Origin of the sequence: Klebsiella planticola ATCC 33531 (assembly GCF_000735435.1) — a bacterium.
GTDB classification, from domain to species: Bacteria; Pseudomonadota; Gammaproteobacteria; order Enterobacterales; family Enterobacteriaceae; genus Klebsiella; species Klebsiella planticola.
Genome location: NZ_JMPP01000018.1, coordinates 56864 through 168952 on the forward strand (window position 1 = coordinate 56864; position 112089 = coordinate 168952).

A 112089-nucleotide genomic window follows, 5' to 3' on the forward strand; every position below is an offset into this window, starting at 1 on the left:
GTAGGTGGTGAGATCGTCTTCGACCTCGATCCACAGTTCGGTGTCCGCCAGGCGCACTTTATCGCCGGTGGTGGGGCCAAACATGTCAGCATAAGCCTGACGTGAAATATCACTCATTGTTTGCCTCCAGATTCCCCATCACCTCGCCGCGAAAGCCGTATACCGCGCGACGACCGGCGAGCGCGACCAGCTCCACTTCACGTTTTTGCCCCGGCTCAAAGCGGACCGCGGTGCCAGCGGCGATGTTCAGGCGGTAGCCGGTGGCCTGCGCCCGATCAAATTTCAGCGCCGGGTTGACCTCGGCAAAATGGTAATGCGAGCCAACCTGAATCGGCCGGTCGCCATGATTCTCAACGATAATGCTGCGGGTGGCGCGGCCAACGTTCAGAGCTATCTGGCCGGGTTGCACCTTGTATTCACCTGGGATCATCGCGAAACCTCAGATAATCGGGTTGTGGACGGTGACCAGCTTCGAGCCATCCGGGAAGGTGGCCTCGACCTGGATGTCGGGGATCATTTCGGGTACGCCTTCCATGACCTGCTCGCGGCTTAACACGTGGCGGCCTTCTTCCATCAGCGCCGCCACGCTTTTACCGTCGCGGGCGCCTTCCATAATAAAGGCGCTGATTAAGGCCACGGCTTCCGGGTAGTTCAGCTTCAGGCCGCGGGCCAGGCGACGTTCCGCCACCAGCGCGGCGGTAAACAACAGCAGCTTGTCTTTCTCTCTGGGGGTCAGTTCCATAGCGTTCTCTCAGGTCAACCAGATTCGGGGAAGGACCGGGGACTTTCCGGTCAGATGCGGGCGCATAAAGCGCCAGATATCACGCATCGCCCGCTGGCAAAGTAAGTTATCGTCACTTAAAAAGCGCACCGTCAGCAGGCCGTCAGTCAGCGTGGCGCCGGCATAATTTCCTAGCGTTGTGAGTCGTTCCCGCACGCCGTCAAGCAGGGCTTCGCTGGCGGGATAGAACAGCAGAGTACCGACCCACGGGTATTGCGCCACGCTGGCCAGACGTCCGTCGGCCAGGTGCAGGCGTTCGATCAGCAGCGGAGCATCATCCATCCATACTTCAAGACGGTTGCTGAGGGCGCCATGGCTAAAGTTTTCGCCGATGACCGGGCGGCCAAGGCACAGCAGATCCCAGGCCAGCAGCGTGCTGGAGGCGCAAAGATGAAAGGCGGTGTGCAGACTGGCCCGGGCGCCCGGAAAGAAAATCGCGTCCTGCGGCAACCACTCCAGCGTCGAGCGTTCCGCCAGCGTCAGGCGCTGATGTAAATGGGCCTGCGCGCCGCTGCTGCGGTAAAATTTACTGGCGCCGGGCATGGTGATTAACGTGTGGCAGCCGCTATCGAGAGCGGCGCGAATCGTTAGCTCGTCGCCTCCAACGATCCCGCCCGGCGGGTGGAGTAAATAGAGATGACAGGTATCGTCTTCGGGGTAAAAGGGACGCTGGACGGTGAGCGGACCGACATGACGGGCGGAGGTGAGTACCGTTTTGCCGCCGCGATGTTGAAAATGAAGGTCCAGCGTAGCCTGCCAGCCTTTTTTATTCTCTGGTAACACGGTGCTGTGCAATGTTGTTACGCCCCTGCAAAATCAAGATAAAACAGCAGCGATGAGTATTGATCGGCGCGAAAGTATCTCGATCATATGAAAAGCTTATGAATTAAAAACAAGAAAACAGCCGCCTGAGCGGCGGCCGTTTAGCGAAAAGATTATTACGCCTGATAATCCTCGGCGTCAATGTCATAACCCGACGGTTCCCAGCGAATAGCGAGCAGCGACAGCAGGCCAATCAGCGGCGCGGCGGCGATAATCCAAAAGACCTGGGTATCCAGGGCTGCAACCAGCAGCGGGAAGAGGAACAGCGACAGGGTTGAGCTGCTGCGCATCAGGGTCTGATTCAGGCCAACGCCGACGCCGCGCAGTGAGGTCGGATAGCTCAACGAGGCAAAGGTCATGGTGTGGGCGCCGGGGCCAAACCCCTGGCCGAACAGGAACAGCGCCAGCATCGCCACGGCCGCGATGCCTTCGCCCGCGCCGTGCGGACGGCCGATCAGCGCCAGCCCCAGCAGCGCCGCCAGCTGGCAGCTGTAGCCCGCCAGCGACATCTTCCAGGCCCCTAAACGCGGCACCAGCCGAACCGCCAGCAGACCGCCGACAAAGGCGAAGAGCAGATTCAGCGCCAGCGAGATCACAATCGTGGTCAGCATCGACTGAACAAAGAAGCTGGAGATGATCACCGGCAGGCCGAAGGCGACGGCGTTATAGGCAAAGGAAGAGACCACCGACAGCAGCGTGGCGAGGGTGGTTCGCCGCAGATAGACGCCCTGGAACAGACGGAAATAGTTGCTCCACTGCGCTTTTTTCACCACCGGCGTCGGGTTATCCAGCGCGTCCTGCGCCACGTGGGCGTTGATGTTATAGGCCTTGCGGAGAATGGCGGCGGCGTCGCGCAGGTTACCCTGATTGGCGGCCCACACCGGTGATTCGCTCATATAGCGGCTGCGAATGGCGATAATCACCAGCGCAGGCACCGCGCCGAAGCCCAGAATCAGCCGCCATAGCCAGTCGCTGTGGCTTTCTGGCAGCACGGCGTAGAATAAGAGCACCAGCAGATACGAGATGCTGATGGCGGCATACCACGTCGGGCACCACATGGCGACGCTGGCCGCTTTGTTGCCCGGCCCCTTAAGCTTTGAGAACTCGCTCAGGAAGGCCATCGCCACCGGCAGATCGATACCGACGCCGAGGCCCATGACAAAACGGGCGCCGGTCAGCACATATTCGTTGGGGGCCAGCGCGCAGGCGATCGCGGCCACCACAAAAAACAGCATATCGGCCATAAAGACGCGGTAGCGGCCGATTTTATCCGTCAGGTAGCCGCCCAGCAGCGCGCCGACGATTGCCCCGAAGGTGATGGCCGACGCCACCATTCCGGTACCGGCAGGGGTCAGATTGAACTCGCGGGTAATATCTTTCAGGCCGAAGGCCAGGGAGCCCAGATCGTAGGCGTCAAGAAAAATACCGCCGAGGGCGATACCCATGACGATACGCGCATTATTGCGCCCGCTGCTGCCCTCATTAATTAAACGCGATACATCGGCCGCGCCGCGTATCCACTGTACTTCCCCGCCAGGCGATCCCGCCGCTGCGACCGGATCCGCGTTGATTACGTCTGTCATGATGTTGTTCTGTGCTGTTTTATAAAGGATTCAGAGTAAACATCGTGGCAGGCAGGGATAAATTATTTTTGGTTATAAGACATAGCTAAGTGATTGTTGTGAAATGATTATCTTTTGCTGAGCGGTGGGTTCAGAATGATTGGCTGCCAAAAAGGGCAATTCAGAGAGAATGTCGGGATAAAGGGGGCCCGGCGTGAGCCACCGGGCGCAAGATTATTTCTGCTCAGGCGTTTTTTTGTTCTTTTTCAGCCGGGACCAGATTTTGGTTTCCTGGCGGCGCCACAGACGCTGAATATTGTCGTGATGGCGCAGCAGAATCAGGCAGGAGAGCATAGAGACCGGGAAGGTATACTGCGGTTTGAACCACCAGACGTAGAAGGGAGCAATCAGCGCGCTGACAATAGCCCCCAGCGACGAATAGCCGCTGAGCAGGATGGTCAGCAGCCAGGTACCCGCCATCACGCCGGTCAAATCCCAGCCGATGGGGGCGATTGCGCCGAAAGCGGTCGCCACGCCTTTACCACCGCGGAAGTTAAAGAATACCGGCCAGATATGGCCTACGCAGGCCGCAATGGCGACCAGGCCCAGCCAGAAAGGCGTCAGGCCGAGCGCCCAGGCACCCCAGACGGGCAGCATGCCTTTGAGCACATCAAAAATAAGAACCGTTACGGCTGCTCCCTTGCCGCCAATTCGTAGTACGTTTGTCGCCCCAGGATTGCCGGAACCGCTATCGCGAGGGTCGGGCAGGCCAGCGAGACGACACACCAGAATGGCGCTGGAAATTGAGCCGCAGAGGTAGGCAAGGATAACCAGTCCAGGCGCGATTGCACTCATCAGCTGTTCCATTTTGAAAATGTCATTTTGTCCCCGCTCTCCTTCGCGTCGCTGATGCGCTGGCGCGCTTCTTTCGTGCCGTCATCGGAGCGTGCATTGAGCCAGAACGCTTGCTGCGCCGCTGCTTTCCTGCAATGCGAATTATTTAGGGGATGTCTTTGCATCTGTGGATAATACGCATAATTCGCCGGAAGTGGTATCCGGTTTAGCCAAAAAGCAGGCAGGTCGTGATGGATATTGTATTTATAGAGCAACTTTCGGTAATCACCACTATCGGTGTTTACGACTGGGAACAAACCATTGAACAGAAGCTGGTGTTCGATATCGAAATGGCGTGGGACAACCGCAAAGCGGCAAGCAGTGATGATGTCAATGATTGCCTCAGCTATGCTGATATCAGCGAGCTGGTGATTGGTCACGTTGAAGGCGGGCGTTTTGCGCTGGTTGAACGCGTCGCGGAAGAGATTGCCGATCTGCTGCTGGAAAAATTCCCCTCGCCGTGGGTGCGGATTAAAGTCAGCAAACCGGGCGCCGTTGCCCGGGCGGCAAACGTGGGCGTGATTATCGAGCGCAGTCGGACGTAGCCTTAATCTGAAACAAAACTTTTCAGGTCATACTCGTTAAACAAATTGAGTTTATACCGGTCACAGGATCCGGCTATCGGGATATTTAATTGCCGCTCAGGGTCAGGACAGCACTCGAAATTTACGCGTACTCCGTGTACGCTCCGGTTTCCTGCGCCGTCCGTCTCCAGACTGGCCGCATCAATATCACCTGATGGAATGGTTCAGCGTATCTGGTTTTTTCATTTTACTTTTAAAGGGTTTATTGGATGAGCGATATACACTCGCTGCTGGTGGCGGCAATATTGGGTGTGGTTGAAGGGTTAACGGAATTTTTACCTGTTTCCAGTACTGGCCATATGATTATTGTCGGCCATCTTCTGGGTTTTGAAGGCGAGACGGCAAATACTTTTGAGGTGGTCATTCAGTTAGGTTCTATTCTTGCTGTTGTCGTCATGTTCTGGCGTCGTCTGTTTGGTCTGATCGGTATTCATTTCGGTAAACCACCGGAACATGAAGGCCAGGGAAGCGGCCGTTTATCGCTGATTCATATTTTACTCGGGATGGTTCCGGCGGTGGTGCTGGGCCTGTTGTTCCACGATACCATCAAATCGTTGTTCAACCCGGTCAACGTCATGTATGCGCTGATCGTGGGTGGCTTGCTGCTGATCGCGGCGGAAGTGCTGAAGCCAAAACAGCCGCGTGCCGTCGGCATTGATGATATGACCTATCGTCAGGCATTTATCATCGGCTGCTTCCAGTGCCTGGCGCTGTGGCCCGGCTTCTCTCGCTCCGGTGCGACTATTTCCGGTGGGATGCTGATGGGCGTAAGCCGCTATGCGGCGTCAGAGTTCTCCTTCCTGCTGGCGGTGCCGATGATGATGGGGGCGACCGTGCTGGATGTGTATAAGAGCATCGGTTTCCTTAACGCCAGCGATATTCCGATGTTTGCCGTCGGCTTTATTATGGCGTTCATCGTGGCGCTGATCGCGATTAAAACCTTCCTGCAGCTGATTAAACGTATCTCGTTTATCCCGTTTGCCATCTACCGTTTTGTCGTCGCGGCAGTGGTTTACGTTATCTTCTTCTGAGTTTGAAGCGCCGGTAAAACCGGGCCCTCAGTCGCAAGGCTGAGGGCAGCGCTCTTCCTTCCACTTCGCGACGGCCAGAATGCGGCGCCGCGTCAGCTCCTCACGAATCTCCGGCCCTTTAAAGCCCTGAGCAACCACCTCTTTCGTAGAGACCGATTGGGCTATCTCCCAGGCTTCAAGCAGCAGGCGTCCCTGCGGATAATCGCGGGCTTCGAATCCGGTACGTCCGCGCACATCCGCTTCACTGGTTAAGGCGATTTGCATGACCCGGTGCGGCTTACGCCAGGCGTCGATATTATCAAACAGTTTGACCAGCGTTTTGGGCTGCAGTATCGGCAGGGTATGAATCAGGTCGTGGAATTCGGCGACCAGCTTCGCCAGATCGCGAATGTCGTTCGGCACGCGCAGGCGGGCGCAGAGCTGCTCGACCAGCCTGACGCCTGCCGGACCGTGGCCGTGGTGGCGCGGCCAGAGCGCTTTTGGCGTCAGCCCTTTGCCGAGATCGTGGCATAGCGTTGCAAAGCGAACGTCAATTTCCGGCGACAGCATTGCCGCCATCGTCAGGGTCATCAGCGTATGTACACCGGTGTCGATTTCCGGGTGCCATTTAGCCGGTGCCGGAACGCCGTACAGCGCGTCAATTTCCGGGAACAGCACGCCGAGCGCGTGGCAGTCGCGCAAGGTCTGGAAAAAGACCTGAGGATTACGGGTGCCAAGGGCGTTTTCCGTCTCCTTCCAGACGCGTTCCGGCGTCAGATGCGCCAGTTCGCCGGCGTCGGCCATGGCACGCATCAGCGCCATGGTTTCGTCGGCAATACGAAAGCCCAGGTGGGCATAGCGGGCGGCGAAGCGCGCCACGCGCAGAACGCGCAGCGGGTCTTCGCTGAAGGCGGGTGAGACGTGGCGCAGCAGGCGCAGACGCAAATCGGCCTGGCCGCCGTAGGGATCGATAATCAGGCCATCGGTATCTTGAGCCAGCGCATTGACCGTCAGATCGCGGCGCAGCAGATCCTGTTCCAGCGTGACGTCCGGGGCGGCATAGCAGGTAAAACCGGTGTAGCCGGAACCCGATTTACGCTCAGTACGTGCCAGAGCATACTCTTCCCGGCTTTTCGGGTGCAGAAATACGGGGAAATCGCGGCCTACCTGCTGGTAGCCCGCATCAAGCAACTGCTCAGGCGTGGCACCCACCACGACCCAATCTCTGTCTTTGACCGGTAGCCCTAATAACGCATCCCGAACTGCACCACCGACCAGATAAATCTTCACGCCTGACTCTCCCGTATCCACTTTGCTCAAGATGATACGTAAGTCTGGCAGAGAAGACGAATTAGTTCATCCACCGGTCTTTACGTTTACGGCTCGGGACCAGATGCGGCAGCACCAGACCGAGCAGCAGTCCGACGCCAAGCACGCCGCCGCCGTACATAAACCACTGCATGATAATGGTGCGCTGCTTATCATCCAGCTGCAGATTCGCGGCATTCACCTTCTTCTGGGCGACAACCAGCTCGTTTTTCAGCTTTTGGTTTTCGTCTTTCAGCGCGTTGATAACGGTATCGCTGCCGGCGACCTTTTTCTGCATGTCGGCGGTGCGCTGATTCCAGGTGGTGTCGATGTTATTCAGCTTGTCGGTCAGGGTTTTCACCTGATTTTCCAGATCCGGCACGCGGGTGCGCAGGCTGGGCTCGGTGCTCAGCTCTTTCTGCGGAATCCAGGCGGTACGGCCGTTGCCGTCGCGGATCTGGGCATAACCGGTGCTGTCATTGGTCTGCAGCAGAGAAACTTCTTCCCCGGCGTTAATGGTGCCCTGAAGACGATAATTATCGCCCGGCCCCGTGCGAACCCAGGTGTTCAGTTCATCAGAAACATAGCGTTTTTCTTCTGCATGAACCGCCGTGGCGGCGCTGAGCGCCAGCAAAGTAAAAGTGATAAGGCGTAATTTTGGCATCAGGTCATCGTTTGATCATAAAAAGTTGAACGATAGTAGTGGCATCGCCATAGCGACGCAAAGTTTTCTGCCACAATCGGAAACATCCGGGAGGTGGCCCGGCAAAATGCGCATTGCATGGAGAATCGCCGCAAAATACTATCTACTGACAAAAAATATCGGCGATAGTTCGCCGTATTTTCCCGGCAGCGCAAAGAAGCGGAAGAATTCAGTCATGGCTCAAGAAATCGAATTAAAATTTATCGTCTCCGACAGCGGCGTGGAAACATTGCGCCAGCACCTTAACGCGCTTAATGCCCAGCACACGCCTGCGGGTCAATTGCTCAATATTTACTATGAAACGGCGGATAACTGGCTGCGCCGTCACGATATGGGGCTGCGCATCCGTGGCGATCGCGGTCGGTATGAAATGACCCTGAAAATCGCCGGGCGCGTGGTGGGCGGATTGCATCAGCGTCCGGAATTCAACATCCCGCTGGAAAGCCCGGAACTGGCGCTGGAACGCCTTCCTGCCGAGGTCTGGCCGCAGGGCGAACTGCCCACGGAGCTGGCGCAAAACGTACAGCCGTTGTTCAGTACCGATTTTGAACGTGAAAAATGGGTGCTCAGCGAAGGAGAGAGCCAGATTGAAATCGCGCTCGATCGCGGGGAGGTGAAAACCCCTGAGCATCAGGAGGCGATTTGCGAGCTGGAGCTGGAACTGCTCTCTGGCAAGACGGAGGATGTGCTGGCGCTCGCCCGTCGTCTGCTGGAAACCGGCGTGCTGCGCCAGGGAAGTCTCAGCAAAGCGGCGCGCGGATACCATCTTGCCCAGGGTAATGAAGCGCGCCCGGTGCAGCCATTCGGCGTTCTGCAGGTGGCGCCAAAAGCCAACGTAGAACAGGGGCTGGAGGCGTCGCTGGAAAACGCGCTGGCGCACTGGCTCTATCATGATGAGGTCTGGAGCCGCGGTAATCCGATGGCAAAAGGAGAAATCCTCCGCGCCATCGCCCGGGTACGTCATGCGCTGGTGCTGTTTGGCGGCATCGTGCCGCGTAAGGCCACCGCGCAACTGCGCGAACAGCTCGCTGAAGCGGAAGCTGTCCTGACGGAGGCCGGCAAGGATCCGTCGGCGCTGTTCAGCATTGCCGCAGTCAGCGCGAAGCTCGCCTTGACCGAATGGCTGGTGAGCCGCAGCTGGCGCGCCTTTTTAAATGAGAACGCGCAGAAGAAGATCGCCGGCTCTTTTAAACGTTTCGCCGATATCCAGCTTTCGCGGGCGGCGGCGGAGTTAAAAAATGCGTTTCAGCAGACGCTGGGGGACGATTACGACGGCCAGCTGCCGCGTCTGGCCCGCGACATTGACTGTATTCAGCTGCTTGCCGGCGCCTATGCCGATGCTGCTGCCTCCTGGCTGGAGAACTGGCTGGAGGTCCGTCGTGCGATTGAGCACAAAGATCGTAGCGTCATTGAATATTTCCGCCGCCAGGCGCTGGCCGCGGAGCCATTCTGGCTGCATAGTGGAAAACGATAATTTCAGGCCAGGGAGACCCCTATAATGCCGCTTTCTTCACAGTTACAGCAGCACTGGCAGACGGTTGTAGACCGACTGCCGGCGGATTTTCCATTATCCACACTAAGTCCGCAGGCGCAGTCGGTGATGGCGTTCAGCGATTTCGTCCAGCAGAGTCTGGTGGCGCAGCCGCAGTGGCTGGCCGAGCTTGAAAACTCGCCCCCCGAGGCGCAGGAGTGGCGTCACTATGCCGACTGGCTACAGGCCGCCCTGGCCGGGGTCAACGACGAAGCGGCGCTAATGCGTGAGCTGCGCCTGTTTCGCCGCCGGATCATGGTGCGCATCGCCTGGGCACAGGCGCTGTCGCTGGTCAGTGAAGAGAGCAGTTTGCAGCAGCTAAGCGCGCTGGCGGAGACGCTGATTGTCGCCGCCCGCGACTGGCTATACACCGCCTGCTGTAACGAGTGGGGAACCCCTTCCAGTGCCGAAGGTAAAGCGCAGCCGCTGCTGATCCTCGGGATGGGGAAACTGGGCGGAGGCGAACTCAATTTCTCGTCGGACATCGATCTGATTTTTGCCTGGCCAGAACATGGCTCAACCCGCGGCGGGCGCCGCGAGCTGGATAACGGACAGTTCTTTACCCGCCTCGGCCAGCGGCTGATTAAAGTTCTCGATCAGCCGACGCAGGATGGCTTTGTTTATCGCGTTGATATGCGCCTGCGCCCCTTCGGCGACAGCGGGCCGCTGGTGCTGAGCTTTGCCGCGCTGGAAGATTACTATCAGGAACAAGGGCGCGACTGGGAGCGCTACGCGATGGTCAAAGCGCGGATCATGGGCGATAACGAAGGCACCTACGCCAACGAACTGCGCGCCATGCTGCGGCCGTTCGTCTTCCGTCGCTACATCGACTTCAGCGTGATCCAGTCGCTGCGTAACATGAAGGGGATGATTGCCCGTGAAGTTCGTCGTCGCGGGCTGAAGGACAATATCAAGCTCGGTGCGGGCGGGATCCGCGAAATCGAATTTATCGTACAGGTCTTCCAGCTGATCCGCGGCGGACGCGAACCGGCGCTCCAGCTGCGGGCGCTGCTTCCGACGCTGGCGGCGATCGATGAGCTGCACCTGCTGCCGGAAGGCGATGCCGCCCGGTTGCGTGATGCCTACCTGTTCTTACGTCGCCTGGAAAACCTGCTGCAAAGCATCAATGACGAGCAGACGCAAACTCTGCCACAGGATGCGCTTAATCGCGCTCGCCTGGCGTGGGGGATGCATGTTGATGACTGGGAAACGCTGACCGCGCAGCTGGAAGAGAAAATGGCCAGCGTACGGCGGGTGTTCAACGAGCTGATTGGCGATGATGAAACGCAATCACCGGATGAGCAGCTGGAGGAGTACTGGCGCGAGCTGTGGCAGGATGCGCTGGAAGAGGATGACGCCAGCCCGGCGCTGGCCCATCTTGCGGATGACGACCGTCGCAGCGTGCTGGCGCTGATTGCCGATTTCCGTAAAGAGCTGGATAAACGCACTATCGGCCCGCGCGGGCGCCAGGTGCTGGATCAACTGATGCCGCATCTGCTCAGCGAGGTGTGCTCGCGGGCCGATGCGCCGGTGCCGTTGGCGCGGATTACGCCGCTGTTGACCGGTATCGTCACCCGAACCACCTATCTGGAATTGCTCAGCGAGTTTCCCGGCGCGTTGAAACATCTGATTAGCCTCTGCGCCGCCTCGCCGATGGTTGCCAGTCAGCTGGCGCGCCATCCGCTGCTGCTGGATGAACTGCTGGATCCCAATACCCTCTATCAACCGACGGCGACCGATGCCTATCGCGATGAGCTGCGCCAGTATCTGCTGCGCGTGCCGGAAGAGGACGAAGAGCAGCAGCTGGAGGCGCTGCGCCAGTTTAAGCAGGCACAGCTGCTGCATATTGCCGCTGCCGATATCGCCGGTACGCTGCCGGTGATGAAAGTGAGCGATCACTTAACCTGGTTGGCCGAAGCGATGATTGATGCGGTGGTCCAGCAGGCGTGGATGCAGATGGTGGCGCGTTATGGCCAGCCGACGCACCTGCATGACCGTCAGGGGCGTGGTTTTGCGGTCGTCGGCTACGGTAAACTGGGGGGCTGGGAGCTGGGCTACAGTTCTGACCTTGACCTGGTGTTCCTGCATGACTGTCCGATGGAGGTGATGACCGACGGGGAGCGCGAAATCGACGGGCGCCAGTTCTATCTGCGCCTGGCTCAGCGCATTATGCACCTCTTCAGCACCCGCACGTCCTCGGGGATTCTGTACGAAGTGGATGCTCGCTTACGTCCCTCCGGCGCCGCGGGTATGCTGGTCACCACGACCGATGCGTTTGCCGATTATCAGAAAAATGAAGCCTGGACCTGGGAACATCAGGCCCTGGTGCGCGCCCGCGTGGTCTATGGCGATCCTGAGCTGCAGGTGCGTTTTGATACTATCCGGCGCGATATTCTCAGCACCCCGCGTGAAGGGGAGACGCTGCAGACCGAAGTACGGGAAATGCGGGAGAAGATGCGCGCGCATCTCGGCAATAAGCACCGGGATCGCTTTGATATTAAAGCCGATGCCGGGGGCATTACCGACATTGAATTTATTACCCAGTATCTGGTCCTACGCTATGCGCACGATAAACCGAAGCTGACGCGCTGGTCTGATAACGTGCGCATTCTGGAACTGCTGGCGCAAAACGACATTATGGATGATGAAGAAGCGCGGGCGTTGACCCATGCGTACACCACGCTGCGCGATGCGCTGCATCATCTGGCCTTGCAGGAACAGCCGGGGAACGTCGCCCCGGACGCCTTTACCCATGAACGTCAGCAGGTGAGCGCCAGCTGGCAGAAGTGGTTGATGGCTTAACTAAAAAACCGGGTGTGCTATTATCGCGCGCAAAGTTTGTATCTCGCAGGAGAGAGTCATGAAAGTAACGCTGCCGGAGTTTGAACGTGCAGGAGTGTTGGTGGTTGGCGATGTCATGCTGGACCGCTACTGGTATGGTCCCACCAGCCGTATTTCCCCCGAAGCCCCGGTACCGGTGGTCAAGGTGGAAAATATCGAAGAGCGTCCCGGCGGTGCGGCAAACGTGGCGATGAACATCGCCTCTCTCGGTGCGACTTCCCGTCTGGTCGGCCTGACCGGGATTGATGACGCCGCGCGTGCGCTCAGTAAGGCGCTGGCGGATGTCAACGTGAAGTGCGATTTCGTCTCCGTGCCGACTCACCCGACCATCACCAAGCTGCGCGTGCTGTCGCGCAACCAGCAGCTGATTCGCCTGGATTTCGAAGAGGGATTCTCCGGCGTCGATCCGCAGCCGATGCATGACCGTATTCAGCAGGCGCTGGGTACCATTGGGGCGCTGGTGTTGTCCGATTATGCAAAAGGCGCGCTGGCTAGCGTGCAGACCATGATTAAGCTGGCGCGCGATGCTGGCGTACCGGTGCTGATTGATCCGAAAGGCACCGATTTTGAACGCTATCGCGGCGCCACGCTGCTGACGCCGAACCTCTCCGAATTCGAAGCCGTAGCAGGCAAGTGCAAAGACGAAGCCGACATTGTCGAACGCGGCCTGAAAATTATTGCGGATTTCGAACTCTCCGCACTGCTGGTGACCCGCTCCGAGCAGGGGATGACGTTGTTGCAGCCGGGCCGTCCGCCGCTGCATATGCCGACTCAGGCGCAAGAAGTGTATGACGTCACCGGTGCCGGCGATACGGTGATTGGCGTGCTGGCGGCGACGCTCGCCTCCGGCAATACTCTGGAAGAGGCGTGCTACTTTGCCAACGCGGCGGCTGGCGTGGTGGTCGGCAAGCTGGGGACATCCACCGTGTCACCTATCGAGCTGGAAAACGCCGTGCGCGGGCGCGCGGAGACCGGGTTCGGCGTGATGAACGAAGACGAGCTGAAACAGGCCGTTGCGGCGGCGCGTAAGCGCGGCGAGAAAGTGGTGATGACCAACGGCGTGTTTGACATTCTGCATGCGGGCCACGTTTCTTATCTGGCTAATGCGCGTAAGCTCGGCGATCGGCTGATCGTTGCGGTCAACAGCGATGCGTCGACCAAACGTCTGAAAGGCGAGTCTCGTCCGGTTAACCCGCTGGAGCAGCGCATGATTGTGCTCGGCGCGCTGGAAGCCGTCGACTGGGTCGTCTCATTTGAAGAGGATACGCCGCAGCGCCTCATCGCTGGCATTCTGCCGGACCTGTTGGTCAAAGGCGGCGACTATAAGCCGGAAGATATCGCGGGTAGCGAGGAAGTCTGGGCGAACGGCGGCGACGTTCTGGTGCTGAACTTTGAAGATGGTTGCTCTACGACCAACATCATTAAGAAGATCCAGAAAGACAGCGGGAAGTAATTTGTGACGCCGGGCGGGCGTTCTGGGAGATCGGGGCTGCGTATCGTGCGGCTGAAGAACCCCGGATAACGCCCGACAAAGAAAGCCGACGATCGTAAGATCGCCGGCTTTTTTTTATTTATTGATGACAGAGATGATTCAGCGCAATAAACAGGCGACCTGAGCGCATTTTTCGTACAGAAAGCGTTAGCGTAAGTATAAATACTGAAGTCAGTAGAAAGCATATGACCAATCAGAACACACACGGCTGAAGGAGTATGCGGATGAATCATCACGAACTGTATTCAATGAAGAACTTTGATTTTCTGGCCCTGAGTTTCGCCAGAATGTATGCGCAAGGTCATACCGTTGATCTGCAGGCCATTGTCGGCAATATGGATGAAGCTCAGCGTGAATGGTTTTGCCAGCGGTATGAGCTCTACTGCCGTCAGGTCAGTGAAGAGGCGGCGTCGGAGCCAGAGCTGGAACACTGATACAACAACGGGCCTGACGGCCCGTTGTTTTTTACTGCTTTTCTTCGACGGTCGGGGCGGCCGCGCGGCTTTCCAGATCGCTGATTCGCTGCTCCAGCAGCGCCAGTTTTTCGCGGGTGCGCAGCAGCACCTGCGTCTGCACATCAAACTCTTCGCGACTGACCAAATCCAGGCGGGTCAGCTGCGACTGGAGTACCTGACGGATCTTTTTCTCGACATCTTCCCCAAGATCGCGAAGGCCTTTCGGCATCGATTCATGGACCTGGCGGGCGATTTGTTCAATTTTTTTCGGGTCAATCATGGTGGTTTCCTGCTCTGGTCGATTTATCGCTCATTGTAGTGCGATCGACGCTACCTATAAACCAGAAATGTTTGAAGCTTATGCATTGCCGATGATAATCAATAGCGTTATAGTGATCTCGCTTATTCTCAGGGCGGGGCGAAATTCCCCACCGGCGGTAAATCAACCATAGCGTTGAAAGCCCGCGAGCGCTTTCTGTGAAAGCAGAAAGGTCAGCAGATCCGGTGTAATTCCGGGGCCGACGGTTAAAGTCCGGATGGGAGAGAGTAACGGCTCAGTCGGGTTTCGATCCGCTTGCGTTGACTTTTGCCGCTAAACCGGCGCTCCTAAGACTGCCCTGATTCTGGTAACCATAATTTTAATGAGGTTTATTTACCATGAATCAGACGCTCCTTTCCTCTTTTGGTACCGCTTTTGAACGTGTGGAACACGCTTTAAATGCACTGCGCGAAGGCCGCGGTGTGATGGTGCTTGATGATGAAGACCGTGAAAACGAAGGCGACATGATTTTCGCCGCCGAAACCATGACCGTTGAGCAGATGGCGCTGACCATTCGCCACGGCAGCGGTATTGTCTGCCTGTGCCTGACCGATGAACGCCGTAAGCAGCTTGACCTGCCGATGATGGTGGAAAACAACACCAGCGCATACGGCACCGGCTTTACCGTGACCATCGAAGCTGCAGCAGGCGTCACCACCGGTGTTTCCGCCGCTGACCGCGTGACCACCGTGCGCGCGGCCATTGCCGACGGCGCTAAACCTTCTGATCTCAACCGTCCAGGCCATGTCTTCCCGCTGCGTGCGCAGCCGGGCGGCGTGCTGACCCGCGGTGGTCATACTGAAGCGACCATCGATCTGGTGACGCTGGCGGGCTTTAAGCCGGCTGGCGTGCTGTGTGAACTGACCAACGACGATGGTACGATGGCGCGCGCGCCGGAGTGCATTGCGTTCGCGCAGAAGCATAATATGGCCGTGGTGACCATTGAAGATCTGGTGGCCTATCGCCGCGAACATGAGCGCAAAGCCAGCTGATTCTGGCCCCGCGTCATAGCAAAGCCCACCTCTGCGTGGGCTTTGTTGTTTTTGCCATCAGCCAATGCCCATTGCCTGCAGCGCAACCAGACTTAATCCCATCACCGACATGCCGCACAGTACGCCATAGCTTGGGTTGCTCTGCGGATCGATCTCTTTTGCCAGCGGCATTAGCTCATCGACCGACAGCGCCACCATGATCCCGGCAACGGCTGCCATGATGGCGCCCATCATGACGGGTGACACCAGGCTTCCGAGGATCAGCCAGGCCAGCAGGCCGCCGAGAATCTCCGCCATACCGGAAAGCCCGGCCCAGAGTACGGCCTTATACCGTGAACCGGTGGCGGCATAAACCGGGCCGGCCACCGCCAGCCCCTCGGGAATATTGTGTAAAGCGACCGCCAGCGCGACGCCCATGCCCAGCTCAAGGTTATTACTGGCCGTTACAAAGGTGGCGATCCCTTCCGGGAAGTTGTGCAGGCTGATGCCCAGAGTCAATAACATTGCGGTTCGGCGGAGGTTACGCGGACGCGGCATACCTGGCGACATGAGATCCTGTGGATGCGCGTGGGGCAGCATACGGTCGAGCGCAAAGTAGCCCAGCAGGCCGATGACAAACATACCGTAACCGAGCAGCGGCGACATGCCCTCCGCGTTCAGCGCAGCGGGCAGCATCTCCATCAGTGAGATAAGCAGCATGATGCCCGCGGCAAAGCCCAGGGAGAATCCCAGCAGCCGGTTGGATGGCTTCTGGCCCAGCACGCCAAAAATAGCCCCGATGAATGTGGCGCTACCCGCCAGCAGCGTCAATATTAAGGGTGACGACATTATTCATTTCCTTTGATAATGATTATCATTAATGATATCCAGATTATCAGCTCACGACGAGAGGGAGATGCGACCCTTTACAGCGAATTACATTCAAATTTTCTGACGATCATCATCATGCTTATCTGAGTTTATCCTGACGCAAAAACGCGTAATGTGAAGGCATCACAATTCCTCTGTTTAAGGATATCACCATGTCCCGTACCCGAATGCCAGCGTTGTTTTTAGGCCACGGCAGCCCGATGAACGTGCTGGAAGATAACATCTATACCCGCGCCTGGCGGCAGCTGGGCGAAACATTGCCGCGGCCAAAAGCTATCGTTGTGGTTTCTGCGCACTGGTTTACTCGCGGTACCGGGGTAACGGCCATGGAAACGCCGAAGACGATCCACGATTTTGGCGGCTTCCCGCAGGCGCTGTACGATACGCATTACCCGGCTCCTGGTTCACCTGAACTGGCGCAGCGTCTGGTTGAGCTGCTGGCGCCGGTGCCTGTGACCCTGGATAAAGAAGCCTGGGGCTTCGATCATGGATCATGGGGCGTGCTGATAAAAATGTATCCCGATGCGGACATCCCGATGGTGCAGTTGAGCATCGACAGCACCAAACCGGCAGCCTGGCATCTGGAGATGGGGCGCAAGCTGACCGCGCTACGTGATGAAGGCATCATGCTGGTGGCGAGCGGTAACGTGGTGCATAACCTAAGAACGGCACGCTGGCATGGCGAGAGCACGCCTTACCCGTGGGCGGAATCATTTAATGACTACGTCAAAACCAACCTGAGCTGGAAGGGACCGGCTGCAGAGCATCCGCTGGTGAACTATCTGGCGCATGAGGGCGGATCGCTTTCTAATCCGACGGCGGAGCACTTCCTGCCGCTGCTCTACGTTCTGGGTACCTGGGACGGCGAAGAGCCGATATCTATTCCGGTGGAAGGGATGGAGATGGGATCGCTGAGCATGCTGTCGGTGCTGATTGGGGCGTAGAAGATAGCGGAAAAACCCCGGCAGGCGTCAGCGCTGCCGGGGCAAATCTTATTCGACGAAAATGTGCGGATAGAAACGCGACAGATCCTGGGTGATCAGCGCCCGATCCTCGCGTACGCCGATCCCGGCTGGCCGATCGTTGATGAGCCAGCTGCCGATCAGCGTATAGCTGTCGCCAAACTTCGGCAGCGGATAGAACTCCTGCACGATGGTGCCTTCTTCTCCGTATGGACCCTCAACCGCTTCCAGCACTTTGCCGTTTTCCACGATCGATACGTTAGCCCCTTCACGGGAGAAGATCGGCTTAATGACGTACTTCTCCATCTCCGGATGCGCATCTTCGCTGAAGTAAGCCGCCAGCAGGTTAGGGTGGTTCGGGAACATCTCCCACAGCAGCGGAAGCAGAGCTTTGTTCGAGATGATGCTCTTCCACGCCGGTTCGAGCCAGCGTACGCCCGCGTCTTCCAGTTTGGTAGAGAACATCTCGCGCAGCATATACTCCCACGGGTAGAGCTTGAACAGGTTGCCAATCACCTGATCCTGCAGGTCGGTAAACTGACCTTTTTCACCCAGGCCGATATCTTCGATATACAGAAACTCGGTGGCCACACCCGCTTCTGCGGCACAGTCCTGCAGATACTGAACGGTACCGCGATCTTCTTCGGTATCGCGACAGCAGGCCATATGCAGCAGCTGGAAGCCAAACTGTTCGCGCAGCTCGGAAAAACGCTCGATCAGCTTTTCCTGCAGGCTGTTGAACTGGTCGCTGCCTGCTGGCAGCTGGCCGGCGTTAATCTGATCTTCCAGCCAAATCCACTGGAAAAAGGCGGCTTCATACAGCGAGGTCGGGGTGTCGGCGTTGTTCTCCAGCAGCTTCGGCTCGCCCACGCCGTCCCATGCCAGATCGAGACGCGAGTAGAGCGACGGCTGGTTGGTTTTCCACGACTGGCGAACGAAGCCCCAGGTGTGTTTCGGAATGCGGAACTTCGCCATCAGTTCATCGCTGGCGACGACTTTTTCCACCGCCTGCAGACACATCTGGTGCAGCCCGGCGGTGACCTCTTCAAGCTTTTCAACCTGCGCCAGCGTCAGTTTGTAATAGGCTTCTTCGCTCCAGTACGGCTCGCCATACATGGTATGAAAGTTGAAGCCGTATTCGGTCGCCTTCTCACGCCAGTCCGGGCGCTCCGTGATGCTGATTCTTTCCATGTGATTTAGCCGCCCATTGAGCGTTTAGTCGAACTGGTGCCTGCCGCGCTGCGCTGCATAGCAGATTGCTTCGCGACCGATTCACCAAAGCCGCCGCGGGTGACGGTGCTGGTGGTGGCGGGTTTTGGCGCCATCGCCGTTTTCGGTACGTTCATCGTCCGGCCCGGCTGTGCGGCGCCGTAGCTCTTACCGCCGGCATCGGTGTACTGGCCATAAGCTGGGCTGGCCGGGTTTTTCGAGCTGAACAGCGGCTGCTGTGCACCCATGCCGCCACCCATCATACGGCCCATCATGTAGCCTGCCATCAACGGCATCCAGAAGCTGCCGCTGCTTTGTGCCTGCGCCTGGTTTTCTGGCGCGACGCCTGCCTGAGCCGGCGTTTGCTGGCACTGGCCTTCGCCGAATTCAGCGACGCAATCTTCACGCGTGGCATATTTCGGCGCGGTACGTACCGCTTCCTTCTGTGCGTTGTTGAAAGCGGTGGTGCATTCAGCGCTTTTTCCCGGGTTGGCTGCAGAGCAGTCATCGGCGTTTTGGTACAGAGAAACCGTCTCGTCGGTTTTTTCACAACCGGCAAGCATAAATACGGCCGTAACGGCAAGGGCGACCGGCGTCAGATGGCGCGCGCTCCAGCTTTTACGGAACGAGGCATGATTGATATTTTTTGTCCGTTTCATATTTGTCTTCCAGGACCCAGTGGTATTGCGGTTTGTTAACGCTCAGGATAGAGGATGAGTGGTGGAAAATGAAGCGAAGAGGGAGGGAAAGGAGGGGATCTTTACGTTGCCTTACGTTTAGCGCTTCGCTTAGCGGAATTCGTTAAGCGAAGCGCCATGACGCAACGACGATTACTGGCGGAAAGGATTCGCGCCGCTGGTTTTCGTGGTGCGGGTCGAAGCCGGTGTTGCCGCCGGGGCTGCATTGCTGCTGTAGCCATCAGCGTTAGCATCCTGCTGCGGGGTTTCCGGTGCGACGCTATCTGGTGATGTTGAGACCGGTTTGCCCAGCGTGTTGTTCAGCGCAACCAGATCCTGCTCGTTCAGAGTACCGAGCGCAGATTTAATGTTCAGCTGGTTAATCAGGTAGTTATAACGTGCGCTGGAGAGCTGCTGCTTCGCGTTGTACAGGGTGGTGGTGGCATCCAGGACGTCGACGATGGTACGCGTCCCCACGGAATAGCCGGCTTCCATGGCATCAAGGGAGCTCTGCGCAGAGACCACCGCCTGTTTGTAGGCATTGATGCTGCTGATAGAGGCATTGATGTTATTAAAGGAAGAACGAACGGTCTGAACCACGCTGCGATGCGAGCTTTCCAGCTGTTCGCTGGCGCCAACGAAGTTGTACTGCGCCTGTTTCACCTGCGAGTTAACCATCCCGCCCTGATACAGCGGCAGCGAGAAGCTCAGACCGATTTTGTTCTGTCCGGCATCGTTGTCGTTATATTGGGTGCTGTTGTGGGTTTTGGAACCGCTGTAGGAGGTGTTTGAGACCCCGGTCGAGGCGGTTAAATCCAGGGTCGGCAGATGACCGTCCTGCGCCTGGCGAATCTGTTCGCGGGCGAGATCCTGGTTCAGACGCGCCTGCAGCAGCGACAGGTTACGGTTTTCCGCTTCCTTCAGCAGCGCATTTACCGTCTGCGGTTTGTTGGTTTTAAAGCCGTCTACGTTCAGCGATGCCAGCTCCGGATAGTAGTTGCCGGTGACCTGGCGCAGCGCTTCTACCGCGTTGTCGAGGTTGTTGCGCGCGGTTACTTCGTTTGCCAGCACTGAATCGTACTGTGAACGGGCGTTCTGCACGTCGGTGATTGCCACAAGGCCAACGTTAAAGCGCTGTGTGGTCTGATCCAACTGGCGGTAGATTGCCTGCTTTTGCGCTTCGGTATAGGAAAGCGTATCAATCGCGCTGAGGACATTAAAGTAGGCTGTCGCGGTGTTCAGAATCAGCGTTTGCTGATCGGTCTGATAGGTGACATCCTGAATACCGGCCGCTTTTTCCTGCAGCGTCAGGGCGCGCCACTTCGACATATCAAACAGGGTCTGCGTTAACTGCAGCGAGCCGCTGGTGACGTTCGAGTTCACGCCGTTGCTGTCGCGATAGCCATTGGTGTAAGTATAATCTGCGCCCAGACCAAGCTGAGGCAGTAACGGGCTACGTGCTTCATTGATCTTCTCGAATGCAGCATCACGATCGGCTGCTGATTTACGCAGGTCAGGGTTGCTGACGCGCGCCTGCTGATAAACCTGCATCAGGTTTTCTGCCTGGCTCATGGCGCTGAAGCCAGTCAGGCCCAGACCGATGAGGATGGGGAAAAGTTTCTTCATTTGCATTCCTTGTTGTGAAGCATAAAGCGCTGCCCAAATTCTAAATATATTTGCTGATTGTATCGAGTCTGCCGCGGTAAAAAGTTGGCGTTACGTGCCATCCGGCGGTAATTTGCACCAATCTAACATACAGACTGTAAAACGATAGCCAAACGGCTTATAAATCCTTACTTTCGGATGCGCAGGACAGAGACAATGAGCAAGCCCAATCAGCAAGGAATTACCTTCTCTAAAAACGATGTAGAAATTATTGCACGCGAAACGCTTTATCGTGGTTTTTTTTCGCTGGATTTATACCGTTTTCGCCATCGCCTGTTTAACGGTGGGATGAGCGGCGAGGTGACGCGCGAAATTTTTGAGCGCGGGCATGCCGCAGTCTTGCTACCCTTTGACCCGATACGTGATGAAGTGGTGCTGGTCGAGCAAATCCGCATCGCCGCGTATGATACTAGCGAGAGCCCGTGGCTGCTTGAAATGGTCGCCGGTATGATTGAAGACGGCGAGACCCCCGAGGACGTTGCCCGCCGCGAAGCGGTAGAAGAAGCCGGGCTGATCGTCGGGCGGACAAAACCGGTCCTGAGCTACCTGGCAAGCCCGGGCGGCACCAGCGAAAGGCTGTCGATTCTGGTCGGTGAAGTCGATGCAACGACGGCAAAGGGGATTCACGGTCTGGCGGATGAAAATGAAGACATCCGGGTGCATGTGGTAAGCCGGGAGCAGGCTTATCAGTGGGTTGAAGAGGGGAAAATCGACAACGCGGCCTCTGTCATCGCCCTGCAATGGCTGCAATTGCATTATCACAATTTACGTAATGAGTGGACAAAATGAAGCGTTATACACCTGACTTCCCGGAAATGATGCGCCTGTGTGAAACCAATTTTGCTCAGTTGCGCCGCTTGTTGCCTCGAACCGATGCAGCCGGCGATGTCGCGGGCTATCAGGTGGGCAATGCGCAATATCGATTAACTATCGTCGAGTCGACCCGCTACACTACATTAGTGTCAATTGAGCAGACGGTTCCGGCGGTAAGTTACTGGAGTTTACCGTCAATGACGGTACGTCTGTATCATGATGCGATGGTCGCTGAAGTGTGTTCGACTCAGCAGATCTTTCGCTTCAAAGCAAAGTATGATTATCCTAATAAAAAGTTGCATCAACGCGACGAAAAGCATCAAATTAATCAGTTCCTGGCGGACTGGCTGAGATACTGTTTAGCACATGGAGCGATGGCGATTCCGGTTTGTTAGCGTCGTGAAACCTAAGGACACCATTTGGAAAGCCTGTTGAATCTGCCTCTGGCTGGTGAGACCAGAGTCAGGATATTACAAATTACTGATACTCACCTGTTTGCTGAAAAACATGAAACGCTGTTAGGTATCAATACCTGGGAAAGCTACCAGGCCGTGCTGGATGCCATCCATGCCTCACAGCGTCCATGCGATCTTATAGTAGCAACAGGCGATCTGGCGCAGGACCATTCAGCCGCGGCCTACCAGCACTTTGCTGAAGGTATCGCGAGTTTTGCCGCGCCCTGCGTCTGGTTGCCGGGCAATCATGACTTCCAGCCGGCGATGTACAGCACGCTGCAGGAATCAGGTATTTCCCCGGCCAAAAGGGTTTTGCTGGGCGATCATTGGCAAATATTGCTGTTGGACAGCCAGGTGTTTGGCGTTCCCCACGGCGAGCTGAGCGACTTTCAGCTTGAGTGGCTGGAGCAGAGGCTGGCGGAAGAGCCTGAGCGTTATACGCTGCTGCTGTTGCATCATCATCCGCTCCCTTCGGGTTGTAGCTGGTTGGATCAACACAGCCTGCGTAATGCCGGGGCCCTGGATCGTGCGCTGGCCGCTTTTCCGCGCGTAAGGCATTTACTCTGTGGCCATATTCACCAGGAACTGGACCTCAACTGGAACGGGCGGCGGATGATGGCAACTCCCTCGACCTGTGTACAGTTTAAGCCGCATTGCGCCAATTTTACCCTGGATACCATTTCTCCCGGCTGGCGCTGGCTGGAACTGCACGCCGACGGTACCTTGACCACGGAAGTTTGTCGCCTTAACGGCGTGAAGTTTCACCCGGATATCGCTTCAGAAGGATACTGATGGCTACGCTCCTTTATCTGCATGGTTTTAACAGCTCACCGCGATCGGCAAAAGCGACGGCGTTGAAGGACTGGCTGACGCAGACCTTTCCCGAGATTACGATGGTGGTGCCTGAGCTACCCGCCTATCCGGCAGAAGCGGCGGAGATGCTGGAAGCCATTGTGCTGGAACGCGGCGGGGAACCGCTGGGGGTGGTAGGCTCCTCGCTGGGTGGCTACTATGCCACCTGGCTATCGCAGTGTTTTATGCTGCCGACGGTGGTGGTTAACCCGGCGGTACGCCCGTTTGAACTGCTGAACAATTTCCTTGGCCCCAATGAGAATCCGTACACGGGGCAGCAATATGTGCTAGAGTCACGCCATATTTACGATCTCAAAGTCATGCAAATCGACCCGCTGGAAGCGCCTGATTTAATCTGGCTGCTGCAGCAAACGGGCGATGAAGTGCTTGATTACCGCCAGGCCGTTGCTTACTACGCCTCATGCCGGCAGACGGTAGAGGAGGGCGGCAATCACGCATTTGTCGGCTTTGAAGATCATTTCACTCAGATTATCGATTTTCTGGGTCTGCGTTAAGCGGCCCTGGATGACCTACGAATACACACCATGACGCAATCTTCATATAACGCTGATGCCATTGAGGTACTCACCGGGCTAGAGCCGGTTCGCCGCCGTCCGGGGATGTACACTGACACAACACGTCCTAACCATCTCGGTCAGGAAGTTATTGATAACAGTGTGGATGAAGCACTGGCTGGCCATGCCAAACGCGTGGAGGTCATTCTTCATGCCGATCAATCGCTGGAAGTGATTGACGATGGGCGCGGGATGCCGGTTGATATCCACCCGGAAGAAGGGGTTCCGGCGGTTGAGCTGATCCTGTGCCGGCTGCATGCGGGCGGCAAATTCTCCAGCAAGAACTACCAGTTCTCGGGTGGCCTGCACGGGGTGGGTATTTCGGTGGTCAACGCCTTGTCAAAGCGCGTGGAAGTGAACGTGCGCCGCGATGGCCAGATCTACAGCATCGCCTTCGAGAACGGCGATAAAGTTGAAGATCTCCACGTCACCGGTACCTGCGGTAAACGCAATACCGGAACCAGCGTGCATTTCTGGCCGGATGAGAGCTTCTTTGATAGTCCGCGCTTTTCCGTCTCGCGCCTGACGCACGTACTCAAAGCCAAAGCCGTACTCTGCCCTGGGGTCGAGATTGTCTTCCGTGACCAGGTAAACAACAGCGAACAGCGCTGGTGTTACCAGGACGGCCTGACCGACTATCTGTGTGAAGCGGTGAACGGCCTGCCGCTGCTGCCGGAAAAACCGTTCGTCGGTAACTTCTCCGGCGAAACCGAAGCGGTCGACTGGGCGCTGCTGTGGCTACCGGAAGGTGGGGAACTGCTGACCGAAAGCTACGTTAACCTGATCCCGACCATGCAGGGCGGTACCCACGTTAACGGCCTGCGCCAGGGTCTGCTCGAAGCGATGCGCGAGTTCTGTGAATATCGCAATATCCTGCCGCGCGGCGTGAAGCTGTCTGCGGAAGATATCTGGGATCGCTGTGCCTACGTGCTGTCGGTGAAAATGCAGGATCCGCAGTTTGCCGGTCAGACTAAAGAACGTCTCTCTTCGCGTCAGTGCGCGGCATTTGTCTCCGGCGTGGTGAAAGATGCCTTCAGCCTGTGGCTGAATCAGAACGTGCAGGCGGCGGAGCTGCTCGCCGAGATGGCCATTTCCAGCGCTCAGCGCCGGATGCGCGCGGCGAAAAAAGTGGTGCGTAAAAAGCTGACCAGCGGCCCCGCGCTGCCGGGCAAGCTGGCAGACTGTACCGCCCAGGATCTGAACCGTACCGAGCTGTTCCTGGTCGAAGGGGACTCGGCGGGCGGCTCTGCCAAGCAGGCGCGCGACCGGGAATATCAGGCGATTATGCCGCTGAAGGGTAAAATCCTGAATACCTGGGAAGTCTCATCTGATGAAGTGCTGGCGTCGCAAGAGGTCCACGACATTTCGGTGGCTATCGGCATCGATCCGGATAGCGACGACTTAAGTCAGCTGCGCTACGGCAAGATTTGTATTCTCGCGGATGCGGACTCCGACGGCCTGCACATTGCCACGCTGCTGTGCGCGCTGTTTGTGAAGCACTTCCGCACGCTGGTGAAACACGGGCACGTCCACGTTGCGCTGCCGCCTTTGTACCGTATCGATCTCGGCAAAGAGGTTTACTACGCGCTGACGGAAGAAGAGAAAGCCGGCGTGCTGGAGCAGCTCAAACGTAAGAAGGGCAAACCGAACGTACAGCGCTTTAAAGGGCTGGGTGAGATGAACCCGATGCAGCTGCGTGAAACCACGCTTGACCCGAATACCCGCCGTCTGGTTCAGCTGATTATCAGTGATGAGGATGAGCAGCAGACTACGGCGATGATGGATATGCTGTTAGCCAAGAAACGTTCGGAAGACCGTCGTAACTGGCTGCAGGAGAAAGGGGATATGGCGGATCTGGAAGCCTGACCTACTGTTTAAGCAGAACTGGCGCTCCGCCAGTTCTGACTCACTTCTTATTTTTTCTTCGCGCGCAGGCTTAAATGCCGGACTGCAGAATACGGATACTGGTCTCCAGCACGTCGCCTTTCACCGCTTCAGCGTAGGCTTTCATGTGCGGAGTTTGCAGATGCGCTTCAAGGTGGGCAACGCTTTCCCACTGTTCAACCATGACGATCGAATCCGGGGAAGTGCTCTGGAAACTCACGCCGGCAGCGTGGTCAACCAGCGGCGCATAGCCGTGGCAGCCCTCTTCCTGTAAAACCACCGGAACAAGTTTTGCAAACTGATCAAGTACCGCCTGGCGATGATGTTGGCCAGGGCGTGTACGAATTTCTGCGATCACTGTTAACATGATTAACTCAACTCCTTCTGTATGTAGACCTTTAGTTAACCAAAAATCTGCGCCAGATGCTTGCGATATTCTGCTATGTCACGCGGAACATCCGGCATTTTAATGACGTCGTTGGCGATAAAGGTCGGCAGAGGGGTCATGCCGAGGAACTGGTTGGCTTTATGGAACGGCAGATAAACGCCGTCAACGCCCACGCCGTGGAAGAACTGATCTTTATCGGTAAAGGCATCCATCGGTGCGTTCCAGGTCAGGGAGAGCATGTACTGCTTGCCCTGAATCAAGCCGCCGGAACCATATTTCTTGCTGGCGTCGGAGCGGGTGCGCCCGTCGCTGGCATACAGCGAGCCATGCCCTTCGGTGAAGACGTCATCAATATATTTCTTCACGGTCCACGGCGCGCCCATCCACCAGCCCGGCATTTGCCAGATAACCACGTCGGCCCAGAGGAAATTCTGTACTTCCTGCTGGACGTCGTAATCGCTTTCCGCACGAACGATTTTAACATCATGCCCGGCGTCGCGCAGATAACCATCCGCGACCTCGGTCAGGGTGTCATTCAACTGGCCGTTTGAATGGGCGAATTTCTTCGCGCCGTTGATAATCAGGATGTTGCTCATTTTTTACCCTTCAGGTTTCGAGTTTGTCACTGATTTTACCCCGCGAGGCGGGGCGGTAAAATGAGCAAAATGTGCAAAGTCTTTTGCGTTAATTGCAATAATTGCTACCAGCGCACGCGCGCCGCGAAACCGCCTCCGGGCGCGTTGCTGAAGTCTACCGTCATCCGGTGCAGCGCGGCAATGCGGCGGACGATAGATAATCCCAGCCCGCTACCGGGCTCATCCTGACCGGGAGGGCGATAGAATCGTTCGCCGATCCGCGCCAGCGCTTCGGGGCTAACGCCCGGGCCATTATCGCGTACGGAAAACTCACGAGCATCAAGAGTGATATCGACCTGGCTGCCGGGAGGGCTGTAGCGTACGGCGTTATCCAGCAGATTACGCACCAGCAGACTCAGCAGCAGCGGCTGGCCAGGCTGCATGACCTGAGTTGCGTTCAGATGCAGGCGAAGCTCAATGCCCGCCTGCTGCGCAGAGTGGTACATCTCCATGACCGACGATTGCAGTAGCTCATCGATGGCAATCGTATGCACATCATCAAGCTGCGCCAGAGAATCGAGACGCGACAACGTTAAAAGCTGGTCTACCAGCCGGGTTGCGCGGTCAATCCCTTCATGCAGCTGCGCCAGCGCTTTCTCCCGCCCCTGCGGGTCGTCCATTGACAGCTGCGCGACTTCGGTCTGCACCTTCAGGGCCGCAAGCGGGCTGCGCAGCTCGTGTGCGGCATCGGAGGTAAACCGGCGCTCGCGTATCATGGTGTCATGGGTACGGGCAAACAGCTGATTCAGGGCATCGACCAGCGGCCGGACTTCACTGGGCACCTTGTCGACGTTAAGCGATTCAGCCGAGTCCGGCGCGCGCAGACGCAGCGTTCTGGTCAGCTGTTTTAACGGCGCCAGTTCCCGGCTCAGCAGCACAATCAGCAGCAGGAACATCAGCGGCAGCGCCACCAGCCAGGGGGTCAGCTGGGAGGTGACGATATCCAGCGCCATTTCCCGCCGGTAGTCCCACTCCTGACCCACGACAATACGGTAGCGGCCATCGCCGGTGGTTAACTGCAGGAAGCGCCATTCATCATCATCGTTATTCAGATAGCCATCGCTGAAGCCTTCCCGACGATTTTGCCACGGGATGTCCTGACCATTCTCGCCGTCGTGAAGCAGACGCTTGCCGTCGGCCGTGAAAATCGCGAACGCCAGCGCGTCGTCATCGAGGTGGCCGTGTTTGATCTTCTTTTTTGTCCGCACCGGCGCCGTGAGCGTATGCAGCTCGTCGAAATTCATGGCGCTCAGTCGGCGGGCAAACAGCAGCTGTTGGGTATCAAAGAGCTTATCCAGTTTTTCCGTGGTTTGTTGCCAGGCAATCAAACAGGCGATGCCCCAGGCTGCACTGGTCAGCAGGAAAAAAAGGAGCGTCAGGCGGACGCGCAGGCTAAGTCGTTTCATGCATCACCGAGGGTATAGCCGATACCGTGAACGGTACGAATAAATTCACTGCCGAGCTTGCGGCGCAGGTGATGAACGTGCACCTCGACCGCGTTGCTGGAGACATCGTCGTCCCAGGTATAGAGTTTCTCTTCAATGAGCTTGCGTGGCAGAACGCGTCCGGCATTGCGCATCAGCAGCTCCAGCAAGGCGAACTCTTTTGGTTTCAGCGCCAGGTTGTCGCCGTTCACCGTCACGGTCAGGCCAATGGGATCGAGCGCAACGTGGCCATGGCGCAGCTCGCTGCTGCTCTGGCCGTGGGCGCGACGAATCAGGGCCTCCAGACGAGCGGCAACTTCAATCAGCGCGAAAGGTTTACACAGATAGTCATCGGCGCCGAGGCGCAGCCCTTCAACCCGCTGGCTGAGCGCATCGCGGGCCGTGAGGATCAGTACCGGCTCGTGGCGGCCCTGATGGCGCCATTCACGCAGGATATCCAGCCCGTCGATACCGGGCAGCGTCAGGTCGAGGATCGCCGCGTCATAGGGCGCCGTATAGAGCGCGGCTTTGCCCTCTTCGCCACGGGTAAACCAGTCGATGCTGAAGCCCATTTTCGTCAGCCCGACTTTAATGCCATCGCCGATGAGCTTGTCGTCTTCCACCAGTAAAATGCGCATTGGCCGCTCCTGTGGCTGTCATGTGTACGCGCAGTAAACCGCGTTGCGGCAGGCGCTGTACAGTAATAAAATTTCTTTTTTCTGCTTAAGAAGTCGTTAAGTTTTGCCTGATGTAATCATGGTCATATAACCAGACAAGGGAGAACATCTTATGAAGAAAATGGCTGCAATGACCGCGATCGCCGCTTTAATTTCTATGCCGGTGCTGGCTGCTGAACAAGGTGGTTTTAACGGACCGGGCGCGACGCAAACCAGCCAGACGTCTACGCAAAAAGGCGGTTTTATTGGCCCGAGCGGGAGCGTAACGACGGTGGAAAACGCCAAATCCTTGCGTGATGACACCTGGGTGACCCTGCGCGGTAAAATCGTGCAGCGGATTTCCGACGATCTGTATAAATTCCAGGATGCTTCCGGGACGGTGAATGTAGATATTGACCATAAGCGCTGGAACGGCCTGACCGTCACACCGCAGGACACCGTTGAGATCCAGGGGGAGGTCGACAAAGACTGGAACTCGGTTGAAATCGATGTGAAGCAAATCACTAAAGTCGCGCCGTAATCTCGACATCGCGCAAGATCGGTCAGGAATCGCTATCCTCGCTCTGCCAGAGTATGTCCGCAGGAGGAGACGATGAACGAGACCAGAACCAGCCCGGCGTACGCCGGGCGTTTCCAGCGAGTGTGTTTATACATTGAGCGTCATCTCGATGAACCCCTGTCGCTGGAGACGCTGAGCGCGATCGCGCACAGCTCGCCGTATCACTTTCACCGGCAATTCACTGCCTGTAGCGGCGTACCGCTATATCGCTATATCCAGTGGCTACGTCTGCGCCGCGCTTGCTGGCGACTGGCGTTCAGGCCGCAGGATAAAATCATCGATATTGCCCTTGATGCCGGCTTTCAGAATCCGGAATCGTTCAGTCGTGCTTTCCGTGCCGCGTTCGCTCAAAGCCCCAGCCAGTTCCGTCAACAGCCGGACTGGCAGGAGTGGCACCGACGCGTTCCGAAAAATACGTTACAGGAGCAACATCCGATGGTGGTTAAAATAGTCCAGTTCCCTGAGACGCAGGTGGCGATGTTGCGCCACCGCGGCAGTCCTGATTTGGTCAATGCTACGGCGGCGCAGTTTATTGCCTGGCGTAAGGCGAGCGGGTTATCGCCGATCGCCACCAGCGCGACCTGGGGCGTGTCGTGGGACGATCCCGCGACCACCCCCGCTGACGATTTCCGTTTTGATATCTGCGGGTCGGTCAGTGAACCGATAGCGGAAAACACCTTTGGCGTGGTGAATGGCACTATTCCGGGCGGGCGATGCGCAGTGGCGCGCCACCACGGCTCTCTGGATACGCTCGCGCAAAGCATCTGGTCTCTCTACCGCGACTGGCTACCGACGTCGGGTGAAACGCCACGCGATTTTCCGCTGTTTTTTCGTTACCTCAACTTCGTCCATGAAGTCGGCGAACACGAGCTACAGACCGATATTTATCTGCCGTTACGCTGATTAGCGCCAGCGGAATCCTCAGCCGATCTCACGGCCTGTGACTCAGGGCGTGAGATCGGGTATTATCGCCGGTAGTTTTGCCGCCCGCACGGTCGGTACGCAGATTGAGGATTCACGATTAATGAGCGATATGGCAGAGCGCCTTGCGCTGCATGAATTTACGGAAAATGCTTACCTGAACTATTCCATGTACGTCATCATGGACAGGGCGTTGCCGTTTATTGGCGATGGTCTGAAGCCGGTCCAGCGTCGCATCGTTTATGCGATGTCTGAGCTGGGGCTGAACGCCAGCGCGAAGTTCAAAAAGTCCGCCCGCACCGTGGGTGATGTGCTGGGTAAATATCACCCGCACGGCGATAGCGCATGCTATGAAGCTATGGTGCTGATGGCGCAGCCATTCTCCTACCGCTACCCGCTGGTGGATGGGCAGGGGAACTGGGGGGCACCGGACGATCCTAAATCCTTCGCCGCGATGCGTTATACCGAATCCCGTTTGTCGAAGTATGCGGAACTGCTGCTGGGCGAACTGGGGCAGGGAACCGTCGACTGGGTGCCGAACTTCGACGGGACGATGCAGGAGCCGAAAATGCTGCCTGCGCGTCTGCCGAATATTCTGCTGAACGGCACTACCGGCATCGCCGTCGGTATGGCAACCGATATTCCTCCGCACAACCTGCGTGAAGTGGCGCAGGCGGCGATTACCCTGATCGAAAAACCGCAGACCTCGCTCGACGAACTGCTGGATATCGTTCACGGACCCGACTACCCGACCGAAGCCGAAATCATTACTCCACGCGCGGAGATCCGCAAAATCTACCAGAACGGCCGCGGTTCGGTGCGGATGCGCGCGGTATGGAAAAAAGAGGACGGCGCGGTCGTGATTACGGCGTTGCCGCATCAGGTTTCCGGCGCCCGCGTGCTGGAGCAAATTGCCGCTCAGATGCGCAACAAAAAGCTGCCGATGGTTGACGATCTGCGCGATGAGTCGGACCACGAAAACCCGACTCGCCTGGTGATCGTCCCGCGTTCGAATCGCGTGGATATGGAACAGGTGATGAATCATCTGTTCGCGACCACCGATCTTGAAAAAAGCTATCGCATCAACCTGAACATGATCGGCCTCGACAACCGTCCGGCGGTGAAAAACCTGCTGGAGATCCTCGCGGAGTGGCTGACCTTCCGCCGCGACACCGTGCGTCGTCGTCTGAACTACCGCCTGGAGAAAGTGCTCAAGCGTCTGCACATCCTCGAAGGTTTGCTGGTCGCGTTCCTCAACATCGATGAAGTGATTGAAATTATCCGCCACGAGGATGAACCGAAGCCGGCCCTGATGTCACGTTTTGGCATCAGCGAAACCCAGGCGGAAGCGATCCTTGAGCTGAAACTGCGTCACCTCGCCCGACTGGAAGAGATGAAGATCCGCGGCGAGCAGAGCGATCTGGAAAAAGAGCGCGATCAGCTGCAGGCGATTCTGGCCTCTGAACGGAAGATGAACAACCTGCTGAAGAAAGAGCTGCAGGCCGATGCCGAAACCTTCGGCGACGATCGTCGTTCACCGCTGCGCGAGCGCGAAGAAGCAAAAGCGATGAGCGAGCACGACATGCTGCCGTCTGAACCGGTGACCATCGTACTGTCGCAAATGGGCTGGGTGCGAAGCGCCAAAGGCCACGATATTGACGCGCAGGGCCTGAGCTATAAAGCGGGCGATAGCTGGAAGGCGTCGTCGAAAGGCAAGAGCAACCAGCCGGTGGTGTTTATTGATACCACCGGGCGTAGCTACGCCATCGATCCTATTACGCTGCCGTCGGCACGCGGTCAGGGCGAGCCGATTACCGGCAAACTGACGCTACCGCCGGGCGCCAGCGTTGAACATATGCTGATGGAAAGCGACGATCGCAAGCTGCTGATGGCCTCCGACGCCGGCTACGGTTTCGTCTGTACCTTTAACGATCTGGTAGCGCGCAACCGCGCAGGCAAGGCGCTGATTACGTTGCCAGATAACGCGCGCGTCATGGCGCCGCTGGTGATTGAAGATGATTCAGACATGCTGCTGGCGATCACCGCTGCCGGACGCATGCTGATGTTCCCGGTCAGCGACTTACCGCAGCTGTCGAAAGGTAAGGGGAATAAGATTATCAATATTCCGTCGGCGGAAGCGGCTTCCGGTCAGGATGGCCTGGCGCACTTGTTCGTGCTGCCGCCGCAGAGCACGCTGACTATCCACGTCGGGAAGCGCAAGATTAAACTGCGTCCCGAAGAGCTGCAAAAAGTCACCGGTGAGCGCGGTCGTCGCGGCTCGCTGATGCGCGGACTGCAGAAAATCGATCGTGTGGAAATCGATTCACCGCGTCGGGCATCGTCGGCGGGCGATAGCGAAGAGTAAGATGAGCCTCCCCTGCTATCCGGTAGGGGAGGCTAAAATTTGCCGCAAAATCGTTGTTTATTCAGGTGTTGCGATTAACAATAGGCGCAAAATCATTCAAGATACGTCGGGGCGGCCAGCAAATGACCCCCGACGCCTGCAATCTGCTAAACAGCGAGTCAGTACCCTATACACGTGAGCGGCGCTTAAATGCCACGGCGAGCGTGTCAGGCGTGTCGTGCACGTGCGGTCACGATGTACCGGGCGATATTGCCGTTCGCGCGCATACGAGCTGAAGTTTAACGGGTATCATTCTAAGCGGTTTGGGTTTTAGAGGTAGCTATGCTATTTATTTTTCGACTAATTGTTGTTGTTATTTATTGTCTCTTTGTGTGCATATTTGGCTGTATTTACTGCTTGTTCAGCCCGCGTAATCCTAAACACGTGGCCACCTTCGGGCATCTGTTTGGCCGACTCTCTCCGCTATTCGGCCTGAAGGTAGAAACGCGTAAGCCTGCTGATGCAGAGAGCTATGGCAATGCGATCTACATCGCTAACCATCAGAACAACTATGATATGGTGACGGCATCAAATATCGTACAGCCGCCGACCGTGACCGTGGGTAAAAAGAGCCTGGTGTGGATCCCGTTTTTTGGTCTGCTCTACTGGTTGACGGGGAACCTGCTGATTGACCGAAATAACCGGGCGAAAGCGCATGGCACTATCTCGCAGGTCGTCAATACGTTTAAAAAACGCAAAATCTCTTTCTGGATGTTCCCGGAAGGTACGCGCAGCCGCGGCCGCGGTTTGCTCCCCTTTAAAACCGGCGCTTTCCACGCGGCTATTGCCGCTGGCGTACCGATTATTCCGGTGTGCGTTTCCAATACATCGAATAAAATTAACCTCAATCGCCTGAACAATGGTTTGGTGATTGTCGAAATGCTGCCGCCGGTCGATACCAGCCAGTTTGGTAAAGAGGGCGTACGTGCGCTGGCAACGCACTGCCGCGAGCTGATGGCGGCGAAGATTGAAGAGCTGGATCGCGAAGTTGCTGAGCGCGAAGCGGCGGCAAAGAAATAAACCAGGAACTGCCGCGATAGCGCGAGCACAGGGCTAGCGGGAAACGAATTCCCTTTTTGATGAGTTAGTATTCCATGGAGTTAATATGTCACTCAGTCGGCGTCAGTTTATTAAGGCTTCAGGCGTAGCGCTGTGCGCGGGAGCCGTGCCGCTGAACGCACATGCCGCCGGCCAGCAGCCAGCCTTGCCGGTTCCACCGCTGCTGGAATCCCGCCGCGGTCAGCCGCTGTTTTTAACTCTGCAGCGGGCGCACTGGTCATTTACCCCGGGAACGCGCGCCTCGGTATGGGGTGTGAACGGCCGCTATCTCGGGCCGACGATCCGCGTGTGGAATGGCGATGATGTTAAGCTCATTTACAGCAACCGCCTGACGGAAAACGTCGCCATGACCATTCGGGGCCTGCAGGTTCCCGGTCCGCTGATTGGCGGCGCGGCGCGAATGATGTCGCCGAACGCTGACTGGGCGCCGGTGCTGCCGATTCGCCAGAGTGCCGCCACGCTGTGGTATCAGGCGAATACCCCGAACCATATGGCCAGACAGGTCTATAACGGTCTGGCGGGTATGTGGCTGGTGGAAGATGAAATCAGCAAAAACCTCCCGGTTCCTAATCACTATGGCGTGGATGACTTCCCGGTGATTATTCAGGACAAGCGGCTGGATAATTTCGGTTCGCCGGAATACAGCGAGCCCGGCAGCGGCGGTTTTGTCGGCGATACGCTGCTGGTAAACGGCGTACAGAGTCCGTATGTCGAAGTGTCGCGCGGCTGGGTGCGCCTGCGTCTGCTGAACGCCTCTAACTCCCGCCGCTATCAGCTGCAGATGAGCGATGGCCGGCTGATACATGTCATCTCCGGCGACCAGGGCTTTTTACCCGCGCCGGTGTCGCTGAAACAGCTGTCGCTGGCCCCCGGCGAGCGGCGAGAAATTCTGGTGGATATGACCAACGGCGATGAGGTGTCGATTACCTGCGGCGAAGCGGCGAGCATCGTTGATCGTATCCGTGGCTTCTTCGAACCGTCGAGTATCCTGATTTCTACGCTGCTATTAACGTTGCGTCCAACGGGCCTGCTGCCGCTGGTCACCGATAGTCTGCCGGTGCGTTTGCTGCCGACGGAGTTCTTGTCCGGCACGCCGCTTCGCTCACGGGATATCTCTCTGGGCGACGATCCGGGCATTAACGGTAATCTGTGGGATCCGCAGCGCATTGATATCACCGCCCAGCAGGGCACCTGGGAGCGCTGGACGGTGCGTGCCGATCGGCCGCAGTCGTTCCATATCGAAGGGGTGATGTTCCAGGTGCGTAACGTGAACGGGTCCGCACCGTTCCCGGAGGATCGCGGCTGGAAAGATACCGTCTGGGTCGACGGGCAGGTGGAACTCCTGGTGTACTACGCGCAGCCTTCCTGGCCGCATTTCCCGTTCCAGTTCCTGAGCCAGACGCTGGAGCTTGCCGACCGGGGTTCAATTGGCCAGATGCTGGTCAATCCGGCGCCGTAATGCCTCATACCCTGACTGAATCGCGGTCAGGGTATAAGAAAATCTCCCTTCATTTCGATCATCGATCCGGCTTATAATCGCCGCCCTTTGATTATTTTTTTATCATTTTTTCCGGAAGCAATATGAGCGCAATATCCCTGATCCAACCGGATCGTGACCTTTTTTCCTGGCCGCAGTACTGGGCCGCCTGCTTTGGCCCGGCGCCATTTTTACCAATGTCACGCGAAGAGATGGATCAACTTGGCTGGGATAGCTGCGACATTATCCTGGTCACCGGCGATGCGTATGTCGACCATCCAAGCTTCGGAATGGCGATCTGCGGACGCATGCTGGAAGCGCAGGGATTCCGCGTCGGGATTATTTCCCAGCCTGACTGGAACAATAAAAATGACTTTATGCGCCTCGGCAAACCGAATCTGTTCTTCGGGGTCACCGCCGGCAATATGGACTCGATGATCAACCGCTACACCGCTGACCGTAAGCTGCGCCACGATGATGCTTATACCGCGGGCAATGTTGCCGGTAAACGTCCTGACCGCGCCACGCTGGTCTATACCCAGCGCTGTAAAGAAGCGTGGAAGGATGTCCCGGTTATCCTCGGGGGGATCGAGGCCAGCCTGCGTCGTACCGCGCATTATGATTACTGGTCTGATACCGTGCGCCGTTCGGTGCTGGTGGACTCGAAGGCCGATATGCTGATGTTCGGCAACGGCGAGCGTCCGCTGGTTGAAGTAGCGCATCGTCTGGCTGCCGGTGAGCCGATTGGTCAAATTCGCGACGTGCGTAATACCGCCATTATGGTCAAAGAGGCGCTGCCGGGCTGGAGCGGCGTGGACTCTACCCGTCTGGATACCCCGGGTAAAATTGACCCGATCCCGCACCCGTATGGCGAAGACCTGCCGTGCGCGGATAACAAAACCGTCGCGCCGCCAAAACAAGAAGCCAAACGCGTCACCGTTCAACCGCCGCGTCCGAAGCCGTGGGAAAAAACCTATGTCCTGCTGCCTTCCTTTGAGAAGGTGAAAGGGGACAAGGTGCTGTACGCCCACGCGTCACGTATTCTGCATCATGAGACCAACCCGGGCTGCGCGCGCGCGTTGATGCAAAAGCACGGCGAGCGTTATATCTGGGTTAACCCACCGGCGATCCCGCTGTCGACGGAAGAGATGGACAGCGTTTTTGCGCTGCCGTATAAGCGCGTCCCGCACCCGGCATATGGCGACAGCCGTATTCCGGCTTACGAAATGATTCGTTTCTCGATAAACATTATGCGCGGCTGTTTCGGCGGCTGTTCTTTCTGCTCCATCACCGAGCATGAAGGTCGCATCATTCAGAGCCGTTCCGAAGATTCGATCATCAACGAGATCGAAGCGATTCGCGACACGGTTCCCGGCTTTACTGGTGTTATCTCCGATCTTGGCGGTCCGACAGCCAACATGTATATGCTGCGCTGCAAGTCGCCGCGTGCGGAACAAACCTGTCGCCGTTTATCCTGCGTCTATCCGGATATCTGCCCGCACATGGATACCAACCATGAGCCAACGATCAATCTGTATCGTCGCGCTCGCGATCTGAAAGGGATTAAAAAAATCCTTATCGCCTCTGGCGTGCGCTATGACATCGCCGTCGAGGATCCGCGCTATATCAAAGAGCTGGCGACTCACCACGTTGGCGGCTATCTGAAGATTGCCCCGGAACATACGGAAGAAGGCCCGCTGTCAAAAATGATGAAGCCGGGTATGGGAAGCTATGACCGCTTCAAAGAGCTGTTCGATACCTATTCGAAGCAGGCGGGTAAAGAGCAGTACCTGATTCCGTACTTTATCTCTGCGCACCCGGGCACTCGCGACGAAGATATGGTGAACCTGGCCCTGTGGCTGAAAAAAAACCGTTTCCGTCTCGACCAGGTGCAGAACTTCTATCCGTCGCCGCTGGCCAACTCGACCACCATGTATTACACCGGCAAGAATCCGCTGGGTAAGATTGGCTATAAGAGTGAAGAGGTTGTGGTGCCGAAAGGCGACAAACAGCGCCGTCTGCATAAAGCGCTGCTGCGTTACCACGATCCGGCGAACTGGCCGCTGATTCGTCAGGCGCTGGAGAGCATGGGCAAGAAGCATCTGATTGGATCGCGCCGTGACTGTCTGGTTCCTGCACCAACGCTGGATGAGATGCGCGAAGCGCGTCGTCAGAACCGCAACACCCGCCCGGCGTTAACCAAACATACGCCCATTGTGCATCAGCGTTCGAACGCCGGGGAGACGGCGAAGAAGCCCGTAAAACGTGGCAAGGTTGCCAGCCGTTAAGTCTGTTGTATGGCCCGGTGGCGCTTAGCGGGCCGTTAAAAACGGTGAACCACAGGCCGGATCGGCGTTAGCGCCATCCGGCCTGTTTACGTTCTATCCGCCGAACTGATCAGGATCCGGCCCCAGACGTTTGTTCTGGTCCAGTTTTGCCATCTCACCCAGTTCGTCTTTATCGAGACGGAAATCCCAGACGTTGAAGTTCTCCGCAATACGTGCCGGCGTTACCGATTTCGGAATCACCACCAGCCCGTTGTCCAGGTGCCAGCGGATAACAATCTGCGCGGGCGTTTTACCGTATTTATCCGCGAGTTGGTGAACGATTTTTCGATCGAAAACGCCTTCTCCCCCTTGCGCCAGCGGACTCCAGGATTCCGTCTGAATTTTATGCGTGGCGTTCCAGGCATGAAGCTGACGTTGCTGGAGTAAAGGATGAAGCTCTACCTGGTTTATCACCGGCACGACGCCGGTTTCATCCAGCAGCCGCTGGAGATGATGCACCTGGAAGTTACAGACGCCGATGCTTTTGACCAGCCCCTCTTTTTGCAGCTCAACCATGCCTTTCCAGGCGTCAACGTAGTGGTCAATTGCCGGAACCGGCCAGTGCATAAGATAGAGATCGACATAATCGAGCTGCAGCTTGCGCAGGCTCTCTTGCAGCGCTTCACGAGGGCGTTTTTGGTCGTCGTTCCACAGTTTAGTGGTGATAAACAGCTCATCGCGGGGGATGCCTGCGCTGCGCAACGCATTGCCGACACCGGTCTCATTTTGGTATGCGGCGGCGGTGTCAATAGAGCGATAACCGACTTCCAGCGCCTTATGAATGGCGGAGACGACTTCCTCGTTGCCTGCTTTCCACACGCCGAGACCCAGTTGTGGCATCAGGTTGCCGTCGTGCAGTTTTATAACGGTTGGATGTGTCATGCCTTCCTCCTGTTAATGAAACTCAGCGGTGTACATTCCGCTAAGGGGTAGCATTAAGTCTGGACGAAATAGCTAAAAACGGTAGTAAAACTCTTCTCCTTCCCGCAAGTTCGCGGCAAGAAGAAGAGAGGGATAAAGGGAAACTTAGCGTGCGGCCTCGTAAATCCGACGGCTGACCTCAAGGGTGATATCCTGATTTTCACCCAGCGCCGTCATGCCGTGTTCTTCCAGTTTAGCCAGTAACGCCGGGATAGAGCTACCGTCCAGACCGTAGTCGGAAAGACGGGTCGGTACGCCAAGCTGTTCGAAGAAGTTACGCGTCGCGGCGATAGCGGCATCGATACGTTCGTCTTCAGAACCCTCGGTAATATTCCAGACGCGAGCGGCATATTGCAGCAGTTTCGCGCGTTTAGTATCGCGTTTTTCATTCCACAATACTGGCAGCACGATGGCCAGCGTCTGGGCATGATCGAGGCCATGCATCGCGGTCAACTCGTGACCCAGCATGTGCGTTGCCCAGTCCTGGGGAACGCCAGCGCCGATCAGGCCGTTTAACGCCTGGGTCGCGGCCCACATAATATTGGCGCGAACGTCGTAATTTTCCGGCTCCTTCAGCGCTTTCGGACCCTCTTCAATCAGGGTCAGCAGAATGCCTTCGGCAAAGCGATCCTGAATTTTGCCATCAACCGGATAGGTAACGTACTGCTCAACGGTATGGACAAATGCGTCAACCACGCCGTTGGCCACCTGACGCGGCGGCAGGGTATAGGTGTAAACCGGATCGAGGATCGCAAACACCGGCTGGACATGAGCAGACATGAAGGCGCGTTTGTCGCCGGTGGTTTTACGTGAAACCACGGCACCTTTATTGGATTCGGAACCGGTTGCCGGCAGCGTCAGCACGGAGCCCATCGGGATCGCACTTTTCACATGGCTGCCGTAGGTTTCGAGAATTTCCCACGGATCGACGTTTTCGTCATAGTGCGCCGCTGCGGCGATGAATTTCGTGCCATCCAGTACCGAACCACCGCCGACGGCGAGCAGGAAGGTGACGTTTTGTTCACGGGCGATTTTCACCGCGTTCATCAGCGTTTCGTAAGAGGGGTTTGGTTCAATCCCGCCAAACTCCAGAACGTCGAAGCCGTTCAGGGCGTTGAGGACTTGATCGAGCACGCCGGTTTTCTTCACGCTGCCGCCGCCGTAGGTCACCAGAATCCGGGCATCCGCCGGGATTTGATCGCGCAGGTTATCGATGGCGCCTTTACCAAACAGGATGCGGGTTGGGGTATGTAGATCGAAATTGTTCATTATTCGTGCCCTCAAAAAAAGAAAACTGCCGACTGAGAGGATGCCTCGGCCAGATGACGGTCATTGTGGTCCTGTCGCCGGTTCCTCTCAATGCACATTCCTGCCGTTGTCTTGCCCATTTCTCCACTGGGCTGGAGAAAAGGCAGAAATATGCGCACAATGCAGAGGTGAAAAAACGTCTGGAGAAGCACCGAAAATGAACCGCGCCGAGATATGCCAGCTGTTGACGGAAAAGGTTAATGCACTGAAAGATAACGAAGAAAATCTTAGCTTGCTGCTGCCAGATATTCGTCTGTTGTACGGCACACAGCCGGGTACCCGTACGCCGGTGATGTACCAGCCAGGCATTGTTTTTCTCTTTTCGGGTCATAAAATTGGCTACATCAATGAGCGGACTTTTCGCTATGACACCAATGAATATCTGCTGTTGACGGTACCGCTGCCGTTTGAGTGCGAGACCTTCGCGACGCCAGAGGTGCCGCTGGCGGGATTGCGCCTGAATGTGGATATTCTCCAGCTGCAGGAGCTGCTGATGGACATAGGCGAGGATGAGCTGTTTCAGCCGGCGATGGCCTCCAGCGGCATCAACTCGGCAGCCTTATCGGAGGAGATCCTGTGCGCGGCGGAAAGGCTGCTGGATGTGATGGAACGTCCGCTGGATGCGCGTATCCTCGGCAAACAGATTATCCGCGAGATCCTCTATCACGTGCTCACCGGGCCATGCGGCGGGGCGCTGCTGGCGCTGGTCAGCCGACAAACCCACTTTAGCCTGATTAGCCGTGTTCTGAAGCGCATTGAAAGCCAGTACACCGAAAACCTCAGCGTCGATCAGCTGGCGGCGGAAGCCAATATGAGCGTCTCGGCGTTTCATCATAATTTCAAATCGGTGACCAGCACCTCGCCACTGCAGTATCTCAAAAGCTATCGCTTACATAAGGCGCGGATGCTGATGATTCATGACGGGATGAAAGCCAGTGCCGCGGCGATGCGCGTCGGCTACGAGAGCGCGTCGCAGTTCAGCCGTGAGTTTAAACGCTACTTTGGCATGACGCCGGGAGAAGATGCGGCGCGGATCAGAATGATTCAGGGACTGTGACGGAGAAGGGCCGGGGTTTCATTCCCGGGAAGGCGGGCAGCGCCGCTCCCGGGAAGGTTCTGTCAGGCGTTACAGAATTTTTTCTTGATAACCACGACCACGGTACCCACCAGCCCGGCCACCAGCAGCGCGATGGGCAGAATCATCAGGCAGGTCATGACCTGGTCTTCATGTCGCTTCACGAACGGGATCATGCTGAGCGCATAGCCCAGACCGGTAACCACGCCGACCCACAGCAGCGCGCTGAGCCAGTTGAAGAACTGAAAGCGGCGGTTGGAGAGCCCGGAAATGCCGGCCATCGTTGGCAGCAGGGTGCGCACGAAGGCGAGGAAACGACCGGCCAGCAGCGCCAGAAGACCATGTTTATCAAACATACAGGTCGCGCGCTGATGGTACTTCTGCGGCAGATGGGCGAGCCAGCCTTTGACGGTTTCGGTATTGCCAAGCCAGCGCCCTTGCAGATAGCTCAGCCAGCAGCCAAGGCTGGCAGCGGCGGTAAGGATGGCAAGAGTCGGCACAAAGTCCATGACGCCTTTGGCTATGAGCGCGCCGGCGAGCAGCAGCAGGCTGTCCCCGGGTAAAAATGAAGCGGGTAGCAGACCGTTTTCCAGAAACAATGTCATGAACATGACCAGATATACAACGCCCACGACCTGGGGGTTTGCCAGCGCGGCAAAATCATGTTGCCACAGGGCGGCGACAATCTCTTGAATGACAACCATGGACTTTCCTAAGTGGTACCGTATTTTTGATTAGTGTACTCCTGAAGAGCCCCGAACACCTTGATCTCGGGCGCAACAACAGCGGCCGCCTTACGCAGAACGTCCGCTATTGTTGCCACTCGCTGTCACTTTACACGATACGGGAGAAGCCTGCCGCTAAATCCGCCAGCAGATCGTCAACATTTTCTAAACCGATATGGACGCGAATCAGCGTGCCGCTGAAATCGACTTCAGCTTCCGGACGAATTGAGGCGATTTGTTCCGGCTGATTAGCCAGAATCAGCGATTCAAAGCCGCCCCAGGAGTAGGCCATGCTGAACAAGCTGAAGTTGTCGAGATATGCAGCAAGCCCGGCATCGGTCAGGCGCTTATTGAGGACAAAAGAGAACAGGCCGCTGCTGCCGGTAAAATCGCGCTTCCAGAACTCATGGCCCTTGCTGCCCGGTAGCGCAGGGTGGTTGACGCGCGCGACCTGCGGATGTTGCGCCAGCCATTCGGCGATACGCAGGCTGCTTTCGTGATGCTGACGCAGGCGGACGCCCAGGGTGCGCAGGCCGCGGCTGGTCATATAGGCGGTATCCGCATCGACCATTTGTCCCATCAGGTAGGCATTTTCCCGCAGCTGATCCCAACAGCGCGCGTTGGATACCGCGGTGCCGACCATCGCATCAGAGTGGCCTATCAGGTATTTCGTCCCGGCCTGGATGGAGATATCGACGCCAAAATCCAGCGCTTTAAACAGCACGCCGGCGGCCCAGGTGTTGTCGATCATGATAATCGCCTGCGGGGCAACGCGGCGTACGGCCGCAACGATTGCCGGAACGTCGTGCACTTCCATGGTGATAGAACCGGGTGACTCCAGGAACACCACTCGGGTGTTCGGCTGAATCTGGCGGGCGATATCGGCGCCAATCAGCGGATCGAACCAGCTGGTGGTTACGCCGAGCTTCGCGAGGATTTTAGTGCAAAAGTCCTGGCTGGGCTCATACGCGGTGTTGGTCATCAGGACATGGTCGCCCTGTTCAACGAAGGCCAGAATGGTATTGGCAACGGCTGCGGCGCCGCAGGGAAACAGCGCGCATCCGGCGCCACCTTCCAGTTCGCACATGGCTTCCTGTAGCGAAAAGTGGGTCAATGTCCCGCGACGGCCGTAAAACAGCTCGCCTTTTGCCCGGTTGCGGGTGGCGTGTTTTTTGGCTTCGACAGTCTCGAACACCAGCGATGAAGCCCGCTGAATCACGCTGTTGACCGAGCCCTGAGTATATTTTTTACTGCGCCCGGCATTGACCAGCGCGGTATCAAGATGTTTATCAGCCATGTTTTTTTTACCTGGTTTTATACGTCTGGACGTCTAAACTAGCATGAATGACTCAAGCTGTACCGGGGAATGGCCGATACGGGCAAAAATTTTGCGAAATCCGCGGTCGGCCACTTTTTTACTGCGTAAGCGCAAGGAATCTAAACGTGATTTGCTGCACAGTGTAAATACTAATGAGAACCACTATCAATTCGATGCTTTTTTGATATTATTGTGCTCAGATTTTGTGATTGACGTCCTGGAGATTCAGCGTGGGTAATAATTTGATGCAGGCGGACCTGTCCGTTTGGGGTATGTATCATCATGCCGATATTGTCGTTAAGGTCGTGATGATTGGCCTGATTTTGGCGTCGATAGTCACTTGGGCTATCTTTTTCGGCAAAGGTGCTGAAATCCTCTCCAGTAAGCGCCGCCTCAAGCGCGAACAGCAGCAGCTCAGCGATGCTCGTTCCCTCGATCAGGCCAGCGATATCGCAAACAGTTTCCACCCGAAAAGCTTAAGCACCCAGCTTATCAACGAAGCGCAGAACGAGCTGGTGCTCTCTGAAGGCGTCGAAGATAACGAAGGGATTAAAGAGCGTACCGGTTTCCGCCTTGAGCGTCGCGTGGCGTTCGTCGGCCGTTATATGGGCCGCGGCAACGGCTATCTGGCGACCATCGGGGCGATTTCCCCGTTCGTCGGCCTGTTTGGTACCGTCTGGGGTATCATGAACAGCTTTATCGGCATTGCGCAGACGCAGACGACTAACCTTGCGGTAGTTGCACCGGGCATCGCTGAAGCGCTGCTGGCGACCGCCATCGGCCTGTTTGCGGCGATTCCTGCCGTGGTTATCTATAACATTTTTGCCCGCATGATCGGCAGCTACAAAGCGTCGCTCGGCGATGTCGCCGCGCAGGTGCTGCTGCTGCAAAGCCGTGACCTGGATCTGAGCGCCAGCGGCGTAAAACCGGTCCGTACCGCGCAAAAATTACGAGTAGGTTAATGCTTTATGGCAATGCATTTTAACGAAAACCTCGATGATAACGGCGAAATGCATGACATTAACGTCACGCCGTTTATTGACGTCATGCTGGTGCTGTTGATCATCTTTATGGTGGCGGCACCGCTGGCGACCGTGGATGTGAAGGTCAACCTTCCGGCCTCCTCAAGTCAGCCGCAGCCGCGTCCGGAAAAGCCGATTTATCTGTCGGTGAAAGCGGATAAAACGATGTTCCTCGGCAACGATGCCATTACCGAAGAGAGCATGATCGGCGCGCTGGATACGCTGACTGAAGGGAAGAAAGACACCACCGTCTTCTTCCGCGCGGACAAAACCGTGGATTATGAGACGATGATGAAGGTCATGGATACCCTGCACCAGGCGGGTTATCTGAAGATTGGTCTGGTGGGTGAAGAAACCGTAAAAGCGAAATAACCCTCCCGACGACGCTCCTCAGGCTGGCCATGCGCCAGCCTTTTTTATGCCTGATACGCAGCGGCGGGAGGTTGCAATCGCCATGGCGGGTTGCGATATAATGCCGAACGTTTTTTGTTAACTCACAGGATCTTATGGAACGCTTTCTGGAAAATGCTATGTATGCCTCACGCTGGTTGTTGGCGCCGGTTTATTTTGGTCTTTCGCTCGGGCTGATTGCGCTGTCGATCAAATTTTTTCAGGAGATTTTCCACGTACTGCCGCACATCTTTAGCGTGGGCGAGTCGGAGCTGATTCTGACGCTGCTGTCGCTGGTCGATATGACGCTGGTGGGCGGCCTGCTGGTGATGGTGATGTTCTCCGGCTACGAGAATTTTGTCTCCCAGCTGGATATCAATGAAGGTAAAGAAAAGCTCAGCTGGCTGGGTAAAATGGATGCCACCTCCCTGAAAAATAAAGTGGCGGCGTCGATTGTCGCCATCTCCTCTATCCATCTGCTGCGGGTGTTTATGGACGCGAAAAACGTACCGGACAACAAGCTGATGTGGTACGTCATTATCCATCTGACCTTTGTGCTGTCGGCGTTTGTGATGGGCTATCTCGATCGTCTGACCAAGGTTAAGCACTGATACACCAGCCCGGCGGGGCAGAGCCGCCGGGCTGGTGACTTATTTATCCGACGAGGTTTGCCATAAATTGAGCTGACCATCCGCGACGTGCTGGTCAATCTGCGCCAGCTCTTCTGCGCTAAACGTCAGATTTTTCAGCGCCTGTACGTTCTCCTCCAGCTGCTGCGGGCGGCTGGCGCCAATCAGCACCGAGGTCACACGGCGGTCTTTCAGCAGCCAGCTCAGCGCCATCTGCGCCATGCTCTGCCCGCGGCGGTGGGCCATCTCCTGCAATAAACGCAGACTGTTCAGATTTGACTCACTGAGCATATTTTCCGTCAGGCCGCGCGCTCTTTTGCCTTCGTAGAACATCCGCGAACCCTCCGGGATCTGCTGGAGATATTTACCGGTCAGCAGGCCCTGCGCCAGCGGTGTAAAGGCGATGCAGCCGACGCCGTTCTCCTCCAGCGTATCCAGCAGTCCGCTGGTGTCGACCCAGCGGTTGAGCAGGTTATAAGACGGCTGGTGAATAAGCAGCGGGATCTTCCAGTCGCGCAAAAGGGCGGCCATTTGCTGCGTACGTTCCGGCGAATAGGAGGAGATGCCGACATACAAGGCTTTACCGCTCTGTACCGCCTGCGCCAGCGCTGCGGCAGTCTCTTCCATCGGCGTATTTTCATCGACGCGATGCGAATAGAAAATATCGACGTAATCCAGTCCCATCCGCTGCAGGCTCTGATCGAGGCTGGCGAGCAGATATTTTCGCGAACTACCGTTGCCATAGGGGCCTGGCCACATGGAGTAGCCTGCTTTCGTCGCCACAATCAGCTCGTCGCGATAGGCGGCAAAATCCTCGCGCAGCAGGCGGCCAAAATTTTCCTCCGCGCTGCCGGGCGGCGGCCCGTAGTTATTCGCCAGATCGAAATGGGTAATGCCCAGGTCAAAGGCCTTGCGCAGCAGGGCGCGTTGGTCATCCAGCGCGTGACCGTGGCTAAAGTTGTGCCACAGTCCCAGCGACAAGAGGGGCAATTGCAGGCCGCTTTTACCGCAGTAGCGGTACTGCATGCGATCGTAGCGGGTGGCGTCAGCTAACCAGGACATGATCTCTCCTTATAAATTAAAACGTCGTTTCCATTTTAACTGGTATGGCACGCCGGCAGCGTTTGCTGGATCACAATGCGTAAGATTGCTGGCGTCACCGCGAGCTTATGCTTTGCTTAAAAGGGGTTAATTTCCGGAGAAGAGATGATGACGCGACTGACGGCGAAAGATTTTCCGCAAGAGCTGCTGGAGTACTACGACTATTACGCACACGGCAAAATCAGCAAGAGGGAGTTTTTACAGATGGCCGGGAAGTACGCCGTCGGTGGCATGACCGCCCTGGCACTGTTTAATCTGCTGAAACCCAACTATGCGCTTGCCGGGCAGGTCTCGTTTACCGACCCGGATATTCATGCGGAATATATTCGCTATCCTTCGCCCGAAGGGCACGGAGAGGTGCGCGGCTATCTGGTGATGCCGACGAAACCCACCGTAAAACCGGCGTCGGTGATCGTCGTGCATGAGAATCGCGGGCTGAATCCCTATATCGAAGATGTCGCCCGGCGAGTGGCCAAAGCCGGTTACATCGCGCTGGCACCGGATGGCCTGAGTTCGGTGGGCGGCTATCCCGGCAATGATGACGAAGGGCGCGAGCTCCAGCAGAAAGTCGATCCGCAGAAGCTGATGAACGACTTTTTTGCCGCCGTCGCCTTTATGGAAAAGCATCCGCAGGCGAGCGGCAAAGTGGGAATAACCGGTTTTTGTTACGGCGGCGGTGTGTGCAATGCTGCCGCCGTGGCGATCCCGGAACTGGCCTGCGCGGTGCCGTTTTATGGCCGCCAGCCGCCGATCGCGGATGTCGAAAAAATCCGTGCGCCGCTGCTGCTGCACTATGCGGAGCTGGATAAGCCCATCACGGACGGTTGGCCCGCCTATGAACAAGCGCTGAAGGCGCAGCATAAAGTGTTCGAGGGCTATATCTATCCTCAGGTGAACCACGGTTTTCACAACGACTCCACGCCGCGTTACGACCGGGCCGCCGCTGAACTTGCCTGGCAGCGAACGCTGGCGTGGTTTGCCAAATATCTCGGCTAAAAAGGGCGGAAATAGCGCTGGCACTCGCTCAAAAAATCGCTATATAATTTTATATATAACGATTGGGGGTGAAAGCGATGGATAACCATTTTGGCAAAGGTTTAATGGCGGGGTTGAAGGCTTCTCAGGCTGAAAGCGCCAGCAACGCAGCCGGTTTTTGCGCGGATTATAAACGTGGGTTTGTCCTCGGTTATTCTCAGCGGATGTTTGAACAAACCGGCGATCGTCAGCTTAGCGCCTGGGAGGCCGGGATCCTCACCCGCCGTTATGGCCTGGACAGAAACATGGTCATGGACTTCTTCAGGGAAGGACATTCCTGTACCGCAATGCGTTACTTTATGGCGGGATACCGGCTGGAAAGTTAACTACCGAAGGCCGAGGCCTCCGGTAGGTGAGGCGTTATGCCTGGCGTTTGTCTTCGGTCAGGGTATCGAAGTCGCTGGCGCTGTGGCGTTCATGCAGCTGCTCGTTAAGCGGGCCGTTGGTCCGGTTGACGATACGCCCGCGTTTGACTGCCGGACGATTACCGATGTCCTGCGCCCAGCGCAGGACGTTTTTATAGCTGCCGGCGTCAAGGAATTCAGCGGCGTTATACACCCCGCCCAGCACCACATTGCCGTACCACGGCCAGATAGCCATATCAGCGATCGTGTACTCTTCCCCGGAAACATAGCGGTTGCGGGCGAGCTGCTTATCCAGCACGTCGAGCTGACGTTTGGCTTCCATCGTGAAGCGGTCAATCGCATACTCGATTTTCACCGGCGCATAGTTAAAGAAGTGGCCAAAACCGCCGCCGAGGAACGGGGCTGCGCCCTGTAACCAGAACAGCCAGTTAAGGGTTTCGGTCCGCCCGGCGGGATCTTTAGGCAGGAAGAAACCAAACTTCTCAGCGAGGTACAGCAGGATGCTGCCGGACTCAAATACGCGCGTCGGCGGGGTGGTGGAGTGGTCGCTCAGGGCGGGAATTTTTGAGTTGGGGTTCACCTCAACAAAACCGCTGGAGAACTGATCGCCTTCGCCAATGCGAATCAGCCAGGCATCGTATTCCGCGCCGCTCACGCCGAGCGCCAGCAGTTCTTCCAGCAGGATAGTCACCTTCTGGCCGTTTGGCGTGCCCAGGGAGTAGAGCTGCAGCGGATGTGAGCCGACCGGTAGCGCTTTTTCATGGGTTGCGCCGGAGACGGGACGGTTGATGTTGGCGAACGCGCCGCCGTTGTTTTGCTTCCACTCCCACACTTTAGGTGGTTGGTAGTTATTCTCTGACATGAGGACCTGCCTTTTTAGTGAGCCGTTGAGGGAGTGTAGCAGGAGATGCTAAGCAGGTTTAACCGTGTGAGGCTTATTGGCCCCGGTCAGCGTCGCGCAACCGGGGCGAGGGGGACTCAGGCCATAATCCGCGCGGCCCATACGCTGATATCGTCGCTGCTGCCAAGGTCCGGCTGCACCAGACCGTTGACCATAAAGGTAGGCGAGACATGAATACCGTTCTGTCGCGCGTATTTGCAATGCCATTTAATTTCAGCCTGCAGCTCAGGGCGGGCGAAGGCCGTAGAGAGCAGAACCTGGCTATAGCGCTCAATGCGCTGGATAATCTGCTGCGGCGTGGTCTCCATATTCGGCCCGCTGCAATGGTCGGTAAATTCAAACTCTTCGCGATGGTCGGCGACGGCTTTTAACACCCTGTGCGCCTGCTCTCTGCCGTGCGGGAGCGTCGAGGCGGCAAGAATGCAGCGCACGATGACGCCGGAGAAAAGATGCCACGGCTGCGACTGCAGACGAATCTTGATGGTCACATTATCCGCGCCGACTTCGTCCAGTAGCTCGTCGAGCTTATTGAATGCCCGGACGGAAAACGGGCAGGTTGGCTCAAGGAAAACCTCAAAAGTACGTGGGCCGTGGCCCCAGACCAGCGGTTGAGCCTGCAGATGCGGTTGTGCGCTCATAATCAACTCCTGACGTTGTCTCATTCTTCGTTATGATTCCCTGAATCACCCGGCTGTTGTCAACGGCAATGCAACCTGAAGTATTACGGGGAGATATTACAAATAACGATATCACTTTTACCCAAAGGCGCCGGGTTATTTTCCCGCAGGGTACGATCGCTGAATCCAATGAGTGGTATCATCATTTCACCTCTGTCTGGTAAGTGCCTGTGGCAGGATAAGAAGAGGGAGTTTTGTTCCGCCAACTGCCCGGGCTGCATTAATTTGAGGTCAGGCTAATGAGCAAAGGATCGACAAGTAGTGATGCCCCTTTTGGTACATTGTTAGGCTACGCGCCGGGGGGCGTAGCAATTTATTCATCGAATTACAGCAGTTTAAATCCGCGCGACTATCCGGATGACGCGACGTTCCGCAGCTACATCGGCAGTGAGTATATGGGGCATAAATGGCAGTGCGTTGAATTCGCGCGCCGCTTTTTGTTTCTCACCTACGGCTTTGTCTTTACCGATGTCGGCATGGCCTATGAAATCTTCTCCCTGCGTTTTCTGCGTGAAGTGGTCAATGACAATATTCTGCCGCTGCAGGCTTTCGCAAACGGCGCCCGCCGTCCGCCGATGGCCGGTTCGCTGCTGATTTGGCAAAAGGGCGGTGAGTTCAAGCATACCGGCCATGTTGCGGTGATTACGCAGCTGGTCGGCAATAAGGTCCGCATCGCCGAGCAAAACGTGATTCACGCTCCGCTGCCGCAGGGCCAGCAATGGACCCGCGAATTAACGCTGGAAGTGAAAGACGGTTTCTACACCATCAAAGATACCTTTGCCGATACGGAAATATTAGGCTGGATGATTCAGACCGCCGATACCGAGCACAGCCTGCCGCAGCCGGTGCTGCCGGGTGAAGCGATGGCGATTCAGGGCGCGAGATTGCCGAATAAAGGCCAGTTCCGCGGTAACTGGCTGAACGAGAAAGATTCGCTGCAGAAAGCCTACGTGGCCGCCAACGGTCACTTCATCAATCAAGATCCCTATCAGTACTTCACCATTACCGAAAGCGCCGAGCAGGAGCTAATCAAAGCGACCAACGAGCTGCATTTGATGTACCTGCACGCCACCGATAAGGTGATGAAAGATGACAACCTGCTGGCGCTGTTTGATATCCCTAAAATTCTCTGGCCGCGCCTGCGCCTCTCGTGGCAGCGACGCCGTCATCATATGATTACCGGCCGCATGGATTTCTGTATGGATGAGCGCGGGCTGAAGGTCTATGAATACAACGCCGACTCCGCCTCTTGTCATACCGAAGGCGGGCTGATCCTCGAACAGTGGCTGAAGCAGGGCTACTACGGCAGCGGACACAACCCGGCGGAAAATCTGCTTGATGAGCTGGCGGGCGCCTGGAAACACAGCCGCGCCCGTCCTTTCGTGCATATCATGCAGGACAAGGATCTGGAGGAGAACTACCACGCGCTGTTTATCCAGCGCTCGCTCACGCAGGCGGGGTTCGAAAGTAAGATCCTCTTTGGCCTTGATGAGCTGCACTGGGATGCCGCCGGGCAGCTGATCGACGGCGACGGGCGTCTGGTGAACTGCGTCTGGAAAACCTGGGCCTGGGAAACCGCCATCGAGCAGGTGCGTGAAGTCAGCGCCGATGAGTACGCCGCCGTGCCGATCCGTACCGGACATCCGCAAAACGCCGTGCGGCTGATCGACGTGCTGCTGCGTCCGGAAGTGCTGGTCTTCGAACCGCTGTGGACGGTGATCCCCGGTAACAAGGCCATTCTGCCGGTACTGTGGTCGCTGTTCCCGAACCACCGCTATCTGCTGGATACCGATTTTGTGGTCAACGACGAGCTGGCGAAAACCGGTTACGCGGTGAAACCTATCTCTGGCCGCTGCGGCAGCAACATTGATTTGATTGGTCCGAAAGACGAAGTGCTGGATAAAACCAGCGGGCAGTTTGTCGATCGTAAAAATATTTACCAGCAGCTCTGGTGCCTGCCGAAAGTGGATGGTAAATACATTCAGGTGTGTACGTTTACCGTCGGCGGCAACTACGGCGGTACTTGTCTGCGCGGCGATGATTCGCTGGTAGTCAAAAAAGAGAGTGATATCGAACCGTTAATTGTGCTGAAAGACAGCGACGGCCGGTAGCCGGCAGCCCGGACAGCGCCGTAAACGACCTGTCCGGGCAACAAATCCTGCAAACACGATAAGTCACAAAGACAACAACAAGACAGAAAAGGAAAATAATATGCACGACAGGCGACTCGCCGCCCGCGCGGGTGAACTCAAGCCCTCCGCCGTCCGCGAACTTCTTAAGCACAGTAAACTGCCCGGCGTTATCTCTCTGGGCGGCGGGATTCCGGCTCCGGAGCTGTTTGATACCGAAGGTCTGAATCTGGCTGTGCAACAGGTGATGAGCGGGCGCTTCAACGATGCATTTCAGTATGGTTTGACCGAAGGCTACCCGCCGCTGCGTCAGGCCGTGAGCGAACTGTGTCAGGCGCGCGGCGTTGACTGCCAGGCCAGCCATGTTTATATCACCTCCGGTTCTCAGCAATCGTTGGATATTGTCGCCCGTACGCTGCTCGATCCGGGCGATGCGGTGGTGGTTGAGCGCCCGACCTACCTGGCGGCGCTGCAGGTATTCCAGTTAGCGCAGGCCAATATTCTCAGCGTGGATACTGATGATAACGGGATGCTGGTCGAACAGCTGGCCGACCTGCTGGAAACGACCCGCGTCAAAGCGGTTTATCTGGTGCCCACCTTCGGCAACCCCGGCGGAAAAACCCTGAGCGAAGATCGCCGCCGCCGTCTGGTGGAACTGGCGAAGCAGCATGATTTTGTCATCATCGAAGACGACCCCTATGGCGAAATCAGCTTTACCGATGAAGTCCGCCGTCCGCTGTATCAGCACGCGGTTGAGCTGGGCTGTGAAGATCAGGTGGTCTACACCTCCACCTTCTCCAAAATTCTCGCTCCGGGGATGCGTATCGGCTGGATTGTGATGCCGGACTGGCTGGCGCAGCAGACGGTGATCGTCAAGCAGGCGGCGGATCTGCATACCAACATGCTGTCGCAGGTGATCACGGCGGAATATCTGGCGATGAATCGCCTGGATAACCAGATCGCGCTGATCCGTGAGGATTATCGTAAGAAGTGTGTGGCGCTGGCGGATGCGCTGGAGTCGCGACTCGGGGAGCACATTGCCTTCAGCCGACCAAAAGGCGGGATGTTCCTGTGGGCTCGCTTCCGCTATTCGTTCGATACCATGGAATGGATGAAGAAAACGCTGGCAAACGGCGTGGTGTTTGTCCCTGGCGAAGCGTTCTATCACGATAATCCGGATACCCGTACGCTGCGTCTGTCCTACTCTACGGTCTCGGAAGAAGGGCTGATGACGGCCGTTGAACGTCTGGCGAAATCGCTGTAGCTATATAAATCACTCCGCGCCGCCGGGCGGCACGGAGTGTTAATCTGGTTTAATCGCTTTCGGCGATGCGGTCATCGAGCCAAATCAGCATCAGTGAGGAGAGAAATGCAACGCCGAGTGTGCCAATAAATAGCCACATAAAGAATACCTCAGAGGTTTTTTATTATTTTTCTGCTTTTACCGGTGAGTGATTGTTTCTGTTGATCATCGTGACTTTCGTCGCGGACTGGGAGGTGGCGAGCGTGAAGAAATCATCAGCATCAATATCAAAATTCAGCACGATTTCCCTGTATTTCCCGCAGTGAATTAACTCTTTCGCTTCTTGCATACTACTTGCTGTTATTGTCGGCATCGTCTTATCTCGTGTGAAAACTGGTTAGCAAAGTAAGAGCTTGTGCATATCAGATCAACTCTTTTTTATCGCCACCGGTAAGATCTGTTTTCCTTATTTTTTAAAGGGACAGCGCGGGCAGAATACCATTGCGGGACAGGGTGCCGCCCATTGCCGTCTGGCCTGGGATTTCAAAAGCAGCGTTAACGCTGTTTTTCGCTCATCAGCTGGCGGCAGCGCTGCTGATCCTGACCAATACTCTCTTGTTCTTGTTGGCTGAGCTGCAGCCAGGTCTGACGCATACGTTCGCCAAGTGCCGGGATATAGTGGTTTTTGTGCAGCGCGTAATCGGCATTGCCGCCTTCGACAATATTTTCCATATCGCGAAGAAACGCCTGGCTATCCCGGTGGTCGATGACACAGAAAACCGAACGGTACCAGGCCATCTCTTCTTCGGAGTAGCGGGGCGTAAACCACCAGACAAGCAGCGCGATGAGCGCCAGCAGCGGAATAATAAGCGGTAATTTCTTCAGCATGGATTAGCCAGGGAGAGGAAACAGGGGGCGTAGTGTACCTGCTGCGCAAACGGGATGACATCCCGGAGGTCTTTTTTACCTCCGGGCGAGCGGGACAGGTCCCGTTAGCGCGGTTATGCGCTAACGGTAAAAGAGCTATAACAGACCGCTCTCTTTTGCGGTCCGGTCGATAGCGCGTTTGGTCTTCTCGACCAGCTCATCCAGTTCGCTGTGGCTGGCAATCAGCGCGGGAGCCATAATCATACGCCCCAGCGTAGAGCGGATAATGACCCCCTCTTCAAAGCCGATAGTCCGGCAGCGCCAGGCCAGATCGTTTTCATTCGCAAAGCGTTTGCGGGTCGACTTATCTTCGGCGAACTGCAGAGCGGCCACGAGGCCTGTGCCCTGGATTTCGCCAATCATCGGGTGGTGGCTAAACACTTCACGCAGCGTTTTTTGCAGATACGGGCCGGTATCGTCACGTACGGTGGTGACCCGGTTTTCATCGCGCAGTGCTTTCAGGTTGGCAATGGCGACGGCCGCAGCGACGGGGTGGCCGGAATAGGTCAGACCGTGGGCAAAGACGCCGCCTTTCTCAATCAGCACCTCGGCCATCCGTTTGCTCAGCACCAGGCCGCCCATTGGAACATAGCCGGAGGTCAGCCCTTTGGCGATGGAGAGCGTATCGGGCTCAAAGCCAAAATATTGATGCGCAAACCATTCGCCGGTTCTGCCAAAGCCGCCAATCACCTCATCGGCGCACAGCAGCACGTCGTATTTGCGGCAAATGCGTTGAATCTCCGGCCAGTAGCTCTCCGGCGGGAAGATCATCCCGCCCGCCCCCTGGAACGGTTCGGCGATAAAGCCCGCGACGTTCTCCGCGCCGAGCTCCAGGATCTTCTCTTCCAGCTGGCGGGCGCAGCGCAGGCCAAACTCCTGCGGCGTCAGGTTGCCGCCGTGCATATACCAGTAGGGCTCATCAATATGCGCCACGTCGGGAATCATCCCCCCCATGGCATGCATGGCTTTCATGCCCCCGAGCGCGGTGGCGGCGAGGGTAGAGCCGTGGTAGCCGTTCCAGCGGCCAATCATCACCTTTTTCTGCGGCTTATCGAGAATCTGCCAGTAGCGACGCACGGTGCGGATCAGCACTTCATTCGATTCAGAACCGGAGTTGGTGTAAATGGCGTGGCTGTAGTGCCCGGGCAGCAGGCTGAAAAGGAGTTCGGACAGCTCAATCACCGTCGGGTGCGTGGTGTGGAAGAACATATTGTAATAGGGCAGCTTCGCGAACTGCGCCGCCGCGGCATCCGCCAGATCCTGGCGGCTGTAGCCCAGCTGGGTACACCACAGTCCTGACATACCGTCCAGATACTTGTTGCCGTCATTGTCCCACAGGTACAGGCCTTCGCCGCGTACCATGACGCGCGGTCCTTCAGCGTTCAGCGCTTTCTGGTCGAGAAACGCGTGGATATGGTGTGCGGCATCCCCGCTTTGATACTCGGTGGTGGATCGCGTCGGGTGAATCGGGTAAGTCATGTTATCTCTCCTGTAAGCGGAATCAGGGCAAGGCAAGGCCGTTGCCTGCTAGCGAAACTGGAACCAGGTCGTTTTAAGGGTGGTGAATTTGTCGAAGGCATGCAGCGACAAATCCCGACCAAAACCAGACTGTTTATTGCCGCCAAACGGCACGGTGACGTCCAGCGCATCCACGGTATTGACCGATACCGTGCCGGCGTTAAGCCGTCCGGCTACGCGGTGCGCGCGGTGCAGATCGTCTGTCCAGATCGACGCGGCGAGGGCATAAATATGGTTATTAGCCAGCTCGATGGCCTGCTGTTCATCATCAAAAGGGATAGCGGCAAGCACCGGGCCGAAAATTTCATCTTTCCACAGCGACATCTCTTCGTGCACCCCATCCAGCAGCGTGGGCTGAACGTAGTTGGCGATCCCTTCAATCTCGACCTCACGGCCGCCGGTCAGCACGCGTGCGCCGGCCTGTTCGGCAGAACGGATCGCGCGTATGACCTTTTGCGCATGCGCCGCGCTGACCATCGCGCCCATTTTGGCTGCCGGATCAAAGGGGTGAGACGGTGCCCAGGCTTTCATTTTGGCCTCTACCCGGGTGATAAAGTCGGCATAAATCGCGCGTTCTACCAGCAGCCGTGAGTTGGCGGAACAGACTTCGCCCTGGTTAAAACAGATACCGAAAGCGGCTTTCTCCGCCGCCAGGTCGAGATCCTGGCAGTCAGCAAAGACGATATTGGCGCTTTTACCGCCGCACTCCAGCCAGACCTGTTTCAGGTTTGACTGCGCGGAGTAGGTCATGAAGGCCTTGCCGACGGCGGTCGAACCGGTGAAGGTGATAACATCAATATCGTTATGCAGCCCAAGCGCGGCGCCCGTTTCGGTGCCGGGACCGGTCACCACGTTCAGCACGCCTGGCGGGAGACCCGCTTCGAGCGCCAGTTCACCCAGGCGCAGTGCCGAAAAAGGCGAGTTTTCTGAGGGTTTGAGGATCACGCTGTTCCCGGCGGCCAGCGCCGGCCCGAGTTTCCAGCAGGCCAGATCGAGCGGAAAGTTCCACGGTACGATTGCCGCCACCACGCCGACCGCTTCACGAGTGAGGGTGGCGAGCGACCCGTTACGCGTGGGGGCGACCTCGGCGTAAATTTTATCGACGCTTTCAGCGTACCAGGCCAGGACGTGCGCCGCGCCGGGAATATCAACATTCAGCGCATCGTTGACCGGTTTGCCCATGCTGGCACTTTCAAGCAGCGCCAGCTCTTCACGGTGTTCGAGAATCAGCGCGGAGAGCCTGAGCAGTACGGTTTTGCGTTCCTGCGGCGCCAGAGCGGACCACACGCCGGAGGCGAAGCTGGCGCGGGATGATTTTACTGCAATATCAATATCGTCTGCTTGCAGCGCCGTCACCCCGGCGAGCACGTTATTGGTCGCCGGGTTGACGGCCGGACAGACTTTACGGCTGATGGCGAGGTAGGGACGACCATCAACGATCGCGTGGCTGATAAAGCGTTGCTCCCGCAGTTTGTCCTGCCAAAAATTTCGATCAGACATACCAGACATGCGCCTCTCCCTTGATGTGTTGCTTATTTGTTATTGATTTGTTGCTATTGATTCATGATGCAGGAGGGGGCAGCGACGAGAAAGGACTAAAAATCTAGCTAACCTCTATAAAAAACGTAGCTAGTCCCGGAAAGGGGATAATTCTCCGGGGCGTGAGGGGCGGTTATTTCTGTGACGGTATTCATAAAATTTACGCGGATGAATTTTTAATGTTTTGTATTTAAAAGGATATTATTTTTATGCTTCGCTTTTATGAGCACAGCACCCGCTGCCTTTTAAATACATTAAATATTGTTTGATTTAATAACAGGTAATGAAAAAAAGATGAATGACCCTCATTCCTTGCGATCGGATGCCGCATGCTTGTCGTTGGCTCGCAGCTTTCCTGCGCTTTGTCTGTTAATTTTCTGTAAAAGTACGACCCGCGTCGGATTGTTGATCTTTTTCCGCTGGCGGGGTTGCCGGCGACGGGGAGCATCGTTTAAAGCTATTTAGCTTATCTCTCTGAGAATAAAAAATAAGGTGTCCCATGCCCCATTTCACCCTGAAGCAGCTCAAATACTTTGTTGCCGTTGTCGAAGCAGAGAGTATTGCGGAAGCCTCCAGACAGTTACATATCGCCCAGCCGTCAATTTCCATTGCGGTTAAAACCCTGGAAGATATGTTTGAACAGCAGTTCTTTATTCGCCACCATGCGCAAGGGGTTTCGCTGACCCCCAGCGGACAACGCTTTTATGAAAAAGCGAAAGAGCTGCTGCGGCTTTCGTATCAGTTTGAGCAAAATTCAAAAGCGGATAATGAACTGGTCTCCGGCATTATTTCATTAGGCTGTTTTGAAACGGCGGCGCCGCTCTATTTACCTTCGCTGATCGCCGGATTTAAAAAAATCTATCCCGATATAACCCTCAAAATTTGCGATGGGGAGCAGCATGAAATTACTCACGGTCTGCACCGCGGTCGTTTCGATCTGGCGTTTCTCTATGATCTTGAGCTGGATAGCGCGATTCACACCGAAAGCCTCAATGCGCCGCAGAAGCCTTATGCCCTGCTGCCGGCACATCATCCGCTGGCGCAGCGGGCGACGGTGAAACTCTCCGAGCTCAATAACCTGCCGATGGTCCTGTTGGACGTGGTGCCAAGTCGAAACTATTTCATCAGTATTTTCAAAGATAAAGGGTATAACCCTCAGGTTGCCTATAGCTCGCCGTCTATTGAGATGGTGCGCTGTATGGTCGGCCAGGGGCTGGGTTTTTCCGTGCTGGTAACCCGCCCGGTTTCCGACATGACCTACGATGGCCAGCAGGTGCGCTGCGTGGAAATTCAGGACGAGATGGCGAACTCGACGCTGGTGATGGCGCACTTGCGCAGTAGCGAGCCGACCAAACCGACTAAACTATTTATGGAATATTGTCGCCATGCGGTGCTCAGCCCGGCGGACATTGATACGCGGGTGGCGTAAATTCAGCGGAGAATAAGAGACGGCTCGCCCTGTTGCGGGCCGTATCAGTCTCTGCCGGTGATGTTAAATATAAAAAAACGAGCCTCTGAATATATTTTTAATAGGCTTGATGGCTTGCGATTTATTTTTTATGAATAATCAGGCGCTCGCCGGATTATCTTTTATCGGTAATCTGCTAGAAATAATATTTTTATTCAGTAGATTCAAGATACTGCGTTCTGCATCACTATTTTATTCTCAGGTTCTAAATTTATAATAATTTACCTGCTTGTTACGGTTTATTAACCTCGGTCCTGCGCAGTGGTTTATTCCTGGCGATTGAACACCATTCGAAGGACACATTTATGACCGTAGAAAAAACGAACATTGATACGTTGATTGTTGGCGGGGGTCAGGCCGGTATTGCCATGAGTGAGCATCTGACAACGCTGGGGATCTCACATCTGGTTATCGAGAAAAACCGCATCGCCGAAGCCTGGCGAACCGGGCGCTGGGACTCGCTGGTGGCAAATGGTCCGGCGTGGCATGACCGTTTTCCGGGGATGGAATTTAAAGGGGGAAATCCCGACAGCTTCATTCCCAAAGACGATGTGGCGGAATACTTTGAAGATTACGTCAGGGCCTTCAATCTGCCGGTGCGTACCGGCGTTGAAGTCAAAAGCGCGGTGCGCAACAGCGGGCGACCGGGGTTTACCATTGAGACCACGGAGGGCGTCATTGAGGCCCAGCGTATTGTTGCCGCGACCGGGCCGTTTCAAAAACCGGTCATTCCACCGATTGCGCCGCAAGAGGGCAGCATTCATCAAATCCACTCCGCCCGATACTACAACCCGCAGCAGCTTCCTGAGGGCGCCGTGCTGGTCGTTGGCGCGGGCTCTTCCGGCGTGCAGATTGCCGACGAGCTTCAGCGTGCCGGCCGTCGGGTCTATTTATCCGTCGGCGCGCACGACCGCCCGCCGCGCGCATATCGCAACCGGGACTTCTGCTGGTGGTTGGGAGTGCTGGGCATGTGGGATGCCCCCGCCAGCGCCCCGGGCAAAGAGCATGTCACTATCGCCGTCAGCGGCGCTCATGGCGGGCACACCGTGGACTTCCGCGAGCTGGCGCATCGTGGCATCACCCTGGTCGGGCTGACGAAAGCCTTTGAATCCGGGACGGCGACCTTTCAGCCGGACCTGTGCGACAACATCCGACGCGGGGATGAGAACTACCTGGCGCTGCTGGATGCCGCAGATGCCTACATTGCGGCCAATGGTCTGGATCTGCCGGAAGAACCGGCCGCCCGCGAGTTTTTACCTGACCCGTCGTGTATGACTTCGCCGATCCTCTCCCTGAATCTCGCGGAGGCGGGGATCACCACCATTATCTGGGCGACCGGCTACGCCGTGGATTACAGCTGGCTCAACGTGAATGCTTTTAATGAGCAACGCCGTCCGCAGCATCAACGCGGCGTCTCCAGTGAACCCGGGGTCTATTTTCTCGGACTGCCGTGGCTGTCACGCCGGGGATCTACCTTCATCTGGGGCGTCTGGCATGACGCGAAACACATTGCTGACCATATTGCCACCCAGCGTAAGTACAGCCAGTACCAGGCCGCCGATCGGCGCTGAACGTTCGCCCACTAAACAGGATAAAAAAGATGCCAACGCATACCCGTATTCGCATGTTTAATACTAAAGAGACTTACCCCAATCAGAGCCTGGATAACGATTTATGCCAGGCGGTTCGCGCCGGGAATACCGTCTACGTGCGCGGTCAGGTGGGAACCGATTTTGCCGGTAACCTGGTCGGTTTGGGCGACCCGCAGGCTCAGGCCGAGCAGGCGATGAAAAACGTCAAACAGCTGCTGGAAGAGGCCGGAAGCGACCTGTCGCACATCGTGAAAACCACGACCTATATCATTGACCCGCGTTATCGTGAGCCGGTGTATCAGGAGGTGGGGAAATGGCTGAAGGGGGTTTTCCCGATCTCCACGGGGCTGGTGATTTCCGCGCTGGCGCAGCCGCAATGGCTGATGGAGATCGATGTGATTGCCGTCATTCCCGATGATTTCGTGAAGTAAGGAGCGACGATGACCTTTTCTATCGTAGCATATTGCCCGGAAAGCGGGCAGTTTGGGATTGCGCTCAGCTCCTCCAGCATTGCCGTCGGCGCCCGCTGTCCCTGGCTACAGGCCGGGGTGGGGGCGGTATCCAGTCAGAACATCACCTTACCGGCGCTGGGTCAGCTGGCGTTAGCGCAGCTGGAACAGGGACTAGCGCCGGATATCGCGTTGCGCAGGGCGCTGGCGGAGGATGATTTCAGCCGCTACCGGCAGATTATCGCCATCGACGCCAATGGACAAACCGCCGCCTTCAGCGGCGATAAAACCCTCGGTATCTATCATGTTGCCGAAGGAGAAAACTGTATTGCCGCTGGAAATATGCTGGCCAGCACGGCGGTTATTGAGGCGATGGTGGCGGGGTTTCAGCAGAGCGAAGGCGAAATGGCGCTGCGCCTGCTGGCCGCGCTACAGGCCGGTCTGGCCTGCGGCGGTGAGGCCGGTCCGGTTCACTCTGCGGCGGTGAAGGTCGTGGATGATTATTCGTGGCCGCTGGTGGATTTGCGCATTGACTGGAGCGAGGACGATCCCATCGGCGAGCTGGCCGCGCTCTGGCAGGCCTATGAGCCGCAGATGCAGGCCTATATCACGCGCGCGCTCGACCCGCGGGAGGCCCCCAGTTACGGAGTACCGGGCGATGAATAATGAGCTGCAGTCGATACTGGCAACGCTACTGTCTTTTGATACCACCAGTCGCGAATCCAATCTCGAGATGATCGATTACATAAACCGCTTTCTGAGCGGTTTTGGCATTGAATGCCGGCTGTTCTACGATGACGACGGCAAAAAAGCCAATCTTTACTCCCGCCTGGGGCCGCCGGGGCCAGGGGGGGTAATGCTCTCCGGCCATACCGATGTGGTGCCGGTTGACGGCCAGCGCTGGACGGTCCCTCCTTTTGCACTTACCCTCCGCGATGGCCTGTGCTACGGGCGCGGCAGCACCGACATGAAGGGCTTTATTGCCTGCGTGCTGGCCTCTGTTCCCGCTTTCCTCGCACAACCGTTAAGCATGCCTCTGCATCTGGCCTTTTCCTATGATGAGGAGGTGGGATGTCTCGGCGTCCGCAGTCTGGTGAACCATCTCAAAGCCTCAAAGGATAAGCCTGCGCTGTGCATTATCGGTGAGCCGACGGAGATGCGCCCGGTCTACGGCCATAAAGGCAAACTAGCCATGCGCTGCCATATTCACGGTAAGGCCTGCCATTCGGCCTATGCTCCCGATGGCGTGAATGCCATCGAGTATGCGGCGAAGCTGATTACCCGCTTAGGCGTATTGGGTGAAAAGCTGGCGCTCAGGCAGGATGCGCGCTTCGACCCGCCGTACAGCACCGTACAGGTGGGGCTGATTACGGGCGGCGCGGCGCTCAATATTGTGCCTGAGCGCTGCCAGTTCGATTTTGAAATCCGCCATTTGCCGGATGTGTCGCTCGCTGAGACGCTCTCCGGACTGCAGGCGTATGCCGAAGATGAACTGGAGCAGGCGATGCGCGCGGTGGCGGAGGAGGCAACGATCCGCTTTCAGCCGCTCAGCCAGTATCCCGGCCTGCTGAGCGATCCGCAGTCGGCCTTTGCCGGTTGGCTGGCGCAATGGGCGGGAAATGATACGTTCTCCACCGTCGCCTTTGGCACAGAAGGCGGGCTGTTTGACGAAGCGGGTGTGGCAACCTTGATTTGTGGGCCGGGAAGTATGGAGCAGGGGCACAAGCCGGATGAATTTATTGCCCTGACGCAGCTGGATCAATGTCTGGCGATGCTGGATAACCTGCGCCGCTGGATGGCGGCCTCCTGAATCTTTTGCGCCCGGGGCCGGGCGCATTTCCGTCATTCTCTGTTCCCGCATTTTTTCCGCTCTCTATTTTCGCTCAGGCCGTTCTTTAATTCTCCGCGGTCGTTTCCTGTTGCCCGCCAGCAATAAAAAAAGCTCCGGAATCTGTCCGGAGCTAAATGATTACTGAGGGAATCTGTGGCTTTAAATTTTCTCTTTCACAAAGGCCATCTTCTTGACCGTCTTCGCTCTGGAGAGGTAATAATAGACAGGAGAAACAACCAGCAAACCAATAATCCATGATAAGTCAGCGCCGCCAAATGACAGCGCAACAGGTCCGCTGTAGATCGCCGTCGACATAAACGGCACCTCCACGGCGATTCCCAGTAAATAACAGAAAATAGCCGTGGTATTAAAATAACCGTAGATTCCGCCATCGCGTTTAAAAAAGGACTCAACTTCATATTCGCCATGAGCGACCAGATAGTAATCCACCAGATTAATCGCCGTCCACGGCACCAGCACGTATAACAGCACGGTGATAAAGTTGGTGTAGATTAATAAAAAGTTTTCCTGACCATAGATCGCCAGCGATATTTCGAGAATCATCGTCAGGATGGCGGTAATTATTCTGGCGCGGGCCATCGGCGACCAGCCATCAATAAAAGTCTGGCCCAGGGTCAAGGTGCAGAGAACCCCGCAGTACAACATCATGGAGTTCGTGGCGGCGATCCCCAGTGCCAGTACCACAATGACCAGGGCGCCCATTCCACCGGTCAGATCTATAATGCCTTGAATAATATCATCATTACTAATACAGATAGCCACCAGCACGCCGAGGACCATCGGCAGGTAGGAGCCTAAAATGCAGCCAAAATAGCTGGCATAAAAAACGCTTTTATCGTTGGTGCTGTAGGGCATATAGCGTGAATAGTCAGAGACATAGGGGGCATAGGCCAGTTGCCACAGCGCCGCTATGGATACCGCGCCGAGGAAGCCAACTTTGTTAAAGCCGCCGCGATCGAGGAAATCAACCGGCAGGCCATGCACAAACACGATCCACAGAAATGTGGCGGCCAGTACAATACCGGAAATCCACGACATAATTCTGGCGTAGGAGTGGATGATTTTATAGCCAAAGATGGTGGCGAATAAACTGAGCGCCCCGACGATAATAATCCCGACGTCGGCGTTCATCGGCTTATAGATAGCGTGCATTGACTGCCCGCCTAATACCAGGCTGGAGGCGGTAAATCCGATATACATTAATACCACGATCGATACCACCAGTACCGACCCGTAGGAGCCAAACTGTCCCTTAGTTTGCACCATTTGCGGCACGCCGAGCCTCGGACCCTGCGCCGAATGTAATGCCATAAAAAGACCGCCAACCAGGCTGCCGATCAGCAGGGCAATCACGGACCAGAAAAAAGAAAGGTGGAAAATGGTCACCGACATGGCACCGGTGATCACGGTTAATAACATGATATTCGAGCCGAACCAAATGGTAAAAAGATCGCCAGGTTTACCGTGTCGCATATTAAGAGGAATAGGTCTTATGGTATTACTTTCGAGGTTTTCAACATGAACGGATTGAGGTTTAGTCATGGTGCTCTCTCATCACTGTAGGGCTAAATCAGCGTTAGATGGATATTCCAATGAGGAGTACAGCTAATCTACTCATCATAACATTTCGTTTACTATTGTCACAATCTCGCATCATTTTAGAAATTATTAAAAATGTCGAACGTCGATATAAAAAAAATGCTTTACCTGCGTCCTCGATCCTGAATCAACGCGCTGAATAAACCGTTAAATCTATTTTTTAGCGATTTATGCTGCTTTAATTGAGATTTAATAATTAACCCGCTGGAAGGTTATTTTCAGACAGATAAAACTCCGTAGCGATGGCCATTGCCTGGAATGATTGGTTGTACAGTCGAATGAGAAAGGCCTGCTAAATATGTGGAAAAGCGATCATCCCGGTATTAAGCAATGATATTTATGAGGGAATAGCACTTACACTCTGAAAATCAGTCTGTTACACCATGGTATACAGTGATTGAGGTGTTGAAAGGATGGCCCAGGGCAATAAATTGTGCGTGGCGCTTCACAATGAAATGCATTTATCGGGAGTGTGCAGCAGATCAATATTTACAACACCTGGTACTCTCTTTTCTCTTTATTTTGTCGCGAATATCGCGGCTGGAAACGGCTGTCGTCCCCCGCTATTGTGCCGGGGATAACAGCCTCTGACCGGGCAGAGGCTGTCTGTGCTCTCAGCGGTCAGTAGCCGACGGTGTACACCCGGCCGCTCTGTATCCCTTCCACGCTGCGGCGATAGGCCTGAGCAACGGCGGCAGCGGGGACGCTGGTGAAGCCGGGGAAGAAACCGTCATAAGCGGCGAGCGACTCCGCCAGTACGGTGGGGCTTATCAGGTTGATACGGATCCCACGCGGCAGTTCGCAGGCGGCGGCGCGGACAAAGCCCTCCAGCCCGGCATTCACCGTTGTGGCGTTGACGCCCTGGGCAATCGGTTCATGGGCCACAATGCCGCTGATAAGCGTAATCGAACCGCCTTCATTGAGATAATGCTGCCCGGTTAGCGCCAGGCGGATTTGCCCCAGCAGTTTGTCCTGCAGGCCCTGGTTGAAATCCCGGTCCGTCATGGACGCCAGCGGGCCAAAGAACAGATTGCCGGTAGCCGAGACAATCGCATCGACCCGGCCGACTTTTTCAAAGAGAGCTTCGACGCTCGGCTGAGAGGTGATATCCACCTGAAGATCGCCCTGAGTGCGACCTACGCGAATGACTTGATGTTGACGGCTCAGTTCTTCGGCGACGGCGCGCCCGACGGTACCGCTGGCACCAATAACGACGATTTTCATGGCTGACTCCTGATCGGTTGTGAGCCTCTATTCTTTAATGAAACAGTTATCGGATAAACTGGCTAAAAGTTAGATGATTACTAACCAGAGATTTGTAATATGGATAAGCTACGCGGAATGGAGACGTTTATTGCCGTGGTGGAGTGCGGCAGTTTTACCGACGCGGCATCGCGGCTGGAGATGTCGGCGGTCATGGTCGGTAAATATATCGCCCTGACGGAGCGAGAGCTTGGCACCCGACTGCTTGAGCGCAACACCCGGCGCCAGAGTCTGACTGATGCCGGGCGCGTCTATTATGAAGAGGCCAAACGGGTACTTGAACAGGTCGCGATTGCCGAAAGCTCGGTCGAACGATTGCGACTGGCGCCGGCCGGGACGCTGCGCATCAGCGCGCCGACCTCTTTTGGCGCCTGCGTGATTGCGCCGCTGACCGCCTCGTTTTTACAGGCGTGGCCGGATGTTCGCATCGAACTGGATCTGACTAACCGGATGATCGATCTCGTCGATGAGGGCTTCGATCTGGCGATCCGTATTGGTGATATTCACCACACCGATCTGGTGGCGAAATATCTCTGTCCTTATCGGATGGTGATTTGCGCCGCGCCCGCTTACCTGGCTCGTCACGGTACGCCAGTCGTACCGGCGGATTTGGTCGATCATCGTTGTCTGTCCCATACGGTGTGGACGGCGCGCAATGAGTGGACATTGCCGGGCGCGCAAGACACGGTGCGCTGGAAGCGCGATGTGATTCTGCGCTGCAATGATGGTTACGGCCTGCGCATGGCGGCGATAGCCGGAGCCGGGCTGCTGCTCCAGCCGGAGGTTTTACTGAGCGAGGCGCTGGCCAGCGGCAAACTGGTGCGGGTGCTGGAGGCCTATACCCCCCATCCGCGTCCGGTACATTTACTCTGGCGTCAGGATCTTCGCCCGCTGCCGAAGCTGACCCGCTTCGTAGAGCATGTGCTGAAAGAGGGAAAACGCTATTTATGAACGGCGGTCAGCGAGACGGCTATTTTAAGGCCGCCTGGCGAAAGCTGGCGCACCTGCGTGCGGCCTGTCAGGCCACGTTGGCACGTTCCGCAGAACCCGCGCCAGAAAACGTTCCTTCTCCCAAACTACCGTGACCGACATCGGCATGTCTCGGCAAATCCCCAATACGCCGTGAAAAATCTGCTGGCCTGCGGTGGCCAGCATGATTCCGGCGGCGGATTTTTTTTCAGTCGCCTAAAGCGTGCTGCCAGTCGGCGATCAGATCCTGCGGATCTTCAATCCCGACGGAGAGACGGATCAACTGAGGCGTGATGCCATTGGCCAGCCGTTGTTCCAGCGGAATCGAAGCATGGGTCATGCTGAACGGTTGGCTGACCAGGCTCTCCACGCCCCCCAGACTCTCTGCCAGCGTAAACAGCTTCAGCCTGCTGATGACCTGCTGCGCATAGGTATCATCGCCTTTCACCACCACGGAAATCATCCCGCCGGGGAGGGCCATCTGCCGGCGCGCCAGCTGATGGTGGGGGTGCGATGCCAGCCACGGGAACCAGACTTTTTCCACCTGCGGCTGCTGTTCAAGCCATTCGGCGAGGGCCAGCGCATTGCTGCTGTGACGCTCCATACGCAGCGCGAGTGTCCGGATACCGCGTAGCGTCAGGAAGCTGCTGAACGGGTCAAGTACGCCGCCCACCGCATTTTGCAGATAGCCCAGCTTCTCCGCCAGATCGCGATTGTCACCGACGACCGCCAGCCCGGCGACAACGTCGGAGTGGCCGTTCAGGTACTTGGTCGCCGAATGGACCACGATATCGAAGCCCAGCTCGAGGGGACGGTGGATGACCGGCGAGGCAAAGGTGTTATCGGTGACGCTGATAATATTGTGCCGACGGGCAATCGCCGCGATGGCGCTGAGATCCGCCAGCTTCAGCAGCGGGTTGGTCGGGGTTTCGACCCAGATCATGCGCGTATCCGGCTGAATGGCCGCTTCAATGCCGGCCAGATCGTCGGGCTTGACCCAACTGACCCGCAGCCCCGCGCTGTGACGGCGGACATTTTCGAGCAGCCGCCAGGTGCCGCCGTAGACATCATCGACGGCCACCAGATGGCTGTCTTTATCCAGCAGCTCGAGGACGGTGGAAATCGCCGCCAGCCCTGATGCAAACGCGTAGCCGCGGGCGCCGCTCTCCAGCTCGGCAATCGCCGTCTCCAGCGCGTGGCGGGTCGGGTTGCCGCTGCGCGAGTATTCATAGCCGGTATGTTGCCCCGGCGCGGGTTGGGCAAAGGTGGAAGTGGCGTAAATCGGCGGCATAACGGCGCCGTGCCCGTCGTTAAAGATGCCGCTATGTACGCTCAACGTATGCAAATTTTTCATCTTTCGTCCTTAGTGTTCAAGTCGGTTGCGCCAGGTCGTCAGCACGTCGCTGCGGGTGATGAGACCCAAAAAGCGTTCGTTGTCAGCGATAACGGCCACCAGGCCGCGATCGAAAATGGCTTTCAATGCGCTTTCCGGCGCGTGTTTATCCAGCGTTTCTACGTTGCGGGTCATCGCCTCGCCAACGGGCAGTGAAAAGCGCCGGCTGTCGCCCCCGACGTGGCTGATCAGATCCCACTCGTCGACGATGCCGACGACGCGGCCGTTTTCCAGTACCGGCAGCTGTGAAATGTCATACAGACGCATGCGCGCGAGAATGGCGGCGAGGGTGTCATCCGGGGCGGCGGTAACGGTGGCTCCCTCATCGTGGCGCAGGGCGATAAAATCGCTTAAATCGCCGCGCGTCGGCCGGCTCAACAGGCCCTGCTGGCGCATCCAGTCGTCGTTAAACATTTTGGAGAGGTATTTGTTGCCGCTGTCGCAGGCGAAGGTGAGCACTCGTTTCGCGGTGGTCTGCGCCCGGCAGTAGCGCAGCGCGGCACTCAGTAAGGTGCCGGTTGACGAACCGGCAAGCACGCCCTCGCTTTGTAAGAGCTGGCGGGCGGTCGCGAACGCTTCGCTATCGCTGATGCGATAGGCCGTTCGGACGCCGTCCAGATGGGCCAGCGGTGGAATGAAGTCTTCGCCAATCCCTTCGACCAGCCAGGAGCCTGTTGCACCGTAGCGCCCGGTTTCAACCTGGTCGGCAAGGATCGATCCCGCCGGGTCGGCAAGAATAAATTCGGTTTTTGGCGAGTGTCTGGCAAACCAGGCCTGCAGGCCGCCGAGGGTGCCGCCGGAGCCGACGCCGACGACGATGGCGTCGATATCCCCGTCGAGCTGATCGTATATTTCGGGCGCGGTAGTGGTGGCGTGCGCCAGCGGGTTGGCTTCGTTATTGAACTGGTCAATATAGAAAGCGCCCGGTGTTTCCTCCGCCAGGCGGCGCGCATAATCCTGATAATAGGCCGGGTGGCCCTTATTCACATCCGAGCGGGTGAGGAGCACTTTGGCTCCCAGGGCGCGGAGATGGAAAATTTTCTCCCGGCTCATTTTATCGGGAACCACCAGCGTCAGGGCGTAATTTTTTTGCGCGGCGATCAGCGCCAGCCCCAGCCCGGTGTTACCCGCCGTCGCTTCAATAAGGGTACCGCCGGGTTTTAATTTCCCCAGCCGTTCCGCCTCGTTGATCATCGACAGCGCAACGCGGTCTTTAATCGACCCGCCGGGGTTCTGGTTTTCCAGCTTTAAAAACAGGCTGCAGGGGCCGGTATCCAGCTTATGCAGTTGAAGCAGGGGAGTGTGACCAATCAGGTCGCTAATGGAGTGAAAGACTGACATAACTATTTGCCCATTCGTATCGAGATATTTGAATGGTAGGTCTGCAAAATTGGTAATTTAAAGAATATTTGTCCGCCATTAAGAGCGAAATGGAATATAAGATGCTTTTTAGCCATCCGGAGGGAAAGCCTGTTAGCCGCCTGGGTGTGTTGATTTCCAGATAAGCCCTTTTTTGCCGTATTTTTCACCGGATTATCCCTTTCCTGGCGACGCTTATCTTTATTTCGGCAAAGGATTGGCGAAAATATTCCATAGGCTGCAGGAGATTTTTATGGTTGGTGATTATTATTTTTTCGCCAGCTGCGCAAATTCATTGGTCGCGTCAGCGACGCGCCGCAGGCGCGGCAACAACGAGTAGTGGTCGGCCCGCGCAAAGCACAAAGTCGGCTATTTAATGCCAGTATTGATACATGCTGATGCGGTGTTCTGCATGGTAAGCTCTTTTAATAAGCTGTTCCCCGGAAAGAACAGTAATAAATAATGATGATTTGCAGAAAGGTGATATGTGCCGGAATTTATTTCATTAGCAATAAGCTCGTTTTGGCCGATGCTCTATGCCGGGCTGGTTTTTACTATTCCCATAACCTTAATTTCATTTTTCCTCGGACTGCTGCTGGGGTTTATTGTCGCGCTGATTCGTTTATATGGCCCGGCACCGTTGAAAAACGTGGTGCGTTTTTATGTCTGGATTATCCGCGGTACGCCTTTGCTGGTGCAGCTGTTCCTGATTTTTTATGCCCTGCCCAGCGTCGGGATCACCCTTGACGCCTTTCCGGCCGCGGTTATCGGCTTTACCCTGAACGTCGGCGCCTTTACCTCGGAGGTGATCAGGGCGACGCTGCTGTCGGTCGCCAAAGGGCAGTGGGAGGCCGCGCACTCTATTGGCATGAGCTGGGGGCAATCGCTGCGTTATATTATTCTGCCGCAGGCGGCGAGAGTGGCGGTGCCGCCGCTGTCGAACACCTTTATTTCATTAGTTAAGGATACCTCGCTGGCCTCGGTCATTACCGTTCCGGAACTGTTTTTAGCCGCTCAGCGTATTGCCGCCGTCACCTATCAGCCGCTTATTCTGTATAGCGAAGCGGCTCTGCTCTATTTATTAATTTGTTCGGTTTTATCATATTTACAGTCCCGGCTGGAATTACGTTTAGAAAGAAATACGGTGGCAAAGGAAGAACATCATGATAACGCTGTCCGGACTTGAAAAGAGTTTCGCCCGCCAGAAGGTGCTGCATGATATTTCGCTAACGATTCCTGAGGGGAGCGTGACGGCGCTGATTGGCCCATCGGGCAGCGGTAAAAGTACATTATTACGCTGCATTAATTTACTGGAAATCGCGCAGGCCGGGAAATTAACGATTGGTAATGAGGAGATTATTTTTTCTCCCGCCGCGGCGCCAAAAAGTAAAGACGTTCGGCGTATTTGCCAGCAAACCGGCATGGTCTTTCAGAACTTCCAGTTATTTCCGCATCTGTCGGTGCTGGAAAATATTATGCAGGGGCTGATGGTGGTGCAGAAATGGCCCCGTGAACGGGCAAGGGCACGGGCGGAAGAGCTGCTTGCTAAAGTCGGCCTGGCGCACAAGCGCCATGCCTGGCCGGCGATGCTCTCCGGTGGCCAGCAGCAGCGGGTCGCCATTGCCCGGGCGATGGCCCCCTCGCCGAAAGTGCTGCTCTGCGATGAGCCGACCTCGGCGCTGGATCCTGAACTGGCTCAGGAGGTGATCGCCGTTTTGCGCCAGCTGGCGCAGGAGGGAACGACGATGCTGATGGCGACCCACGATCTTCGGCTGGCGGCAAATATTGCCAGCCAGGTGGTGTTCCTCGAGTCCGGTCAGATTGTGGAGAGCGGGACCTCGCGGGACATTTTTACCCGGGCAAAGAAAACGCGTACGCAGCTTTTTATTTCCACGCTGACCGAGACGTTTCCCGACTCCTGGGAAATTTAAAAAATAACCCGGCAATCCAGATAAAGGAGTGAATGATGAAAGTATTGATGACCGCATTGCTGGCTACCGCCATTCAACTGAGCGTGACGCACGCGGCCTGTGCCGGGGAAAACCTGGCGAAGATAAAATCAGCAGGAGTATTTAAAGTCGGTACCGAAGGAACCTTCCCGCCTTTTACCTACCATGATACTTCCGGCAAGCTGGTGGGGTTTGATGTCGATATCGCGCGTGAAATTGCCCGCCGGATTGGGGTGAAAGCGGAGTTTGTTGAGGGCAAGTGGGACGGTCTGGTGGCCGGGCTGGATGCTAATCGCTACGACGCGGTGATTAATCAGGTCTCGATTACGCCGGAGCGTCAGGCGAAATATGATTTTTCGGTCCCCTATATCACCCCGAAAGCGGTCCTCATCGTGAATAACAACAATCAGGATATTCACACCTTTGCGGATTTGAAGGGCAAAAAGTCCGCCCACACGCTGACCAGCAACTACGCGCAAATTGCCCGTGAAAATGGCGCGGAGGTGGTGGGGACGGATGGCTTTGATCAGTCAATCGCCCTGGTATCACAGGGGCGCGCGGATGCGACCATCAACAGCAACCTCTCGTTCCTCGATTTCAAAAAGCACAAGCCCGACGCGCCGGTGAAAATTGTGGCGGAAAGAACCGATGCTGAACAAGAAGCGGTGTTGATCCGCAAAGGGGAACCGGAGCTGCGCCAGGCGATCGATGCCGCCATCGCCGATATTCGCGCCGACGGCACCTATCAGCGAATTTCCAGGCACTATTTCGGCGCGGACGTCTCGAAATAGCCCCGCGGGCTACGTTAGCACGCTGTTTCTGGCCAGACTCGCCTTGCGGTACTGCAGCGGCGTCTGGCCCATCATCTTCCTGAAGCAGGTAATAAAGTAGGTCACTTCGCGAAATCCGACTTCGGCCGCAATCTCATCCATACTGACGCTGGTGCTGCGCAGGAGATCGCAACTGCGCTTTATTCGGCGCGTCAGCAGATACTCGTGGATGCTGCCGCCCGTTTGCTGGCGGAATATGCGCGAGGTGTAGCTGCGCGACAGGCCCAGCGCCTGGGCGAGTTCATCCAGCGAAAATTTGTTGGCGTAGTGAGCCTCCACCCAGCTCATAATCCGCGACGCGACCGTCTGCTGTCGGGGAATACATGGCTCGGGTAGCGCGGGGAGAAAGCCCATTATCTGCATCACCAGAAAGGCCACCTCGCTGGTGGCGATCTGCCCGCCGTGATACAGCCCGTCAAATTGGGTCAGAATTCTCTCCATGAAAGGGCCGTGTTCGCTGAGGTCGTAAATTTGTGCCGGCGCGTTGCTGGCGGCAAGCGCGGCAAACTGTGCCTGATGGCGTGAAAACCCCCCCATAATGCTTTCGACTACCGACTGTTCAATATGCATCGTGGTGCGGTGGTAGGGATTTTTCTCGCTGTGGTCGACCTGGACTTTGTGCAGGCGAAACGGAGGAAAAATAAACAGGCGCCCCGGGCGAGCGGTGTAGTGCTGGTTATCTACCACCACAATGCCATAGCCGCTGGAGATATAGAGGAATTCGACGCACTGGTGCCAGTGGTAGTAAATCGCGCTGGTTGAGCGCAATCGGTTAAAAGAGATCGCCCGGCTATCGAGTGTGATGCGTTCCAGCCGCTGTGGTTCACTCATTTTTCCTCCAGGACAACAGATTTAAGTTTTTACGCCATCATTTGCAATTTATCCCCCCGGCAGCGTGAAATATCCAGCAAAAATGAAATGGCGGTTTAATTTTGTGATTGTGCTCACTTAGCCGCACAAATAAAAGCGACTATCCTTCCTCCCGTTGACGTATAAATAATTTTATAAAATCGAAATAACAATAACTTATCTAATTCTCGTGTCATGACGGGAGGACCTTTTGCAACCTGAAAATATTCATCTGACCAATCCTTTAAGAACCGGCAACGACCTCCGGCAGCTGGTCAATGAGCTGCTGAATGCCGTGTCGCCCAATTTTAAAAATGATGCCAGCCGTGTCGATCTGGCGAATTTCACCGCCCATTACGGGCAACGCGTGGCGAGTATGGAAACCTTCTCGCGCCTGCTATGGGGCGTGACGCCGCTGCTGGCAGGCGGCAGCGAGCCGCAACAGTTTTCTTTCTACCTGCAGGCCATTAAAAACGGAACCAACCCGCGGCATGCCGATTACTGGGGAGAAGTGAACCCCTACGATCAGCGCATCGTGGAGATGGCCGCCTACGGCCTGCTGTTAGCGCTGGCGAGCGATAGCGTGCTGGCGCATTTCAACGAGCAGGAGAAAGCCCATCTCTGGCGCTGGTTGAAACAGAGCGAGGCGCAGGCGATCCCGGACAATAACTGGCACTTCTTTCCCATTCTGGTACAGGTCGGTTTTCATCACGCCGGGATGCCGACCAATCCTCAGGTGCGGGAAGCGCATTTTAACGCCATGGAGCGCTACTACCTGGGCGACGGCTGGTATTCCGATGGCCCGGACAGGCCGCGGGACTATTACATTTCGATGGGCTTCCACTTCTACGGGCTGATTTACGCGAAGCTGATGGCCAATATCGACCCGCAGCGCTGTGCTGAACTGCGTCATCGGGCGCTGCTGTTTTCCGCCGACTTTATCCATTTTTTTGCCGACGACGGGGCGGCCGTGCCGTTTGGTCGCAGCCTGACTTACCGTTTTGCTCAGGCGGCCTTCTGGAGCGCGGCGGCTTTTGCCGGGCTGGAGGCATTCTCCCCGGGGGTGATCAAGGGCATCGTCCTGCGCCATCTCCGCTGGTGGCTGAAGCAACCGCTGTTCGATCGTGATGGCGTGCTGAGCGTGGGCTATAGCTACCCGAATCTGATTATGGCCGAGGATTACAATGCGCCGGGCTCTCCCTACTGGGCCCTGAAAACCATGCTGGTTCTGGCGATGGGTGAGGATGATCCCTTCTGGCTGGCGCCGGAGCTGCCGCTGCCGCCGCTCGCCGCGCAGCACAGCATCAAGCACGCCGATCAGGTGCTGGTGCATCAGACCGATCATCTGTGGATGCTCACCTCCGGCCAGCTTGAGCGGAATAACTTCGTCAATACCGAAGCGAAATATTGCAAGTTTGCCTACTCCACGCGCTACGGATTCACGATTGAGCGCGGACGCTATGGATTAAGCCACGCTGCGCCTGACTCCATGCTGCTGCTTTGTGAGAAAGATGATTACTGGCGCGGGCGGCGCGACTGTGACGCGGTGACGACTGCCGATGGCATGATTTACAGTCGCTGGCGGCCGTGGCGCGATGTGGCGATTGAGACCTGGCTTATCGCGATGGGCGACTGGCAGCTGCGCGTACATCGTATCCGCACGGCCCGCGCGCTTGATACGGCCGAAGGGGGATTCAGCGTGCCGAACCGCCCCCTGCCTGAGGTGCAGGACGGGGAGGGCGGCTGCCGGATCATCACCCCTGCCGATACGTCGGCCATTCTCTGCCTGAGCCCGCAAAGGCGCTGCGGCGAGGCGGTACTGACGCCGCCTAACAGCAACCTGCTGTTTGCCGAACGCGCGGCGGTTCCGGTGTTACGCGGTGATTTAGCACCAGGAACACATCTGTTGTTAAGTGCGGTCTGGGCGGGGAATCCCGACACCTTTGCACCGCAGGGTTGTCCACAGGCCTTCATCAGCGATGATGCTGTACGCTTCGTGACGGCACAGGAAGAAAAACATCTTACGCTGTCCCCGGAGAACGTCCTATGACCACTTCATCCTCTGTGCGTGGCGCACAGTACAAAATGAGCACCTTTATCTTTCTCTACTTTTTTACCTGGTCTTCAAGCTTTGGCCTCTACGCGCTGTGGCTGAGCCAGAAAGTCGGCCTCGATAGCATCACCATCGGCAGCGTTTTCGCCATCAACGGCGTGTTCGCGGTGATCCTGAAGCCGGTTTACGGCTACATCATGGACAAGATCGGTATGAGCAAATGGCTGCTCTATTTTGTCTGCGCCGTGTCGGCCTTGATGGCGCCGTTCTTTGCCTTCGTCTATCAACCTCTGCTGCAAAGCCACACGACGATCGGCATCATCCTTGGCGCGCTCTATTTAAGTCTTGGCTGGTATGCGGGCGTCGCGGCGTCGGAATCGTATGCCGATCGCTTTAGCCGGCTGTACGGCCTGGAGTTCGGTCGTATTCGCATGTGGGGATCGCTCGGCTGGGCGATGGCCGCTTCCGTTTCCGGGCTGCTGTTCAACTTCACGCCGCTGGCCAACTTTCTGTTGAGCAGCAGCACGTCGCTCCTGATGCTGCTGGTATTAATCAGCCTGAAGATCGGCGATGAGCAGTTGCGTAACAACAGCGTGATTTCGGCGAACAAAATCGTTTTTAGCGACGTGATGCAGTTACTGAAAAGCCGTAAATTCTGGATGTTCAGCCTGTATGTCGCCGGTGTCGCATGGATGATGTTTATTGCTGAGCAGCAGTTTCCGCGCTACTTCGTCTCCTTTTTTGCCACCAAAGAGCAGGGGAATGCCTGGTACGGCTATCTCAGCACCGTGCAGTCCGGTATGGAATTCGTGATGATGATGTTCATTCCGCTGCTGGTGAATCACTACGGCGCAAAGCGGGGGCTGCTGTTCTGCGGCTGCGTTGTCGGGGCCAGGCTGATCGCCTCAGGCTTGACCAGCGATCCGGTGATCATCTCGATTATCAAACCGTTTTATGGCGTCGAAATCGCGCTGTTGCTGATTTCGGTCTTTAAATACATCGCCGAGCACTTTGACCGCAGAGTCAACGCCACGATGTACCTGCTGGGCTATCAGGCGATGATCTACGTCGGTTCTATTGTGGTGGCGCCGCCGGCGGGCTACCTCTACGACAAAATCGGCTTTGAGCATACTTATCTGCTGATGGGCAGCTGCGCTCTGCTGTTTACCCTTATCTCCGCTTTTACGCTCTCGCGCTGTCGCTCGACGTGGGACGCATCGCGACCTTTTTCCCCGGCGCTGGACGCCACCCCGGTTGAACCGGCCAAACATTAATTCAGGAGTTGTTATGTCCAAAAAGGTGATTACCGAAGCCCTCCGCCCCGTCGAGCTGTATCAGGTCGACCGGCTGGCGCTGCGCCAGAAGCTCGATGATGCGCTGGCCCGCGTGACCCGCAAGCTCGATAAAAACATTGTCGCTTTTGGCGATAAATTCCCGGGCGAGGCCTGTGAAAACGGCATCTGGCCGCGTTCTGAAAACGTCGAGTGGACGACCAGCTTCTGGCCGGGCCAGCTGTGGCTGGCGTGGGAAATGAGCGGTAATCCCGCCTATCGCGAGGCGGCAGAGCGCTATCTGCCCTCTTTTGCCCGGCGCATCGAGGAGCGTATCGATACGGCGACCCACGATCTGGGGTTTCTCTATACTCTCTCCTGCGTCAGCGCATGGCGACTCACCGGCAATGAGGCCGCCCGTCAGAGCGCGCTGCTGGCCGCGGAAACGCTGATGGAGCGCTTCAACCCGACGGCCAGAATTATTCAGGCCTGGGGGGATCTGAACGACCCGGAACAGCAGGGGCGGATGATCATCGACTGCAATATGAATCTGCCGCTGCTCTACTGGGCCAGCGAGCAGACCGGGGACCCGCGCTATGCGCAGGCGGCCACGGCCCATGCGCAACAGGCGGCGCGCTATATCGTGCGTGAAGACGCCTCGACCTACCATACCTACTACATTGACGTGAACAGCGGCGAGCCGCGTTTTGGCAACACCCATCAGGGCTATAGCGACACCTCCTGCTGGTCCCGCGGCCAGGCATGGGGCATCTATGGCTTCCTGCTCAGCTATCGCTATACCGGTGATAAAAGTATGGTGGAGCTGTCGCGCAGCCTGGCCCACTACTTCCTCAACCGCCTGCCGGAAGATGATGTGTGCCACTGGGATCTGGCCTTGCTCGGTACCGACGCGGTACGCGACAGCTCGGCGGCGGCGATTACCGCCTGCGGTCTGCTGGAGCTGGTCAATGCGCTGCCGGCGCTCGATCAGCATCGCCCGCATTACGAGGAGATGGCGTTGCGTATCGTCCAGTCGCTGACCGATAACTATCTGGCGACCGACGATGACCCGACCGAAGGGCTGCTCAAGCACTCGGTTTATCACATGGGCAGTGGAAAAGGGGTGGATCAGTGCTGCAGCTGGGGTGACTACTTCTATCTTGAAGCACTGATACGTCTGCGCCAGACCTGGTACTCGTGGTGGTAATGGCGAAATGGAGAGAGAGAACATGAAAACGGTAGCGGTTTTATTGGCCCCGGGCTTCGAAGAAGGGGAAGCGATTGTCGCAATCGATGTTTTACGGCGCTTGAAGATCCACGTGCAGACGATTGCCTGCGCGCAGACGCGCGAGGTGGTTAGCTATCACGCTATTCCGATGATGGCGGACAGTACGCTGGCGGAAAGCATGGAGCAGACTTTTGACGCGGTGGTCCTGCCGGGTGGGCCTGAAGGGAGCGTCTTTCTGGCCCAAAGCGAGCAGGTGATCGCCTTTGTACGCCGCCACGATGAGCTGGGTAAATACCTGTGCCCGATTTGTTCCGCCGCGGCGCGCGTGCTGGGGGGCAACGGTCTGCTGAAAGGCCGCCGCTATGTCTGTTCCGGCGAGCTCTGGCTGCAGGTGAGCGACGGCGTATATGTTGACGCCGATGTGGTGGAGGACGGCAATCTGATTAGCGGTCGGGGGCTCGGGAAGGTGTTTGATTTTTCCTTGACGGTGGCGGCGCGTCTGCAGGGCGATGAGGCGGCGGCCCGTGAGCATGCGGAGCATATCTATTACCGCTGGTAGCGCAGGGGGCGGTCGCCGGTTATCAGGCGCGCTGAGGTAAGCAAAAACTGGCCCGGGCAGATGTCCCGGGCTTTAGCGATAAGGCCTGTCGTTTGTACCCGCCCCCCATCGCGGCCAGACAGGTTATTGCCAGGAAAGGGTCATGCTCGCCAGGGGGTAGGCAGAGCCCGGTACCAGAGGTATCGCCGCATCGATGTTTTCTCTGCTTCTGAGGTTGGGTTACGTCATTCGATCACGCCAGGTCCGCATCAGTCATACATGGGCGAGAAAATCTTGTCAGCCCATAGACTTCTCCGTTAGTCATGGCTTCGCATATGGCAGGGCTGAAAATCACTTCCTTTACCGATGTTCAAATAATCCGCTGTCGGAAAACATAAATCTGGTTCTGTAATGGTGAAGGTGTCTTTCCTGGTTATGATTTTTATTGCTATAAGGATTTTGTTTTAGATGGGGTTTTATTTTTAATGTTTATTGTTTTAGTTTCAGAGTGGTGAGGGGGGATTTCAAGGGCCAGTGATATGATTTTAGAGGGGGTGTTTTGTAAATAAAGCAGAGTCAGTAGCTTTGGGTTTATTCTGGGCTTTCAGCTATTCATCGGCATGCCTGTCTTCGGTGGGAGCTGGCGCGGCGAATAGTTTATACAGTCAAGTGGAGATGAATCAGTGCCACATTATTCCCTGATTTATCCTTTCTTTTTTCAATTGCGGAAGGTGTGAATCCAAGAGCCGTGTAAACCAGTAACCCGCTTGTATTTTGATTAAAACAGGAGACGGCAATCTCTGATGCCTGATACTTCTCGCGAGCAATTGAACACATTGTCGCTATGAGATAGCGGCATACTCCCTGTCCTCGGAACCCAGGAGAAATAATTACGTTTCCTATAGAACAGCATCCTCCCTGTTCCCAGCGGTAGATATTTGCAAAACCTACGGGGACTTCATTAATAACAAAAACGGTTGAGTCCTGGCGCTGGGCAATCGCTTCTCGCAATTGAGAGACGGTAAGAGGGAACTCTGCTTTTGGGAAGAAATAGAATAGTTCTGTGGGGTTTTTGATAAAGTTGCATATTATGGCAATGTCTTCCTCTGTTACTGCTCTATGTTTTAACCCCTTTATATTCATCGGTATTATCCCTCAACAATCACTGAAAATGGATGTGCGAAAATATTCTAATTATTGCATTAGAATAGGTCAATTACAGCGTCATCTTTTCGTCTGATTTATTCCCCTCCGGGGAATGCCGGAAGGAACGGGTCAGCAAAACCGTTGACGGCCGTTAAAATAATAGCGTGAGAAGGATCAATCTTGTGTCGAAACGGGTCGGGCTGATTCAGCTGAAGATGAACAATTAGCCTGGTAAAGAGAGAATCATTATAATTATGTTTGGCGTTGAGGTATTATATTTCCATTGACGATATTTTATGCTGTTAACGCCGCAGTTTTTCTCCGGTGAATTGTGCGCAGATTGAGCACAGTGAAATTCTGATACCGGCTATGAAACAGCAGGGGATTTTCCCCCGGAACGGCATACCTTTGCAGTTAAGGTCATAGAGCTGACGGTTGGTTGAGTGAGGTGCGAAATCAGGGCGCATCGCTTCCCTTTGCCTGCGGGAAGCCCTCTTTGCTCATCATCTTGTCGGTAGGGGGATGCGGCTCGTGTTACAGACGTCAGAATTTATCTCGTTGTTGAGCAAAGCAGTACCGTGACAACAGTCCAGGAACGGGCGCACAGCGCAAGCGCGACTGCCGGGGGGATGGCTGAGTACCTGTGCTCTTTTTGCATCGGGTGCAGGCATTCGGCAACGTGTTTTTCGTCGATGAATGCTTCATTAACGCGGGGAGAGGCAGGGGTCAGAGACTGCGGCAGCGTGGTTACTTGCCGCCTCCTGTCTTTGCGCAGTGCAAAGCAGTGTATCAATTGAATGTTTATCGCTTAAGGTTTTCAGTATAAAGCTAATATTGCATCCTTTAACAGGAAAACGACGTATGAAGCCAAAACAAGCGGAAATTATCCGTCATTCCATGTCCCTGTTTAACCGGGAAGGGTACCAGTCGCCAAGCATCGACCGAATTTCGGAAAATGCGGGCATCTCTAAAATGACGTTCTACCGCTACTATCCGGATAAAGAAGCGCTCATCCTCGCCATTTTACAGCTGAAAGAATACGAGTTTATGCAGGATCTGCAGAACATTATTGCGGATAAATCCTCGGCGCGGGAGAAGCTGTTTGCCGTCTTTGAATACTACAACAACTGGTTTAAGTGCGAGGATTTTCATGGCTGCATGTTCACCCGCGCACTCTTCGAATATGGCACTTCTTCCCAGTCCATCCGGATGACCTGCTCGACGTTTAAATCACGCCTTTACCAGTTTTTTCGCGACATTCTGGTGAGCGTATTAAAACCGGAGCCGGCGGAACGGGTGGCGATGATGATGGTCATGCTGATCGATGGCGCAATCGCCGCCCAGCAGGCTGAGTCATCTGAGTGCCGGGAGATCCCCCCGGGAATGACGGCCTGGAGTGCGGCGAAAGCTCTTATTTATTCCGAAGGCGGGACGCTCTGATCATCGCACCGTGTTGGGTATTTCAAGTGCGCGTAACGTCTCCAGCAGGCGATCGTAGTAATCGTTGCAGGTTTGCAGTCGCAGCGCGGCGCCGAAGTACACTTCCTCCATCGCTGCCGGATGTCTTTTACCTGTCGGTACGATAACGTTATTCAGCCATCCATCGGCGTGCCCGATATCAACCGTGATGTGTTCAGCATAATAATGCACATCGCGTTCTGTCATGCCAATACGCAGGCAACCGGCGACCAGTTTTTGATACTGGGGGGATCGAGTAATTCAGTCATCGCCATCACGCCAGGCGATTTGTAGTAGTGCTGCCGGTTCACGCCGCCAGGCATGAAAGCGTTATATCCCGCAAGCCCTTGCCAGTCATACAGATGGGTAAAATGATTATCGGGTAAGGCAATATCCCGACGCTTCAGTAAATCCTTATACAGATTGACGTGCGTGATTTCATTGTTCCTCGATAACGTGCGCCTGACCAGCTGCGATAACAGCAGAACCCCTTTCCAGTGGAATGATGGTCCGAACGCTGGTTTCACTCGCGGCAAGCCCTGGTTTCACATCAATCCAAACTATGTGCAAATCAATGCCGAGCGCGAGTCGGCCCAGGGAGATTCGGTGCTGAATGACTATAAAAAAATGATTCAGCTGCGTCATAAAATTCCGGCGCTGGTGTATGGCGCCTATCAGGATCTCAATGCCCAGGATAATACTGTCTATGCCTGTACGCGAATCCTGGGCAGGGAGCGCTATCTGGTCGTAGTGAACTTTAAAGAGCAGCCTGTTCGCTATCTCCTGCCGTCCAGTGATGCCATCGAGCAGGTTGTTATCGAGACTAATCAGCATAACGATACGCCGCAGGGAAGTACCTCTATCGCCTTAAGCCCATGGCAGGCGGGCGTGTATAAACTGCATTAATCAGGAGAGCAGGGCATTCATTTACGCATCACAAATGATTCGGAAGGGGCGGGCCAGCGTTCAGCATCGCTATTTTACAGCGAGGGCCCGCTGGCCCCGAAGGGGTGAGCGGCGCGCCGCGAATAATCGAACGAAGTTCGATGAAGAGTCCGTGCTGCAGAAAGCAAAAAACCAGCCCTCAGGCTGGTTTCTTTAAATAAGTGGTGCCCGGACTCGGACTAACGCCGCAGGCGTTGAACAGCGCGCTTGTCGCGCTGGCCCCGAAGGGGTGAGCGGCGCGCCGCGAATAATCGAACGAAGTTCGATGAAGAGTCCGTGCTGCAGAAAGCAAAAAACCAGCCATCAGGCTGGTTTCTTTAAATAAGTGGTGCCCGGACTCGGAATCGAACCAAGGACACGGGGATTTTCAATCCCCTGCTCTACCGACTGAGCTATCCGGGCAACGGGGCGCATTAAAACCGATTCGCCTCGCTTCGTCAACGAAATTTATTTAAATCGATGCAGACTGCACAATCTATCACCAGTTTGAATTAAAAGCACCCGTTTTCAGGTGAAAAAAAGCGTCCAGGCCGCTGAAATCGGCATCGCCAGGAGCAGGGCAGGTAGCATGTTAACCACCGCAAACATCTTAATTCCGCAGATGCGCAGCCCGGTCGCCAGCAGCAGCATGCCGCCGACGGCGCTGAAGTCGGCCATCATCATCGGCGTGGTGAGCGGCATGATCAGCGATGCGCAGGCCGCCAGCGTGAGCTGGATGAGCAGCATCGGGACGCAAATAGCTGAAACGGCAAATCCCAGCGTGCAGGCGAAAATCGTGGCGGTGAAAAAGTCGAGAAAGGCTTTGGCGATCAGAATGCTGGCATCGCCGGTCATCCCTTCGCGCATGGCGCCGAAAATCCCGGTACCGCTGGCGCAGAACAGGACAATAATGGCGACATAGCTCTGAATAAACGACGTATTCAACTGCGCCTTTTTTTTGCCCGCTGGCGTGAGCCACTGCTGAAGCTTGCTGACCAGAGTATTGATGCCTTTTTCCATATTGCAGGCTTCGCCAAGCAGCGTGCCGACCAGCGTGGAGAGCACCATCACCGGCAGGTTGGCGCATTTCACTACCAGCAGAATACCAATTCCCAATGAGGCCAGACCGAAAATAGAGGTCATCGATGTCCGAATTCGCTCCGGCAATCGTTGGCTTAACAGCGCGCCCAGTACGCCGCCTAAAAGGACCGCGCCGGCATTAATAAAAGGTCCTGTCACCATAGCAGTGCTCCTGTTCATTATCCCTGACAACGGCATCATTATGACCCGAAAGCAGGGTAAAGACCTGCAAATACGTCGCCTGTTTGCATACAGATTTCATCTTGCGCAGGTATGTCAAAGGTGACATTATTGCGCGAATTTTCTTCTCTTCAGCGATGAGGCCGCCGATGATCACCCCATCCGTACATCATCATTGCCGCTGCGCGCAGATGCGTAAGCCGTCTCATCTTGCTACTCTGCATTCTGATTCCCTGCACCCCATGCGGTGAAGGCAGCGCATGCTCACTGCAGGACAACAGTAAGATCGGACCCGGTCTGCTTTTACTGATGTCTGGCGGTCGGAGCTGGAATCCAGTCGGACCCTGACATTTCGTTGGGCAAGGCATCAACGCCTTGCCTGAAGCCTTTTACTCTCCGGAAACGGGTATTCGCGCTAATGAAATCAATGCACATTGCCGCCAGCCACGCGCTGGTCTCTCATCTCTCTACCCACCGTCGCGTGGTGGCGCTGGACAGTACTGATTTTACCGATGTGGCGGCAGTCGTCATTACCGCAGCGGACAGCCGCAGCGGCATCCTCTCTCTGCTTAAACGCAGCGGCTTTAACCTGCCGGTCTATCTGCTGACCGATAGCGACATGGCAAAGCCAGACGGCGTGACGGCGATCATCGGCGGGAAGGAGCAGGAGTGGCTCGAACTGGAAGCCGCTGCCTGCAGTTATGAAGAGAACCTGCTCCCGCCGTTCTTCAATACCCTGACGCAGTACGTCGAGATGGACAACAGCACCTTTGCCTGTCCGGGGCATCAGCACGGTGCTTTCTTTAAAAAACACCCGGCGGGCCGCCAGTTTTTTGACTTCTTTGGCGAAAACGTCTTTCGCGCCGATATGTGCAATGCCGATGTGAAGCTTGGGGATCTGCTGATCCACGAAGGCTCGGCGAAGCATGCGCAGAAGTTCGCGGCGAAGGTTTTCAATGCCGACAAAACCTATTTTGTCCTCAACGGCACCTCGGCGGCGAATAAAGTGGTCAGCAACGCGCTGCTGACGCGCGGTGACCTGGTGTTGTTCGACCGCAATAACCATAAATCCAACCACCACGGCGCGCTGATTCAGGCGGGGGCCACGCCGGTCTATCTCGAAGCGTCGCGAAATCCGTTTGGCTTTATCGGCGGCATCGATGACCACTGCTTTGATGAACACTACCTGCGTAATCTGATTCGGGAAGTGGCGCCGGAAAAAGCCGACGCGCCACGTCCGTTCCGTCTGGCGGTCATTCAGCTGGGCACCTACGACGGGACGGTCTACAACGCCCGTCAGGTGGTGGATAAAATCGGCGGCCTGTGCGACTACATTCTGTTTGATTCCGCGTGGGTAGGCTATGAACAGTTTATTCCGATGATGGCCGACTGCTCACCGCTGCTGCTGGAATTGAATGAAAACGATCCGGGCATTTTTGTAACCCAATCGGTGCATAAGCAGCAGGCGGGGTTCTCGCAAACGTCGCAGATCCACAAAAAAGATAATCACCTGCGCGGCCAGGCGCGATTCTGCCCGCATAAGCGGCTGAATAACGCCTTTATGCTACATGCCTCCACCAGTCCGTTTTACCCGCTGTTTGCGGCGCTGGATGTGAACGCCAAAATCCATGAAGGAGAGAGCGGTCGCCGGCTGTGGGCAGAGTGCGTGGTGCAGGGCATTGAAGCGCGCAAGGCGATTATCGCCCGCTGCAAAATGATACAGCCGTTTATTCCGCCGGCTGTGGCGGGTCGCCCATGGCAGGATTATCCTACCGAGACGATTGCCCGCGAGCGGCGTTTCTTCAGCTTTGAACCGGGCGCCAGCTGGCACGGTTTCGCGGGTTATGCCAGCGAGCAGTACTTTGTCGATCCCTGTAAGCTATTGCTGACTACCCCGGGCATTGACGCCGAAAGCGGCGAATATACCGGGTTCGGTATTCCGGCGACCATTCTGGCGCACTACCTGCGTGAGAACGGCATTGTGCCGGAGAAGTGCGACCTGAATTCGATCCTGTTCCTGCTTACGCCGGCCGAGAGTGCGGAAAAAATGGCCCGCCTGGTGGCGATGCTGGAGCAGTTTGAACAGCATATCGAAGCCGACACGCCGCTGGCCGATGTACTGCCGACTATCTATAACAAATATCCGGTTCGCTATCGCGATTATACCCTCCGCGAGCTGTGCCAGGAGATGCATGATCTGTATGTCAGCTTTGACGTGAAGGATCTGCAAAAAGAGATGTTCCGCAAGCAGAGCTTCCCGCGCGTGGTGATGAACCCCCAGGATGCAAACCGCGAGTTTATTCGCGGCAACGTTGAGCTGGTGCGGTTAAGCGAGGCTGAAGGCCGGGTCGCCGCGGAAGGGGCGCTGCCGTATCCGCCGGGCGTGCTGTGCGTGGTACCGGGAGAAGTCTGGGGCGGGGCGGTACTGCGCTATTTCCTGGCGCTGGAAGAGGGCGTCAACATGCTGCCCGGTTTTTCACCCGAGCTGCAGGGGGTATATAGCGAAACGGATTCTGACGGCATCAAGCGGCTGTACGGCTATGTGCTGAACCAGGCGGCTATGCGCCTTTCTTAATAGCGACCCCTCTCCCGCAGTGTGTCGGGAGAGGGGATGCGGTGGCTCAGCCCGCGCTATGTCGGTACATTCTGCGCGGATGGCCAATCTTACCGTATTGCATCTCCACGCTGAGAAAACCGCTCTCCACGCAGTGTTCCAGATAGCGGCGGGCGGTGGTTTTACTCAGCCCCGTCGCGCTCGCGACTTCGTCCACCGAAAAGCAGCGCAGCGTATGGTGGCTAAAGAGATTTTGTACCCGCGCCAGCGTATTCCCCTCTATGCCTTTGCTGCCGTTATCCTGACGGTAGTTTTTCGCCTGCAGTTGATACAGGGAATCCACGTTTTGCTGATCGACGATCTTCCACACCCGCTGCTGTTCAGCGAACTGCATAAAGCGCTCAAGTGACTGGTTAAGACGCTTCCACGATACCGGCTTGAGGATGTAGTCGAACGCGCCGTTGCGGATCGCCAGGCTACAGGTATCCATATCGCTGGCGGCGGTGATAAAAATGACCGAACAGGGGGTACGTGCCAGCAGCGCATTACCGATAAGCGTAATGCCTTTCCCGTCCGGCAGGTAATTATCCAGCAGCACCAGCTGCGGCCGCTTACTCTCAATTTGCGTCTGCGCGTCGGCCAGGGATGACGCAATGCCCACCAGCCGCAGGCCCGGATGTTTGCCAATCAGCTCCGCATGCAGCTGCGCCAACGCGTGCTCGTCTTCCACGATCAGTACATCGATAAGTTCATGTTGCATAGTCGGTCTCTTCCAGTTCCTGTTCCGGGCGCCAGGCGCTTCCCGTGGCGGGAATAAACAGTGAAAAAATCGCGCCGCGGGGCATATTGTCGGCGACCTCGATCGTTCCGCCAGCCTGGCTGACATAGCTGTCGATCAGGTACAGTCCGATACCGTGGTCGCCGCAGGTTTTGGTGGTGATGCCGCGCTCAAATATCCTCTCGCGCAAGGCCGGTGTAATGCCGACGCCGCGGTCGGCGACTTCAATAATCAGCTCACGGGCGTTGAGCTTAATCAGCACCTCTACCGGCTCGTGCGGCAACGGCGCGCGCTGCGTCGCTTCAATGGCGTTATCCAGCAGGTTGCCGATAATCGAAATCAGCTCTGCTTCGGCAAGCGGAGCGAAGGGGCTCGCCATCCGGCAGGCCGGATCGAAGCTGAGTTGCACCCCTTTTTCGCGGGCGCGGGAGGCCTTGCCTAACAGCAGACCGCACAGCGTTGGCGAATGAAAGCGCGACGAGATAAAGTCCAGCAGCTCCTGGGCGTGTTCTGACTGGGCCTGAATATAGCCAATGGCTTCCTCATAACGCCCCATATGCAGCAGGCCGGAGAGCGTGGTCATGCGGTTGAGCTGCTCATGGCGCATGATGCGCAGATTGTCGACGTAGCGTTTCACCTGGCTGAGCTGAGCGCTGAGGGTGTCTATCTCATTGCGATCGCGGAAGGTTATCACCCAGCCCTGCAGCGAATCCTCCAGCATGATCCGTACGCGGCTGGCGATCACCGTCAGATCGTTGAACCGACAGATCTCATCATGCGTGTCCCGTTGCAGCATCGTTTGCGGTGAGAAGAAAGGGACGGGGGCGATCACCTGGCCGATCGGCTGTCCGCGCAGCTGTCTGGCGGGCTGGTTCAGGCCCAGCAGCTTCCGCGCAGCCTGGTTGATCACCTCGATCCGCAGATGGTCGTCGATAGCGATCACCCCTTCGTAGATCGACTCCATCATCGCTTTTTGCTGGCGCACCAGCAGGCCGATTTCACGCGGCTCCAGCGAGAAAATCTGCTTCTTAATGCTGCGGGTAAAAAACCACGAGAACACGAACAGGGCAACGAGCAGCAAAACGGCAGCGAGCAGAATATTGACGGCTTTACTGACGGTAATGGTGTCGAGGTAGCTGGTGAGGTAGCCCACGGAGACAATCCCCACCACCTGACCGTCATCGCTGAAGATCGGTGCTTTGCTGCGTAGCGAAATCCCTAAACCCCCCTGGCGAATGGTGGTGGTGGTTTTGCCCTTCAGCACCTCCTCATTATCACCGCCGACGAGCAGAGTGCCGACCCGGTCGGCGAAGGCCGAATGAAACAAATGACGGCCCTGATTATCGCCGACGACAATAAAACTGGCGTCACTGCGCGCCGCTATTTTATGCATAAAATTAGTGATTGCGCTAATATCCTTGCGGGCGACATTTTCACGTAATACAGGGATGATGGCGATCTCTTCTGCTTGTATTTTTGCCCGCGTGCTCATTTCCATATACAGCTGTTTTTCGACATCAATATAATAATAGCCTCCTAACAGCACGAAGAGCACTGAGAAAAAGGCCGTCAGTGAAATGAACAGCTTTATTTGAAATGAAACTTTCATCGCTATCACGCTGGGTATCAAGGGAAGTGGCTAATATATCATCTTTTTTCCGGCTGACATCTGCTTTGCCGGAAACTTGTGATCCTTTGCACAAGCGCTCTGCATGAGAAAAATATTGCTGTCGCCACAGATCTTAAATTTAGGTTAATAAATGTTATTTGTTTGTTCGTTTTAGAAAATAAACCATAAAAACCACGCTAATAAATAAACTGTGAATCACATTAAATAAAAGAAACCATTAAAACCATAGCGTCCATTAAAGTTTCAGTTTTAATATGCTGAGCCTCACATTAAGTCTGCTTCGGGCACATTAAGCTGCCTGCACAAAATAACCAAGGGGCTTAATCATGAGCACAACTGACGATTCTTTCTCTGTTACCCAGGACCCAATTGATATTCATAAACCTTCGCTCAAAGAGCGCTGGTGGCATATTATGGATAGCTGGAAAGTGGGGATTATTCCTTTACCGCTGTTTGTTCTTGCCGGGCTGCTGATCGCCATCGATTGTCTGGGGGGGAAGTTACCGAGCGATATCGTGGTGATGGTTGCCACGCTGGCATTTTTTGGTTTTGCCTGCGGTGAATTCGGCAAGCGTCTGCCGATTGTCGGCAAGCTCGGCGCGGCGGCGATTTGCGCCACCTTCATCCCCTCCGCGCTGGTTTATTACGGCCTGCTGCCGGACGTGGTGGTGGAGTCCACCACCAAATTCTACAAATCCACCAACATCCTCTATCTCTATATCTGCTGCATTATTGTCGGCAGCATCATGAGCATGAACCGCACCGTGCTGATCCAGGGCTTCCTGCGCATCTTCTTCCCGATGCTGTGCGGGGAAATCGTCGGCATGATCGTCGGCATGGGGGTGGGGCTGGCGCTCGGCCTCGAACCATTCCAGATCTTCTTCTTTATCATTCTGCCGATCATGGCGGGCGGCGTGGGTGAAGGGGCGATCCCACTGTCGATCGGCTATGCGACGTTGCTACATATGGATCAGGGCGTGGCGCTGGGACGCGTCCTGCCGATGGTGATGCTGGGCGGCCTTACCGCCATTATCATCTCCGGCTGTCTGAACCAACTCGGCAAACGCTATCCGCACCTGACCGGTGAAGGCCAGCTGATGCCAAACCGCGCGAATACCGACGAAACGGCCTCACAGCCTGCCTTCTCCGGCAAAGTCGACGTCACCACCATCGCTTCCGGCGCGCTGCTGGCGGTACTGCTGTATATGCTGGGGATGCTGGGCCACAAGCTGATTGGTCTGCCTGCACCGGTTGGCATGCTGTTTATGGCGGTGCTGGTGAAGCTGTTTAACGGCGTCTCCCCGCGCATACTTGAAGGTTCTCAGGTGGTCTACAAATTCTTCCAGACCTCTGTGACCTATCCCATCCTGTTTGCCGTTGGCGTAGCGATCACCCCATGGCACGAACTGGTCGCCGCTTTCACCATCAGCAACCTGCTGGTGATTATCAGCACCGTCTCTGCGCTGGTGGCGACCGGTTTCTTCGTCGGCAAAAAGATTGGCATGCATCCGATTGATGTCGCCATCGTCTCCTGCTGCCAGAGCGGACAGGGCGGCACCGGCGATGTGGCGATTCTGACCGCCGGCAACCGTATGAGCCTGATGCCATTCGCCCAGATTGCCACCCGCATCGGCGGGGCGATCAACGTCTCCATCTCGCTGTTGGTTCTCGGCAACTTCCTCGTTTAAGTTTTCAGGAAAACATCATGAAACTCGCAAGCTTTATCTATCAGGGTTCCCGTAGCTTTGGCATCGTCAAGGCGGAAGGGATGATCGATTTAGGTCGTCGCCTCGGCGATCGCTACGGTGACCTCAAGGCGCTGCTGCAGGGCAACGGGCTGGCGGAAGCCGGCCGCTATCTCAACGATGCGGTCGATGTGCCGATGAGCGCCGTCACCTTCCTGCCGGTGATTGAGCAGCCGGAAAAAATCCTCTGCGTCGGCATGAACTATGCCGAAAAGCGCAAAGAGTTCGACCAGCACAATCCGGCGCCGACGCTGTTTGTTCGTTTCCCGGATTCGCAGACGGCGCACAACGCGCCGGTGCTGAAACCGCGCCATTCCAGCGAATTTGACTACGAAGGCGAACTGGCGGTGATTATCGGCAAAGGCGGCGAAAACATCCGTCGCGAGGAGGCGCTGCGCCACGTTGCCGGCTACAGCTGCTACATGGATGGCTCCGCGCGCGACTGGCAGCACAGCTGGTTTACCGCGGGGAAAAACTGGCGGCAGACCGGCGCATTCGGCCCGTGGATGGCGACCGCGGATGAGATCCCGGATCCGCATCAGCTGACGATCCGCACCTGGCTGAACGGCCGGATGGTTCAGGACGACAACACCAGCAGCATGATCCACAAGGTGGCGGAGCTTATCGAGTACATCAGCACCTTCACCCGCTTAAGCCCGGGCGATGTGATCATCACCGGATCGCCGGGCGGGGTGGGGAAAAAGCGTAACCCGCCGCTGTTTATGCAGGAGGGCGATCGCATTGAGGTTGAGATTGAGCATATTGGCCATCTCAGCAATGTGATCATGGAAGCGCCAGCCAGCACGCTGACGACGGCACACTGAGTAGGGCGTGATGATGGACTCGCAACCCGCTATCGACTTTCGCTTCACGGAAGTGGCCCAACACCCGGAACGTCTGAGCCAGATTCGTTACCTGCTGACGGACAGCGGTCTGGGGATGGACAACGATATCACGCTGTTTGTTGAGGCCTGGTCCGGAAGGCAGCTGGTGGGCTGCGCGGGGCTGGCCGCCAACGTTATCAAATGCGTGGCGGTCGATGAGCAGCTGCGCGGTGTGAACCTTAGCGCGCGGCTGCTGGCGGAAGTGGAAAACGTCGCCCTCGCGCGCGGCCATTTTCATCTCTTCCTTTGCACCCGGCCCTGCAACGAGGAGCGCTTTGCCCGCAGCGGCTTCTGGCCTGTCGCCCGCAGTGGCAATAACGCGGTATTGATGGAAAACACGCCGCAGGGCATTACGCGCTACTGCCGTTCGCTGCGCCAGGAGCACCGGCCCGGCCAGGATATCGGCGCGATTGTCATGAACGCTAATCCGTTCACGCTTGGCCACCGCCATCTGGTGGAACACGCGGCGGCACGCTGCGACTGGCTGCATCTGTTTGTGGTATGTGAAGACGCCTCTTTCTTTCCGTTCACCGCGCGTCTGGAGATGGTACGGGCCGGAGTGGCACATCTGTCGAATGTCTCCGTGCACGAGGGCTCGCAGTACATCATCTCGCGCGCCACTTTTCCGGCCTACTTCCTGAAAGAGAGCGGAAAAGTGCAGCAGGCGTGGAGCGAAATCGACGTGCTGATCTTTCGCGACTACATCGCGCCGTCTCTCGGCATTACCCATCGTTTTATCGGCTCCGAGCCGTTTTGTGATATCACCCGTCAGTACAACCAGACGCTGCATGAACTGCTGGCTGGCCACATCCACGTTGAGGAGGTGGCCCGAATCAAGGCCGGGGGCAGCGCCATTTCGGCCTCGGAAGTCCGTCGTTTACTTAAGACAGAACAGTATTCTCGTATTCGGGACATTGTCCCGGAATCCACTTTCGCGCATCTCGAAGCGCACTACAGCGCGGAAGTCGCTTAACTATCAGGAAACGAACATGAAAATTGTAAGGGAGGCGCTGGCCGGTACGCAGGAGTCCAGCGACCTGATGGTGAAAATCGCCCCCGCCGACGGCGAGCTGGAGATTATCATCCACAGTGAAGTGATGAAGCAGTTTGGCGAGCAGATTCGTCAGGTGGTTGAGGAAACGCTGCGCGCGATGGCGGTGCGGCAGGGATTGATTATCATCGAAGACAAAGGCGCGCTGGATTGCGTCATTCGTGCGCGATTGCAAAGCGCGGTGCTGCGCGCCGTCGATGAACCGCATATCGACTGGAGGACACTGTGATGAACAGGCTCCGTCGTAGCATGTTATTCCTGCCGGGCGCTAACGCAGCCATGCTCTCTACCGCCTTTATTTACCGTCCCGATTCGATCATGTTCGATCTTGAGGACGCGGTGGCGCTGCGTGAGAAAGACAGCGCTCGGCTGCTGGTCTGGCATGCGCTCCAGCACCCCATGTATCAGGATATCGAAACCGTGGTGCGCATTAACCCGCTGAGCACGCCGTTTGGCTTGCTGGATCTGGAAGCCGCCGTGCGGGCTGGCGTGGACGTGATCCGATTGCCGAAAACCGATACTCCGGAAGATATCGACGAACTGGAAAGCCACCTGGTGCGTATCGAGCGCGACTGCGGGCGTGAAGTGGGGTCCACCCGCATCATGGCGGCGATTGAGTCGGCCGTTGGCGTCATTAACGCCGTGGCCATTGCCCGCCGTTCCCCGCGGCTGATTGGGATTGCGCTGGCGGCCTTTGATTATGTGATGGATATGCAGACCGAGCGCAGCGACGGTACCGAACTGTTCTACGCCCGCTGCGCGGTACTGCATGCCGCCCGGGCAGCCGGTATCGATGCCTTCGACGTGGTGTGGTCAGATGTGAACGACGAAGCCGGATTCCTGCGCGAAGTCGAGTTGATCCGCAAAATGGGCTTTAACGGCAAATCGTTGATTAACCCGCGTCAGATTGACCTGCTGCACAATGCGTATGCGCCAACCCGGCAGGAGGTCGAACACGCGCAGTTAGTGATTGAAGCCGCGCAGGAGGGGGAACGCAATGGCCTGGGCGTGGTCTCGCTCAACGGCAAAATGGTCGATGCCCCGATTATTAACCACGCACAGAGAGTGCTGGAACGCGCGGCCGCCTCCGGCGTGCGCCGTTAAGGATAAAACAATGAACCAGACAGAACTTCTCCATGCGACCTTCCCTCATCTGCGGGATTTAAAACCGTTTGATTCTGCCCTCAGCGCTACGCCCTGGCTGGCCGACGTGGAGGAAAAGCATCGTCGTAAGCTGTGTGCATCCCTCGAAGAGGCGGTGGCGCGCAGCGGCCTGCAGGACGGAATGACTATCTCCTTTCACCATGCCTTCCGTGAAGGCGATCGGGTGATTAACAGCGTAGTGGCGAAGCTTGCGCAAATGGGTTTTAAAGGCCTGACGTTGGCTTCCAGCTCACTGATGACCTGCAACGATGCCCTTATCGAACATATCCAGAGCGGGGTGATTCGCCGCATTTATACCTCAGGGATGCGCGGGAAACTGGCGGAGGCTATCTCCCACGGAGTGATGGATGAGCCGGTGCAAATCCATTCCCACGGCGGGCGGGTGAAATTACTACAGGATGGCGAACTGAACATTGACGTCGCGTTTCTCGGTGTGCCGTGCAGCGATGAGTTCGGCAATGCCAACGGGACCCACGGGCGCTCCTGCTGCGGTTCGCTCGGCTATGCGATGGTCGATGCGCACTTTGCCCGGCGGGTGGTGCTGCTGACTGAAGAACTGGTGCCATTCCCCAATATGCCGGCGAGCCTGATGCAGGATCAGGTGGATTACATCGTGCAGGTTGATAGCGTGGGCGACCCGGCGAAGATCAGCGTCGGTGCGGCGCGCGTCACCAGTAACCCGCGTGAACTGATGATCGCCCGCTATGCGGCAGATGTGATTGAGCACTCCGGTTACTTCAGAGCCGGTTTTTCGATGCAGACCGGCTCCGGGGCGGCGGCTACCGCCTGCACCCGCTTTATGGAAGAGAAGATGGAGCGCAGCGGCGTGAAAGCCCGCTTTGCGCTGGGTGGGATTACCGGCAGTCTGGTGGATCTGCATGAGAAGGGGCTGATTGAAAAGCTGCTCGATACCCAGTGCTTTGACGGTCAGGCGGCTGCTTCGCTGGCGCGCAATCCCAATCACGTGGAGATCTCCACCAACGTTTATGCCAACCCGGGCAGCAAGGCGGCGAGCTGCGACCAGCTGGACGTGGCTATTCTCAGCGCGCTGGAAATCGACGTCGATTTTAACGTTAACGTGATTACCGGTTCCGATGGCGTGATGCGCGGGGCGTCCGGCGGTCACTGTGATGTGGCGGCAGCGGCAAACCTGACTATTGTCGTCGCCCCGCTGCTGCGCAGCCGCATTCCCACGGTAGTCAAGCGGGTGACGACGCGACTGACGCCGGGAGAAAGCATCGATGTGCTGGTCACCGATCACGGGATTGCGGTGAATCCGGCGCGACCGGAGATCCGCGCGCGCCTGATTGCCGCCGGGATGAACATCGTCGATATCGACGCGCTGTATGCGCGGGCTATCTCGCTCAGCGGGATCCCCAAACCCATTGAATTCACCGACAAAATCGTCGGCGTCATTCGCTACCGCGACGGGCGGGTGATTGATACCGTGCGCCAGGTTAAGGAGTAGCAACATGAACACTGCGACACCCGTGGCGGCGGGTGTCAGCCTTGAGGCGTGGCTGGCGGCGAAAGAATGCCGCGCGGCGCGCCAGGCTGACTGGCTAAAACGTTATCAACAGCCGATTATTTCGCTGACCCTGGTGACACCGGGAACGGTAAAAAATAGTCTCCGCTACCGCAATACGATGGGCGTGGCGCTACAGATGTGCGACCAGCTGCTGTGGGAGAACCGCTGGCCGGTGCGAGATCGCCAGATACTGTGGTTCCCGACGGGGCCTGAGGCGATGTGGTCCGTGGCGCACAATGCGCCGGAGATCAAGGCCCACTGCGTGGCGTTGGAGCAGAGCCATCCGCTCGGCAGGCTGTGGGACCTGGATGTGATCTGCCCGCAGGATGGCCACGTTGGCCGCCTGTCGCTTGGCCTGCACATGCGCCGCTGCCTGGTGTGTGATGAGCCGGCGCATGTCTGCTCTCGCTCGCGCAAGCATCCGGTCGGGCAGGTGGTGGGAAGTGTGGAGAAGATTATCAATGACTGGTTTGCCCGCGACTAAATTTTGCGCCATTGAGGTCCCTCGTCTGGCGGAAGAGGCCCTGTGGCAGGAGCTGGAGCTGACCCCTAAGCCGGGACTGGTGGACCGACTCAACAACGGGGCTCATCACGATATGGACCACGCTCTGTTTGTTCGCAGTATTACCGCGATTGCGCCGTGGCTCTCCCGCTTTACCGCGCTGGGGAGTGACTACGCAGACCAACCGGCAGACGAGCAGTTGCGCCTGCTACGCCCGATGGGCATTGCCTGCGAGCAGGCAATGTATGCCGCAACCGGTGGCGTGAATACTCATAAAGGGGGGATATTTGCTCTCGGGCTACTCTGTTTTGCCGCCGGAAGGGTGCGGGAGGTGACCGCGTCAAACCTCTGTCGCGAAGTGGGAATTCTGTGCCGGGGGCTGGTGGCGCGCGAGCTGGCTGGCCGCAGCGCGGTAGCAACCGCAGGCGAACGTCAGTTCCGGCAGCTGGGTTTAACCGGCGCCCGCGGTGAGGCGGAAAGTGGTTTTGCGACGGTACGTCGCGTCTTGCCCCAGTGGAACGGCCGCCAGCTGCATGATTTGCTCCTGCGCCTGATGGCGGTGAATCCGGACAGTAATCTGGTGTCGCGCGGCGGTATTCATGGGCTGCGATATGTGCAGAGCTATGCGCGAACGCTGCTGGCAAACGGCTGGGATCGCCGGCGTTTACTGGAGATGGACCGGGCGCTGATAAAGCGTCATTTAAGCCCGGGAGGGAGCGCGGATTTACTGTCGGTGGCGTGGGTTTTAGCGAAGTGCGGTTAATTTCCCTCCCCCCGAAGAGAGGGGAGGGAACAATCGGTTAATGCGCGGGGGTGGTCTGCGCGCCGGCCGGTACACGCACGTGTTTGTATTTAAACAGCGCGATGAAGGCGATGGCCAGAACCAGCGAGTAGGCAGCAAAGATCAGCCAGACAGGCTGCCAGTCGGTGATGCCGTTGGTGGTATACATCTCCACCACTTTCCCGCTCACTACGCCGCCGAGGATACAGCCGAAGCCGTTGGTCATCATCAGGAACATCCCCTGGGCGCTGGCGCGGATTTCAGGTCTCACCTCTTTCTCAACAAACACCGAGCCGGAGATGTTGAAGAAGTCGAAGGCGCAGCCGTAAACAATCATCGACAGAACCAGCAGCACGGTGCCGAACGGGGTCGGATCGCCATAGGCGAAGAGACCGAAGCGCAGCATCCAGGCGAAAATACTGATAATCATCACGTTCTTGATGCCATAGCGGCTCAGGAAGAACGGAATAGTCAGAATGAACAGGGTTTCGGAGATCTGGGAAATCGACATCATCACCGATGCGTGCTCAACGATAAAGCTCCCGGAGAACAGCGGGTTATTATCGAAGCTGTGCAGGAAGGTATTCCCGAACATGTTGGTGATTTGCAGCTCTGCGCCTAACAGCATGGAGAAAATAAAGAAAATCGCCATCCGCTTGTTTTTGAACAGGGCAAAGGCATCGAGGCCAAGCATGCTGCTCCAGCTCTGGTTTTTCTGCTGATTGGAGACCGGAACGTGCGGCAGCGTCAGGGTGAACAGCGCGAGGACAACGGAGAGCGCCGCACCGATGTAAAGCTGCATGTGGCTCAGCTCGAAGCCCGCGAAGCTGACGCCCCACATCGCCATGATAAAGCCGATGGTGCCCCAGATACGAATCGGTGGGAAATCGGTCACAATATCCAGACCGGCGGATTTCAGACGGTAGTAGGAAATCGTGTTGATTAAGCCCAACGTTGGCATATAGGCCAGCGAGTTAAGCAGAATCACAAAGAACATCTCTCCAGGCGTGGTGACCTGGGCCGCCATAAACAGCGTACCTGCCCCCACCAGATGGCACAGCGCGTAAACCCACTTCGCGCTGATCCATTTATCCGCCACGATACCCAGCAGCGTTGGCATCAGAACTGCCGCAATGCCGAGCGAGCTGTAAACGGCGCCGATAGACGCACCGTCGAACTTGAGCGTCACAAACATATAGGAGCCAAGTGTAGTCAGCCAACTACCCCACAGGCAGAACTGCAGAAACGACAATATTTTAAGCTGCAGCTTAAGGTTCATGTTATTTTCCTCACGAGTAAGCGGGGGATGTGTTGTGATAATTACATTCAGGGTTTCAATTTGATGAAATTCTATCAGTTAACGCCGCGATGTTTTGTTACCTTCCGCAAAAAAATGCAATCCCCATTAATTTGCAGATTAGATTGTGATGCAAATAACATTTTCCTATGGGAAAGGCGAGGTGAAGCGGGAAAACCCGACCCTCTCTGCTCGGGAAAGGGGCGGGCGAGGAGATAACCTTATTTCCGGCGGTAGGACTTCTGCGCCGTATTCACCTTATAAAGATAGCGGCGCGATTCCGCCGACGGGTGACGGTTGGTGAGGGTGGAATAGACATCCCCCGGCGTCATGCTGTTGATAATATTGGCTGCCTGGACCTTATCGCTGGAGAAGACGCGCAATACGCTGCCGGCGCCGCCGTTATACGCGGTGATCACGGCATAGCGGCGCGAGGTCGGGTTATCGATACCTGACAGATACACATTATTCAGCATCGCCAGATAGGCGGTGCCGGTATCAATGTTATTCGCCGGATCGAACAGATAGCTGCGGCTTGGCAGCCCCGATTTCCCCTGTGCACGGAAGACATCTTTCCCGGCACTGTGCTGCACAACCTGCATCAGACCCAGCGCATCAGCATGGCTCACGGCGTATGGGTTAAAAGAGGATTCGGTCTGCATAATCGCCAGAATCAGCGACTCATCGACGCCATACTTCCGCGCCGACTGGCGAACGTAGCCGATGTACTTATGCGCACGTTTGTCGAGGTGGTTCGGCACCAGATTAATGGTAATGCTATAGATCATCCGCAGGCCGTTGCTGCGGCTTTTCAGCCGCGTTTGCAACAGATAATCGGCATAGCGCGAGGCCCGCCACTCCCAGCGAATCGGATCGCCGTGGTTATCCACCACCTGTCCGTAAAGGAACGGCTCTTTCGAAATCTGGATATCATCGGCGTCGGAATAGAGGTCGATTGACCCCGGATCGTCGCCCATCAGCAGCGTCTTAATGATGGTCTGGCGTAAACGGCCGGTCGGATCGGTACCGGCGATGGTCTCGACGGTGATGGTGCCCTCATCAAAGTTGATGTGGCTACGGGTCTGATACTGATCGGTGTACTTAACGTAGTCTTTCGGCCCGGCGAGCAGAACTTCGTTATAACCCCAAATATTTTCGATGTTATGGGCGAACTGACCCATCAGAATATCGAAGCCGTTGGTGTCCTTAACCCAGGCTTCGTTATACCCATCGCCCTTTTTATTTGAGCTGGAACACGAAACGAGCAAAGGCGCAATGAGCGCTAGCGCTAAATATTTTTTCATCATTCCGGGAGTGTGCGTTGTGTTTGTTGTGCTTAAGAGTCAGAGGACTCTTACTTTTTTTCAGGCGGCGTGTAGCCTTCAATGTGCACATCTTTCCCTTCAAACAGGAACTGGATCATCTCCTGTTCCAGCAGCTTGCGATGCTCCACGTTCATCATGTTGAGCTTTTGCTCGTTGATTAACATGGTTTGCTTGTGCTGCCACTGAGCCCACGCCTCTTTCGAAATCTCGTTATAGATGCGTTTGCCTAACTCACCCGGATACAGCTGGAAATCCTGGCCATCCGCTTCACGCTGCAGGAAAGTACAAAAAATCGTTCTGCTCATTAGTCATCCTCTTTATTCGCCAGAAAGCTATGCAAGAGCCCCGGCCTTCAACTGTTGCAACAAGCGCTCCACGGGAGCCGCCAGTCCAACCGACGGCGGCTGCGCTAAGTTATACCAGAGTGTGCTGCCTTCATCCATGCATGCGCCAGATGAATCTATGCTAAGCCACATCGGCACAATATCCAGATGGAAATGGCTGAAAGTGTGGCGGAACGCGGTCAGCTGCGTCAGATCATCATCCTTTATCCCGCGCTGAGCCAGCCATTCGCGCAGTGCGGCCTCCTCTTCAAACTGCGGAAAACAGAATAATCCGCCCCATAAGCCGACCGGCGGACGCTGGGAAAGCAACACTTCATTGCCGTGCTGCATCAGCAGGAAATAGCCCGTTCGCTGCGGAATGGTCTGCTTTGGTTTTTTGCCAGGATATTGTGCCCATGAATGGTTTGCGTAAGCGACGCAGCCGTTACTTAACGGACAGAGCTCGCATTTGGGTTTCGAGCGGGTGCAGACCATCGCCCCGAGATCCATCATCGCCTGGTTAAAGCGCTCGACCCCTTTTGCCGGCGTGACCTCTTCGCTGATCTGCCATAATCGTTTCTCAACCTCTTTTTTCCCCGGCCAGCCGTTGACCGCATAGCATCGGGCCAGCACGCGCTTCACGTTGCCATCGAGAATGGGGTAATGCTTGCCAAGGGAGAGGGATAAAATCGCGCCGGCCGTGGAACGCCCGACGCCGGGCAGCGCCGCCACTTCGTCAAAGGTTTGCGGGAATTCGCCGCCGTGCAGGCTCGCCACCTGCTGCGCCGCCTTATGTAAATTGCGCGCGCGGGCGTAATAGCCCAGTCCGGTCCACAGATGCAGCACTTCATCCAGCGGCGCCGCGGCCAGATCGGTTACCGTCGGGAAGCGGGCCATAAAGCGTTCGAAATAGGGAATCACCGTAGCGACCTGCGTTTGTTGCAACATCACCTCGGAGAGCCATACTTTGTAAGGCGTTTTACCCATTTGCCATGGCAGGGTTTTACGCCCGTATTTGTCGTACCAGTCCAGCACCTGGGCTGAAAATTGCGCGGCGAGAAAAGTCAAAGCTACAGCTCCGGAATCGCGATATCAGGGTGGCAGATTGCAGCATAAGGGCGACAGGCTGTAAACCCTTGCATCCGTCGGGTAACTTTGGATAATGCCCGTTTTCCGAACACTCTCACAAGCAGACCTAACTTTTATGAAAAACGACGTCATATCTCCGGAATTCGATGAAAACGGCCGCCCGCTGCGCCGTATTCGTAGCTTCGTCCGCCGCCAGGGCCGCCTGACCAAAGGGCAGCAGCATGCGCTGGATAACATTTGGCCGGTGATGGGCGTTGAGTTCAACGATGCGCCGCTCGACTTCGCCGCGCTGTTTGGTCGCAACGCGCCGACTACGCTGGAGATCGGATTCGGCATGGGCGCTTCGCTGGTGGCGATGGCGCAAGCGAAGCCTGAGCAGAATTTCCTCGGTATCGAAGTTCACTCACCGGGCGTCGGTGCCTGCCTGGCCTCCGCCGAAGAAGAGGGTGTACACAACCTGCGCGTGATGTGTCACGATGCGGTCGAGGTGCTCCACACCATGATTCCGGATAATTCTCTCAACATGGTGCAGCTGTTTTTCCCTGACCCGTGGCATAAAGCGCGTCATAATAAACGCCGTATCGTGCAGGCGCCTTTTGCTGAGCTGGTGAAAAGCAAGCTTAAACTGGGCGGCGTCTTCCACATGGCGACCGACTGGGAGCCGTATGCTGAGCATATGCTGGAAGTGATGTCATCGCTGGAAGGGTATCGTAACCTGTCAGAAAGCAACGATTATGTACCGCGCCCGGAATCGCGTCCGGTAACCAAATTTGAACAGCGTGGCCATCGTCTTGGCCACGGCGTATGGGACTTAATGTTCGAGAGGGTGAAATAATGGCAAAGAATCGTAGCCGTCGTCTGCGTAAAAAAATGCATATCGACGAGTTTCAGGAAATCGGTTTTTCCGTCGCATGGCGTTTTCCGGAAGGGAGCACTGAAGAGCATATCGATCGCACCGTGAATGACCTGATTGAGGAAGTGATCGAGCCGAACAAACTGGCGTTTGACGGCAGCGGTTACCTCTCCTGGGAAGGGCTAATCTGCCTGCAGGAAATCGGTAAATGTACCGAGGAGCATCAGGCTATCGTGCGTAAGTGGCTGGAAGATCGCGGGCTTGCCGATGTGCGCACCAGCGAACTTTTTGACGTCTGGTGGGACTAAGTTTGACAAGGGTCGGCAATTGCCGACCCGTTTTGTCTTAAGGGAGTTTTATGATGCGCAAAACGCTGCTGGCGGTGGCGCTTTCCGTTACCGCTCTGTCCGCGCACGCGGACTACCAATGTAGCGTCACGCCGCGTGACGACGTGATCCTCAGCCCGCATCAGGTGCAGGTAACCGGGGAGAACGGCGATCTGGTGATTAAACCGGACGGCAATCTGACCTATAACGGAAAACAGTATTCTCTGTCTGCGGCCCAGCGTGAGCAGGCCCAGGACTATCAGGCCGGCCTGCGCAGCAGCCTGCCGTGGATTGATGACGGCGCGCGTTCGCGAGTCGAAAAAGGGCGTCAGGCGCTGGATAAAATCATTACCGAGCAGGTTGGCGCCAGCAGCAGTATGCATGATCGTCTGACCAAACTTGACGCGCAGCTGAAAACCCAGATGAACCGCATTATTGAACGTCGCAGCGACGGCCTGACTTTCCATTACAAAGCGATCGATCAGGTGCGCGCCGACGGCCAGCAGCTGGTTAATCAGGCGATGGGCGGCATTCTGCAGGACAGTATCAACGAGATGGGCGCAAAGGCGGTGCTGAAAGGCGGGGGCAATCCGCTGCAGGGGATCCTCGGCAGCCTCGGCGGCCTGCAAACGGCGATTCAGGAAGAGTGGAAAAACCAGGAAGCGGATTTCCAGAAATTTGGCAAAGACGTTTGTAGCCGGGTCGTCTCCCTTGAAGACAGCCGCAAGGCGCTGGTGAGCTCCCTGAAATAACGCTCTCTGCGGTGTGCCGCGGCCTTCACCGGGGCACACCGCGTTCATCCTTCTCAGGCACGTCCGTGCGATACGCGGGAACGACGGGCCAGCGAGTCAATAATCACCGCAATCGCCAGCACGCAGCCGGTAATGATGTAGCGTAGCGATGACGGCAGATTTAACAGCGTCAGACCATTTGAAATCGACTGAATCACGATGATCCCCAGCAGAGCGGACCAGGCGCTGCCGCGCCCGCCGAACAGACTGGTACCGCCAATGACCGCCGCCGCAATGGCGTTCAGATTCACGTCACCGGTCCCGGCCTGCTGGCTCGCCGAGGCCAGCCGGGAAGCGGCCAGAATGCCGCCGAAGGTGGCGAGGGTGCTACAGAGTACAAAGGCGCTGACGTAAATAGCCCGCACGTTGATCCCTGAACGGCGCGCGGCTTCGCGGTTGCCGCCGACGGCAAACATAGAGCGCCCCCATTGCGTCCGCTTGAGCGCATAGTTGAGCATCATCACCAACGCGACGAACAGGCCGAAAATCCACGGTACGCCGCGCCCGAGATTAAGATAGAACACGGCGGCTTCAAAGATTACCGTCAGCAGAATCGCGCGCAATAACAGTGAGCTGACGGCTTCCGCCGACAGGTTCGCCGCCAGGCGGCGCGTACGCGTTTTGAGGCCAAATACCAGGATCGCCAGCCCGGGCAGCAGCGCCATAAGATGAGAGAACCAGCCCGGCATCACCAGTAGCTGGCCAAATCGCACCAGCGGAGAGGCGTAGGGCAGGTTAATGCTGCCGCTCGGACCGAGGATATACAGCTGCAGCCCGAGCAGCGCCAGCAGGCCGGCGAGCGTCGCTACGAAGCTTGGCATGCCGACGCGGTTATACAGCAGGGCGTAAAGCAGCCCGACGGCGATACCGCACAGCAGCGCGACGGCAATCGCCGCGGCAACCGGCCAGCCGGCATTAACCCACAGCACGCCAACAATCGCCGAAGAGAGTCCGCTCATTGAGCCCACCGAAAGATCGATTTCGCCGAGCATCAGTACGCAGACGATCCCCAGTGAGATAAATCCAACGGTAGCGCAGTCAAAAAGCAGGTTAACCAGGTTATTGGGCGCGATATAGACCGGGTTGAGCCAGGTGAAAACCAGGGAGATCACGATCAGCCCGGCGATGACCGGCGCGGTCCCCAGATCGCCGGTTTTGATACGATTGATCTGCGCACGTACCACGCCGAACAGGCCGTCGTTGTGCTGGACGCGCTCATCGCTGCGATCCAGTGCGGGGCGGGATGCTGTCTTGCTGTTCATAAAATTAAATCACTCCGGAAGCGCTAGACTGTGATTTTCGTTCGACGCGACGTGAAACGGCATTCTCTGTTGCGCCGGTAATGGCCGCCACCAGATCCTGGTTTGAGGCGTCGGGGGTAAAGATGCCTTTATTGCGCCCGAGCCGCAGCACCACGATGCGATCGGCCACCGCACGGACGTCTTCCATGTTGTGGCTGATGATGATGACGCCGAGGCCGCGCTCGCGAACGCGCTCAATCAAATTGAGCACTTCCGCCGTCTGGGCCACGCCGAGCGCGGCGGTAGGCTCATCAAGCATGATGATTTTGGGGTTCATCAGTAGCGAACGGGCGATCGCCACCGTCTGGCGCTGGCCGCCGGAAAGCGAGGCAATCGGCTCGCGCACCGACGGGATTCTGGCCGCCAGCTCCTGCAATAACGTCCAGGCCCGTACCTCCATCGCCACTTCGTCCAGCTGCAGCGGCGAAATCTCGTGGCCTAAAAACAGGTTTGCGACGACATCGAGATTTTCGCACAGCGCTAAATCCTGAAAGACCGTAGCGATACCGTATTCCAGCGCCTTGCCTGGGCTGTCGAGAGTGATGGCCTTACCGTCAAACTCAATGGTGCCGGTCGTGGGCTGGTGTACGCCGGCGAGAATTTTCACCAGCGTGGATTTTCCCGCGCCGTTATCGCCCACCAGCGCGACCACTTCGCCGGCATGAACCTCCAGCTCGATATCCGTCAGAGCAGAGACCGCGCCGAAGTGTTTGGAGACATGACTCAGTTTTAAAACAGGTTGCCTGGTGCCGGCGACGATGTCTGATTGTTGCGACATAAAAAAGACCTCAATGATGGTGAAACTACGCCCGTCGGCGACGACGGACGCAGGGGCAGCATTACTTCTCAATACCTAATTTCTGGCAGGCTGCGGTGTATTCACCGGTACACACCTGAGCGTAGGTCTGGATCTTTTTATCGAAAATTTCCGCTTTGATATTTTTGGCGGTGATGACTGCCGGGGTAAACAGCTGAGATGGCGTGTTGTACAGCGTGGTGCTCGCCTGCGGTTTCTTACCCTGAATGAGTTCCACGGCCACTTTCGCCGCGGCTGCGGCAACGATTTCTGACGGTTTGGAGATAGTGTTGTACTGGTCGCCGGCGATGATGAGCTGCAGCGCGGCAATCGTCGCGTCGTTCCCGGTGACCGGCGGAACCGGCTGTACGCCGGCGGCTTTAAACGCGGCAATGGCACCGCCGCCGGTGCCGTCATTGGCCGCGACGACGCCTTTAATTTTGTCCCCGAAGCGGGTTATCTGCCCGGCGGCCCACTCCTGCGCTTTAGGCGGCGCCCATTCCGGGGTATCAAACTCCGCGAGGGTGGCGTAACCCGATGCTTTCAGCCCACGATGAATACCATCGCGGATAAGCCCTGCGGCGGCATCGGTCGGCGAGCCGTTAATTTGCAGGACGCCGGCCCCTTTTGGCACGCCGCTCTCTTGCAGATGATTAACCAGCGATTGTGAAATCGCATAGCCGATACCTTCGTTATCAAACGAGACGTAAAAATCAGCTGGCTTATCGGGGATAGGGCGATCGTAAGCGATCACTTTAACATCCTGGGCCTGGGCATTTTCGACCAGGGCGGCGGCCGCGGAGGAGTCAACCGGATCGAGAACGATAATCTTCGCCCCCTGGGCAATGACCGAATTGAACTGCTGCTGTTGCAGCGTCGCGCTGGCGTTAGCGTTTTGATAAATGACCTTACATTCTGCGCACAGCTTGCTCATTTCCGCTTTGAATCCGGGGAAATCATGCTGCTCATAACGCGTGGAGGCCTGGTCGGGCATGAGAAATGCTACGGTGGCGGATTCGGCCGCTTGTGCCGACGCGGAAATACCGCCGGATATTGTTGCGAGTGCGATAAAAATATTACGGTAATTCATTATATTACCCTCTTTTTTATAGGTTTGAGCCCGCCAGCCGGAGCCGACGTCATACAGACTTTTTTAATAAGAGTTACTAATAATTCACATGTAGGATACTTCGGTTTTACATTTGCTCAACCGATGAAGCAGGATTACCACTGCACTAAAACGGAGTCAAGAAATGGAAAAAAGTCGATGCGGATTTGTGATTGGCTGCAAATAATTGCATAAAAAGTGATCAGGTGATTTGACCGACACGGGGACAACAAAACGGACGGAGAAGTGGGGAAAAAGAGCAACAGCGGGCGGTCGAGGACCGCCCGGGGGGGATTAATCTTCGCTGAGAAACAGCTCCAGCAGCGAGTTTAAAAACAGCTTGCCATGCTCGGTTATCTGCCAGCAGCGCTCATCTTCAGCCAGGTAGCCCTGGGCGATGGCGGCATCAATTTGCGGCCGGATCACGTGCTCTTCCAGACCGGTGTAGCGGCTGAATTCACTGCGCGGTGCCGCTTCCAGCAGACGGAAGCGGTTCATAAAGAATTCGAAGGGTTTGTCGGCGGCCTCCACGTCATGCTGACGTTCGAGGTAGCGGCCTTCCATGTAGCCCCGCGGATGGCGCGTTTTTGCCGTACGTAAAATGCGCCCGTCCGGGAAGGTAATTTTCCCGTGCGCACCGCAGCCGATGCCAAGGTAGTCGCCAAAGCGCCAGTAGTTCAGGTTGTGCTGACACTGATAACCCGGTTTCGCATAGGCCGATGTCTCATACTGCTGATAACCTGCCGCCGTCAGCAAACGATGTCCCTGCTCAAAGATATCCCACAGGGCGTCGTCATCCGGCAGCACCGGCGGACGGGAGCCAAACAGAGTATTCGGCTCAATGGTCAGCTGATACCAGGAGAGATGCGGCGGATTGAGTTCGATCGCCTGACGCAGGTCGTCCAGCGCCTCGTCCAGCGTCTGGTCCGGCAGGCCGTGCATCAAATCGAGGTTAAAGCTACGAAGGCCAAGCCCCGTTGCCAGATGCGCCGCGCGCTTTGCCTCGTCCGGGCCGTGAATACGCCCCAGGCGCTGCAGTTTAGGTTCGCTAAAGCTTTGCACGCCGATGGAGATGCGGTTCACGCCCGCACGCTGGTATTCTACGAAACGATCGGCTTCCACGGTGCCTGGGTTGGCTTCCATGGTGACTTCCGCACCGGCGGCCAGCGGCAGGCAGTCGCGTACGCCGTCGAGCAGGGTTTGCATAGCCGGCCCGGAGAGCAGGCTCGGCGTTCCCCCGCCAATGAAAATCGTGCCGATTTCGCGTCCCTGGGCGTAGTCCGCATCGGCCCGCAGGTCGGTCAGCAGATGCTGCACATAATCATCGTGCGGCACCTCGCCCTTTAGCGCATGCGAGTTAAAGTCGCAGTACGGACATTTCTGCACACACCATGGGATATGAATATACAGGCTCAGAGGCGGCAAATTAGCCATTACGTAACGCTTCCAGTAACAGTTTTAACGCGCGCCCGCGGTGGGAAATCGCGCTTTTTTCTTCACGGCTGAGTTCCGCCGCGGTCTTGCCTGCGGACGGAACATAGAAAATCGGGTCGTAGCCGAAGCCACCGTTGCCCGCCGCCTGACGGGTAATGACCCCAGGCCAGCTGCCGTGACAAACAACCGGCGTCGGGTCGGCCGCATGCCGCAGATAGACCAGCACGCAGTGGAATTGCGCCTGACGCTGGTCGTCCGGGACGTCCTTCAGGGCATCGAGCAGTTTTTCCAGGTTCTGCTGGTCGGTAGCGTCTTCTCCGGAGTAACGAGCTGAATAGATACCCGGTGCGCCGCCCAACGCGTCTACCGCGATACCGGAGTCGTCGGCAATCGCCGGTAAGCCGGTTATCTGCGCGGCATGGCGGGCTTTCAGAATCGCATTTTCGATAAAGGTCAGTCCGGTTTCCTCGGCGGAATCCACGCCCAGCTCGGTTTGAGCAACGATATCCAGTCCAAAATCTTCCAGCAGCGAGGCCAGCTCGCGAACCTTCCCGGCGTTACCGGTGGCGAGAACAACTTTTTGCATCATTAATCCTGTCTATTTTGTCAGCGCCGCGACCGCAGTCGGGATCTGTTGCGGGTTGATGATTTTTATCTGTTTGTGGCGGCCAAGCTCGCCTTTTTCAAGCAGCACCTGGCTTTTCGCGACACGAAACTGTTTGGCGAGGAATTTAACCAGATGGGCGTTAGCCTGGCCATCTACGGGGGGAGCGGTAATGGCGACTTTCAGTTCGTCGCCATGTAAACCAACGATGCTATCACGGCTGGCCTTGGGCTGAATATACAGCCTCAGCACCAGCCCGTCAGCGCAGGCTTCGACGGCACTCATAGCGCCATCCACAGCCCCGGAAGCAGAACGTTACCCGTCGCCTGCAGCAGTTCGGCGATGCCCATATTGACCACGTACAGCAGCAGCACCAGCACCATCGGCGAGAAATCGATACCGCCCATCGACGGCAGCATTCTGCGAATCGGGCGCAGCAGCGGGTCGGCCAGCTGCATCAGAACGAATTCCACCGGACTACGGCCCTGGCTTACCCAGCTCATGATCGCCATCAGCAGCAGCACCCAGAATATCAGCAGGCCGACGGTCTTAATCAGAATCAGCAGCGCGGAGATCCAGATAATCGGCTGGAAGGTGACCACCATAAACAGCACGATGGCTTTCACGACGCAGAGAATAAAGGCGATCAGCAGCGAGGAGCTGTCGATGGGGCCCATGGCCGGGATAATGCGTCGCAGCGGCCCGACGACAGGCTGGGTGACCTTAACGATAAACTGCGAAAACGGGTTGTAAAAATCGCAGCGTGCCCACTGCATCCAGACGCGTAGCAACATGATCATGGTGTAGAGTTCAATGACCGTTGCCAGCAGGAAAGTCAACGTCTTCATGGCGTTCCTCAGATTCCTTAATTTTTGCTGTAGTCGCGCGCACCGAAAATTGCGGTACCGATGCGCACCATCGTGCTTCCCGCCGCGATTGCGGCTTCCATATCATCCGACATGCCCAAAGACAACGTATCGACCGTAGGGTATTGCGTTTTCAATCGCGCAAATGCTACCGCCATTTGTTGGGCCACGGCAAACTGCCTTACATATTCTGACTCAGGTGCCGGAATGGCCATTAATCCGCGCAGCCGCAGATTGGGCAGGGCGGCAATCTCCGCTGCCAGCGCATCCAGCGCCTGCAGCAGAATGCCCGACTTGCTCTGTTCGTCACTAATGTTTATTTGAATCAATACATTAAGCGGCGGAAGATGCGAAGGGCGCTGCTCGCTGAGCCGCGTGGCGATTTTCAGACGATCGACGGTGTGGCACCAGTCAAAGTGTTCCGCCACCAGACGACTTTTGTTGGACTGCAGCGGCCCGATAAAGTGCCACTGCAGCGAAGAGGCGCCTGCTTCCTGGAAGTAGCGGATTTTTTCCACCCCTTCCTGGACGTAGTTTTCGCCAAAAGCCACCTGGCCTGCGGCTATCGCTTCTTCAATCGCACTCGCAGGCTTCGTTTTACTCACTGCAAGCAACGTAATTTCTTCTGGATCGCGGCCGCAGCGCGCGGCAGCGTCTGAGATTTTGTCCCGGACCTGTGCCAGGTTATGCGCAATATCGTTCATATTCCGAGGATGTGTTATGGAGCTGGAAGAAATCGTGGCCCTTAGTGTAAAGCATAATGTCTCCGATCTACACCTGTGCAATACCTCGGCAGCGCGCTGGCGTCGACAGGGAAAGCTTGAGCCGGCGCCATTTCACACGCCGGATATCGGGAAATGGCTTGACGGGTGGCTCGATGAGAAACAGCGCGCGCACTGGCAGGCCAACGGACAGGTGGATTTTGCCTTAACCCCCGACGGCGGACCGCGCCTTCGCGCCAGCGCATTTTCTCACGCTCAGGGTATTTCATTAGCGCTGCGCCTGTTGCCGGAAAGCTGTCCCCGGATTGAGGCGCTGCGTGTTCCTGCGGCGCTGACGGAACTGCTGAATGAAGAAAGCGGTTTGATTCTGGTGACCGGAGCCACCGGCAGCGGTAAGTCGACCACCCTCGCGGCGATGGTCAATCATCTCAACCAGCAGCGTGAAGGGCATATTCTGACGCTTGAAGATCCGGTGGAGTTTATCCATCACAGCAAGCGATGTCTGATTCAACAACGTGAAATCGGACGCGACTGTCCCTCTTTTTCCACGGCGCTGCGGGGGGCGCTGCGCCAGGATCCCGATGTGATTCTGCTGGGTGAGCTGCGCGACAGCGAAACGATCCGCCTGGCGCTGACCGCTGCGGAGACCGGCCATCTGGTGATGGCCACGCTGCATACCCGCGGCGCGGCTCAGGCGATTGAGCGTCTGGTGGATGTCTTCCCTGCGCAGGAAAAAGAACAAATACGCAGCCAGCTAGCGGGAAGTTTATGTGCGGTGCTGGCACAAAAATTACTGCCGACAGCGTCAGAGGGAAGAGTTGCGCTATACGAGCTTTTGGTGAATACCCCGGCGGTAGCAAATTTGATTCGCGAGGGGAAAACTCATCAATTGCCGGGGGTCATGCAAACCGGTCAACAAGCCGGAATGCTGACTTTTACGCAAAGTTTTCAACAGCGTGTGGCAGCGGGTCTGTTATAAGCGCTGTTTTAATATTCAGTTTTCATACCTGAGTGTTGTTATCGTAATGTTTTATTAATGTTTGTGGTTATTATGGCTGAATATAATTTAGCCATAAATGACTACGTCAAATTAATGACGGCTGTGAAAGGGCGAGCGGCATTTCCCTCGCAGAATAAAGAAAAAATAAGATTATCTTTTGACACTTTTCATCTCTTCGACTTATGCTGTTTATGGAAACAGGACGTTTCTTGTGAAATATTGTTTTGAAATGTAAATTTATTAATTATTTGTAATTTTAGGTTTAATTCATTTAACCGCCATGATGGTGGGTGCTTGCTAAGGAGAGTTTTAAGTGATTAATTTTTCAGGTAATTTATCTTCTTCCCGTCAGATCGTTTTTATTACTCATCCGTCAATTCAGAGTCAGGCATTTGCCAATTACCTGACCAATACATTGTCGGTCAGGGTGACGCTCCATAATATTAACAAACCGCTAACTCAGCGTCTGCCGAAAGAGTCGGTAATATTATTTGATATCGCCGTGTCGAATAAAAAGCTCAACGGGCTGTGGCGAGATATTATTCGATCTTGCGCGGAAAACCCGCGGCTGCTGATTATCAACAGCGCACAAAAATATGAGCTTTATGAAATGGCGCAGTGGCCAGCGCTGTATGGCGTTTTCCGCCATGACGATGATGAATCGCGTTTAATTGAGGGCGTTAAGGCCGTACTTAATGGCGAACAGACGGCTGAATTGAGCGTGATGCACCCGGCGATGTATGCCGCGGATCATACATCGATCCCGACGGAGAGTTCGCCGCTCACCGAGCGTGAATGTGAAATTCTCAATGAATTACGCTGCGGTGCAACCAATATGGATATTGCTCGCGCGCTGTTTATCAGTGAAAACACGGTACGTACACATCTGTACAATGTTTTCCGTAAGCTGAGCGTAAAAAACCGCACCCAGGCAGTCAGCTGGGCCAATGAGCATTTACGTCACTAGGCATTAAGACAGGCGAAAGAGCGATGGCGCCACTTCGCAGAAGAGGGCGCCATATCATCATTATGGCTTCGGGATCAGAAGCCCTGCTCGAAGTAGCTTTCCAGGATAATCACCGCGGAGGCAGAATCAATGCTGCCTTTGTTCAGGGCGCGGAATCCGCCGTGCTCAAATAGCCCGGCACGGGCTTCTACCGTGCTCAAACGCTCGTCGTGCAGAGTGATTTTCACCCCAAAGCGGCCGTGAATTTTATTGGCGAAGTTACGCGCGCGCGCGGTGAGCGGTTGCTCAGTCCCGTCCATATTCAGCGGCAGGCCGACGATGACGGCCTCTGGTTGCCACTCTTTAAGCAGCTTTTCGATAATGTTCCAGTCCGGTTTACCATCCTGCGCCTTCAGCGCAGGAAGAGGGCGGGCGGTACCGGTGATGCGTTGGCCGACCGCCACGCCGATACTTTTGGTACCGAAATCAAAACCCAGCAGCGTTCCGCTCATTACGCGTGCCCCGCTATGCCGGGCATCGTCACAATGTCGATACCGATAAGTTTTGCCGCCTCGCGCCAACGGTCGGCAATAGGCGTTTTAAACAAAATATTCTGGTCCGCCGGGGCCGTCAGCCAGGCGTTATCAAGGATTTCTTGCTCCAGCTGACCCTTTTCCCAGGAGGAATAGCCCAGGGCGACCAGCACGTTAGCCGGCTGCTTGTCCGTGCCGAGCGTTTCGAGTACGTCGCGGGAAGTGGTGATCACCGTGTTATCGGAGATGCGAATGCTGGAGGAAAAATCAGAAGGCGGTGAATGCAGAATAAAACCGCGATCTTCCGCCAGCGGCCCGCCGAGCATCACCGGCTTATCCAGACGAATCTCCGGATTGCGCGGTTCAGCGACAATGTTTAACTTTTCCAGAATTCCGTCAATCTGCAAGTTTTCCAGCGGCTTATTGATGATAATGCCCATGGCGCCATCGTCGTTGTATTCGCAGATATAGACCACGGAGCGGCGGAATATCGGATCCTGAAGAGCAGGCATGGCAATCAGAAAGTGATGCTGTAAATTCATTGTCAGAGGTTCTGTTCCTGGTTCAAAAAGCAGCACCCAGTATGCGGGTAAAGCAAGGACCTGTCGATTCAACTTTATCTTTCAGGCGACAGGGGCGTTGATTTCCTCGCTCAACCCGGTCACATAGTGGACTATGCTCCCGGGTACTCGCTGCGTCATCGCCTGCCTGTAGCCTGAAATCTGTCGTTGAATCAGAAGATTTTGCAGACTAACGATACGGGTCGTTAGCCTGAATGATCCTATTTTCCGAGGCGCTTCTCGATAGCGTCCATCAGCATACCGGTGATGGAGATCGGGAACGCCGCTTCAATTTCACGCACGCAGGTTGGGCTGGTGACGTTAATTTCCGTCAGACGATCGCCGATGATATCCAGACCGACGAAGATCAGCCCTTTAGCTTTCAGCGTTGGCCCGACGCGGCGCGCAATGGCCCAGTCGCTATCGCTCAGCGGACGTGCTTCGCCGCGGCCACCGGCAGCAAGATTACCGCGGGTTTCACCACCCTGTGGGATACGCGCCAGGCAATAAGGCACCGGCTCACCGTCGACAACCAGCACGCGCTTATCGCCATCTTTAATTGCCGGCAGGTAGTTCTGCGCCATGCAGTAACGGCTGCCCAGCTCGGTCAGGGTTTCCGCAATGACCGGCAGGTTAGGATCGCCCTCTTTCACGCGGAAAATAGAGGTACCGCCCATGCCGTCCAGCGGTTTCAGAATAATGTCGCCGTGTTTTTCCCAGAAGGCTTTCAGCTGGGCCTTATTGCGGGTCACCAGCGTTTCCGGAGTCAGGTCGGCAAACCAGGCGGTAAACAGCTTCTCGTTACAGTCGCGCAGGCTCTGCGGCTTGTTGACGATCAGCGTGCCTTTATCTTCGGCACGTTCAAGAATATAGGTCGCGTAAATAAACTCGGTATCGAACGGCGGATCCTTACGCATCAGAATGACGTCGAGATCCGCCAGCGGCAGATCCTGCTCACCGGTAAACTCATACCACTTATCGTAATTCTGCTCCACGCTGAGCTTGCGCGTGCGGGCGCGGGCTTCCCCGTTGATTAAGTACAGGTCGTTCATCTCCATATAATGGAGTTCATAGCCGCGACGCTGCGCTTCCAGCAACATAGCGAAGCTGGTGTCTTTCTTGATGTTGATGGTTGCGATGGGGTCCATCACGATGCCGAGCTTGATCATGGTTATTCTCCGTTAACGCTTCAACCTAAGTCGCCAAAACGCACCTGCAGGGCGGTAATGGCAGTGAGCGCAGTTGTTTCTGTACGCAGAACGCGCGGTCCCAACAGAATATCAGTAAACTGGTAGCGAGCGGTCATCGCAATCTCTTCCGCTGACAGGCCGCCTTCCGGGCCAATCAGCAAGCGAACGCGTTCAACCGGCAACGGCAGCGTGTTGATACTGGCGCTGGCGCGCGGGTGCAGATTGAGCTTCAGGCCATTATCCTGCTCAGCACACCAGGCCTCCAGCTGCATCGCCGGGCGAATCTCCGGCACCACGTTGCGGCCGCTCTGCTCGCAGGCGGCGATGGCGATTTTTTGCCACTGCTGGATCTTCTTCTGCAAACGTTCGGCATCCAGTTTAACGCCGCAGCGCTCGGAAAACAGTGGCGTTATGAGGCTTACACCGAGTTCAATCGATTTCTGGATGGTGAACTCCATCTTTTCGCCGCGTGACATCACCTGGCCCAGATGAATATGCAGAGGGGATTCGCGATCGTCGGTCTCGCTGCCGATCACGTCAACTAACACGTTTTTCTTTCCGGCTTCGGCGATCACGGCATCGAAAACCTGATTGCTGCCGTCAAAAAGCTGGATTGCCTGGCCTTTGCCCATACGTAATACGCGGCCAACGTGATTGGCGGCATCGTCAGAGAGGGCGATTTGACTACCTACGGTAACAGGTTCCGGGTGGTGGATGCGAGGGATGCGCATGCTGGCTATTCCGTTCTTCGCGCAGGTGCCGCTTTTCCATGTCGGGGGAAAGCGGCACCTGCAAATTAACAATTGCCGCTAGTGTAGGTTAGCTCTTTTGTGCCTGGCAAGCTTGCTGGACGTACGGATTGTGGTTGCCCTGTACTTTAGCGATGCGCTCGTCGCGTTCGCACTCCCAGGAGGTGACCGGATACATCTTATCCCAGGCGGTAAAAAGCTGGGTTTGCTGGCGGGAGAGGGTCAACTGATAAGTATCGCGCATATAGAAGTAGGTGCG

Annotated in this window: 109 protein-coding genes, 1 tRNA gene, 4 pseudogenes and 1 riboswitch (2 of these 115 only partly in view); of the genes and pseudogenes, 58 read left to right on the forward strand and 56 right to left on the reverse strand. The window is 56.3% G+C overall.

All coding sequences use genetic code 11. From position 1 onward, the window contains the following. The 4 genes in view from ureC to GRPL_RS17930 are tightly spaced (at most 9 nt apart) and all read right to left on the reverse strand, a layout consistent with a single transcriptional unit that may run on beyond the window. Positions 1–117, reverse strand: partial view of an urease subunit alpha gene (ureC, locus tag GRPL_RS17945; protein WP_032690665.1) — the 5' end (the start) only. Its footprint begins 1587 nt before the window's first position; 117 of the gene's 1704 nt are visible here — the first part of the coding sequence; its start codon is at positions 115–117; the stop codon falls past the left edge of the window. Next, positions 110–430, reverse strand: coding sequence for an urease subunit beta (locus tag GRPL_RS17940; protein ID WP_032697545.1), 321 nt, complete (start codon positions 428–430; stop codon positions 110–112). Before GRPL_RS17940 ends, ureC begins: the two co-directional genes overlap by 8 nt. A gap of 9 nt (positions 431–439) precedes the next feature. Further along, positions 440–742 (reverse strand): urease subunit gamma, encoded by a 303-nt coding sequence (locus GRPL_RS17935; RefSeq protein ID WP_004867816.1) that lies wholly within the window; start codon positions 740–742, stop codon positions 440–442. A gap of 9 nt (positions 743–751) precedes the next feature. Further along, the gene (locus tag GRPL_RS17930) at positions 752–1576 is read right to left on the reverse strand and encodes an urease accessory protein UreD (protein ID WP_032697546.1); all 825 of its coding nucleotides are present in this window, start codon (positions 1574–1576) and stop codon (positions 752–754) included. Here GRPL_RS17930 and GRPL_RS28220 point away from each other — a divergent pair. Then, a pseudogene (locus tag GRPL_RS28220) lies at positions 1566–1652 on the forward strand (short-chain dehydrogenase); the annotation flags it as partial. The gene GRPL_RS17930 and the pseudogene GRPL_RS28220 overlap by 11 nt on opposite strands. A 67-nt stretch (positions 1653–1719) precedes the next feature. Here GRPL_RS28220 and GRPL_RS17925 read toward each other — a convergent pair. Both GRPL_RS17925 and plsY read right to left on the reverse strand, forming a co-directional pair. Then, positions 1720–3186 (reverse strand): MFS transporter, encoded by a 1467-nt coding sequence (locus GRPL_RS17925; RefSeq protein ID WP_032697547.1) that lies wholly within the window; start codon positions 3184–3186, stop codon positions 1720–1722. Positions 3187–3399: 213 nt separating this feature from the next. Next, positions 3400–4020, reverse strand: a complete 621-nt coding sequence (gene plsY, locus GRPL_RS17920; protein WP_032697633.1) for a glycerol-3-phosphate 1-O-acyltransferase PlsY — start codon at positions 4018–4020, stop codon at positions 3400–3402. Positions 4021–4250: 230 nt separating this feature from the next. Here plsY and folB point away from each other — a divergent pair. Then, positions 4251–4644: pseudogene (gene folB / locus GRPL_RS17915) on the forward strand (bifunctional dihydroneopterin aldolase/7,8-dihydroneopterin epimerase). 208 nt (positions 4645–4852) lie between these two features. Next, the gene (bacA, locus tag GRPL_RS17910) at positions 4853–5674 is read left to right on the forward strand and encodes an undecaprenyl-diphosphate phosphatase (RefSeq protein ID WP_004867807.1); all 822 of its coding nucleotides are present in this window, start codon (positions 4853–4855) and stop codon (positions 5672–5674) included. A 27-nt stretch (positions 5675–5701) separates the two neighbouring features. Here bacA and GRPL_RS17905 read toward each other — a convergent pair whose 3' ends face one another. Both GRPL_RS17905 and GRPL_RS17900 read right to left on the reverse strand, forming a co-directional pair. Continuing rightward, a complete protein-coding gene (locus GRPL_RS17905) occupies positions 5702–6943 on the reverse strand; it encodes a multifunctional CCA addition/repair protein (RefSeq protein WP_032690670.1) in 1242 nt (413 codons plus the stop codon). A 61-nt stretch (positions 6944–7004) separates the two neighbouring features. Next, complete coding sequence (locus GRPL_RS17900) at positions 7005–7625, reverse strand: TIGR04211 family SH3 domain-containing protein (RefSeq protein WP_032698763.1); 621 nt, start codon at positions 7623–7625, stop codon at positions 7005–7007. A gap of 214 nt (positions 7626–7839) precedes the next feature. Here GRPL_RS17900 and GRPL_RS17895 point away from each other — a divergent pair, with 214 nt between their 5' ends. From GRPL_RS17895 to glgS, 4 genes are all read left to right on the forward strand, one after another. Further along, complete coding sequence (locus GRPL_RS17895) at positions 7840–9138, forward strand: CYTH domain-containing protein (protein WP_032690671.1); 1299 nt, start codon at positions 7840–7842, stop codon at positions 9136–9138. Positions 9139–9159: 21 nt separating this feature from the next. Then, positions 9160–11997 carry a bifunctional [glutamate--ammonia ligase]-adenylyl-L-tyrosine phosphorylase/[glutamate--ammonia-ligase] adenylyltransferase gene (glnE, locus tag GRPL_RS17890; protein ID WP_162180067.1) on the forward strand — a complete coding sequence of 946 codons (2838 nt, stop codon included), beginning with the start codon at positions 9160–9162 and terminating at the stop codon, positions 11995–11997. A 58-nt stretch (positions 11998–12055) separates the two neighbouring features. Further along, the gene (gene hldE, locus GRPL_RS17885; protein WP_015585701.1) at positions 12056–13489 is read left to right on the forward strand and encodes a bifunctional D-glycero-beta-D-manno-heptose-7-phosphate kinase/D-glycero-beta-D-manno-heptose 1-phosphate adenylyltransferase HldE; all 1434 of its coding nucleotides are present in this window, start codon (positions 12056–12058) and stop codon (positions 13487–13489) included. A gap of 263 nt (positions 13490–13752) precedes the next feature. Then, on the forward strand, positions 13753–13962 hold the full coding sequence (gene glgS / locus GRPL_RS17880) for a cell surface composition regulator GlgS (protein WP_032698765.1): 210 nt from the start codon (positions 13753–13755) through the stop codon (positions 13960–13962). Positions 13963–13993: 31 nt separating this feature from the next. Here glgS and ubiK read toward each other — a convergent pair whose 3' ends face one another. Beyond that, complete coding sequence (gene ubiK / locus GRPL_RS17875) at positions 13994–14263, reverse strand: ubiquinone biosynthesis accessory factor UbiK (RefSeq protein ID WP_004867791.1); 270 nt, start codon at positions 14261–14263, stop codon at positions 13994–13996. Positions 14264–14383: 120 nt separating this feature from the next. Next, a riboswitch (FMN riboswitch) is annotated at positions 14384–14535 on the forward strand. A gap of 105 nt (positions 14536–14640) precedes the next feature. Here ubiK and ribB point away from each other — a divergent pair. Next, positions 14641–15294, forward strand: a complete 654-nt coding sequence (gene ribB / locus GRPL_RS17870; RefSeq protein WP_032690674.1) for a 3,4-dihydroxy-2-butanone-4-phosphate synthase — start codon at positions 14641–14643, stop codon at positions 15292–15294. 57 nt (positions 15295–15351) lie between these two features. Here the strand turns inward: ribB and zupT are convergent, their stop codons facing one another. Continuing rightward, on the reverse strand, positions 15352–16122 hold the full coding sequence (zupT, locus tag GRPL_RS17865) for a zinc transporter ZupT (RefSeq protein WP_032697551.1): 771 nt from the start codon (positions 16120–16122) through the stop codon (positions 15352–15354). Between the two features lie 194 nt (positions 16123–16316). Here zupT and ygiD point away from each other — a divergent pair, with 194 nt between their 5' ends. Next, complete coding sequence (gene ygiD, locus GRPL_RS17860) at positions 16317–17108, forward strand: 4,5-DOPA-extradiol-dioxygenase (RefSeq protein ID WP_032690676.1); 792 nt, start codon at positions 16317–16319, stop codon at positions 17106–17108. A gap of 48 nt (positions 17109–17156) precedes the next feature. On the opposite strand, the gene GRPL_RS17855 is transcribed toward ygiD, so the two are convergent. The 3 genes from GRPL_RS17855 to tolC all read right to left on the reverse strand — a co-directional run bounded on the left by GRPL_RS17855 (position 17157) and on the right by tolC (position 20638). Continuing rightward, positions 17157–18317 carry a glutathionylspermidine synthase family protein gene (locus GRPL_RS17855; RefSeq protein ID WP_032690677.1) on the reverse strand — a complete coding sequence of 387 codons (1161 nt, stop codon included), beginning with the start codon at positions 18315–18317 and terminating at the stop codon, positions 17157–17159. 5 nt (positions 18318–18322) lie between these two features. Beyond that, positions 18323–18994 (reverse strand): DUF1190 family protein, encoded by a 672-nt coding sequence (locus tag GRPL_RS17850; RefSeq protein WP_004867777.1) that lies wholly within the window; start codon positions 18992–18994, stop codon positions 18323–18325. Positions 18995–19165: 171 nt separating this feature from the next. After that, positions 19166–20638: an outer membrane channel protein TolC gene (gene tolC, locus GRPL_RS17845; RefSeq protein ID WP_032690679.1), complete on the reverse strand. Its 1473-nt coding sequence runs from the start codon at positions 20636–20638 to the stop codon at positions 19166–19168. A gap of 195 nt (positions 20639–20833) precedes the next feature. On the opposite strand from tolC, the gene nudF reads away from it, so the two are divergent. The 5 genes from nudF to parE are packed head-to-tail and all read left to right on the forward strand — an operon-like array spanning position 20834 to position 25238. Then, a complete protein-coding gene (nudF, locus tag GRPL_RS17840; RefSeq protein ID WP_032690681.1) occupies positions 20834–21466 on the forward strand; it encodes an ADP-ribose diphosphatase in 633 nt (210 codons plus the stop codon). Continuing rightward, the gene (locus GRPL_RS17835; RefSeq protein ID WP_004867771.1) at positions 21463–21885 is read left to right on the forward strand and encodes a DUF1249 family protein; all 423 of its coding nucleotides are present in this window, start codon (positions 21463–21465) and stop codon (positions 21883–21885) included. Before nudF ends, GRPL_RS17835 begins: the two co-directional genes overlap by 4 nt. 24 nt (positions 21886–21909) lie before the next feature. After that, positions 21910–22737 carry a 3',5'-cyclic-AMP phosphodiesterase gene (gene cpdA, locus GRPL_RS17830; RefSeq protein ID WP_032697553.1) on the forward strand — a complete coding sequence of 276 codons (828 nt, stop codon included), beginning with the start codon at positions 21910–21912 and terminating at the stop codon, positions 22735–22737. Next, positions 22737–23312 carry an esterase YqiA gene (gene yqiA / locus GRPL_RS17825; RefSeq protein ID WP_004867764.1) on the forward strand — a complete coding sequence of 192 codons (576 nt, stop codon included), beginning with the start codon at positions 22737–22739 and terminating at the stop codon, positions 23310–23312. Before cpdA ends, yqiA begins: the two co-directional genes overlap by 1 nt. A 30-nt stretch (positions 23313–23342) precedes the next feature. Beyond that, positions 23343–25238, forward strand: coding sequence for a DNA topoisomerase IV subunit B (parE, locus tag GRPL_RS17820; RefSeq protein WP_004867763.1), 1896 nt, complete (start codon positions 23343–23345; stop codon positions 25236–25238). Between the two features lie 70 nt (positions 25239–25308). Here the strand turns inward: parE and GRPL_RS17815 are convergent, their stop codons facing one another. The 4 genes from GRPL_RS17815 to qseB all read right to left on the reverse strand — a co-directional run bounded on the left by GRPL_RS17815 (position 25309) and on the right by qseB (position 28341). Continuing rightward, a complete protein-coding gene (locus tag GRPL_RS17815) occupies positions 25309–25623 on the reverse strand; it encodes a putative quinol monooxygenase (RefSeq protein ID WP_004867760.1) in 315 nt (104 codons plus the stop codon). Between the two features lie 35 nt (positions 25624–25658). After that, a complete protein-coding gene (locus GRPL_RS17810) occupies positions 25659–26240 on the reverse strand; it encodes an NAD(P)H-dependent oxidoreductase (protein ID WP_032690684.1) in 582 nt (193 codons plus the stop codon). Positions 26241–26344: 104 nt separating this feature from the next. Next, positions 26345–27685, reverse strand: a complete 1341-nt coding sequence (gene qseC / locus GRPL_RS17805; protein WP_032698766.1) for a quorum sensing histidine kinase QseC — start codon at positions 27683–27685, stop codon at positions 26345–26347. Then, the gene (gene qseB, locus GRPL_RS17800) at positions 27682–28341 is read right to left on the reverse strand and encodes a quorum sensing response regulator transcription factor QseB (RefSeq protein ID WP_032690686.1); all 660 of its coding nucleotides are present in this window, start codon (positions 28339–28341) and stop codon (positions 27682–27684) included. The genes qseC and qseB overlap by 4 nt, the downstream gene beginning before the upstream one ends. A 151-nt stretch (positions 28342–28492) precedes the next feature. Between qseB and GRPL_RS17795 the strand changes: the two genes are divergently transcribed. The 6 genes and pseudogenes from GRPL_RS17795 to GRPL_RS17770 all read left to right on the forward strand — a co-directional run. Then, complete coding sequence (locus GRPL_RS17795) at positions 28493–28900, forward strand: YgiW/YdeI family stress tolerance OB fold protein (protein ID WP_032698767.1); 408 nt, start codon at positions 28493–28495, stop codon at positions 28898–28900. A 72-nt stretch (positions 28901–28972) separates the two neighbouring features. Then, entirely contained in the window at positions 28973–29842 is an 870-nt protein-coding gene (locus tag GRPL_RS17790) for an AraC family transcriptional regulator (protein ID WP_032698768.1), read from the forward strand. A gap of 121 nt (positions 29843–29963) precedes the next feature. Next, complete coding sequence (gene parC, locus GRPL_RS17785; protein ID WP_032690689.1) at positions 29964–32225, forward strand: DNA topoisomerase IV subunit A; 2262 nt, start codon at positions 29964–29966, stop codon at positions 32223–32225. A gap of 321 nt (positions 32226–32546) precedes the next feature. Further along, complete coding sequence (gene plsC / locus GRPL_RS17780; protein WP_004867743.1) at positions 32547–33284, forward strand: 1-acylglycerol-3-phosphate O-acyltransferase; 738 nt, start codon at positions 32547–32549, stop codon at positions 33282–33284. Positions 33285–33369: 85 nt separating this feature from the next. Beyond that, positions 33370–34782, forward strand: a complete 1413-nt coding sequence (ftsP, locus tag GRPL_RS17775; RefSeq protein ID WP_032690690.1) for a cell division protein FtsP — start codon at positions 33370–33372, stop codon at positions 34780–34782. Between the two features lie 33 nt (positions 34783–34815). Continuing rightward, positions 34816–37067, forward strand: a pseudogene (locus tag GRPL_RS17770) (YgiQ family radical SAM protein); the annotation flags it as partial. A 114-nt stretch (positions 37068–37181) separates the two neighbouring features. Here GRPL_RS17770 and dkgA read toward each other — a convergent pair. Both dkgA and yqhD read right to left on the reverse strand, forming a co-directional pair. Beyond that, positions 37182–38009 (reverse strand): 2,5-didehydrogluconate reductase DkgA, encoded by an 828-nt coding sequence (dkgA, locus tag GRPL_RS17765; protein ID WP_032698769.1) that lies wholly within the window; start codon positions 38007–38009, stop codon positions 37182–37184. 144 nt (positions 38010–38153) lie between these two features. Next, a complete protein-coding gene (yqhD, locus tag GRPL_RS17760) occupies positions 38154–39317 on the reverse strand; it encodes an alcohol dehydrogenase (RefSeq protein ID WP_032690692.1) in 1164 nt (387 codons plus the stop codon). A gap of 196 nt (positions 39318–39513) precedes the next feature. Between yqhD and GRPL_RS17755 the strand changes: the two genes are divergently transcribed. Beyond that, positions 39514–40413 carry an AraC family transcriptional regulator gene (locus GRPL_RS17755; RefSeq protein ID WP_032690693.1) on the forward strand — a complete coding sequence of 300 codons (900 nt, stop codon included), beginning with the start codon at positions 39514–39516 and terminating at the stop codon, positions 40411–40413. A 62-nt stretch (positions 40414–40475) separates the two neighbouring features. On the opposite strand, the gene yghB is transcribed toward GRPL_RS17755, so the two are convergent. Both yghB and metC read right to left on the reverse strand, forming a co-directional pair. After that, the gene (gene yghB / locus GRPL_RS17750) at positions 40476–41135 is read right to left on the reverse strand and encodes a DedA family general envelope maintenance protein YghB (RefSeq protein ID WP_032690694.1); all 660 of its coding nucleotides are present in this window, start codon (positions 41133–41135) and stop codon (positions 40476–40478) included. A gap of 130 nt (positions 41136–41265) precedes the next feature. Continuing rightward, on the reverse strand, positions 41266–42453 hold the full coding sequence (gene metC / locus GRPL_RS17745; RefSeq protein ID WP_032698770.1) for a cystathionine beta-lyase: 1188 nt from the start codon (positions 42451–42453) through the stop codon (positions 41266–41268). A gap of 251 nt (positions 42454–42704) precedes the next feature. Here metC and exbB point away from each other — a divergent pair, with 251 nt between their 5' ends. The 3 genes from exbB to GRPL_RS17730 all read left to right on the forward strand — a co-directional run bounded on the left by exbB (position 42705) and on the right by GRPL_RS17730 (position 44497). After that, complete coding sequence (gene exbB, locus GRPL_RS17740; RefSeq protein ID WP_032690696.1) at positions 42705–43436, forward strand: tol-pal system-associated acyl-CoA thioesterase; 732 nt, start codon at positions 42705–42707, stop codon at positions 43434–43436. A 6-nt stretch (positions 43437–43442) separates the two neighbouring features. Continuing rightward, the gene (gene exbD / locus GRPL_RS17735) at positions 43443–43868 is read left to right on the forward strand and encodes a TonB system transport protein ExbD (RefSeq protein WP_032690697.1); all 426 of its coding nucleotides are present in this window, start codon (positions 43443–43445) and stop codon (positions 43866–43868) included. 134 nt (positions 43869–44002) lie between these two features. Beyond that, positions 44003–44497 carry a TIGR00645 family protein gene (locus tag GRPL_RS17730; RefSeq protein WP_032690698.1) on the forward strand — a complete coding sequence of 165 codons (495 nt, stop codon included), beginning with the start codon at positions 44003–44005 and terminating at the stop codon, positions 44495–44497. 39 nt (positions 44498–44536) lie between these two features. Here the strand turns inward: GRPL_RS17730 and mgrA are convergent, their stop codons facing one another. After that, entirely contained in the window at positions 44537–45577 is a 1041-nt protein-coding gene (mgrA, locus tag GRPL_RS17725) for an L-glyceraldehyde 3-phosphate reductase (protein WP_032697563.1), read from the reverse strand. A gap of 147 nt (positions 45578–45724) precedes the next feature. Here mgrA and yghX point away from each other — a divergent pair, with 147 nt between their 5' ends. Both yghX and GRPL_RS17715 read left to right on the forward strand, forming a co-directional pair. Further along, positions 45725–46612 (forward strand): YghX family hydrolase, encoded by an 888-nt coding sequence (yghX, locus tag GRPL_RS17720; RefSeq protein ID WP_032698874.1) that lies wholly within the window; start codon positions 45725–45727, stop codon positions 46610–46612. A 77-nt stretch (positions 46613–46689) separates the two neighbouring features. Further along, positions 46690–46977 (forward strand): DUF2623 family protein, encoded by a 288-nt coding sequence (locus GRPL_RS17715; RefSeq protein ID WP_032690703.1) that lies wholly within the window; start codon positions 46690–46692, stop codon positions 46975–46977. Positions 46978–47011: 34 nt separating this feature from the next. Here GRPL_RS17715 and yghU read toward each other — a convergent pair whose 3' ends face one another. Together yghU and GRPL_RS17705 are read right to left on the reverse strand one after the other, a co-directional pair. Beyond that, positions 47012–47878, reverse strand: coding sequence for a glutathione-dependent disulfide-bond oxidoreductase (yghU, locus tag GRPL_RS17710; protein ID WP_032690704.1), 867 nt, complete (start codon positions 47876–47878; stop codon positions 47012–47014). Between the two features lie 116 nt (positions 47879–47994). After that, positions 47995–48555 carry a DsbA family protein gene (locus GRPL_RS17705; protein ID WP_004867687.1) on the reverse strand — a complete coding sequence of 187 codons (561 nt, stop codon included), beginning with the start codon at positions 48553–48555 and terminating at the stop codon, positions 47995–47997. A gap of 68 nt (positions 48556–48623) precedes the next feature. On the opposite strand from GRPL_RS17705, the gene GRPL_RS28495 reads away from it, so the two are divergent. From GRPL_RS28495 to GRPL_RS17695, 3 genes are all read left to right on the forward strand, one after another. Beyond that, a complete protein-coding gene (locus GRPL_RS28495; protein ID WP_306417341.1) occupies positions 48624–48758 on the forward strand; it encodes a hypothetical protein in 135 nt (44 codons plus the stop codon). A 75-nt stretch (positions 48759–48833) separates the two neighbouring features. After that, the gene (gene gss, locus GRPL_RS17700; protein WP_032690705.1) at positions 48834–50705 is read left to right on the forward strand and encodes a bifunctional glutathionylspermidine amidase/synthase; all 1872 of its coding nucleotides are present in this window, start codon (positions 48834–48836) and stop codon (positions 50703–50705) included. 100 nt (positions 50706–50805) lie between these two features. Further along, entirely contained in the window at positions 50806–51987 is a 1182-nt protein-coding gene (locus tag GRPL_RS17695; RefSeq protein WP_032690706.1) for an aminotransferase-like domain-containing protein, read from the forward strand. A gap of 163 nt (positions 51988–52150) precedes the next feature. Here GRPL_RS17695 and GRPL_RS17690 read toward each other — a convergent pair whose 3' ends face one another. From GRPL_RS17690 to GRPL_RS17675, 4 genes are all read right to left on the reverse strand, one after another. Further along, positions 52151–52339: a hypothetical protein gene (locus GRPL_RS17690; protein ID WP_032690707.1), complete on the reverse strand. Its 189-nt coding sequence runs from the start codon at positions 52337–52339 to the stop codon at positions 52151–52153. Positions 52340–52521: 182 nt separating this feature from the next. Further along, positions 52522–52854, reverse strand: coding sequence for a hypothetical protein (locus GRPL_RS17685; RefSeq protein WP_032698771.1), 333 nt, complete (start codon positions 52852–52854; stop codon positions 52522–52524). A 135-nt stretch (positions 52855–52989) separates the two neighbouring features. Beyond that, the gene (locus GRPL_RS17680) at positions 52990–54372 is read right to left on the reverse strand and encodes an aspartate aminotransferase family protein (RefSeq protein ID WP_032698773.1); all 1383 of its coding nucleotides are present in this window, start codon (positions 54370–54372) and stop codon (positions 52990–52992) included. A gap of 48 nt (positions 54373–54420) precedes the next feature. Further along, positions 54421–55911, reverse strand: coding sequence for an aldehyde dehydrogenase (locus tag GRPL_RS17675; protein WP_032697635.1), 1491 nt, complete (start codon positions 55909–55911; stop codon positions 54421–54423). A 538-nt stretch (positions 55912–56449) separates the two neighbouring features. Here GRPL_RS17675 and GRPL_RS17670 point away from each other — a divergent pair. From GRPL_RS17670 to argE, 5 genes are all read left to right on the forward strand, one after another. Continuing rightward, complete coding sequence (locus GRPL_RS17670) at positions 56450–57379, forward strand: LysR family transcriptional regulator (RefSeq protein WP_032698774.1); 930 nt, start codon at positions 56450–56452, stop codon at positions 57377–57379. Between the two features lie 344 nt (positions 57380–57723). Continuing rightward, positions 57724–58989, forward strand: a complete 1266-nt coding sequence (locus GRPL_RS17665) for a flavin-containing monooxygenase (RefSeq protein WP_032698775.1) — start codon at positions 57724–57726, stop codon at positions 58987–58989. Between the two features lie 29 nt (positions 58990–59018). After that, complete coding sequence (locus tag GRPL_RS17660; RefSeq protein WP_004867660.1) at positions 59019–59441, forward strand: RidA family protein; 423 nt, start codon at positions 59019–59021, stop codon at positions 59439–59441. A gap of 9 nt (positions 59442–59450) precedes the next feature. Next, complete coding sequence (locus GRPL_RS17655) at positions 59451–60125, forward strand: DUF1028 domain-containing protein (protein ID WP_032698776.1); 675 nt, start codon at positions 59451–59453, stop codon at positions 60123–60125. After that, entirely contained in the window at positions 60118–61269 is a 1152-nt protein-coding gene (gene argE / locus GRPL_RS17650; protein ID WP_032698777.1) for an acetylornithine deacetylase, read from the forward strand. Before GRPL_RS17655 ends, argE begins: the two co-directional genes overlap by 8 nt. A 180-nt stretch (positions 61270–61449) precedes the next feature. Here argE and GRPL_RS17645 read toward each other — a convergent pair whose 3' ends face one another. Both GRPL_RS17645 and GRPL_RS17640 read right to left on the reverse strand, forming a co-directional pair. Then, complete coding sequence (locus tag GRPL_RS17645) at positions 61450–62853, reverse strand: purine-cytosine permease family protein (protein ID WP_032697571.1); 1404 nt, start codon at positions 62851–62853, stop codon at positions 61450–61452. 678 nt (positions 62854–63531) lie between these two features. Continuing rightward, positions 63532–64134, reverse strand: a complete 603-nt coding sequence (locus GRPL_RS17640) for a short chain dehydrogenase (RefSeq protein WP_032698778.1) — start codon at positions 64132–64134, stop codon at positions 63532–63534. A gap of 99 nt (positions 64135–64233) precedes the next feature. On the opposite strand from GRPL_RS17640, the gene GRPL_RS17635 reads away from it, so the two are divergent. Further along, positions 64234–65124 carry a LysR family transcriptional regulator gene (locus tag GRPL_RS17635; protein ID WP_032698780.1) on the forward strand — a complete coding sequence of 297 codons (891 nt, stop codon included), beginning with the start codon at positions 64234–64236 and terminating at the stop codon, positions 65122–65124. A 226-nt stretch (positions 65125–65350) separates the two neighbouring features. Here GRPL_RS17635 and GRPL_RS17630 read toward each other — a convergent pair whose 3' ends face one another. Both GRPL_RS17630 and GRPL_RS17625 read right to left on the reverse strand, forming a co-directional pair. Continuing rightward, a complete protein-coding gene (locus GRPL_RS17630; RefSeq protein ID WP_032690718.1) occupies positions 65351–66496 on the reverse strand; it encodes a trans-sulfuration enzyme family protein in 1146 nt (381 codons plus the stop codon). Between the two features lie 9 nt (positions 66497–66505). Further along, complete coding sequence (locus GRPL_RS17625; RefSeq protein ID WP_162180068.1) at positions 66506–67882, reverse strand: pyridoxal-phosphate dependent enzyme; 1377 nt, start codon at positions 67880–67882, stop codon at positions 66506–66508. A 541-nt stretch (positions 67883–68423) separates the two neighbouring features. On the opposite strand from GRPL_RS17625, the gene GRPL_RS17620 reads away from it, so the two are divergent. Genes GRPL_RS17620 through GRPL_RS17610 form a run of 3 tightly spaced genes read left to right on the forward strand, consistent with a single transcriptional unit; the run spans position 68424 to position 70634 of the window. Beyond that, positions 68424–69080, forward strand: coding sequence for an amino acid ABC transporter permease (locus GRPL_RS17620; RefSeq protein ID WP_049268324.1), 657 nt, complete (start codon positions 68424–68426; stop codon positions 69078–69080). Beyond that, positions 69058–69825 carry an amino acid ABC transporter ATP-binding protein gene (locus GRPL_RS17615; RefSeq protein WP_032698784.1) on the forward strand — a complete coding sequence of 256 codons (768 nt, stop codon included), beginning with the start codon at positions 69058–69060 and terminating at the stop codon, positions 69823–69825. Before GRPL_RS17620 ends, GRPL_RS17615 begins: the two co-directional genes overlap by 23 nt. A 35-nt stretch (positions 69826–69860) precedes the next feature. Then, positions 69861–70634 carry an amino acid ABC transporter substrate-binding protein gene (locus tag GRPL_RS17610; protein WP_032690722.1) on the forward strand — a complete coding sequence of 258 codons (774 nt, stop codon included), beginning with the start codon at positions 69861–69863 and terminating at the stop codon, positions 70632–70634. A gap of 9 nt (positions 70635–70643) precedes the next feature. Here the strand turns inward: GRPL_RS17610 and GRPL_RS17605 are convergent, their stop codons facing one another. Beyond that, complete coding sequence (locus GRPL_RS17605) at positions 70644–71504, reverse strand: AraC family transcriptional regulator (protein ID WP_032690723.1); 861 nt, start codon at positions 71502–71504, stop codon at positions 70644–70646. A 229-nt stretch (positions 71505–71733) separates the two neighbouring features. Between GRPL_RS17605 and GRPL_RS17600 the strand changes: the two genes are divergently transcribed. From GRPL_RS17600 to GRPL_RS17585, 4 genes are read left to right on the forward strand one after another with little or no spacing between them, the layout of a single operon-like run. Next, a complete protein-coding gene (locus tag GRPL_RS17600) occupies positions 71734–73572 on the forward strand; it encodes a DUF2264 domain-containing protein (protein ID WP_032698785.1) in 1839 nt (612 codons plus the stop codon). Further along, positions 73569–74849, forward strand: coding sequence for an oligosaccharide MFS transporter (locus GRPL_RS17595; RefSeq protein ID WP_032698786.1), 1281 nt, complete (start codon positions 73569–73571; stop codon positions 74847–74849). The genes GRPL_RS17600 and GRPL_RS17595 overlap by 4 nt, the downstream gene beginning before the upstream one ends. A gap of 13 nt (positions 74850–74862) precedes the next feature. Then, a complete protein-coding gene (locus GRPL_RS17590; protein WP_032697580.1) occupies positions 74863–76053 on the forward strand; it encodes a glycoside hydrolase family 88 protein in 1191 nt (396 codons plus the stop codon). A 22-nt stretch (positions 76054–76075) separates the two neighbouring features. Continuing rightward, positions 76076–76633: a DJ-1/PfpI family protein gene (locus GRPL_RS17585; protein WP_032698788.1), complete on the forward strand. Its 558-nt coding sequence runs from the start codon at positions 76076–76078 to the stop codon at positions 76631–76633. A gap of 636 nt (positions 76634–77269) precedes the next feature. Here GRPL_RS17585 and GRPL_RS17580 read toward each other — a convergent pair. Continuing rightward, the gene (locus tag GRPL_RS17580; RefSeq protein WP_032698790.1) at positions 77270–77755 is read right to left on the reverse strand and encodes a GNAT family N-acetyltransferase; all 486 of its coding nucleotides are present in this window, start codon (positions 77753–77755) and stop codon (positions 77270–77272) included. A gap of 864 nt (positions 77756–78619) precedes the next feature. On the opposite strand from GRPL_RS17580, the gene GRPL_RS17575 reads away from it, so the two are divergent. Beyond that, positions 78620–79198, forward strand: a complete 579-nt coding sequence (locus GRPL_RS17575; protein WP_032698791.1) for a TetR/AcrR family transcriptional regulator — start codon at positions 78620–78622, stop codon at positions 79196–79198. Here the strand turns inward: GRPL_RS17575 and GRPL_RS0125575 are convergent. Then, positions 79199–79662: pseudogene (locus GRPL_RS0125575) on the reverse strand (iron-containing redox enzyme family protein); the annotation flags it as partial. A gap of 10 nt (positions 79663–79672) precedes the next feature. Here GRPL_RS0125575 and GRPL_RS26675 point away from each other — a divergent pair. Next, on the forward strand, positions 79673–80122 hold the full coding sequence (locus tag GRPL_RS26675; RefSeq protein WP_434799911.1) for an alpha-amylase family glycosyl hydrolase: 450 nt from the start codon (positions 79673–79675) through the stop codon (positions 80120–80122). Between the two features lie 365 nt (positions 80123–80487). On the opposite strand, the gene GRPL_RS17565 is transcribed toward GRPL_RS26675, so the two are convergent. After that, positions 80488–80563, reverse strand: a tRNA-Phe gene (locus GRPL_RS17565). A 105-nt stretch (positions 80564–80668) separates the two neighbouring features. Next, positions 80669–81382 (reverse strand): DUF554 domain-containing protein, encoded by a 714-nt coding sequence (locus tag GRPL_RS17560; protein WP_032690739.1) that lies wholly within the window; start codon positions 81380–81382, stop codon positions 80669–80671. A 436-nt stretch (positions 81383–81818) separates the two neighbouring features. Here GRPL_RS17560 and GRPL_RS17555 point away from each other — a divergent pair, with 436 nt between their 5' ends. Then, positions 81819–83975, forward strand: coding sequence for an ornithine decarboxylase (locus GRPL_RS17555; protein WP_032690740.1), 2157 nt, complete (start codon positions 81819–81821; stop codon positions 83973–83975). 46 nt (positions 83976–84021) lie between these two features. On the opposite strand, the gene GRPL_RS17550 is transcribed toward GRPL_RS17555, so the two are convergent. Next, positions 84022–84714, reverse strand: coding sequence for a response regulator (locus GRPL_RS17550; protein ID WP_032690742.1), 693 nt, complete (start codon positions 84712–84714; stop codon positions 84022–84024). Next, entirely contained in the window at positions 84704–86341 is a 1638-nt protein-coding gene (locus GRPL_RS17545) for an ATP-binding protein (RefSeq protein WP_032698792.1), read from the reverse strand. Before GRPL_RS17545 ends, GRPL_RS17550 begins: the two co-directional genes overlap by 11 nt. Positions 86342–86688: 347 nt before the next feature. On the opposite strand from GRPL_RS17545, the gene GRPL_RS17540 reads away from it, so the two are divergent. The 8 genes from GRPL_RS17540 to citG are packed head-to-tail and all read left to right on the forward strand — an operon-like array spanning position 86689 to position 93999. Beyond that, on the forward strand, positions 86689–88050 hold the full coding sequence (locus tag GRPL_RS17540) for a 2-hydroxycarboxylate transporter family protein (RefSeq protein ID WP_032698793.1): 1362 nt from the start codon (positions 86689–86691) through the stop codon (positions 88048–88050). A 17-nt stretch (positions 88051–88067) separates the two neighbouring features. After that, entirely contained in the window at positions 88068–88931 is an 864-nt protein-coding gene (locus tag GRPL_RS17535; protein WP_032690745.1) for a fumarylacetoacetate hydrolase family protein, read from the forward strand. A gap of 13 nt (positions 88932–88944) precedes the next feature. Beyond that, on the forward strand, positions 88945–89964 hold the full coding sequence (gene citC, locus GRPL_RS17530; protein ID WP_032698876.1) for a [citrate (pro-3S)-lyase] ligase: 1020 nt from the start codon (positions 88945–88947) through the stop codon (positions 89962–89964). Positions 89965–89980: 16 nt separating this feature from the next. After that, a complete protein-coding gene (gene citD, locus GRPL_RS17525) occupies positions 89981–90271 on the forward strand; it encodes a citrate lyase acyl carrier protein (RefSeq protein ID WP_032690747.1) in 291 nt (96 codons plus the stop codon). After that, positions 90271–91146, forward strand: a complete 876-nt coding sequence (gene citE / locus GRPL_RS17520; RefSeq protein ID WP_004867558.1) for a citrate (pro-3S)-lyase subunit beta — start codon at positions 90271–90273, stop codon at positions 91144–91146. Before citD ends, citE begins: the two co-directional genes overlap by 1 nt. Positions 91147–91156: 10 nt before the next feature. After that, positions 91157–92674: a citrate lyase subunit alpha gene (gene citF / locus GRPL_RS17515; protein WP_032698794.1), complete on the forward strand. Its 1518-nt coding sequence runs from the start codon at positions 91157–91159 to the stop codon at positions 92672–92674. 4 nt (positions 92675–92678) lie between these two features. After that, a complete protein-coding gene (gene citX / locus GRPL_RS17510) occupies positions 92679–93218 on the forward strand; it encodes a citrate lyase holo-[acyl-carrier protein] synthase (protein ID WP_032698795.1) in 540 nt (179 codons plus the stop codon). Then, positions 93196–93999 carry a triphosphoribosyl-dephospho-CoA synthase CitG gene (gene citG / locus GRPL_RS17505; RefSeq protein ID WP_032698797.1) on the forward strand — a complete coding sequence of 268 codons (804 nt, stop codon included), beginning with the start codon at positions 93196–93198 and terminating at the stop codon, positions 93997–93999. The genes citX and citG overlap by 23 nt, the downstream gene beginning before the upstream one ends. A 37-nt stretch (positions 94000–94036) precedes the next feature. Here citG and GRPL_RS17500 read toward each other — a convergent pair whose 3' ends face one another. The 4 genes from GRPL_RS17500 to mutY form a co-directional block, all read right to left on the reverse strand. Continuing rightward, a complete protein-coding gene (locus GRPL_RS17500) occupies positions 94037–95296 on the reverse strand; it encodes a nucleoside permease (protein ID WP_032690751.1) in 1260 nt (419 codons plus the stop codon). A gap of 239 nt (positions 95297–95535) precedes the next feature. After that, complete coding sequence (mltC, locus tag GRPL_RS17495) at positions 95536–96618, reverse strand: membrane-bound lytic murein transglycosylase MltC (RefSeq protein WP_015585742.1); 1083 nt, start codon at positions 96616–96618, stop codon at positions 95536–95538. 50 nt (positions 96619–96668) lie between these two features. Next, positions 96669–96944 carry an oxidative damage protection protein gene (locus GRPL_RS17490; protein ID WP_004867532.1) on the reverse strand — a complete coding sequence of 92 codons (276 nt, stop codon included), beginning with the start codon at positions 96942–96944 and terminating at the stop codon, positions 96669–96671. Between the two features lie 27 nt (positions 96945–96971). Next, complete coding sequence (mutY, locus tag GRPL_RS17485) at positions 96972–98030, reverse strand: A/G-specific adenine glycosylase (protein WP_032698798.1); 1059 nt, start codon at positions 98028–98030, stop codon at positions 96972–96974. A 136-nt stretch (positions 98031–98166) separates the two neighbouring features. Here mutY and trmB point away from each other — a divergent pair, with 136 nt between their 5' ends. Genes trmB through GRPL_RS17470 form a run of 3 tightly spaced genes read left to right on the forward strand, consistent with a single transcriptional unit; the run spans position 98167 to position 99982 of the window. Continuing rightward, positions 98167–98886, forward strand: a complete 720-nt coding sequence (gene trmB / locus GRPL_RS17480) for a tRNA (guanosine(46)-N7)-methyltransferase TrmB (protein WP_032690753.1) — start codon at positions 98167–98169, stop codon at positions 98884–98886. Next, complete coding sequence (locus GRPL_RS17475; RefSeq protein ID WP_032690754.1) at positions 98886–99212, forward strand: YggL family protein; 327 nt, start codon at positions 98886–98888, stop codon at positions 99210–99212. The genes trmB and GRPL_RS17475 overlap by 1 nt, the downstream gene beginning before the upstream one ends. 50 nt (positions 99213–99262) lie before the next feature. Then, positions 99263–99982, forward strand: a complete 720-nt coding sequence (locus tag GRPL_RS17470; protein ID WP_032690755.1) for a YggN family protein — start codon at positions 99263–99265, stop codon at positions 99980–99982. 53 nt (positions 99983–100035) lie between these two features. Here GRPL_RS17470 and GRPL_RS17465 read toward each other — a convergent pair whose 3' ends face one another. The 8 genes from GRPL_RS17465 to GRPL_RS17430 form a co-directional block, all read right to left on the reverse strand. Further along, a complete protein-coding gene (locus tag GRPL_RS17465) occupies positions 100036–101283 on the reverse strand; it encodes a sugar ABC transporter permease (protein ID WP_032690756.1) in 1248 nt (415 codons plus the stop codon). Between the two features lie 4 nt (positions 101284–101287). After that, on the reverse strand, positions 101288–102100 hold the full coding sequence (locus GRPL_RS17460; RefSeq protein ID WP_032690796.1) for an ATP-binding cassette domain-containing protein: 813 nt from the start codon (positions 102098–102100) through the stop codon (positions 101288–101290). Positions 102101–102161: 61 nt separating this feature from the next. Further along, on the reverse strand, positions 102162–103208 hold the full coding sequence (locus tag GRPL_RS17455; RefSeq protein ID WP_032698799.1) for an ABC transporter substrate-binding protein: 1047 nt from the start codon (positions 103206–103208) through the stop codon (positions 102162–102164). Between the two features lie 312 nt (positions 103209–103520). Then, positions 103521–104660: a radical SAM family heme chaperone HemW gene (gene hemW, locus GRPL_RS17450; protein ID WP_032698800.1), complete on the reverse strand. Its 1140-nt coding sequence runs from the start codon at positions 104658–104660 to the stop codon at positions 103521–103523. After that, a complete protein-coding gene (locus GRPL_RS17445; RefSeq protein ID WP_032690759.1) occupies positions 104653–105246 on the reverse strand; it encodes an XTP/dITP diphosphatase in 594 nt (197 codons plus the stop codon). Before GRPL_RS17445 ends, hemW begins: the two co-directional genes overlap by 8 nt. Before the next feature lie 12 nt (positions 105247–105258). Next, positions 105259–105549, reverse strand: a complete 291-nt coding sequence (yggU, locus tag GRPL_RS17440; protein ID WP_032690761.1) for a DUF167 family protein YggU — start codon at positions 105547–105549, stop codon at positions 105259–105261. Further along, a complete protein-coding gene (locus GRPL_RS17435) occupies positions 105546–106112 on the reverse strand; it encodes a YggT family protein (RefSeq protein WP_032697611.1) in 567 nt (188 codons plus the stop codon). The genes yggU and GRPL_RS17435 overlap by 4 nt, the downstream gene beginning before the upstream one ends. A 17-nt stretch (positions 106113–106129) precedes the next feature. Further along, a complete protein-coding gene (locus GRPL_RS17430; RefSeq protein WP_032697613.1) occupies positions 106130–106834 on the reverse strand; it encodes a YggS family pyridoxal phosphate-dependent enzyme in 705 nt (234 codons plus the stop codon). A gap of 16 nt (positions 106835–106850) precedes the next feature. On the opposite strand from GRPL_RS17430, the gene GRPL_RS17425 reads away from it, so the two are divergent. Together GRPL_RS17425 and GRPL_RS17420 are read left to right on the forward strand one after the other, a co-directional pair. Continuing rightward, positions 106851–107831, forward strand: coding sequence for a type IV pilus twitching motility protein PilT (locus GRPL_RS17425; protein ID WP_032698801.1), 981 nt, complete (start codon positions 106851–106853; stop codon positions 107829–107831). 334 nt (positions 107832–108165) lie between these two features. Beyond that, the gene (locus GRPL_RS17420; RefSeq protein ID WP_032698802.1) at positions 108166–108819 is read left to right on the forward strand and encodes a LuxR C-terminal-related transcriptional regulator; all 654 of its coding nucleotides are present in this window, start codon (positions 108166–108168) and stop codon (positions 108817–108819) included. 74 nt (positions 108820–108893) lie between these two features. Here the strand turns inward: GRPL_RS17420 and ruvX are convergent, their stop codons facing one another. The 5 genes from ruvX to endA form a co-directional block, all read right to left on the reverse strand. Then, complete coding sequence (gene ruvX / locus GRPL_RS17415) at positions 108894–109310, reverse strand: Holliday junction resolvase RuvX (RefSeq protein ID WP_032698803.1); 417 nt, start codon at positions 109308–109310, stop codon at positions 108894–108896. Beyond that, positions 109310–109873, reverse strand: a complete 564-nt coding sequence (locus GRPL_RS17410) for a YqgE/AlgH family protein (protein ID WP_015585751.1) — start codon at positions 109871–109873, stop codon at positions 109310–109312. The genes ruvX and GRPL_RS17410 overlap by 1 nt, the downstream gene beginning before the upstream one ends. 239 nt (positions 109874–110112) lie before the next feature. After that, on the reverse strand, positions 110113–111060 hold the full coding sequence (gene gshB, locus GRPL_RS17405; protein WP_032697616.1) for a glutathione synthase: 948 nt from the start codon (positions 111058–111060) through the stop codon (positions 110113–110115). Positions 111061–111080: 20 nt separating this feature from the next. Further along, positions 111081–111812: a 16S rRNA (uracil(1498)-N(3))-methyltransferase gene (gene rsmE, locus GRPL_RS17400; protein WP_032697617.1), complete on the reverse strand. Its 732-nt coding sequence runs from the start codon at positions 111810–111812 to the stop codon at positions 111081–111083. Positions 111813–111900: 88 nt separating this feature from the next. After that, on the reverse strand, positions 111901–112089 hold the end of the coding sequence (gene endA / locus GRPL_RS17395; RefSeq protein WP_032697619.1) for a deoxyribonuclease I. 519 nt of this gene lie beyond the right edge of the window; 189 of the gene's 708 nt are visible here — the last part of the coding sequence; its start codon lies beyond the right edge, outside the window; the stop codon is at positions 111901–111903.

Excerpts from the sequence above, each read along its gene's own strand:
- GRPL_RS17940 (WP_032697545.1), bottom strand. The coding sequence starts at position 430 with ATGATCCCAGGTGAATACAAGGTGCAACCCGGCCAGATAGCTCTGAAC.
- GRPL_RS17935 (WP_004867816.1), bottom strand. The coding sequence starts at position 742 with ATGGAACTGACCCCCAGAGAGAAAGACAAGCTGCTGTTGTTTACCGCC.
- GRPL_RS17925 (WP_032697547.1), bottom strand. The coding sequence starts at position 3,186 with ATGACAGACGTAATCAACGCGGATCCGGTCGCAGCGGCGGGATCGCCT.
- plsY (WP_032697633.1), bottom strand. The coding sequence starts at position 4,020 with ATGAGTGCAATCGCGCCTGGACTGGTTATCCTTGCCTACCTCTGCGGC.
- bacA (WP_004867807.1), top strand. The coding sequence starts at position 4,853 with ATGAGCGATATACACTCGCTGCTGGTGGCGGCAATATTGGGTGTGGTT.
- GRPL_RS17900 (WP_032698763.1), bottom strand. The coding sequence starts at position 7,625 with ATGCCAAAATTACGCCTTATCACTTTTACTTTGCTGGCGCTCAGCGCC.
- GRPL_RS17895 (WP_032690671.1), top strand. The coding sequence starts at position 7,840 with ATGGCTCAAGAAATCGAATTAAAATTTATCGTCTCCGACAGCGGCGTG.
- hldE (WP_015585701.1), top strand. The coding sequence starts at position 12,056 with ATGAAAGTAACGCTGCCGGAGTTTGAACGTGCAGGAGTGTTGGTGGTT.
- glgS (WP_032698765.1), top strand. The coding sequence starts at position 13,753 with ATGAATCATCACGAACTGTATTCAATGAAGAACTTTGATTTTCTGGCC.
- ubiK (WP_004867791.1), bottom strand. The coding sequence starts at position 14,263 with ATGATTGACCCGAAAAAAATTGAACAAATCGCCCGCCAGGTCCATGAA.
- ribB (WP_032690674.1), top strand. The coding sequence starts at position 14,641 with ATGAATCAGACGCTCCTTTCCTCTTTTGGTACCGCTTTTGAACGTGTG.
- zupT (WP_032697551.1), bottom strand. The coding sequence starts at position 16,122 with ATGTCGTCACCCTTAATATTGACGCTGCTGGCGGGTAGCGCCACATTC.
- ygiD (WP_032690676.1), top strand. The coding sequence starts at position 16,317 with ATGTCCCGTACCCGAATGCCAGCGTTGTTTTTAGGCCACGGCAGCCCG.
- GRPL_RS17855 (WP_032690677.1), bottom strand. The coding sequence starts at position 18,317 with ATGGAAAGAATCAGCATCACGGAGCGCCCGGACTGGCGTGAGAAGGCG.
- GRPL_RS17850 (WP_004867777.1), bottom strand. The coding sequence starts at position 18,994 with ATGAAACGGACAAAAAATATCAATCATGCCTCGTTCCGTAAAAGCTGG.
- tolC (WP_032690679.1), bottom strand. The coding sequence starts at position 20,638 with ATGAAGAAACTTTTCCCCATCCTCATCGGTCTGGGCCTGACTGGCTTC.
- nudF (WP_032690681.1), top strand. The coding sequence starts at position 20,834 with ATGAGCAAGCCCAATCAGCAAGGAATTACCTTCTCTAAAAACGATGTA.
- GRPL_RS17835 (WP_004867771.1), top strand. The coding sequence starts at position 21,463 with ATGAAGCGTTATACACCTGACTTCCCGGAAATGATGCGCCTGTGTGAA.
- yqiA (WP_004867764.1), top strand. The coding sequence starts at position 22,737 with ATGGCTACGCTCCTTTATCTGCATGGTTTTAACAGCTCACCGCGATCG.
- parE (WP_004867763.1), top strand. The coding sequence starts at position 23,343 with ATGACGCAATCTTCATATAACGCTGATGCCATTGAGGTACTCACCGGG.
- GRPL_RS17815 (WP_004867760.1), bottom strand. The coding sequence starts at position 25,623 with ATGTTAACAGTGATCGCAGAAATTCGTACACGCCCTGGCCAACATCAT.
- GRPL_RS17810 (WP_032690684.1), bottom strand. The coding sequence starts at position 26,240 with ATGAGCAACATCCTGATTATCAACGGCGCGAAGAAATTCGCCCATTCA.
- qseC (WP_032698766.1), bottom strand. The coding sequence starts at position 27,685 with ATGAAACGACTTAGCCTGCGCGTCCGCCTGACGCTCCTTTTTTTCCTG.
- qseB (WP_032690686.1), bottom strand. The coding sequence starts at position 28,341 with ATGCGCATTTTACTGGTGGAAGACGACAAGCTCATCGGCGATGGCATT.
- GRPL_RS17795 (WP_032698767.1), top strand. The coding sequence starts at position 28,493 with ATGAAGAAAATGGCTGCAATGACCGCGATCGCCGCTTTAATTTCTATG.
- GRPL_RS17790 (WP_032698768.1), top strand. The coding sequence starts at position 28,973 with ATGAACGAGACCAGAACCAGCCCGGCGTACGCCGGGCGTTTCCAGCGA.
- parC (WP_032690689.1), top strand. The coding sequence starts at position 29,964 with ATGAGCGATATGGCAGAGCGCCTTGCGCTGCATGAATTTACGGAAAAT.
- plsC (WP_004867743.1), top strand. The coding sequence starts at position 32,547 with ATGCTATTTATTTTTCGACTAATTGTTGTTGTTATTTATTGTCTCTTT.
- ftsP (WP_032690690.1), top strand. The coding sequence starts at position 33,370 with ATGTCACTCAGTCGGCGTCAGTTTATTAAGGCTTCAGGCGTAGCGCTG.
- dkgA (WP_032698769.1), bottom strand. The coding sequence starts at position 38,009 with ATGACACATCCAACCGTTATAAAACTGCACGACGGCAACCTGATGCCA.
- yqhD (WP_032690692.1), bottom strand. The coding sequence starts at position 39,317 with ATGAACAATTTCGATCTACATACCCCAACCCGCATCCTGTTTGGTAAA.
- GRPL_RS17755 (WP_032690693.1), top strand. The coding sequence starts at position 39,514 with ATGAACCGCGCCGAGATATGCCAGCTGTTGACGGAAAAGGTTAATGCA.
- yghB (WP_032690694.1), bottom strand. The coding sequence starts at position 41,135 with ATGGTTGTCATTCAAGAGATTGTCGCCGCCCTGTGGCAACATGATTTT.
- metC (WP_032698770.1), bottom strand. The coding sequence starts at position 42,453 with ATGGCTGATAAACATCTTGATACCGCGCTGGTCAATGCCGGGCGCAGT.
- exbD (WP_032690697.1), top strand. The coding sequence starts at position 43,443 with ATGGCAATGCATTTTAACGAAAACCTCGATGATAACGGCGAAATGCAT.
- GRPL_RS17730 (WP_032690698.1), top strand. The coding sequence starts at position 44,003 with ATGGAACGCTTTCTGGAAAATGCTATGTATGCCTCACGCTGGTTGTTG.
- mgrA (WP_032697563.1), bottom strand. The coding sequence starts at position 45,577 with ATGTCCTGGTTAGCTGACGCCACCCGCTACGATCGCATGCAGTACCGC.
- yghX (WP_032698874.1), top strand. The coding sequence starts at position 45,725 with ATGACGCGACTGACGGCGAAAGATTTTCCGCAAGAGCTGCTGGAGTAC.
- GRPL_RS17715 (WP_032690703.1), top strand. The coding sequence starts at position 46,690 with ATGGATAACCATTTTGGCAAAGGTTTAATGGCGGGGTTGAAGGCTTCT.
- yghU (WP_032690704.1), bottom strand. The coding sequence starts at position 47,878 with ATGTCAGAGAATAACTACCAACCACCTAAAGTGTGGGAGTGGAAGCAA.
- GRPL_RS17705 (WP_004867687.1), bottom strand. The coding sequence starts at position 48,555 with ATGAGCGCACAACCGCATCTGCAGGCTCAACCGCTGGTCTGGGGCCAC.
- GRPL_RS28495 (WP_306417341.1), top strand. The coding sequence starts at position 48,624 with ATGCAACCTGAAGTATTACGGGGAGATATTACAAATAACGATATCACT.
- gss (WP_032690705.1), top strand. The coding sequence starts at position 48,834 with ATGAGCAAAGGATCGACAAGTAGTGATGCCCCTTTTGGTACATTGTTA.
- GRPL_RS17695 (WP_032690706.1), top strand. The coding sequence starts at position 50,806 with ATGCACGACAGGCGACTCGCCGCCCGCGCGGGTGAACTCAAGCCCTCC.
- GRPL_RS17690 (WP_032690707.1), bottom strand. The coding sequence starts at position 52,339 with ATGCCGACAATAACAGCAAGTAGTATGCAAGAAGCGAAAGAGTTAATT.
- GRPL_RS17685 (WP_032698771.1), bottom strand. The coding sequence starts at position 52,854 with ATGCTGAAGAAATTACCGCTTATTATTCCGCTGCTGGCGCTCATCGCG.
- GRPL_RS17680 (WP_032698773.1), bottom strand. The coding sequence starts at position 54,372 with ATGACTTACCCGATTCACCCGACGCGATCCACCACCGAGTATCAAAGC.
- GRPL_RS17675 (WP_032697635.1), bottom strand. The coding sequence starts at position 55,911 with ATGTCTGATCGAAATTTTTGGCAGGACAAACTGCGGGAGCAACGCTTT.
- GRPL_RS17670 (WP_032698774.1), top strand. The coding sequence starts at position 56,450 with ATGCCCCATTTCACCCTGAAGCAGCTCAAATACTTTGTTGCCGTTGTC.
- GRPL_RS17665 (WP_032698775.1), top strand. The coding sequence starts at position 57,724 with ATGACCGTAGAAAAAACGAACATTGATACGTTGATTGTTGGCGGGGGT.
- GRPL_RS17660 (WP_004867660.1), top strand. The coding sequence starts at position 59,019 with ATGCCAACGCATACCCGTATTCGCATGTTTAATACTAAAGAGACTTAC.
- GRPL_RS17655 (WP_032698776.1), top strand. The coding sequence starts at position 59,451 with ATGACCTTTTCTATCGTAGCATATTGCCCGGAAAGCGGGCAGTTTGGG.
- argE (WP_032698777.1), top strand. The coding sequence starts at position 60,118 with ATGAATAATGAGCTGCAGTCGATACTGGCAACGCTACTGTCTTTTGAT.
- GRPL_RS17645 (WP_032697571.1), bottom strand. The coding sequence starts at position 62,853 with ATGACTAAACCTCAATCCGTTCATGTTGAAAACCTCGAAAGTAATACC.
- GRPL_RS17640 (WP_032698778.1), bottom strand. The coding sequence starts at position 64,134 with ATGAAAATCGTCGTTATTGGTGCCAGCGGTACCGTCGGGCGCGCCGTC.
- GRPL_RS17635 (WP_032698780.1), top strand. The coding sequence starts at position 64,234 with ATGGATAAGCTACGCGGAATGGAGACGTTTATTGCCGTGGTGGAGTGC.
- GRPL_RS17630 (WP_032690718.1), bottom strand. The coding sequence starts at position 66,496 with ATGAAAAATTTGCATACGTTGAGCGTACATAGCGGCATCTTTAACGAC.
- GRPL_RS17620 (WP_049268324.1), top strand. The coding sequence starts at position 68,424 with ATGCTCTATGCCGGGCTGGTTTTTACTATTCCCATAACCTTAATTTCA.
- GRPL_RS17615 (WP_032698784.1), top strand. The coding sequence starts at position 69,058 with ATGATAACGCTGTCCGGACTTGAAAAGAGTTTCGCCCGCCAGAAGGTG.
- GRPL_RS17610 (WP_032690722.1), top strand. The coding sequence starts at position 69,861 with ATGAAAGTATTGATGACCGCATTGCTGGCTACCGCCATTCAACTGAGC.
- GRPL_RS17605 (WP_032690723.1), bottom strand. The coding sequence starts at position 71,504 with ATGAGTGAACCACAGCGGCTGGAACGCATCACACTCGATAGCCGGGCG.
- GRPL_RS17595 (WP_032698786.1), top strand. The coding sequence starts at position 73,569 with ATGACCACTTCATCCTCTGTGCGTGGCGCACAGTACAAAATGAGCACC.
- GRPL_RS17590 (WP_032697580.1), top strand. The coding sequence starts at position 74,863 with ATGTCCAAAAAGGTGATTACCGAAGCCCTCCGCCCCGTCGAGCTGTAT.
- GRPL_RS17585 (WP_032698788.1), top strand. The coding sequence starts at position 76,076 with ATGAAAACGGTAGCGGTTTTATTGGCCCCGGGCTTCGAAGAAGGGGAA.
- GRPL_RS17580 (WP_032698790.1), bottom strand. The coding sequence starts at position 77,755 with ATGAATATAAAGGGGTTAAAACATAGAGCAGTAACAGAGGAAGACATT.
- GRPL_RS17575 (WP_032698791.1), top strand. The coding sequence starts at position 78,620 with ATGAAGCCAAAACAAGCGGAAATTATCCGTCATTCCATGTCCCTGTTT.
- GRPL_RS17560 (WP_032690739.1), bottom strand. The coding sequence starts at position 81,382 with ATGGTGACAGGACCTTTTATTAATGCCGGCGCGGTCCTTTTAGGCGGC.
- GRPL_RS17555 (WP_032690740.1), top strand. The coding sequence starts at position 81,819 with ATGAAATCAATGCACATTGCCGCCAGCCACGCGCTGGTCTCTCATCTC.
- GRPL_RS17550 (WP_032690742.1), bottom strand. The coding sequence starts at position 84,714 with ATGCAACATGAACTTATCGATGTACTGATCGTGGAAGACGAGCACGCG.
- GRPL_RS17545 (WP_032698792.1), bottom strand. The coding sequence starts at position 86,341 with ATGAAAGTTTCATTTCAAATAAAGCTGTTCATTTCACTGACGGCCTTT.
- GRPL_RS17540 (WP_032698793.1), top strand. The coding sequence starts at position 86,689 with ATGAGCACAACTGACGATTCTTTCTCTGTTACCCAGGACCCAATTGAT.
- GRPL_RS17535 (WP_032690745.1), top strand. The coding sequence starts at position 88,068 with ATGAAACTCGCAAGCTTTATCTATCAGGGTTCCCGTAGCTTTGGCATC.
- citC (WP_032698876.1), top strand. The coding sequence starts at position 88,945 with ATGGACTCGCAACCCGCTATCGACTTTCGCTTCACGGAAGTGGCCCAA.
- citD (WP_032690747.1), top strand. The coding sequence starts at position 89,981 with ATGAAAATTGTAAGGGAGGCGCTGGCCGGTACGCAGGAGTCCAGCGAC.
- citE (WP_004867558.1), top strand. The coding sequence starts at position 90,271 with ATGAACAGGCTCCGTCGTAGCATGTTATTCCTGCCGGGCGCTAACGCA.
- citF (WP_032698794.1), top strand. The coding sequence starts at position 91,157 with ATGAACCAGACAGAACTTCTCCATGCGACCTTCCCTCATCTGCGGGAT.
- citX (WP_032698795.1), top strand. The coding sequence starts at position 92,679 with ATGAACACTGCGACACCCGTGGCGGCGGGTGTCAGCCTTGAGGCGTGG.
- citG (WP_032698797.1), top strand. The coding sequence starts at position 93,196 with ATGACTGGTTTGCCCGCGACTAAATTTTGCGCCATTGAGGTCCCTCGT.
- GRPL_RS17500 (WP_032690751.1), bottom strand. The coding sequence starts at position 95,296 with ATGAACCTTAAGCTGCAGCTTAAAATATTGTCGTTTCTGCAGTTCTGC.
- mltC (WP_015585742.1), bottom strand. The coding sequence starts at position 96,618 with ATGAAAAAATATTTAGCGCTAGCGCTCATTGCGCCTTTGCTCGTTTCG.
- GRPL_RS17490 (WP_004867532.1), bottom strand. The coding sequence starts at position 96,944 with ATGAGCAGAACGATTTTTTGTACTTTCCTGCAGCGTGAAGCGGATGGC.
- trmB (WP_032690753.1), top strand. The coding sequence starts at position 98,167 with ATGAAAAACGACGTCATATCTCCGGAATTCGATGAAAACGGCCGCCCG.
- GRPL_RS17475 (WP_032690754.1), top strand. The coding sequence starts at position 98,886 with ATGGCAAAGAATCGTAGCCGTCGTCTGCGTAAAAAAATGCATATCGAC.
- GRPL_RS17470 (WP_032690755.1), top strand. The coding sequence starts at position 99,263 with ATGATGCGCAAAACGCTGCTGGCGGTGGCGCTTTCCGTTACCGCTCTG.
- GRPL_RS17465 (WP_032690756.1), bottom strand. The coding sequence starts at position 101,283 with ATGAACAGCAAGACAGCATCCCGCCCCGCACTGGATCGCAGCGATGAG.
- GRPL_RS17460 (WP_032690796.1), bottom strand. The coding sequence starts at position 102,100 with ATGTCGCAACAATCAGACATCGTCGCCGGCACCAGGCAACCTGTTTTA.
- GRPL_RS17455 (WP_032698799.1), bottom strand. The coding sequence starts at position 103,208 with ATGAATTACCGTAATATTTTTATCGCACTCGCAACAATATCCGGCGGT.
- hemW (WP_032698800.1), bottom strand. The coding sequence starts at position 104,660 with ATGGCTAATTTGCCGCCTCTGAGCCTGTATATTCATATCCCATGGTGT.
- GRPL_RS17445 (WP_032690759.1), bottom strand. The coding sequence starts at position 105,246 with ATGCAAAAAGTTGTTCTCGCCACCGGTAACGCCGGGAAGGTTCGCGAG.
- yggU (WP_032690761.1), bottom strand. The coding sequence starts at position 105,549 with ATGAGTGCCGTCGAAGCCTGCGCTGACGGGCTGGTGCTGAGGCTGTAT.
- GRPL_RS17435 (WP_032697611.1), bottom strand. The coding sequence starts at position 106,112 with ATGAAGACGTTGACTTTCCTGCTGGCAACGGTCATTGAACTCTACACC.
- GRPL_RS17430 (WP_032697613.1), bottom strand. The coding sequence starts at position 106,834 with ATGAACGATATTGCGCATAACCTGGCACAGGTCCGGGACAAAATCTCA.
- GRPL_RS17425 (WP_032698801.1), top strand. The coding sequence starts at position 106,851 with ATGGAGCTGGAAGAAATCGTGGCCCTTAGTGTAAAGCATAATGTCTCC.
- ruvX (WP_032698803.1), bottom strand. The coding sequence starts at position 109,310 with ATGAGCGGAACGCTGCTGGGTTTTGATTTCGGTACCAAAAGTATCGGC.
- GRPL_RS17410 (WP_015585751.1), bottom strand. The coding sequence starts at position 109,873 with ATGAATTTACAGCATCACTTTCTGATTGCCATGCCTGCTCTTCAGGAT.
- gshB (WP_032697616.1), bottom strand. The coding sequence starts at position 111,060 with ATGATCAAGCTCGGCATCGTGATGGACCCCATCGCAACCATCAACATC.
- rsmE (WP_032697617.1), bottom strand. The coding sequence starts at position 111,812 with ATGCGCATCCCTCGCATCCACCACCCGGAACCTGTTACCGTAGGTAGT.